The sequence below is a fragment of the Kosakonia sp. HypNH10 genome (assembly GCF_029850615.1).
Lineage (GTDB): Bacteria > Pseudomonadota > Gammaproteobacteria > Enterobacterales > Enterobacteriaceae > Kosakonia > Kosakonia cowanii.
Window position 1 is genome coordinate 1 of record NZ_JAOTIU010000011.1, and the last position, 91,317, is coordinate 91,317.

Annotated in this window: 83 protein-coding genes and 6 tRNA genes; 21 read left to right on the forward strand and 68 right to left on the reverse strand. The window is 56.4% G+C overall.

Annotated features, from left to right (window positions below):
• Positions 1-63 precede the first annotated feature (63 nt).
• From hemG to pepQ, 4 genes are read right to left on the reverse strand one after another with little or no spacing between them, the layout of a single operon-like run.
• Entirely contained in the window at positions 64-606 is a 543-nt protein-coding gene (hemG, locus tag N7V53_RS21210; RefSeq protein ID WP_279794844.1) for a menaquinone-dependent protoporphyrinogen IX dehydrogenase, read from the reverse strand.
• An 11-nt stretch (positions 607-617) separates the two neighbouring features.
• Entirely contained in the window at positions 618-2,069 is a 1,452-nt protein-coding gene (trkH, locus tag N7V53_RS21215) for a Trk system potassium transporter TrkH (protein WP_023479564.1), read from the reverse strand.
• A gap of 40 nt (positions 2,070-2,109) precedes the next feature.
• Positions 2,110-2,724: an IMPACT family protein gene (locus N7V53_RS21220; protein WP_279794845.1), complete on the reverse strand. Its 615-nt coding sequence runs from the start codon at positions 2,722-2,724 to the stop codon at positions 2,110-2,112.
• Entirely contained in the window at positions 2,724-4,055 is a 1,332-nt protein-coding gene (pepQ, locus tag N7V53_RS21225) for a Xaa-Pro dipeptidase (protein WP_023479544.1), read from the reverse strand. Before pepQ ends, N7V53_RS21220 begins: the two co-directional genes overlap by 1 nt.
• A gap of 189 nt (positions 4,056-4,244) precedes the next feature.
• Between pepQ and fadB the strand changes: the two genes are divergently transcribed.
• Together fadB and fadA are read left to right on the forward strand one after the other, a co-directional pair.
• Positions 4,245-6,434: a fatty acid oxidation complex subunit alpha FadB gene (gene fadB / locus N7V53_RS21230; RefSeq protein ID WP_279794846.1), complete on the forward strand. Its 2,190-nt coding sequence runs from the start codon at positions 4,245-4,247 to the stop codon at positions 6,432-6,434.
• A 9-nt stretch (positions 6,435-6,443) separates the two neighbouring features.
• Positions 6,444-7,607, forward strand: a complete 1,164-nt coding sequence (fadA, locus tag N7V53_RS21235; protein ID WP_279794848.1) for an acetyl-CoA C-acyltransferase FadA — start codon at positions 6,444-6,446, stop codon at positions 7,605-7,607.
• Between the two features lie 588 nt (positions 7,608-8,195).
• Here fadA and fre read toward each other — a convergent pair.
• On the reverse strand, positions 8,196-8,897 hold the full coding sequence (gene fre / locus N7V53_RS21240) for an NAD(P)H-flavin reductase (RefSeq protein WP_023479600.1): 702 nt from the start codon (positions 8,895-8,897) through the stop codon (positions 8,196-8,198).
• 18 nt (positions 8,898-8,915) lie between these two features.
• Positions 8,916-10,394 carry a 4-hydroxy-3-polyprenylbenzoate decarboxylase gene (gene ubiD, locus N7V53_RS21245; RefSeq protein ID WP_023479541.1) on the reverse strand — a complete coding sequence of 493 codons (1,479 nt, stop codon included), beginning with the start codon at positions 10,392-10,394 and terminating at the stop codon, positions 8,916-8,918.
• 178 nt (positions 10,395-10,572) lie between these two features.
• Here ubiD and rfaH point away from each other — a divergent pair, with 178 nt between their 5' ends.
• Positions 10,573-11,061, forward strand: coding sequence for a transcription/translation regulatory transformer protein RfaH (gene rfaH, locus N7V53_RS21250; RefSeq protein WP_023479606.1), 489 nt, complete (start codon positions 10,573-10,575; stop codon positions 11,059-11,061).
• A gap of 4 nt (positions 11,062-11,065) precedes the next feature.
• On the opposite strand, the gene tatD is transcribed toward rfaH, so the two are convergent.
• From tatD to udp, 9 genes are all read right to left on the reverse strand, one after another.
• Positions 11,066-11,860: a 3'-5' ssDNA/RNA exonuclease TatD gene (gene tatD / locus N7V53_RS21255; RefSeq protein ID WP_279794849.1), complete on the reverse strand. Its 795-nt coding sequence runs from the start codon at positions 11,858-11,860 to the stop codon at positions 11,066-11,068.
• A 30-nt stretch (positions 11,861-11,890) separates the two neighbouring features.
• Entirely contained in the window at positions 11,891-12,655 is a 765-nt protein-coding gene (gene tatC / locus N7V53_RS21260) for a Sec-independent protein translocase subunit TatC (protein WP_094419083.1), read from the reverse strand.
• Between the two features lie 2 nt (positions 12,656-12,657).
• Positions 12,658-13,182 (reverse strand): Sec-independent protein translocase protein TatB, encoded by a 525-nt coding sequence (tatB, locus tag N7V53_RS21265; RefSeq protein ID WP_042716357.1) that lies wholly within the window; start codon positions 13,180-13,182, stop codon positions 12,658-12,660.
• A 3-nt stretch (positions 13,183-13,185) separates the two neighbouring features.
• Positions 13,186-13,449 (reverse strand): Sec-independent protein translocase subunit TatA, encoded by a 264-nt coding sequence (gene tatA / locus N7V53_RS21270; RefSeq protein WP_042716354.1) that lies wholly within the window; start codon positions 13,447-13,449, stop codon positions 13,186-13,188.
• 101 nt (positions 13,450-13,550) lie between these two features.
• Positions 13,551-15,191 (reverse strand): ubiquinone biosynthesis regulatory protein kinase UbiB, encoded by a 1,641-nt coding sequence (ubiB, locus tag N7V53_RS21275; protein ID WP_023479548.1) that lies wholly within the window; start codon positions 15,189-15,191, stop codon positions 13,551-13,553.
• Positions 15,188-15,793, reverse strand: coding sequence for an SCP2 domain-containing protein (locus tag N7V53_RS21280; protein ID WP_023479619.1), 606 nt, complete (start codon positions 15,791-15,793; stop codon positions 15,188-15,190). The genes ubiB and N7V53_RS21280 overlap by 4 nt, the downstream gene beginning before the upstream one ends.
• Positions 15,794-15,804: 11 nt before the next feature.
• The gene (ubiE, locus tag N7V53_RS21285) at positions 15,805-16,560 is read right to left on the reverse strand and encodes a bifunctional demethylmenaquinone methyltransferase/2-methoxy-6-polyprenyl-1,4-benzoquinol methylase UbiE (protein WP_023479593.1); all 756 of its coding nucleotides are present in this window, start codon (positions 16,558-16,560) and stop codon (positions 15,805-15,807) included.
• 66 nt (positions 16,561-16,626) lie between these two features.
• Positions 16,627-18,084 carry a DNA recombination protein RmuC gene (rmuC, locus tag N7V53_RS21290; RefSeq protein ID WP_279794852.1) on the reverse strand — a complete coding sequence of 486 codons (1,458 nt, stop codon included), beginning with the start codon at positions 18,082-18,084 and terminating at the stop codon, positions 16,627-16,629.
• A gap of 132 nt (positions 18,085-18,216) precedes the next feature.
• Positions 18,217-18,978, reverse strand: a complete 762-nt coding sequence (gene udp, locus N7V53_RS21295) for a uridine phosphorylase (protein WP_023479598.1) — start codon at positions 18,976-18,978, stop codon at positions 18,217-18,219.
• Positions 18,979-19,236: 258 nt separating this feature from the next.
• On the opposite strand from udp, the gene N7V53_RS21300 reads away from it, so the two are divergent.
• Positions 19,237-20,043 carry a dienelactone hydrolase family protein gene (locus N7V53_RS21300; RefSeq protein ID WP_023479553.1) on the forward strand — a complete coding sequence of 269 codons (807 nt, stop codon included), beginning with the start codon at positions 19,237-19,239 and terminating at the stop codon, positions 20,041-20,043.
• 23 nt (positions 20,044-20,066) lie between these two features.
• Here N7V53_RS21300 and N7V53_RS21305 read toward each other — a convergent pair whose 3' ends face one another.
• The 4 genes from N7V53_RS21305 to metE form a co-directional block, all read right to left on the reverse strand.
• The gene (locus tag N7V53_RS21305; RefSeq protein ID WP_279794853.1) at positions 20,067-21,095 is read right to left on the reverse strand and encodes an ABC transporter ATP-binding protein; all 1,029 of its coding nucleotides are present in this window, start codon (positions 21,093-21,095) and stop codon (positions 20,067-20,069) included.
• On the reverse strand, positions 21,083-22,792 hold the full coding sequence (locus N7V53_RS21310) for an iron ABC transporter permease (protein ID WP_279794854.1): 1,710 nt from the start codon (positions 22,790-22,792) through the stop codon (positions 21,083-21,085). Before N7V53_RS21310 ends, N7V53_RS21305 begins: the two co-directional genes overlap by 13 nt.
• 3 nt (positions 22,793-22,795) lie before the next feature.
• Complete coding sequence (locus tag N7V53_RS21315) at positions 22,796-23,773, reverse strand: ABC transporter substrate-binding protein (RefSeq protein WP_023479575.1); 978 nt, start codon at positions 23,771-23,773, stop codon at positions 22,796-22,798.
• A 129-nt stretch (positions 23,774-23,902) separates the two neighbouring features.
• Positions 23,903-26,164 (reverse strand): 5-methyltetrahydropteroyltriglutamate--homocysteine S-methyltransferase, encoded by a 2,262-nt coding sequence (metE, locus tag N7V53_RS21320; protein WP_279794856.1) that lies wholly within the window; start codon positions 26,162-26,164, stop codon positions 23,903-23,905.
• A 248-nt stretch (positions 26,165-26,412) separates the two neighbouring features.
• Between metE and metR the strand changes: the two genes are divergently transcribed.
• A complete protein-coding gene (metR, locus tag N7V53_RS21325; RefSeq protein WP_279794857.1) occupies positions 26,413-27,366 on the forward strand; it encodes an HTH-type transcriptional regulator MetR in 954 nt (317 codons plus the stop codon).
• On the opposite strand, the gene N7V53_RS21330 is transcribed toward metR, so the two are convergent.
• The 3 genes from N7V53_RS21330 to pldB form a co-directional block, all read right to left on the reverse strand.
• A complete protein-coding gene (locus tag N7V53_RS21330) occupies positions 27,254-28,153 on the reverse strand; it encodes a carboxylate/amino acid/amine transporter (RefSeq protein ID WP_279794858.1) in 900 nt (299 codons plus the stop codon). The two genes, metR and N7V53_RS21330, sit on opposite strands and share 113 nt — an antisense overlap.
• A 98-nt stretch (positions 28,154-28,251) precedes the next feature.
• On the reverse strand, positions 28,252-29,058 hold the full coding sequence (gene yigL / locus N7V53_RS21335) for a sugar/pyridoxal phosphate phosphatase YigL (protein WP_023479545.1): 807 nt from the start codon (positions 29,056-29,058) through the stop codon (positions 28,252-28,254).
• 25 nt (positions 29,059-29,083) lie between these two features.
• Positions 29,084-30,076, reverse strand: a complete 993-nt coding sequence (gene pldB / locus N7V53_RS21340; RefSeq protein WP_023479539.1) for a lysophospholipase L2 — start codon at positions 30,074-30,076, stop codon at positions 29,084-29,086.
• A 109-nt stretch (positions 30,077-30,185) separates the two neighbouring features.
• Between pldB and rhtB the strand changes: the two genes are divergently transcribed.
• Positions 30,186-30,806, forward strand: coding sequence for a homoserine/homoserine lactone efflux protein (gene rhtB, locus N7V53_RS21345; RefSeq protein WP_042714313.1), 621 nt, complete (start codon positions 30,186-30,188; stop codon positions 30,804-30,806).
• Between the two features lie 106 nt (positions 30,807-30,912).
• On the opposite strand, the gene rhtC is transcribed toward rhtB, so the two are convergent.
• From rhtC to pldA, 3 genes are all read right to left on the reverse strand, one after another.
• Positions 30,913-31,533 carry a threonine export protein RhtC gene (rhtC, locus tag N7V53_RS21350; protein ID WP_279794860.1) on the reverse strand — a complete coding sequence of 207 codons (621 nt, stop codon included), beginning with the start codon at positions 31,531-31,533 and terminating at the stop codon, positions 30,913-30,915.
• Between the two features lie 60 nt (positions 31,534-31,593).
• A complete protein-coding gene (recQ, locus tag N7V53_RS21355; protein ID WP_124970831.1) occupies positions 31,594-33,420 on the reverse strand; it encodes an ATP-dependent DNA helicase RecQ in 1,827 nt (608 codons plus the stop codon).
• A gap of 68 nt (positions 33,421-33,488) precedes the next feature.
• On the reverse strand, positions 33,489-34,358 hold the full coding sequence (gene pldA, locus N7V53_RS21360) for a phospholipase A (RefSeq protein WP_023479589.1): 870 nt from the start codon (positions 34,356-34,358) through the stop codon (positions 33,489-33,491).
• 159 nt (positions 34,359-34,517) lie between these two features.
• Here pldA and yigI point away from each other — a divergent pair, with 159 nt between their 5' ends.
• The 4 genes from yigI to N7V53_RS21380 all read left to right on the forward strand — a co-directional run bounded on the left by yigI (position 34,518) and on the right by N7V53_RS21380 (position 36,890).
• Complete coding sequence (yigI, locus tag N7V53_RS21365) at positions 34,518-34,985, forward strand: acyl-CoA thioesterase YigI (protein WP_279794862.1); 468 nt, start codon at positions 34,518-34,520, stop codon at positions 34,983-34,985.
• 55 nt (positions 34,986-35,040) lie between these two features.
• A complete protein-coding gene (gene rarD, locus N7V53_RS21370; protein WP_023479586.1) occupies positions 35,041-35,937 on the forward strand; it encodes an EamA family transporter RarD in 897 nt (298 codons plus the stop codon).
• Positions 35,938-36,083: 146 nt separating this feature from the next.
• Positions 36,084-36,461, forward strand: coding sequence for a hypothetical protein (locus N7V53_RS21375; RefSeq protein WP_279794864.1), 378 nt, complete (start codon positions 36,084-36,086; stop codon positions 36,459-36,461).
• A 36-nt stretch (positions 36,462-36,497) separates the two neighbouring features.
• Positions 36,498-36,890, forward strand: coding sequence for a DUF2628 domain-containing protein (locus N7V53_RS21380; RefSeq protein ID WP_023479592.1), 393 nt, complete (start codon positions 36,498-36,500; stop codon positions 36,888-36,890).
• 40 nt (positions 36,891-36,930) lie between these two features.
• Here the strand turns inward: N7V53_RS21380 and corA are convergent, their stop codons facing one another.
• The 7 genes from corA to N7V53_RS21415 form a co-directional block, all read right to left on the reverse strand.
• Positions 36,931-37,881 carry a magnesium/cobalt transporter CorA gene (gene corA, locus N7V53_RS21385; RefSeq protein ID WP_023479615.1) on the reverse strand — a complete coding sequence of 317 codons (951 nt, stop codon included), beginning with the start codon at positions 37,879-37,881 and terminating at the stop codon, positions 36,931-36,933.
• 358 nt (positions 37,882-38,239) lie between these two features.
• Complete coding sequence (gene uvrD / locus N7V53_RS21390) at positions 38,240-40,402, reverse strand: DNA helicase II (protein WP_023479611.1); 2,163 nt, start codon at positions 40,400-40,402, stop codon at positions 38,240-38,242.
• Positions 40,403-40,537: 135 nt separating this feature from the next.
• Positions 40,538-41,254, reverse strand: coding sequence for a 5-amino-6-(5-phospho-D-ribitylamino)uracil phosphatase YigB (gene yigB, locus N7V53_RS21395; protein ID WP_279794865.1), 717 nt, complete (start codon positions 41,252-41,254; stop codon positions 40,538-40,540).
• Positions 41,254-42,156: a tyrosine recombinase XerC gene (gene xerC, locus N7V53_RS21400; RefSeq protein WP_279794866.1), complete on the reverse strand. Its 903-nt coding sequence runs from the start codon at positions 42,154-42,156 to the stop codon at positions 41,254-41,256. The genes yigB and xerC overlap by 1 nt, the downstream gene beginning before the upstream one ends.
• Positions 42,153-42,860: a DUF484 domain-containing protein gene (locus N7V53_RS21405; RefSeq protein WP_187800550.1), complete on the reverse strand. Its 708-nt coding sequence runs from the start codon at positions 42,858-42,860 to the stop codon at positions 42,153-42,155. Before N7V53_RS21405 ends, xerC begins: the two co-directional genes overlap by 4 nt.
• A complete protein-coding gene (dapF, locus tag N7V53_RS21410; protein WP_023479551.1) occupies positions 42,857-43,681 on the reverse strand; it encodes a diaminopimelate epimerase in 825 nt (274 codons plus the stop codon). Before dapF ends, N7V53_RS21405 begins: the two co-directional genes overlap by 4 nt.
• 36 nt (positions 43,682-43,717) lie before the next feature.
• Positions 43,718-43,921, reverse strand: a complete 204-nt coding sequence (locus N7V53_RS21415) for a lipoprotein (RefSeq protein ID WP_023479542.1) — start codon at positions 43,919-43,921, stop codon at positions 43,718-43,720.
• A gap of 136 nt (positions 43,922-44,057) precedes the next feature.
• On the opposite strand from N7V53_RS21415, the gene cyaY reads away from it, so the two are divergent.
• Entirely contained in the window at positions 44,058-44,378 is a 321-nt protein-coding gene (gene cyaY, locus N7V53_RS21420; protein WP_023479612.1) for an iron donor protein CyaY, read from the forward strand.
• Between the two features lie 31 nt (positions 44,379-44,409).
• Here cyaY and cyaA read toward each other — a convergent pair whose 3' ends face one another.
• On the reverse strand, positions 44,410-46,953 hold the full coding sequence (cyaA, locus tag N7V53_RS21425) for a class I adenylate cyclase (RefSeq protein ID WP_023479540.1): 2,544 nt from the start codon (positions 46,951-46,953) through the stop codon (positions 44,410-44,412).
• Between the two features lie 357 nt (positions 46,954-47,310).
• Between cyaA and hemC the strand changes: the two genes are divergently transcribed.
• The 4 genes from hemC to hemY are packed head-to-tail and all read left to right on the forward strand — an operon-like array spanning position 47,311 to position 51,373.
• Entirely contained in the window at positions 47,311-48,252 is a 942-nt protein-coding gene (gene hemC, locus N7V53_RS21430) for a hydroxymethylbilane synthase (protein WP_034812856.1), read from the forward strand.
• A complete protein-coding gene (gene hemD, locus N7V53_RS21435) occupies positions 48,249-48,989 on the forward strand; it encodes a uroporphyrinogen-III synthase (RefSeq protein WP_279794868.1) in 741 nt (246 codons plus the stop codon). Before hemC ends, hemD begins: the two co-directional genes overlap by 4 nt.
• A 21-nt stretch (positions 48,990-49,010) precedes the next feature.
• Positions 49,011-50,174 (forward strand): uroporphyrinogen-III C-methyltransferase, encoded by a 1,164-nt coding sequence (gene hemX / locus N7V53_RS21440; protein ID WP_279794869.1) that lies wholly within the window; start codon positions 49,011-49,013, stop codon positions 50,172-50,174.
• 2 nt (positions 50,175-50,176) lie between these two features.
• Positions 50,177-51,373, forward strand: a complete 1,197-nt coding sequence (gene hemY, locus N7V53_RS21445) for a protoheme IX biogenesis protein HemY (RefSeq protein WP_023479581.1) — start codon at positions 50,177-50,179, stop codon at positions 51,371-51,373.
• 576 nt (positions 51,374-51,949) lie between these two features.
• On the opposite strand, the gene N7V53_RS21450 is transcribed toward hemY, so the two are convergent.
• From N7V53_RS21450 to trxA, 18 genes are all read right to left on the reverse strand, one after another.
• Positions 51,950-52,026: transfer RNA gene (locus tag N7V53_RS21450), tRNA-Pro, on the reverse strand.
• A gap of 39 nt (positions 52,027-52,065) precedes the next feature.
• Positions 52,066-52,152 (reverse strand) — tRNA-Leu (locus N7V53_RS21455).
• Between the two features lie 30 nt (positions 52,153-52,182).
• Positions 52,183-52,258, reverse strand: a tRNA-His gene (locus tag N7V53_RS21460).
• 69 nt (positions 52,259-52,327) lie between these two features.
• Positions 52,328-52,404: transfer RNA gene (locus N7V53_RS21465), tRNA-Arg, on the reverse strand.
• Positions 52,405-52,507: 103 nt separating this feature from the next.
• Positions 52,508-53,893 (reverse strand): amino acid permease, encoded by a 1,386-nt coding sequence (locus N7V53_RS21470; RefSeq protein WP_023479594.1) that lies wholly within the window; start codon positions 53,891-53,893, stop codon positions 52,508-52,510.
• 256 nt (positions 53,894-54,149) lie between these two features.
• Positions 54,150-54,890 carry a lipopolysaccharide N-acetylmannosaminouronosyltransferase gene (wecG, locus tag N7V53_RS21475; protein WP_023479560.1) on the reverse strand — a complete coding sequence of 247 codons (741 nt, stop codon included), beginning with the start codon at positions 54,888-54,890 and terminating at the stop codon, positions 54,150-54,152.
• A 12-nt stretch (positions 54,891-54,902) separates the two neighbouring features.
• On the reverse strand, positions 54,903-56,255 hold the full coding sequence (gene wzyE, locus N7V53_RS21480; RefSeq protein ID WP_124970857.1) for an ECA oligosaccharide polymerase: 1,353 nt from the start codon (positions 56,253-56,255) through the stop codon (positions 54,903-54,905).
• Positions 56,252-57,331: a TDP-N-acetylfucosamine:lipid II N-acetylfucosaminyltransferase gene (locus tag N7V53_RS21485; protein WP_279794873.1), complete on the reverse strand. Its 1,080-nt coding sequence runs from the start codon at positions 57,329-57,331 to the stop codon at positions 56,252-56,254. The genes wzyE and N7V53_RS21485 overlap by 4 nt, the downstream gene beginning before the upstream one ends.
• Positions 57,328-58,578 carry a lipid III flippase WzxE gene (gene wzxE, locus N7V53_RS21490; RefSeq protein WP_124970863.1) on the reverse strand — a complete coding sequence of 417 codons (1,251 nt, stop codon included), beginning with the start codon at positions 58,576-58,578 and terminating at the stop codon, positions 57,328-57,330. Before wzxE ends, N7V53_RS21485 begins: the two co-directional genes overlap by 4 nt.
• A 1-nt stretch (position 58,579) precedes the next feature.
• Complete coding sequence (gene rffA / locus N7V53_RS21495; RefSeq protein WP_279794875.1) at positions 58,580-59,710, reverse strand: dTDP-4-amino-4,6-dideoxygalactose transaminase; 1,131 nt, start codon at positions 59,708-59,710, stop codon at positions 58,580-58,582.
• Between the two features lie 4 nt (positions 59,711-59,714).
• Positions 59,715-60,392 carry a dTDP-4-amino-4,6-dideoxy-D-galactose acyltransferase gene (rffC, locus tag N7V53_RS21500; protein ID WP_279794877.1) on the reverse strand — a complete coding sequence of 226 codons (678 nt, stop codon included), beginning with the start codon at positions 60,390-60,392 and terminating at the stop codon, positions 59,715-59,717.
• Between the two features lie 9 nt (positions 60,393-60,401).
• A complete protein-coding gene (gene wecC / locus N7V53_RS21505) occupies positions 60,402-61,664 on the reverse strand; it encodes a UDP-N-acetyl-D-mannosamine dehydrogenase (protein WP_279794878.1) in 1,263 nt (420 codons plus the stop codon).
• Positions 61,661-62,791: a UDP-N-acetylglucosamine 2-epimerase (non-hydrolyzing) gene (wecB, locus tag N7V53_RS21510; protein ID WP_023479595.1), complete on the reverse strand. Its 1,131-nt coding sequence runs from the start codon at positions 62,789-62,791 to the stop codon at positions 61,661-61,663. The genes wecC and wecB overlap by 4 nt, the downstream gene beginning before the upstream one ends.
• A gap of 55 nt (positions 62,792-62,846) precedes the next feature.
• Positions 62,847-63,893, reverse strand: coding sequence for an ECA polysaccharide chain length modulation protein (gene wzzE / locus N7V53_RS21515; protein ID WP_023479608.1), 1,047 nt, complete (start codon positions 63,891-63,893; stop codon positions 62,847-62,849).
• A 13-nt stretch (positions 63,894-63,906) separates the two neighbouring features.
• Positions 63,907-65,010, reverse strand: coding sequence for a UDP-N-acetylglucosamine--undecaprenyl-phosphate N-acetylglucosaminephosphotransferase (gene wecA / locus N7V53_RS21520; RefSeq protein ID WP_279794880.1), 1,104 nt, complete (start codon positions 65,008-65,010; stop codon positions 63,907-63,909).
• 241 nt (positions 65,011-65,251) lie between these two features.
• Positions 65,252-66,511, reverse strand: coding sequence for a transcription termination factor Rho (gene rho / locus N7V53_RS21525; protein ID WP_023479599.1), 1,260 nt, complete (start codon positions 66,509-66,511; stop codon positions 65,252-65,254).
• Between the two features lie 87 nt (positions 66,512-66,598).
• Positions 66,599-66,697: a rho operon leader peptide gene (locus tag N7V53_RS21530; RefSeq protein ID WP_124971653.1), complete on the reverse strand. Its 99-nt coding sequence runs from the start codon at positions 66,695-66,697 to the stop codon at positions 66,599-66,601.
• Positions 66,698-66,858: 161 nt separating this feature from the next.
• Positions 66,859-67,188, reverse strand: a complete 330-nt coding sequence (gene trxA / locus N7V53_RS21535; protein ID WP_023479590.1) for a thioredoxin TrxA — start codon at positions 67,186-67,188, stop codon at positions 66,859-66,861.
• Between the two features lie 144 nt (positions 67,189-67,332).
• On the opposite strand from trxA, the gene rhlB reads away from it, so the two are divergent.
• Both rhlB and ppx read left to right on the forward strand, forming a co-directional pair.
• On the forward strand, positions 67,333-68,604 hold the full coding sequence (gene rhlB / locus N7V53_RS21540; protein ID WP_023479570.1) for an ATP-dependent RNA helicase RhlB: 1,272 nt from the start codon (positions 67,333-67,335) through the stop codon (positions 68,602-68,604).
• Between the two features lie 5 nt (positions 68,605-68,609).
• Positions 68,610-70,094 (forward strand): exopolyphosphatase, encoded by a 1,485-nt coding sequence (gene ppx / locus N7V53_RS21545; protein ID WP_023479571.1) that lies wholly within the window; start codon positions 68,610-68,612, stop codon positions 70,092-70,094.
• Between the two features lie 51 nt (positions 70,095-70,145).
• On the opposite strand, the gene N7V53_RS21550 is transcribed toward ppx, so the two are convergent.
• The 7 genes from N7V53_RS21550 to rep all read right to left on the reverse strand — a co-directional run bounded on the left by N7V53_RS21550 (position 70,146) and on the right by rep (position 78,167).
• Positions 70,146-71,774, reverse strand: coding sequence for a class I SAM-dependent methyltransferase family protein (locus N7V53_RS21550; protein WP_279794883.1), 1,629 nt, complete (start codon positions 71,772-71,774; stop codon positions 70,146-70,148).
• 61 nt (positions 71,775-71,835) lie between these two features.
• Positions 71,836-72,786, reverse strand: a complete 951-nt coding sequence (locus N7V53_RS21555; RefSeq protein WP_279794884.1) for a hypothetical protein — start codon at positions 72,784-72,786, stop codon at positions 71,836-71,838.
• A 30-nt stretch (positions 72,787-72,816) separates the two neighbouring features.
• Positions 72,817-73,557, reverse strand: a complete 741-nt coding sequence (fabG, locus tag N7V53_RS21560) for a 3-oxoacyl-ACP reductase FabG (protein ID WP_279794885.1) — start codon at positions 73,555-73,557, stop codon at positions 72,817-72,819.
• A gap of 12 nt (positions 73,558-73,569) precedes the next feature.
• Positions 73,570-74,343, reverse strand: a complete 774-nt coding sequence (locus tag N7V53_RS21565) for a MaoC/PaaZ C-terminal domain-containing protein (RefSeq protein WP_279794887.1) — start codon at positions 74,341-74,343, stop codon at positions 73,570-73,572.
• Positions 74,340-75,614, reverse strand: coding sequence for a beta-ketoacyl-[acyl-carrier-protein] synthase family protein (locus N7V53_RS21570; RefSeq protein ID WP_279794889.1), 1,275 nt, complete (start codon positions 75,612-75,614; stop codon positions 74,340-74,342). Before N7V53_RS21570 ends, N7V53_RS21565 begins: the two co-directional genes overlap by 4 nt.
• A gap of 1 nt (position 75,615) precedes the next feature.
• Complete coding sequence (locus N7V53_RS21575) at positions 75,616-75,867, reverse strand: acyl carrier protein (RefSeq protein WP_279794891.1); 252 nt, start codon at positions 75,865-75,867, stop codon at positions 75,616-75,618.
• A 278-nt stretch (positions 75,868-76,145) separates the two neighbouring features.
• Complete coding sequence (gene rep / locus N7V53_RS21580; RefSeq protein WP_023479546.1) at positions 76,146-78,167, reverse strand: DNA helicase Rep; 2,022 nt, start codon at positions 78,165-78,167, stop codon at positions 76,146-76,148.
• Positions 78,168-78,312: 145 nt separating this feature from the next.
• On the opposite strand from rep, the gene ppiC reads away from it, so the two are divergent.
• Positions 78,313-78,594, forward strand: coding sequence for a peptidylprolyl isomerase PpiC (gene ppiC, locus N7V53_RS21585; RefSeq protein ID WP_001140255.1), 282 nt, complete (start codon positions 78,313-78,315; stop codon positions 78,592-78,594).
• Positions 78,595-78,643: 49 nt separating this feature from the next.
• Here ppiC and ilvC read toward each other — a convergent pair whose 3' ends face one another.
• Positions 78,644-80,119, reverse strand: a complete 1,476-nt coding sequence (gene ilvC, locus N7V53_RS21590; RefSeq protein WP_023479616.1) for a ketol-acid reductoisomerase — start codon at positions 80,117-80,119, stop codon at positions 78,644-78,646.
• A 153-nt stretch (positions 80,120-80,272) separates the two neighbouring features.
• Here ilvC and ilvY point away from each other — a divergent pair, with 153 nt between their 5' ends.
• On the forward strand, positions 80,273-81,163 hold the full coding sequence (ilvY, locus tag N7V53_RS21595; protein WP_124970897.1) for an HTH-type transcriptional activator IlvY: 891 nt from the start codon (positions 80,273-80,275) through the stop codon (positions 81,161-81,163).
• Here ilvY and ilvA read toward each other — a convergent pair.
• The 6 genes from ilvA to ilvL all read right to left on the reverse strand — a co-directional run bounded on the left by ilvA (position 81,160) and on the right by ilvL (position 87,840).
• Positions 81,160-82,704, reverse strand: a complete 1,545-nt coding sequence (gene ilvA / locus N7V53_RS21600; protein ID WP_279794897.1) for a threonine ammonia-lyase, biosynthetic — start codon at positions 82,702-82,704, stop codon at positions 81,160-81,162. The genes ilvY and ilvA overlap by 4 nt on opposite strands.
• A gap of 2 nt (positions 82,705-82,706) precedes the next feature.
• Complete coding sequence (gene ilvD, locus N7V53_RS21605; RefSeq protein WP_023479566.1) at positions 82,707-84,557, reverse strand: dihydroxy-acid dehydratase; 1,851 nt, start codon at positions 84,555-84,557, stop codon at positions 82,707-82,709.
• Between the two features lie 186 nt (positions 84,558-84,743).
• Positions 84,744-85,673 (reverse strand): branched-chain amino acid transaminase, encoded by a 930-nt coding sequence (locus N7V53_RS21610; RefSeq protein WP_076770438.1) that lies wholly within the window; start codon positions 85,671-85,673, stop codon positions 84,744-84,746.
• A 17-nt stretch (positions 85,674-85,690) separates the two neighbouring features.
• Positions 85,691-85,960 carry an acetolactate synthase 2 small subunit gene (ilvM, locus tag N7V53_RS21615; RefSeq protein ID WP_023479554.1) on the reverse strand — a complete coding sequence of 90 codons (270 nt, stop codon included), beginning with the start codon at positions 85,958-85,960 and terminating at the stop codon, positions 85,691-85,693.
• Positions 85,957-87,603 carry an acetolactate synthase 2 catalytic subunit gene (ilvG, locus tag N7V53_RS21620; RefSeq protein ID WP_279794895.1) on the reverse strand — a complete coding sequence of 549 codons (1,647 nt, stop codon included), beginning with the start codon at positions 87,601-87,603 and terminating at the stop codon, positions 85,957-85,959. Before ilvG ends, ilvM begins: the two co-directional genes overlap by 4 nt.
• 138 nt (positions 87,604-87,741) lie before the next feature.
• Positions 87,742-87,840, reverse strand: coding sequence for an ilv operon leader peptide (gene ilvL / locus N7V53_RS21625; RefSeq protein ID WP_032229281.1), 99 nt, complete (start codon positions 87,838-87,840; stop codon positions 87,742-87,744).
• A 319-nt stretch (positions 87,841-88,159) separates the two neighbouring features.
• On the opposite strand from ilvL, the gene N7V53_RS21630 reads away from it, so the two are divergent.
• Positions 88,160-89,680: a YifB family Mg chelatase-like AAA ATPase gene (locus tag N7V53_RS21630; RefSeq protein ID WP_279794896.1), complete on the forward strand. Its 1,521-nt coding sequence runs from the start codon at positions 88,160-88,162 to the stop codon at positions 89,678-89,680.
• Between the two features lie 26 nt (positions 89,681-89,706).
• Here N7V53_RS21630 and N7V53_RS21635 read toward each other — a convergent pair whose 3' ends face one another.
• On the reverse strand, positions 89,707-90,045 hold the full coding sequence (locus N7V53_RS21635) for a DUF413 domain-containing protein (protein WP_023479578.1): 339 nt from the start codon (positions 90,043-90,045) through the stop codon (positions 89,707-89,709).
• A gap of 118 nt (positions 90,046-90,163) precedes the next feature.
• Between N7V53_RS21635 and hdfR the strand changes: the two genes are divergently transcribed.
• Positions 90,164-90,985 carry an HTH-type transcriptional regulator HdfR gene (gene hdfR / locus N7V53_RS21640; RefSeq protein ID WP_034812870.1) on the forward strand — a complete coding sequence of 274 codons (822 nt, stop codon included), beginning with the start codon at positions 90,164-90,166 and terminating at the stop codon, positions 90,983-90,985.
• 123 nt (positions 90,986-91,108) lie between these two features.
• Here the strand turns inward: hdfR and N7V53_RS21645 are convergent.
• Together N7V53_RS21645 and N7V53_RS21650 are read right to left on the reverse strand one after the other, a co-directional pair.
• Positions 91,109-91,184, reverse strand: a tRNA-Trp gene (locus N7V53_RS21645).
• Between the two features lie 8 nt (positions 91,185-91,192).
• Positions 91,193-91,269, reverse strand: a tRNA-Asp gene (locus N7V53_RS21650).
• Between the last annotated feature and the right edge of the window lie 48 nt (positions 91,270-91,317).

Genomic DNA, 91,317 nt, shown 5'->3' on the forward strand with positions numbered 1-91,317 from the left:
CCTGCTGACAACCCCTAATTTCAAAAAAGTTTTCGTTCGCTTATTTTTCGGTCGCAATGCCCATTAAACGGGCGTTTTGCTTTTTAACTGAGCGATTTCACGAGCGAAATGCGCCACTTGCTGCCAGTCGGTATAGACCACTTCCTGACTGGTGTTCGTTTCGCCCCCCGTCATCTTCATGATCAACCGAATCATAAAGCGGTCATACCAGCGATAACGCGGATAACGGAGCGCACCGGCAAACACGGCGCAGTGATCTGGCTTCCAGGGAGACGAGAGAAGGAACTTGCGCGTATAGCTATTCGTCTGCGGCGAACTCTTCTCTGGTTTACGCGCGACCAGGTTAACGGAATAGAACGCGCTCGGTAGAGTATTCAGCGTTTGCAGGTGCTTTTTCACAAAGCTCTCCAGCGCCGGGTGGAAATGACCGTAGCGAATGGACGCCCCAATCACCACACGGTCATACTTCGCCCACTCAACCTCCGGCGTGCGGTTCAGGTTCACCACATCGGCGTAAACGCCCAGCTCTTTCAGTTCAGAGGCGAGGTAAGAGGCAATCTCCCGCGTTTGCCCATCCCGGGTAGAGAAAAGAATCAATGTTTTCACGTAACGCTCCCTTATTCGCGCCAGAAAGTGGGGGTAAACAGCACCAGCAGGGTGAAGACCTCCAGACGACCAAACAGCATGTTGGCGATAAGCACCCATTTTGCCACCGGGTTCATACTGGCGAAGTTGTCTGCCACTACGCCCAGCCCCGGCCCCAGGTTATTGAGCGTAGCCACAACTGAAGCGAAGGCGGAGAAATCATCCACGCCGGTGGCGATAATCGCCAGCATGCTGACAATAAAGACCAGCGCATAAGCGGAGAAGAATCCCCATACCGCTTCAAGAATACGTTCCGGCAGCGCGCGCTGGCCGAGTTTAATACTGTAAACCGCATTCGGGTGCACCAGACGCTTCAGCTCGCGGTTCCCCTGCTTGAAGAGCAGCAAGATGCGGATCACTTTCAGGCCACCGCCCGTTGAACCGGCACAACCGCCGATAAACGCCGAGCATAACAACAGCACCGGCAGGAACAGCGGCCAGCGGGCAATACTGTCGGTGGTAAAGCCAGCCGTGGTCGCCATGGAGACCACCTGGAAGAAAGCCTGGTTCACCGTGGTCAGCGCCGAGGTGTAGACATCATGGAACCAGAGCACCACGGTACAGATGACCACCAGCGTCAGCTGCACACCGATAAACATGCGAAACTCCGGATCGCGCCAGTAGACTTTCAGGCTGCGCCCGCTCAATAGCGAGAAGTGCAAACCATAGTTACAACCGGAGATCAGTAAGAAGATAGCAATAATGGTGTTAATCGTCGGGCTATCGAAATAGCCAATACTGGCATCGTGCGTTGAGAAGCCGCCGATAGCGATAGTGGCGAAGCTGTGCCCGATAGCGTCAAACGCCGGCATACCGGCAAACCACAGCGCCAGCGCGCAGGCCACCGTCAGAAGCACATAGATGAGCCACAACGTCTTTGCCGTTTCCGCAATACGCGGGCGCATCTTATTGTCTTTCAGCGGCCCCGGCATCTCGGCGCGATAGAGCTGCATACCGCCGACGCCAAGAATAGGCAGAATGGCGACGGCCAGCACAATGATCCCCATCCCGCCGAACCATTGCAGCATCTGGCGATAAAAGAGGATCGCGTGCGGCAGCGAATCAAGGCCCACCAGCGTGGTGGCCCCCGTGGTCGTCAAACCAGAGAAGGATTCAAAAAAGGCGTCAGTTACCGTCAGGTTCGGGCTTTCCGAGAAGATAAAGGGCAGCGCACCGACGCTGCCCAGCACGGTCCAGAAGAGCACCACGATCAGAAACCCTTCGCGGGATTTCAGCTCCCCTTTCTCACGGCGGTTCGGCCACCACAAGATGGAGCCAATCACCAGCGCGGCGAGAAAGGTCTGGGTGAACGCGCGCCCCGCGCCGTCGCGGTAAATAAGGGCTACCAGTCCAGGTAAGATCATCGTTCCGGAAAAGAGGATGACCAGCAGTCCAACGATTCGGGTTATGGCGCGAAAATGCATCTCTGCCGCTTCCTATGGTGTTCAGAAAATCAGGTGGCGATTATTCTTCAGTTTTTAACAATTGCAATGCGCCACGGCTAAAATCAGCCAGCTTTGCCGAAAAGGCGTCCAGATGACTCTGCGGAAGCGCGACACGTAGCTGCACCGCCGCCTGATAGTCGCTGGAGACAATTTTCCCGTCGAACTGCCCAAGCAGCCCTTCGACTCCCGCAAGCTGTGCATAATCGCAACACAAAGTATATTCGGTTAACGGCATTTTGCGGGTGGTGGTGAGCTGCGTGAGCGCCTGCTGCACGCCGCCGCCATACGCCTTCACCAGCCCGCCAGTGCCCAACAACACGCCGCCATAGTAACGCACCACTACCGCGGTAATTTCCCCGACACCGCTGCCCATCAGTTGCGCGAGGATCGGCTTGCCCGCCGTCCCTGCCGGCTCGCCATCGTCAGAAAAGCCTAACTGTTGTGAATCATCCGGCGCACCAGCAACCCACGCCACGCAGTGGTGGCGGGCAGTCGGGTGTTCAGCGCGCACGGACTCGACAAACGCCTTTGCCGCCTCGACGCCATCCGTGTGCGCCAGCAGGGTAATAAAGCGGCTCTTTTTGATCTCCTCGCTAAAGGTGACCGGCGCCGCCGGAATAGGCCAGCTCTCCATTACGCCAGCTTCAGATCCCGCGTCATGTTCTCGGTACCATTTTCATGGATGACGACGTTATCTTCGATACGGATGCCACCAAACGGCTTCAGCGCCTCAATTTTCTGCCAGTTGAAGTGCTTGCCGAGCGGGCCATCGCGCCACGGCGCCAGCAGCGACTCAATAAAGTAGATCCCCGGCTCAATGGTGACGACCATACGTGGCTGCATCACACGGGTGCAGCGCAGGTAAGGATATTTCGACGGCGCGGCCAGATGGGTACCGGTGTCATCCTGCATAAAGCCACCGACATCATGCACCTGCAAACCGAGCGGGTGACCGAGGCCATGCGGCATAAACGGCCCGGTGATGTTCTGCTCAACCATCGCCTCTTCGCTGATATCGGTGACAATCTGGTGGCGACGCAGCAGTTTCGCGATGCGCTGGTGGAACTGAACATGGTAGTCAACGTAGTTAACGCCCGCTTTCAGTGTGGCGATCAGCGCGAGCTGCTCTTCATTCACATCTTTTATAAGCTGCGCAAAGTCGGTGTCGCTGTTCGCCGCCCAGGTCCGCGTTAAATCGGCGGCATAACCGTTATATTCCGCACCAGCATCAAGCAGGAAACTGCGCATCTCGGCGGGCGCACGGTGATCGAGTTTGGTGTAGTGCAGCACTGCGGCATGTTCATTAAGCGCCACGATATTGCCGTACGGCACATCGGTATCGCGATGCCCGGTGGCGGTCAGGTAGGCCAGGTTGATGTCGAACTCACTCATCCCGGACTGGAACGCTTCATGCGCCGCACGATGACCGATCACCGCGGTCTTCTGCGCTTCGCGCATACAGGCCAGCTCGTAATCCGTTTTATAGGCGCGATAGTAGTGCAGGTAATCAATCACCGCTTTCGGGTTGATATTGCTGGCGGCGATGTCGAGCTTCAGCGCGCGCTCAGGCACCGGGCCAATATAGGCGATATTGCCGCGCGCGGCAGGCAGCTGGCCGCCGATATCATCGGCTTTCGGCAGGGCAATCACCTCAATCTCTTCGGTCCAGAATGAGGTCGGCAGCGGCTCAACGTTATGCCAGTAATCGACCGGCAGATAGAACCACAGCTTCGGCTTGTTCACGCCATCCACCAGCAGCCAGCAGTTCGGCACCTGCGTAACCGGCACCCAGGCTTTGAATTGCGGGTTCACTTTAAAGGGATAAGGGTGGTCATCAAGAAAGACGTTAAACAGCTCACCAGAGTGAATCAGTAACGCGTCAAGATTACTGCGTGCCAGCACGTCACGCGCGCGTTCTTGTAGGGTAACAATATGATTTTTATACAGCGCTGCCAGCGAATCCATCGTCTTTCCTTCTGTTTATCAAGACCACAAGTTGTCGCATCTTAGCACACCTCCTTTTATGTGAGTGATTTCCGCCGAGCGTGATCGACGCTGCATTTTTTTAATGACTCATTTGCAATTTATTAACATAAAAACCACACTCCGCTTCATCTGGTACGACCAGATCACTGCTGAATTCTGGAGACTGACATGCTCTACAAAGGCAATAACCTGTACCTCAACTGGCTGGAAGATGGCATTGCCGAACTGGTGTTCGATGCGCCCGGCTCAGTGAATAAGCTTGATACCGCCACCGTCGCCAGCCTCGGCGAAGCGCTGGACGTGCTGGAGAAGCAAACAGATTTAAAAGGGCTGCTGCTGCGCTCTGAGAAAGCGGCCTTTATCGTCGGTGCCGACATTACCGAATTCCTCTCCCTCTTCCAGGTTCCTCAGGAGCAACTGAGCCAGTGGCTGCATTTCGCCAACACCGTCTTTAACCGCCTGGAAGATCTGCCGGTGCCGACCCTCTCTGCGGTCAACGGTTACGCCCTCGGCGGCGGCTGCGAGTGTGTGCTGGCAACCGACTACCGCCTGGCGACGCCGGATCTGCGCATTGGCCTGCCGGAAACCAAACTCGGTATTATGCCGGGCTTTGGCGGCTCGGTGCGTCTGCCGCGCCTGCTGGGTGCCGATAGCGCGCTGGAAATTATCGCCGCCGGGAAAGATGTCGATGCCGAACAGGCGCTGAAAATTGGCCTTGTCGATGGCATCGTCAAACCTGAGAAGATCCGTGAAGGCGCTGTCGCTATTCTGCGCCAGGCGATTAATGGCGATCTTGACTGGAAAGCGAAGCGTCAGCCGAAGCTTGAACCGTTAAAGCTCAGCAAAATCGAAGCGTCGATGAGTTTCACCATCGCCAAAGGCATGGTGATGCAGACCGCCGGTAAACACTACCCTGCGCCGATCACCGCGGTGAAAACCATTGAAGCGGCGGCGAAGCTGGGGCGTGACGAGGCGTTAAAGCTGGAAAACCAGAGTTTTGTCCCGCTGGCGCACAGTAAAGAAGCGCGCGCGCTGGTTGGCATCTTCCTTAACGATCAATACGTCAAAGGCAAAGCGAAGAAGCTTACCGCCGATGTCGAGACGCCGAAACAGGCGGCCGTGCTGGGCGCGGGCATTATGGGCGGCGGCATCGCCTACCAGTCAGCCTGGAAAGGCGTGCCGGTATTAATGAAGGATATTAATGAGAAGTCGCTCAGCCTCGGCATTAATGAAGCGGGCAAGCTGCTGAATAAACAGCTTGAGCGCGGCAAAATCGACGGACTCAAGCTGGCGAAGGTGATCGCCACCATCCAGCCGACGCTGGAGTACGCCGGGTTCGAACGCGTGGATGTGGTTGTCGAAGCGGTGGTGGAAAACCCGAAGGTGAAAAAAGCGGTGCTGGCGGAAACAGAAGAGAAAGTTCGCCCGGATACTGTGCTGGCTTCAAACACCTCCACCATTCCTATTAGCGAGCTGGCAAGCGTGCTGAAACGCCCGGAGAACTTCTGCGGCATGCACTTCTTTAACCCGGTGCACCGCATGCCGCTGGTTGAAGTGATCCGCGGCGAGAAAACTTCCGATCAGACCATCGCCAAAGTGGTGGCCTGGGCGAGCAAGATGGGCAAAACGCCGATTGTGGTCAACGACTGCCCCGGCTTCTTCGTCAACCGCGTGCTGTTCCCCTACTTTGCTGGTTTCAGCCAGTTACTGCGCGATGGCGCGGACTTCCGCAAAATCGACAAAGTAATGGAGAAACAGTTCGGCTGGCCGATGGGCCCGGCATACCTGCTCGACGTTGTCGGTATTGATACCGCGCATCATGCGCAGGCGGTGATGGCAGCCGGTTTCCCGCAGCGTATGCAGAAGGATTATCGCGACGCCATCGACGCGCTGTTTGAGGCGAACCGCTTTGGGCAGAAGAATGGCCTCGGTTTCTGGCGCTATAAAGAGGACAGCAAAGGCAAGCCGAAGAAAGAGGAAGATAGCGCCGTTGAAAGCCTGCTGAGCGATGTGCGCCAGGGCAGCCATGAGTTCACCGATCAGGAGATCATCGCCCGCATGATGATCCCGATGGTCAATGAAGTGGTGCGTTGTCTTGAGGAAGGCATTATCGCAAGCCCGGCAGAAGCGGATATGGCGCTGGTCTATGGCCTCGGTTTCCCTCCGTTCCACGGCGGCGCTTTCCGCTGGCTCGATACGCTTGGCAGCGCGAAATACCTCGATATGGCACAAGCGTATCAGCACCTTGGGCCGCTGTATGACGTCCCGGCCGGGTTACGTGAAAAGGCACTCCACAACGAGCCTTACTATCCCGCGGTTGAACCTGCGCGCCCGGTTGGCGCTTTGAAAACGGCTTAAGGAGTCACAATGGAACAGGTTGTCATTGTCGATGCAGTACGTACCCCGATGGGCCGTTCAAAAGGCGGCGCCTTTCGCCACGTCCGCGCGGAAGATCTCTCTGCGCACCTGATGCGTAGCCTGCTGGCGCGCAACCCAGGGCTTGAGGCGAGTGCGATTGACGATATTTATTGGGGCTGTGTCCAGCAGACCCTCGAGCAGGGCTTCAACATTGCCCGTAACGCCGCGCTGCTGGCGGAGATCCCCCACTCAGTTCCGGCGGTGACGGTTAACCGCCTGTGCGGGTCGTCGATGCAAGCACTGCATGATGCCGCGCGCATGATCATGACCGGCGATGCGCAGGTCTGCCTGGTGGGCGGCGTGGAACATATGGGCCACGTGCCGATGAACCACGGCGTCGATTTCCACCCGGGTATGAGCCGTAACGTTGCCAAAGCGGCGGGAATGATGGGGCTGACCGCGGAAATGCTGTCGCGCATGCACGGTATCAGTCGTGAAATGCAGGATGCTTTCGCTGCCCGCTCTCATGCGCGTGCCTGGGCCGCTACGCAATCCGGCGCGTTCAAAAACGAGATCATTCCCACCGGCGGGCATGACGCTGACGGGGTGCTCAAGCAGTTCAACTACGATGAAGTGATCCGCCCGGAAACCACCGTTGAGGCGCTCTCTACCCTGCGCCCGGCGTTTGACCCGGTCAGCGGCACCGTTACCGCCGGGACATCATCGGCGCTGTCCGATGGCGCATCGGCGATGCTGGTGATGAGCGAAAGCCGCGCCCGCGAGCTTGGCTTAACGCCGCGCGCGCTGATCCGCTCGATGGCCGTGGTCGGCTGCGATCCATCAATCATGGGTTACGGCCCGGTTCCGGCGTCGCAGCTGGCGCTGAAAAAAGCCGGGCTGACCGCCAGCGATATCGATCTGTTTGAGATGAACGAAGCGTTTGCCGCGCAGATCCTGCCGTGCATTAAGGATCTGGGGCTGATGGAGCAGATCGACGAGAAGATCAACCTCAACGGCGGCGCGATCGCCCTCGGTCATCCGTTGGGCTGCTCTGGTACCCGCATCAGCACCACGCTGCTCAACCTGATGGAGCGCAAAGATGCCCAGCTGGGTCTGGCAACGATGTGTATCGGTTTGGGTCAGGGGATTGCCACGGTGTTTGAGCGCGTATAACGCATCACCTATGCCGGGGGCGCTTCGCTTGCCCGGCCTACAAGCACACTCCCGTAGGCCGGATAAGGCGCTTGCGCCGCCATCCGGCACGGAACGCCGGGGGCGCTGCGCTTGCCCGGCCTACAAACACACTCCCGTAGGCCGGATAAGGCGCTTGCGCCGCCATCCGGCATGGATCGCCGGGGGCGCTTCGCTTGCCCGGCCTACAAAGCACACTCCGTAGGTCGGATAAGGCGCTTGTGCCGCCATCCGGCACGGAACGCCGGGGGCGCTTCGTTTGCCCGGCCTACAAGTACACTCCCGTAGGCCGGATAAGGCGCTTGCGCCGCCATCCGGCACGGAACGCCGGGGACGCTGCGCTTGCCCGGCCTACAAAGCACACTCCCGTAGGCCGGATAAGGCGCTTGCGCCGTCATCCGGCATATACGCTGAAAGAGAGAAAATTTAGTTGCCGTTTTTACCGCCTGTCAGGGGCGGTTTTTTTATGGCGTACGGCAACTGAGAGAGTCCCCGGGAGCATAGATAACTATGTGACCGGGGTGAACGAAGGCAGCCAACGCCGCTATGGCGGCAAGGGTGAAGATAAAATCAGATGAACGCGAACGCGTCGCCAAACAACCGATCCTCACGCGCGCCGCGCTCGTTACAGAAGAGATCGCGGGCGATTTTTGCCATCTCGAAGCGGCCGGCAATGTAGATATCGTGCCCGGAGAGGGAGCCGAAATCCTGCAACACGGCGGCAAGTACGGTGCCTGAACGGCCGCGCCACTCTTCATCCGGCTGCTCGACTACTGGCACTACATTCAGATTTGGGTGTGTAACCGACAGCGCTTCCAGTTCGGAGAGATCGTAGAGATGCTTCGCTTCACGCCCGCCCCAGTAAATGGTGATATCGCGGTCCGGCGTTTTTGCCAGTGAGGTGAGCAGAATCGAGCGCACATAGGAGAAACCTGTCCCGCCAGCAATCAGCACCATCGGGCGCTCTTCATCGTCGCGCAGCCAGGCATCGCCGTGGGGAATGTCGATAACGATTTCGCGCTCTTTCAGAATGCGATCCATCACCGCCATTGCGTAAAGGTTCAACTCGGAAGCACCGATATGCAGTTCGATATAGTCGTGCTGATCGGGGGTCGACGCCATGGAGAAGGGGCGCTTGTCGCGCTCATCCATCACCACCATCAAGTACTGGCCTGCACGAAATGAAAATGCCGCTTCCGGCACTAAACGGACGCGATACACGGTATCAGTGATGGCATCTACCGAGGTCACTTTACAGCTTAAGGTTGTCATGCGCTCTCTCTGTCGGGTCTATTTTTCGGCGTTCATTATGGCCAGTTCATCCCAGATGGCGTCGATTCGCGCCGTCACCTCAGGATCTTTCTTAATCGGGCGACCCCACTCACGGTCGGTTTCGCCGGGCCATTTATTGGTGGCATCCAGTCCCATTTTTGAACCAAGCCCGGAAACCGGCGAGGCAAAATCCAGATAATCGATCGGCGTATTTTCCACCAGCACCGTATCCCGCGCAGGGTCCATGCGGGTGGTGATCGCCCAGATCACATCGTTCCAGTCGCGGGCGTTAACATCGTCATCGCACACGATCACAAATTTGGTGTACATAAACTGGCGCAGGAAAGACCAGACACCCATCATCACGCGCTTGGCGTGCCCGGCATACTGCTTCTTGATGGTCACTACCGCCAGACGATAGGAACATCCTTCCGGCGGCAGATAGAAATCAACGATTTCCGGGAACTGCTTTTGCAGGATCGGCACAAACACTTCATTTAGCGCCACGCCCAGCACCGCTGGCTCATCTGGCGGCCGTCCGGTATAGGTGGAGTGGTAGATGGCATCTTCACGCTGCGTGATATGCGTAACTGTAAACACCGGGAAATTATCAATTTCATTATAGTAGCCGGTGTGATCGCCATATGGCCCTTCCGGCGCCATCTCACCCGCTTCAATATAGCCTTCCAGCACGATCTCGGCGCTGGCCGGCACTTCCAGATCGTTTGATATGCACTTAACGACTTCGGTTTTATTGCCGCGCAGCAGCCCGGCAAAGGCATATTCAGAGAGGGTATCCGGCACCGGCGTCACTGCGCCAAGAATGGTGGCCGGATCGGCACCCAGCGCCACGGCGACCGGGAAACGCTCGCCCGGACGGGCATTTTGCCACTCCTGAAAATCGAGCGCACCGCCGCGGTGAGAGAGCCAGCGCATAATCAGCTTATTTTTGCCGATCAGCTGCTGGCGGTAGATCCCCAGGTTCTGGCGCTCTTTGTGCGGCCCGCGAGTCACGGTCAAACCCCAGGTGATCAGCGGTGCGGCATCTTCCGGCCAGCACTGCATAATCGGGATGGTGTGCAGATCGACCGCATCGCCCTGCACCACCTTTTGCTGACACGGCGCACCGCGCAGACGTTTGGTCGGCATGTTCAGCACTTGCTTGAACTGCGGCAGCTTATCGAAAAGATCGCGGAACCCTTTTGGCGGCTCCGGCTCTTTCAGAAAGGCCAGCAGTTTGCCGACATCACGCAGCGCGCTGACATCATCCTGCCCCATGCCCAGTGCGACACGACGCGGCGTGCCGAAGAGGTTGCACAACACCGGCATCGCGTAACCTTTCGGATTTTCAAACAACAACGCCGGACCGCCCGCACGCAGCGTGCGATCGGCTATTTCCGTCATTTCCAGATAGGGATCAACCGGAAGCGCGATGCGTTTCAGCTCGCCCTGTTGCTCAAGTAGTGTCAGAAAGTCGCGAAGATCGGTGTATTTCATGGGGTTATGATTGCCTCCAGATAAGCGCTTTATTATACGGTGTTCGTCCTAAGGTTGCTGTATTTTTGTTAAATAGGCGTGAAATACAACGGCATTGCTCAGTCAGCGTTATAATCACCTTAGCCATCATGCGGTGGTTTTGATATTCTTGCGGCCGAACTTACGGAAAAGAGTCATTATGCAATCCTGGTATCTACTCTACTGCAAACGAGGCCAACTTCAGCGCGCCCAGGAACACCTGGAACGCCAGTCAGTCTCCTGTCTGACGCCGATGATTGCGCTGGAAAAGATTGTCCGTGGCAAGCGGACAACGGTGAAAGAGCCTCTCTTTCCAAACTACCTGTTTGTGGAATTCGATCCAGAGGTCATACACACCACGACCATCAACGCGACGCGCGGCGTCAGCCACTTTGTGCGTTTTGGCATGCATCCGGCAAGCGTTCCGCAGGCGGTGATCCAGCAGCTTGAAGCGTATCAGCCGGAAGGGATCACCGACCCGGAAACCCCCTACCCTGGCGACAGCGTTGTGATTACGGAAGGCGCGCTCGAAGGGTTGCAGGCGATCTTCAAAGAGCCGGATGGCGAAGCACGCTCCATGCTGCTGCTGCACCTTCTCAATAAGCAAGTTTTGCAGAGTGTCAAAAACACCGATTTCCGCAAAGCCTGACCGCTTAAAACGCAATACCGAATAGCCGCTTCACATTCTCATCCGTCGCAGTACTCAGCGCCTGCGGCGCTTCACCACGCAGTTCGGCAACCGTCGTCAGAATATGCCCAAGCAGAGCGGGTTCGTTACGGCGGGAAGCGGGCTTCGGTTTAAGATCGCGCGGCAGCAGCCAGGGCGCATCGGTCTCAATCATCAGCCGATCGGCAGGAATCATTGGCACCACTTCGCGCAACTCCAGCCCGCGCCGCTCATCGCACACCCAACCGGTAATCCCGAGACAGAGACCCCGCGCAATGCACTCCTGCGCCTCTTGAGCCGAACCGGTAAAACAGTGCAGTACCGCACCGGAGAGCTTATCAAGCCAGGGATCCAGCAGGGTGAGAAAACGCTGATGGGCATCGCGACAGTGCAGAAACACCGGCAGATTAAGTTCGGCGGCCAATGCCAGCTGGGCGCTGAATGCCCGCTCCTGCTCCAGCGGCGTTGAGAAGTTACGGTTGAAATCGAGCCCGCACTCGCCGATCGCCACCACCCCCGGCATCGCCGCCAGAGCACGAATCGCCCGCGCGGTCTCATCCGTCCAGCTGCTGCTGTCATGTGGATGCACGCCGGCGGTCGACCAGCAACGCGTATAGCGCTGCGTAAGCTGCTGCGCCTGCTGGCTCTCATGCAGGTTCGTGCCGGTAATTAACATCCCGGTCACGCCCGCCGCCTGCGCACGGGAGACAATATCGTCCCGGTCACGGTCAAACTGCGAGCTGGTTAAATTTACGCCAATATCAAACATTTTCTTTCCCATACAACAACCGCCCTGGCGGGCGGCTGATTATTACTCTTCGGTGGTTTCCGTTTCGCTCTCATCGTCCGGCACGCGACGCTTACCGACGTAGAAGCGGGCGAAAAAGACGCCGACTTCAAACAGGCAGTACATCGGGATCGCCAGCAGCGTTTGCGAAAAGACATCCGGCGGCGTCAGCAGCATGCCGACAACAAACGCGCCAACCAACACATAGGGGCGCTTCTGCCGCAGATCGTCCGGCGTGGTGACGCCCATCCAGCAGAGCAGGACGATGGCGACCGGCACTTCAAACGAGACGCCAAAGGCCATAAACAACGCCATCACAAAGCTGAGATAGCTGGCGATATCGGTCGAGACCTGCACCCCTTCCGGCGCGGTGTGGGTCAAAAAGCCAAACGCCAGCGGGAAGACCACGAAGTAGGCGAATGCCATACCGATATAGAACAGCAGCGAGCTGGAGACCAGCAGCGGCACCACCAGGCGGCGCTCATGCTTGTAGAGTGCGGGTGCAACAAAGGCCCACACCTGGTAGAGCACAACCGGTGCAGAGAGGATCAGTGACACCATAAAGGTGAGTTTGATCGGCGTGAAGAAGGGCGAGGCGACATCGGTAGCGATCATCGTCGCGCCCAGCGGCATCTGTTTGATCAGCGGCGCGGAGACCAGCTGGTAGATATCATTCGCGAAGTAGACCAGCGCGAGGAAAATCACCATCACCGCGATGATGCAGTTCAACAGACGTTTACGCAGCTCAATCAGGTGCGCGATCAGCGGTTGGGTATCGTCTACGGCCATGTTCAGGACTTATCACTTGCAGAGGGGGTGGAGTCGGAAACCGGCGCAGCGGTTTTCGCCAGAGAGATTTTTGCCGGGGCATTTTCTTCCGGCACTTCCTGGGGAGCCTGTTGCGGCGCGCTCACCTGATGTTCAGCAACGCCAGGCGTAACGCCTTCATGCTGCGCTTCGTAATCTTTCACCACCGGGTTATGGATTGTATGCGCTTCGTCACTCGCTTTTTCCGCGTCGTTGGCGCTGTAGGTGCGCTTCATCGATTCCGCCGCCTGACGCAGCTCGTCCATCGACTCTTTCAACTCCGGCGTCAGGTTGTCCAGGCTCGCTTTCTCCACCTTCTTCAGGCTGTCCTGAAACTCCTGCAGCTTAAGCTCCTGCGTCAGTTCGTTCTGTACGGTGGTCGCCAGCGAGCGCAGAGCGCGGATCCAGCCAACCACAGTGCGCACTGCAACGGGCAAACGCTTCGGCCCCAGCACCACCAGACCAATGATAAAAACGAGTAACAATTCGCCAAAACCTATATCGAACACGACTTACACCTGCTCTTTATCGTGACGTTTTTCGTCGCTCTTCACGACGTCGGGGTTACGGGTATCAGAGAGATTCTTCGCGGTAAAATCTGCATCCTGAGCCGATTTTGCCTCACTCTCTTTTTTATCATCGTCGCTCATCGCTTTTTTGAAGCCCTTGATCGACGCGCCAAGATCGGAGCCAATCGAGCCGAGCTTTTTGGTGCCAAACAGCAGCACAACGATGACCGCAATAACCACCAACTGCCAAATGCCGATACTACCCATACTCACTTCCCCTCTAAGAGACGATGTTAGAAAGAGGCCACAGTATACACGTTATGCCCCGGGCTGCATGTCCCTGACCGGCATGGCCAGGGCGAATCAGGTCAGCGCGTCTTACGCCAGCCCAGCAGCCAGACAAGCAGCCCGCCGCCCATTAACCACAACGGATTATTCGCCAGCTCAGGGCGGGTTATCAGCAATAACGTGCCGCTTAACAGCAGCGTCGCACCGATACCAAACAGATAGCGGGACTGCCCCTGCCGGACGCGGTTAACCTCTAACTCACGGGCAATTTTATCAACGCTTTGTTGCAAATGTTTTCCATGCTGCAATCCGTTGAAGATCAGTTCAGGAACTTCCGGCATTCTTTCGATCCAGAAGGGGCCCTTCTCCTTAATTGCCCGCACCAGCGCCGGGAAGCCAACCTGGTCTTTGATCCACGTTTCAAGGAAAGGCTTCGCCGTTTTCCACAAATCGAGCTGCGGATAGAGCTGACGCCCTACCCCTTCGATGTAGAGCAGGGTTTTTTGCAGTAATACCAGCTGCGGTTGCACTTCCATATTGAAGCGGCGCGCGGTATTGAAGAGGTTCAGCAGCACGTGACCAAAGGAGATCTCCGCCAGCGGCTTCTCAAATATCGGCTCGCAGACGGTACGGATGGCAAACTCAAACTCTTCAACGTTGGTATCTGCCGGTACCCACCCTGAATCAACGTGCAGCTCCGCTACTTTGCGGTAGTCACGGTTGAAGAAGGCGATAAAGTTTTCCGCCAGATAGCGCTTATCTTCTTTGTTCAGCGAGCCAACGATACCGCAGTCAATGCCAATGTATTGCGGATCTTCCGGGTGATCGTAGCTAACGAAGATGTTGCCAGGGTGCATATCGGCATGGAAGAAGCTGTCCCGAAACACCTGGGTGAAGAAGACCTGAACGCCGCGTTCAGCCAGCAGCTTCATGTTGGTACCGTTCTTCTCCAGCGCCGCGACATCGGAAACCGGAATGCCGTAGATGCGCTCCATCACCATCATGTTCTGGCTGCAGTAGTCGGAATAGACTTCCGGCACATAGAGCATCGGGCTGTTTTCAAAGTTGCGGCGCAGCTGAATGGCATTCGCCGATTCGCGCAGCAGATCGAGTTCGTCGATCAGCGTCTTCTCATATTCGTGCACCACTTCCTGCGGGCGCAGACGGCGGCCATCCGGCAGCAGGCGCGGAACCCAGCCCGCCAGGCGGTAGATCAGGCGCAGGTCCGCTTTGATGATCGGCAGAATGTCCGGGCGGATCACTTTGATCACCACCTCTTTGCCATTCTCTTTCAGCCGCGCGGTATGCACCTGCGCGATGGAGGCGGATGCCAGCGGTTCAATATTGAAATCATCAAACCACTCTTCGACCGGGCGATCGCCCATCGCTTTTTCAATCTGCTTTTTTGCAAGCCTTCCGTCGAAGGGCGCAACGCGATCCTGCAACATCGCCAGCTGATCGGCGATCATCGGCGGGAAGAGATCGCGGCGGGTGGAGAGCATCTGCCCGAATTTAATCCATACCGGCCCAAGCTCTTGCAGGGCGAGGCGAAGACGTACACCCAACTCCTTCTCTTTATGCCGGTTGGGCATCCAGAAGAGGGTTCTGCGCCACAGACGCAGCGGCAGGGTAAGACGCATGTTGGGGATGAGCTCATCAAGCCCGTAACTCAAAAAAGTCTGGATGATGAAATAGAGTCGCCGTAATTCTCCGGGCGTCATTTGCCCTCCAGTTTATCCAGTCGTTTGGCTAAGGCGTCCGCGGCACGTTCAGCGGCCGCTGTCTCTTCGGCAAACCAGGCGATTTCCAGCGCGCCCGGTGCCACGCGCCACTCTTCCGTTAAGGCTTCAGAGAGATAGCGCTGCTGGCGCGTAAAGCCGTGGCGAAAAAGGCGCGCGCCGCCGCGTAGAAATTTGCTGATACCCTCAGCGGCGATGTCGCCAGTCCACGGCGCAAGCACTTCCGCCGGGTCAAACTCGGCCTGATCCATCAGTGAAGAGAGGTTTTGTACGACCTGAATATCGCCCTGCACTTCCAGTTCACCGCTGCGGATAAGCGCAGTGAGCTGCTGACGGTCGCGCAGCTTCGGCAGCACGTTGAGGCGGGTAATGACCGAACAGTCGGCTTCCCCTTCCCACTCGCTCAGCACGTCAACCTGGCGCTCGCTGAAGACCAGCACAATCGGCGCGGAAAACTCCTGCACCACCACGCGCAGCACTTTGCCGTAGAGACGCTGGCGCGCCGCTTTCAGCGCGCTGTCGCGGTAAAAAAAGGTATTCAGCACGCGTTCAATTCCCGCGGCCACCATCGGCTTAAAGGGCATACGCACTCCTGTCAGAATTTGTAGCCACGGTGCAAGGCAACAATACCGGCGGTCAGGTTGTAGTAATCGACGTTTTCAAAACCAGCATCCTGCATCATCGCTTTCAGGGTGTCCTGATCGGGATGCATACGGATGGATTCAGCCAGGTAACGGTAGCTCTCCGCGTCGTTTGCCACCATCTGACCAATGCGCGGCAGAACGTGGAAGGAGTAAGCATCGTAAGCTTTGCTCAGCGGCTCAATAACCGGTTTGGAGAACTCCAGCACCAGCAGACGGCCGCCCGGCTTCAGCACGCGAAACATGGAGCGCAGCGCTTTCTCTTTGTCGGTAACGTTACGCAAACCGAAGGAGATGGTGATGCAGTCGAAGGTGTTGTCCGGGAACGGCAGCGCTTCGGCGTTCGCCTGCACATATTCAACGTTGCCGATAACACCAAGATTGCGCAGCTTTTCGCGGCCCATCTTCAGCATCGACTCGTTGATATCCGCCAGCACAACCTGGCCGGTTTCGCCAACCAGACGAGAAAATTTTGCGGTGAGATCGCCGGTGCCACCCGCCAGATCGAGGACTTTCTGCCCACGGCGCACGCCGCTGCAATCGATGGTAAATCGCTTCCACAAGCGGTGGATACCCATCGACATTAAGTCGTTCATCACATCGTATTTTGACGCAACCGAGTGGAAAACATGCGCCACCATATCGGCTTTATTTTCCTTGGCGACGGTCTGAAAACCAAAGTGTGTTGTCTCTTTTGAATCTTCCGCCATCTTAGTGCCTGCTATTTAAGGATTTGTTGATGAAGTGTATCAGATTGGACGCGATTGCCCTACGTTTCAACCGCCCGAAGAGGCCTTCACCGCAGCCTCTTCGCCCGGCGTCGCCATATCTAATCCATTGTCTTGATTATGATCGTTAAACGCGTCTTGTCCTGCCCGCAGACGAAATTCTTCGTCCTGATCTTGCGCCTGCGCGGCCAGTTCCGGATTAATCTCGCGCTTGATCTCGACGCCAAGCCCACGAAATGCCTCAGTTTGTGCCAGCAGGTTGCCGCGCCCTGAGCTGAGTTTTTTCATCGCCTGGCGGTAGTTATCCTGCGCCTTCTCCAGGCTCTGGCCAATCGCGGTCATATCGTCGACGAAGAGGCGCATTTTGTCATACAGGCGGCTCGCCCGCTCCGCGATCTGCTGCGCATTGCGGCTCTGGTGCTCGTAACGCCACAGGTTGGCGATGGTACGCAGGGCGACCAGTAGCGTGGTCGGGCTGACCAGCATAATGTTGTTTTTCAGCGCCTCGGTAATCAGCTCCGGCTGTCTGTCGAGGGCGATTAAAAAGGCGGGTTCCACCGGGATAAACATCAGGACGTAATCCAGGCTGCGCAGGCCGGAGAGCTGCTGATAATCTTTCCTTCCCAGCAGGCGAATGTGACCACGCACGGAGGTGATGTGCTCCTGTAGCGCCGCTTCGCGGGAAAACTCATCCTCGGCGTTGAAGTAGCGCTCGTAGGCCACCAGCGTCATTTTGGCGTCGATCACCACGTCCTTGCCCTGCGGCAGGCGCACAATGACGTCCGGCTGCATGCGCGCGCGGCTCTCGTTCTCCATGCTGACCTGGGTTTCATACTCATGCCCTTCGCGCAGGCCGGAGGCTTCAAGCACGCGGGTCAGCACCACTTCGCCCCAATTACCCTGGGTTTTGTTATCGCCTTTCAGCGCGCGGGTGAGGTTGATGGCTTCTTGCGCCATCTGGGCATTCAGCTGCTGGAGGTTACGGATTTCGTGGGCCAGGGTGTGCCGTTCGCGCGCCTCCTGACCGAAGCTCTCCTGCACCTGGCGGCGAAAGCCGTCGAGCTGCTCGCGCAGCGGGGTGAGTAAGCCATTGAGGCTCTGGCGGTTCTGTTCGTCAACGCGACGGTTGCTCTGTTCGAAAATACGGTTGGCGAGGTTTTCAAACTGCTCGCTCAGACGCTGCTCGCTACTGTGCATCTGGCGCAGTTTCTCTTCCGCATGCAGCTGGGTGGATTCAAGCCGGGTGGTGACTTCACGCAGATCCGCTTCCAGCGAGCTATTGATATGTTGCAGGCTGCGCAGTTCGTTATTCAGCAACTCGCACTCTTCGCGCCAGTGGCTATTCTGGGCGATCTGCTGGCGGGCGGCGCTCAGTTCACTGAAGACATCGCGCTGCTCGGCGAGCAACTCCGCCTGCTGCTGCGCACCGCGCCAGCTTGCGGCCAGCCAGCCGACCAGTAATCCTGCCAGCGCCACGGCTGCCAGTACGATGATTGAACTCTCCATTCCGCTCCCTCTTCATCACCCATTCCGTCGGGATTGTGCTGTATAAACGTCCAGTTTGGAAGGGCTTTTCTGCGAGGCGTTACGCAAATAAAAAAGGCCGAACGCGTCGGCCTTGTAAATCTGGAAGCGGGATTACAGAAGTCGACGCGCGGCATCGACCACAATTTTCACCGCGTGGCTTTCGGTCTGCTTCATGGTTTCCGCGTTCGGGATCTCCTGCTGGGTGCGGTTAACGATCACACCGGCAACCATCCCGGCGCGTAGCCCCTGGCTTGCACACATGGTAAGCAGCGTAGCGGACTCCATTTCATAGTTCATCACGCCCATTGACTGCCACTCTTCCATCGAGCCTTTAAAGCGGTTTACCACGCGGCCGGAGAAGGTGTCATAACGCTCCTGGCCCGGGTAGAAGGTGTCAGACGAGGCGGTCACGCCGATATGTTTAGTCGCGCCAATCGCATCGGCCGCGGCCACCAGCGCCGTGGTGCACTCAAAATCCGCCACCGCCGGGAACTCCATCGGTGCAAAGTGCAGGCTGGCGCCGTCAAGGCGCACGGAGGCGGTAGTGATCAGTACATCGCCGACGTTGATATGCGGCTGGATCGCGCCGGTGGTGCCGACACGCAGGAAGGTGCGGATGCCCAGCTGCGCCAGCTCTTCAACGGCGATGGAAGTAGAAGGACCGCCGATACCGGTAGAACAGATGATCACTGCTTTGCCATCCAGCTCGGCGCGCCAGCTGGTGAATTCGCGGTGAGAGGCCAGCTTGACCGGCTTATCCATCAGCGCGGCGATCTTTTCCACTCGCTCCGGATCGCCAGGGACGATGGCCAGGGTAGCCCCTTGTAAATCGTTTTTAGTGAGGCCGAGGTGAAAAACATCAGACTTGGACATAACAGACTCCTCTGTGGTCGGTATTATCGGGGGGAGGTAAAACGGTACTTTACAGAAGCCACGCGCTTGTTTTCGTGACTGCTGTCACCATGAATGAAATTGATTGCAATCAATTTCCATAAAATAGTGACGCGCGTCACACTAACACGTTATTCCCGCTAACTCAGCAGCAAAGATTGCCTGCGCACGGCGATTGCGCATGCCCTGGGCTTCATGACTATAGTTAGGGGAGCGCTAATAAAGGGTAGGGAGAATGTCATGACCACCACCAAACAGCCGGGCTTTGCGCCTGCGGCTTCACCGCTTGCGTCAACCACGGTTCATACGCCGGAAGAGAGGCTGATCGCAGGCGAAACTTCCATTCCAACGCAGGGCGATACCATGCCCGCGTATCACGCCCGACCAAAAGATGCCGAAGGCCCGCTGCCGATTGTTATCGTCGTGCAGGAGATTTTTGGCGTCCATGAACATATTCGCGATCTCTGCCGCCGGCTGGCGCTGGAGGGCTATCTTGCCGTCGCGCCGGAGCTCTATTTCCGCCAGGGCGATCCGAATGATTTTGCCGACGTTCCCACGCTCTTAAGCGGGCTGGTCAGTAAAGTACCGGATGCGCAGGTGCTGGCCGATCTCGACCACGTCGCCAACTGGGCGGCGCGCAACGGCGGTGACGCCCATCAACTACTGGTGACCGGCTTCTGCTGGGGCGGCCGCATTGCGTGGCTTTACGCGGCGCACAACCCGCAACTGAAAGCAGCGGTCGCCTGGTACGGCAAGCTGACGGGTGAAAAGACCTTAAACTCACCGAAACACCCGGTCGATATCGCCACCGATCTGACCGCGCCGGTGCTCGGCCTTTATGGCGCGCAGGATACCGGGATTTCGCAGGAGAGCGTGGAGACGATGCGCCAGGCGCTGCGCGCGGCAAATGCCAACGCGGAGATCATCGTCTACCCGGAAGCGGGTCACGCGTTCAATGCCGATTATCGCCCGAGCTACCATGCGGAATCTGCCGCCGACGGCTGGCAGCGCATGCTGGCGTGGTTTGCGCAGTACGCGAAAAAGTAGAGTTCCCACATGGAGGCGGCGTCCTATGCCGCCTCCAGCTTCCAGCCCTGTAGTAAACGCACGCAGACCGACTGCTGCGGTTGCAGCGCGGCGTGATGAAACGCTGTAAGCCCCTGCCCATCCGCTAAACGTAGCGCCAGCAAATAGCGCTCGCCCTGATAGATGCAGCTCTCCACCTGCGCGCTTAATCCTTCCCCGGCAATCTGCACATGCTCCGGGCGCACCAGCACCGGCTGTTGCGCGCCGTACCCGCTCTGCGACAAGCCGTGATGCAGCGAGGCGCTGTCCAGCTGTTGATCTCCGGCGGGCGTCGCCAGCGTCAGCACGCTGCCCTTACCAATAAAGCGCGCGACCCAGCCACTTTTCGGCTGCTGGTAGAGATCCTGCGGCGCGCCCCACTGCATCAGTTCGCCCTGATGGAGCACCGCAATATGGCTCGCCAGCGCCATCGCTTCCGCCTGATCGTGGGTGACATAGACAAAGGTGGCACCGGTGCGGCGATGAAACTCCCGAAACGTCTGCTCCATGGTGGCACGCAGGTGCCTGTCGAGATTGGCTAATGGCTCATCCAGCAGCACCACTTGCGGCTCGGAGACCAGGCAGCGCGCCAGCGCAACACGCTGACGCTGCCCGCCGCTAAGTTCGTGCGGCGCACGTGTGGCATACGCTCCAAGTTCAACCACCTCCAGCGCCGCCATCACCTGTTTTTGCCGCGCGGCACCGTTCACTTTACGCAGCTTCAGCGGATAACCGACATTTTCGGCAACCGTCATATGCGGCCACAGGGCATAGGACTGGAACACCATTCCCATATCGCGCTGCTCCGGCGGCGTATGGTGGCTTTTATCCGCCAGCAGGCGCTCACCCTGCAGCAAACGCCCGTCGCTTAATGTCTCCAGCCCGGCAAGAATGCGCAGCGTGGTGGTTTTGCCGCAGCCGCTTGGCCCTAACAACGCGGTAAAGGCACCCTGCGGCAGCGTTAAGGTCAGATCCCGCACCACCGCCTGCTCGCCAAACACTTTGCTGAGCCGTTCGAGCTTCAGTTCTGCCATGGGATCACTCCTTTCGGTAAATAGCGCCCGAGCGCGCCGAGCAGTAGCATCACCAGCGCGACCAGCGCCACCACCAGCACGGAGAGCGCCGAGGCCAGCACCTTATCGCCGCTCTCATCAAGGTTGAAAATCACCACGCCGATGGTCTCCTTTCCCGCGCTCCATAACAGCGCCGAAACGGTTAACTCATTAACCGCCGTAAGAAATACCAACAGCGCACCGGCAAATGCTGCCGGGGCCAGCAGTGGTAAGACGATATGGCGCAGACGCTGGCCGAAAGCCGCGCCCGCCAGGCTTGCCGCCTCCTCCATCGCCGGGTCAAGTTGCAGCATGCTGCTGTGCACCGGCTTCAGGCAGACCGTCAAAAAGCGCGCCAGATAGGCCAAAAAGATAATCGTCAGCGTGCCGCCGAGCGCGATATCAAGCAGCGGCAGCGGGCGGGCGAAGAGCAGAATGCAGGCGATCGCCAGCACCACGCCCGGCAGCGTGTAGGGAATATCAATTATGCTGTGCAAGCCGCGCAGCAGGCGGTTCGGGTAGCGCACCAGCAGCCACGCCAGCGGCAGGCTAACCAGCATCAGCACCAGCGCGGCTGCGATCGATAGCAGAAAACTGTTGCCGAGGGCGCGCGCCGTGGCGCTCTGCTCGGTGAAGAGGTTGTACCAGGCGGTGAGGGTAAAGGTCTCGCTGTTCAGCGGCACGCCGAGCGTCGGCACCAGCGATGTGGCGATCAGTGCCAGCAGGGGCGCGAGCAGGATCGCGCACAGCACTGCGCCGAGCAGCACTTCGACGGCCAGCCGCCCGCTTCCCAGCCTGAACGCAATCGCGCGCCCGGTTGTGCCAATCAGCGGTAAGGCATAGCGCCGCTGCATCCGGCTCTGGAGCATGACAATGCCAATTGCCAGTACGCCCATCAGCAGCGAGAGCGCCGCCACGTCGTTGAGCATTGAGGGGCCAAAGCTTGCCAGCGTCTGATAGATATGGATTGGCAACACGAAATAGGAGATGGGAATGCCGAGCATCGCCGGAATACCGAAGTTGCCCAGCGCCGAGACAAAGGCGATGGCGGCTCCCGCCCACAGCGCGGTGCGGCACAGCGGCAGCACAATATCGATAAATACACGCCATAGCGATGCGCCATTAAGCCTCGCCGCTTCAATATGCTCCTGCGGTAATGCGCGCAGTTGCGTACGTAGCGCGAGAAACACCAGCGGCGCATGCTGAATACCGAGCAGCAGCGCAATCCCTTCCGGCGAGTAGAGCGGGTTGCTGCTGCCAAACCCTGGCGCGATACCGAGGCTGTTAAGCAAAATGCTGCCGGGGCCGAAGAGTTGCAGCCAGCTCAGGGCGGTGACCTGCGGCGGGATCATCATCGGCAACATAAACAGAAACACCCACATCTGTTTGAGGCGGATGTTGGTCAGCGCCAGGCAGAAGGCAAACAGGCTGCCGAGCAGCAGTGACAGCAGTGTGCCAAGCCCGCTGGTGTAAAGGCTGTGCCAGAGCGCCAGCCAGGTCGCCGGGTTGCTGAGCACGCGCCACAGGCTGCTGTCACTCCCCTGCCGCCAGTCCACCAGCGCGGAGAGCAGCAGCCGCAGGCTGGGCAACAGGCTCAGCAGCGCCACCAGGCACAGCAACAGCCAGAGCAGCCCTTTGGTTGCGCCGCCGCCGCTGTTCGGCACGATTGCGCTACTCATCGTTTAACGGTTACCGAAGAGATCGGCGAAGCGTTTTTTGTTCGCCTCGGTCTCGGCCAGCGCTTTCGCCGCATCAAACGGCATCAGTTTGATGCTGTCACGCGGCGGGAAGCCTTTTGGCACCGGCAGCTTCGCATCCGCAGGCAGATAGCCCTGTTGCAGCACCAGTTTTTGCCCGGCGTCAGAGAGGACAAAATCGATAAACTCTTTCGCCCCTTGCGGGTTCTTGGTTCCCTTCATCATCGCTACCGGTTCGGTAACGACGCTGACGCCCTCTTTCGGGAAGAGAAACTCAACCGGCGCACCTTTGGCTTTTTCGCGGATCGCCAGGTAATCCACCAGCACGCCATAGGCTTTGCTGCCGGAGGCGATGGCGCTCATCACCGCACCGTTGCCGCTTTGCGGCATCGCACCGTTCTGTTTCAGTTTTTCGTAGTATTGCCAGCCGAGCGCCGGGTCGTTCATCAGCGTCGCCTGGTGGATCTGCGCTGCGCCGGAGTAGAGCGGGCTTGGCAGCGTGGTCATGTTTTTCACTTCAGGTTTGAGCAGATCCAGCCAGGAGGTCGGTTTGAGCGGTGCTTTGGTGTGGTAGGCAATGCCGGTAGTGATCACTTTGGTGCCGTAGTAATAGCCCTCTTTATCAAACAACTGTGGGTCGAAGCGCGCCGCTTCGGGCGATTTATAAGCTGCCAGCAGGTTCTGTTTTTTGAGGGATTCCATGGTCACGCTGTCGGCAATCAGCAGCACATCCGGCGCGGCGCTTCCGGCGGCTAACTCTGCCTGCAAGCGGGCGATCAGCTTGCTGGTGCCGTCGCGGATCCACTTCACTTCAATATCCGGGTGCGCTTTTTCGAAGGCGCTGACGGTCATCTGCGCATCGTCATTCGGCTGGCTGGTATAGAGCGTTAAGGTTGATTTTGCCCATGACGAGGCACTGATAAGAGCCAGCACAACTGCGGCCAGCACACGTTTGTTATTCATGGATCTCTCCCGCTGTTTTCGTTGCGACGATTAAAACAAGGGAGTTTGACAATCATGTTACGAAGGCGGGATGAGATGCGCTAAGGCAAGGACGCGCCGCCGTTTTTAACAGCGGCGCGGTAAGGCTGATTACTGCTGACGCAGGTTCTGCGCGGCTTTTACCATGTTTGCCAGCGCGCTGCGCGTTTCCGGCCAGCCGCGGGTTTTCAGGCCGCAGTCCGGGTTGACCCACAGACGCTCTGCCGGGATACGCTGCGCCGCTTTCTGCAACAGCTCCTCGATCCACTCAACGCTCGGGACGTTTGGCGAGTGAATGTCATACACGCCCGGCCCGATTTCGTTCGGGTATTCGAACTCTTCGAAGGACTCCAGCAGTTCCATGTCGGAACGGGAGGTTTCGATGGTGATAACGTCGGCATCCAGCGCGGCGATAGAGTCCATGATGTCGTTGAACTCGCAGTAACACATGTGGGTGTGGATCTGCGTCTCATCTTTCGCCACTGCGGCGTTAAGGCGGAAGGCTTCAACACCCCATTGCAGATAGGCATCCCAGTCGCTGCGACGCAGCGGTAACCCTTCGCGCAGGGCAGGTTCATCAATCTGAATGACGCCGATACCGGCTGCTTCCAGATCCGCTACTTCATCACGCAGCGCCAGCGCAATCTGTTTAGCGATGGTTTCGCGGCTGACATCTTCACGCGGGAAGGACCAGCAGAGAATGGTCACCGGGCCGGTAAGCATCCCTTTGACCGGTTTATCGGTCAGCGACTGGGCATACTTCGCCCACTCAACGGTGATCGGCTGCGGGCGGCTGACATCACCGATGACCACCGGCGGTTTCACGCAGCGGGAGCCGTAGCTCTGCACCCAGCCATTTTGCGTAAAGACGAAACCGTCGAGGTTTTCACCGAAGTACTCGACCATGTCGTTACGCTCGGCTTCACCATGCACCAGCACGTCCAGCCCCAGGCGCTCCTGCTCGGCAATCGCTTGTTTGATATGTTCCGCGATACCGGTGCGGTAGTTGCTAGCATCGAGGTTGCCCTTTTTAAAGTCCAGACGCAGGCCACGAATTTCAGTGGTTTGCGGGAAGGAGCCGATAGTGGTGGTCGGCCAGGCCGGCAGATTAAAGCGGGCGCGCTGCGCCTGAGCGCGTTCGGCGTAGGGGCTTTGACGCTGGCTGTCCTGCGCGGTGATCGCCGCCAGGCGTTTCGCAACGGCGGTGTTGTGCACGCGGGTTGAGTGGCGACGCGCCTGGATCGGGGCGCTCCACTCCGCCAGTTTGTCGGTATTGCCGCTGTTGAGCGCATCGCGCAGCAGCGCCAGCTCCTGGCATTTTTGCAGGGCGAAGGCGAACCAGCTTTTCACCTCTTTATCGAGGCGGGTTTCTACGCTCAGATCGATCGGGCTGTGCAGCAGCGAGCAGGAGGAGGCAACCCACAGCGGACGTTTACCCACCAGCTCTTTGATCTGCGCGTACTTCTCAGTGAGATCGGCGCGCCAGACGTTACGGCCATTAATCAGCCCGGCGGAGAGCAGCCAGTCGGCCGGCAGGCGCTGATGCAGTTCGGCGACGTTATCTTTGCCATGCACCAGATCAACATGCAGGCCCTGCACCGGCAGCGCGGTAATGGTATCGAGGTTCGGCGTGACGCCTTCAAAATAGGTGGTCAGCAGCAGTTTGACCTGGCCGTTCAGCGCGTCGTAAGCCGGTTTAAAGGCATCAAGCCAGGCTTGCGGCAGCTCCAGCACCAGCGCAGGTTCGTCAATCTGCACCCACTCGACGCCGCGTTTCGCCAGCTCCGCCAGCACCTGCTGGTAGACCGGCAGAATATCGTTCAGCAGGCTCAGGCGGTCGAACTGCTCGCCTTTGACTTTGCCCAGCCACAGGTAGGTAACCGGGCCAAGCAGCACTGGCTTGACGTTGTGGCCGAGCGCCAGCGCTTCATCCACTTCATCCAGCAGTTGGGTCCAGGTGAGTTTGAACTGCTGGCCCTGGGTGAATTCCGGCACCATGTAGTGATAGTTGGTGTTAAACCATTTGGTCATTTCCGCCGCCGCCGCCGGTTCGCCGGTCGGTGCACGACCACGACCGATGCGGAACAGGGTATCGATATCGACAGAGCCGTCTTTGTTCTGATGACGAGCCGGCACGTTGCCAAGCAGCAGGCTGGTGGTCAGAACATGGTCGTACCAGGCGAAGTCGCCGACCGGCAGCAGATCGACACCCGCTTCTTTCTGCTGATCCCAGTGACGTGCGCGCAGCTCGCGGCCCACCGCCAGTAACTCTTCACGGCTGGCGTTGCCGGCCCAGTAGCTCTCTTGCGCTTTCTTCAGCTCACGACGCAGACCAACACGAGGGAAACCGAGGGTGTGGTTAATAATTGTCATGTTCCTTCCTCTTTTATTTAGCTGATTCTGAAGGCAAAACTCTAAGTAGTTCGACTGGCAGGAAGGCGGCAACGTAGCGCATCCCCGGGAGCTTACTGAAGTAAGTGACCGGGGTAAGCGAGGCAGCCAACGCACCTGCAAGTTGAAATACGACGAGTTTTGGACGTCCAGATGTTTACACATCCATAATGTGAATGTACTGTGTATTCCTCAAGCGCAAAATATTCATGCCGGAGTGAAAGAGTTTCATGATCGAGATTAAGCACCTGAAAACGCTGCAAGCGTTACGAAATAGCGGATCGCTGGCTGCCGCTGCGGCAACGCTGCACCAGACGCAATCCGCCCTTTCCCATCAGTTCAGCGATCTGGAACAGCGCCTCGGTTTTCGTCTGTTTGTGCGTAAAAGCCAGCCGCTGCGTTTTACGCCGCAGGGGGAAATTTTGCTGCAATTGGCCAATCAGGTGCTGCCGCAGATTAGCCGCGCGCTGCAAGCCTGCAATGAGCCGCAGCAAACCACCTTACGCATCGCCATTGAGTGCCATAGCTGTATTCAGTGGTTGACCCCCGCGCTTGAGAATTTCCGCCAGAGCTGGCCGCAGGTGGAGATGGATTTCAAATCCGGCGTTACCTTCGATCCGCAGCCCGCTTTGCAACAGGGCGAGCTGGATCTGGTGCTCACCTCCGACATTCTGCCGCGCAGCGGCCTGCACTATTCACCGATGTTTGATTTTGAAGTACGCCTGGTGCTGGCGCCGGATCATCCGCTGGCAGCGGTGGCGCATATCACGCCGGAAGATATCGCCAGCGAAACGCTGCTCATCTATCCGGTGCAGCGCAGCCGGCTCGATATCTGGCGGCACTTTCTGCAACCGGCAGGCGTCAGCCCGTCACTGAAAAGCGTCGATAACACGCTGCTGCTGATTCAGATGGTCTCCGCACGCATGGGGATTGCGGCGCTGCCGCACTGGGTGGTGGAGAGTTTTGAGCGCCAGGGTCTGATTGTGACCAAAACCCTCGGCGAGGGATTGTGGAGCCGGCTGTACGCCGCGGTGCGCGACGGCGAGCAGCGTCAGCCGGTAACGGAAGCGTTTATTCGCTCAGCGCGGAACCACGCCTGCGATCATCTGCCGTTTGTGCGGAGCGCGGAGCGACCCAACGGCGATGTACCCATAGCGAAGCCATTATCACCGCACCACCAATAATAAAGCTGGGCCAGTGCGGCTGCTGCTGCCAGATGGCAAGATTGACCAGCAGCCCCGCAGGAACATGCACATTGTTCATGATGCCGAGCGTGCCCGCGTCCACCTGCGTCGCGCCGTAGTTCCACATAAAGTAACCCAGCCCGGACGCCACGACGCCCAGCCACACCAGCACGCTCCACTGCAACGTGGTGGTCGGTAATTTCTGCGGATTGCCCATTATCAGCCACGCTACTGCTGCCACCACAAACGCGCCAAGATAGAACCAGGCAAAGGCGTTGTGCTGCGGCATCGGGCGCGTCTCCATCAGGCGCTTATACCCCACCATGCCAATCGCAAAGCTGATATTCGCCAGTTGCACGAGGATCAGCCCCGTCCAGAAGTGATCGCTCACTTTGTCGTAGCGAATGATCACCGCGCCAATCACCGCCAGCCCGGCGCTCAGCAGGTAGCTCCAGCGCAGCCTGCGTTTGCTCAGCAGGTCGTAAATCAGCGTGATATAGAGCGGAGTGAAGACGGTGAAGAGCAGGAACTCGGAGACCGTTAAGTAGAGATAGGCCTGGAAGCCGAACAGATACATGATACCCAGTTGCAGCGCGCCCACCAGCATATACAAGCCGATGGTTTGCAGATTATGGCCGCGTGTGCGCAGGAAGGGTAAAAAGACCAGCGCCGCCAGCCCGACGCGCATCAGCACCGAAAAGTAGCTGTCGACATGCCCGGCAAGGTATTCGCCAATCAGGCTAAACGAGAAGGCCCACAGAATGGTGGTGATGATCAGTAACGCCACAATGAATGTCTCTCAAGTGAAAGGACACGCATTGTAGCGAACTCAGGTGTACAAAGTTTGACTATTTAGTTGACGTCTGTTTGTTTTGCGAACAGTTGTCAATCTTCGCCAAGATAGAGCTTACGCAGGTATTTCGGCACGGCGTTGTCGGCGTTGGTACCAATTACTTCCAGTTCCGGATGGAGCTGTTTCAGGCGCTGGTGGGCGTTAGCCATAATGCAGCCTTTACCCGCCATCGACAGCATTTCAGCATCGTTCATGCCGTCGCCGAAGGCGATGCAATTTTTCAGGCTGTAACCCAGCGCGTGCGAGACCGCTTCCAGCGCATGGCCTTTCGATACGCCGCCCGCCATCACTTCCAGGCAGGTCAAGGTGGAGAAGCTGACGTTGACGCGATCGCCCCAGCGGGCGTTGATCGCCTGCTCCAGCGGCAGCAGTTTTTCGTGGTTGTCGCAGGAGAAGAAGACTTTGCTGACGCCCTCCGGCTCCAGTAAACCCGGCTCGTAAATCGCGTATTTGAACACCGCCTCTTTGAAGAAGCGCATCTCATCCGGGCGGTGGCGGTTCATAAACCACTCATCGTCGCGGTAGACGTTGGTGATGATCTCCGGCTCGTTATGCATCATGCCGAAGAGATCGGCGGCGATATCGCGATCGAGGTTATGGGTGAAGACCAGGTTTCCGTCGGTATCGTGCACGCGCGCGCCGTTGGAGGTGATCATGTAGGCTTTGATATCTAAATTATCGCGGATCTGCCCGACATCAACGTGGTGGCGGCCGGTGGCGAAGACAAAGTTCACACCGCGCGCGGTCAGCAGTTTTAAGGTTTCTTTGGCGAAAGGCGACAGTGTGTGGTCGGGAGAGAGCAGCGTACCGTCTAAATCAGAGGCAACAACCTGGTACATAAGAAAATTTAACCTCAATAAATCATCAGTTATGTCGATCGAAAAAATCGACGATGGCGTTGAGCGCGACTGAGCGCATGGCGTCCTTTTCAAAAAGGATCTCATGGTACGCGCCTTCGATGACCAGCGGTTTCCCCCCTTCGCAGGGGTGACCGGCGGCGGCGCGGCGTTCGCAGAAGCGCTGATGCATGCGGTTATCCACCACATGCTCCTCTTCTGCCTGAATCAGTAATGTCGGCGTGGCATCTTTTTCCACTCCTGCCAGCGCCTGTTCGCCAGCGAGAATGCCTTCGCGCACCCAGTGCCAGGTTGGGCCGCCGACGCGCAGGGTCGGTTCATCGGCGTAGAAACGCACGTTACGGCGGTAGCGCTCGCGGCTGTGGGTCAACACGTTGATGGCGAAGGGCAGCGGACGCCAACTGCCGGTACCGATGGCGTAACCGTCGCGGATGCTTGGGTAGCTCTCAGCCCACTCCAGCAGCGGGCGCACCACCCAATCCGGCAGGTGAATAACAATGCCGAACATCGGCGCGCAGAGCGCGATGGCGTCACAGGCGTGCGGATAGCGCTGTAAAAAGAGCGTTGAGATCGCGCCGCCCATCGAGTGCGCCAGAATATAGCGTTTGCGCCACGGGCCGCTGGCAACTTCCTGCTCCCAGAAGGCGGCCAAATCTTCGACATAGTCGCTAAATTTCACCACATGGCCGCGATGCGCGTCGGGCAGCATGCGCCCGGAGCGACCCTGGCCGCGGTGATCGATAATCAGCACGTCGTAACCGAGGTGGAACAGGTCATAGGCCAGTTCGGCATACTTTACGTAGCTTTCGATACGGCCGGGGCAGATCACGATCACCCGATCGTTACTCTGCGCGCGAAAACGCACAAAACTGACCGGCACGTCGTCCACGCCGGTAAACACGTCCTCTTCACGCGATCGCCAGAAATCCATTAACGGACCCATGGTGAATGCGGCGAACGCTTTTTCTCTGCTTTCCCACGCCTTTTTTTGCCGAAACATCGGGATTTTGCCCCTTTTAGCCATGTAAAATCGTTTTTTTGTGACCAATAGCAAATTCCACAGACAATGGCGTATTGTGGCATAAAAACCGACAACCAGGGAATTTCTCATGACCTTCGAGTGGTGGTTCGCCTACCTGCTGACATCGTTGATTTTAAGCCTCTCGCCCGGATCCGGGGCGATCAATACCATGACCACCTCCATTAGCCACGGCTATCGCGGCGCGGCGGCTTCGATTGCCGGTTTGCAGACCGGGCTGGGGATCCATATCGTGTTGGTTGGGATCGGGCTGGGCACGCTCTTTTCCCGCTCGGTGCTGGCGTTTGAGGTGCTGAAGTGGGCGGGCGCGGCCTACCTGGTGTGGCTCGGTATTCAGCAGTGGCGCGCCGCAGGCGCGCTCGATCTCCATACCCTGGCGCAGACGCAATCACGCGGGCGGCTGTTTAAACGCGCGGTGTTTGTGAACCTCACCAACCCGAAGAGCATTGTGTTTCTCGCCGCCCTCTTCCCGCAGTTTATCGCCCCCAATCAGCCGCAGGTGATGCAGTATGTTGTGCTTGGGGCGACGACCATTGTGGTCGATATCATTGTGATGATTGGTTATGCCACGCTGGCGCGGCGCATTGCGGGATGGATCAAAGGCCCGCATCAGATGAAGGCATTGAATAAAGTGTTCGGATCGCTGTTTGTGCTGGTGGGGGCGTTGTTGGCGTCGGCAAGACACGCGTGAGTGCGGTCTGTTTGCCGGATGGCGGCTGCGCCTTATCCGGCCTACAAGATTTGCCGCCTGGTTTTCGTAGGCCGGATAAGCGCAAGCGCCATCCGGCAATACGGCATCAGCGGGAGATAATCAAATGGATACCAAACCCGGCGAAGAGCGCACCGGCGACGCCATCGATCCACTTCGCCATTCGCTGATAGCCGCGACGAACGCGCGGTAACGCAAAGACACTGGCGACCAGCGTAAACCAGGCGAAGGTCTCTACCACAATCAGCACAAAGATGCCCCAGCGCGCGTGAGCGCCGACGCTGTCGCCAACAAACAACGAGAAGACCGATCCGAAGTAGATAATCGCTTTCGGGTTTGCGAGGTTGGTCAGCAAGCCTTTCACAAAGCTGCGGCCGCCCGCCGCCAGCTCAACCTGCGGCGCATCGCTGTTCGCCGTCTCTTTCTTCAGCGCGCCGCGCAGCATCTGAAAGCCCATCCAGCAGAGATAGAGCCCGCCGCCGACCATAATAATGCTATGCAGCCAGGCCATTTTCGCGAGGATCAGGTTGAGGCCAAGCAGCGCGACCGCTGCCCACACCATCACCCCAGCGGTGATGCCGAGCACGCCCAGCATCGCTTCTTTGCGCGAGCGGCTGACGGCAGTTTGAGAAACAAAGAAAAAATCGGGACCGGGGCTCATCAGCGCAATGAAGTGCACTGTCATGACGGAGAGAAAGAGCGTTAACATAGCGAACTCGCGAGAAAGGATTCTGTGAAGGGATATCCTGACACTTTTCCCGCAGGCTGACTACTCTTCATCGCCGTCGACATGGGCGCGGATCAGCGCCATAAACTCCTGGCCGAAACGCTCAAGTTTGCGCGTACCGACGCCATTGACGCTCAGCATGTCGCCCGGCGAAAGCGGCATCTGCTCCGCCATCTCAATCAGCGTGGCATCGTTAAACACCACATACGGAGGGATGTTCTCTTCGTCGGCAATCGCTTTACGCAGCTTACGCAGTTTGGCGAACAGCTTGCGATCGTAATTGCCGACCGCCGCCTTCTGCATCACCTTCGGCTTCAGCGTCACCATGCGCGGCACCGCCAGCATCAGCGGCACCTCACCGCGCAGCACCGGACGCGCCGCTTCCGTGAGTTGCAGCGCCGAGTGCTGGGCGATATTTTGCATGGCGAAGCCCAGGTGGATCAGTTGGCGAATTACGCTTACCCAGTGTTCGTGGCTCTGCTCGCGCCCGATGCCGTAGACCGGCAGCTTGTCATGGCCCATCTCGCGGATACGCTGGTTATTCGCACCGCGCAGCACCTCAACCACATAACCCATGCCGAAGCGCTGGTTCACGCGATAGATGGCGGAGAGCGCTTTCTGCGCATCCTGCAAACCATCGTACTGACGCGGCGGATCGAGGCAGATATCGCAGTTGCCGCACGGCGCGTGACGCCCTTCGCCAAAGTAGTTGAGCAGCACCAGCCGACGGCAGGTTTGCGCTTCGGCAAAGGCGCCCATCGCGTTGAGCTTGTGGCGCTCGATATCCTGCAACGGCCCGGCGGGCTTCTCCTCCAGGCAGCGGCGCAGCCAGGCCATATCTGCCGGATCGTAAAACAGCATCGCTTCTGCGGGCAGGCCATCGCGCCCGGCGCGACCGGTCTCCTGGTAGTAGGATTCGATATTGCGCGGAATGTCGAAGTGCACCACAAAGCGGACGTTGGGTTTGTTGATGCCCATACCGAAGGCGACGGTAGCGACCACGATTTGCAGGTCATCGCGCTGGAACTGCTCCTGCACCCGCGCACGAACCTCGTTCTCCAGCCCGGCGTGATAAGGCGCAGCGCTGAACCCCCGCGCCTGCAAGCGCGCGGCGGTATCTTCCACTTTCGCCCGGCTGTTGCAGTAAATGATGCCGCATTTACCCCGCTGCTCCTGCACATAGCGCAGCAGCTGGTCGAGAGGCTTAAACTTCTCCATCAGCATGTAGCGGATGTTTGGGCGGTCGAAACTGCTGACCTGAATCAGCGGATCGTTAAGGCTGAGCAGACGCTCAATATCGCGCCGCGTGGTGTCATCGGCGGTCGCGGTAAGCGCCATAAAGGGCACGTTGGGAAGCATATGGCGCAGCTGGCCGAGCGCAGCGTATTCCGGGCGGAAATCGTGTCCCCACTGGGAGATACAGTGCGCTTCGTCGACGGCAATAAGCACCGTGTTCCACTGGCGCAACTGGTCAAGGAAGTTGTCGAGCATCAGGCGCTCAGGCGCGATATAGAGCAGACGGATCTGCCCGTTGCGACAGCCGTTTACCACCTCGAGCTGCTGCTCGCGGTTCTGGGTCGAGTTGAGACAGGCCGCCGCTACACCGTTGGCGAGCAGCTGGTCGACCTGATCTTTCATCAGCGAGATAAGCGGCGAGACCACCACCGTCAGCCCTTCCAGCACCAGCGCCGGAATTTGGTAACAGAGCGATTTGCCGCCGCCGGTCGGCATCACCACCAGGCAGTCGCGACCGCCAAGCACGGTGTCGATAATATCCTGCTGGCCAGGGCGGAACTGCTGGTAGCCAAAGGTCTCTTGTAAAACCTGTTTAGCCAGCGATTCCTGATTCAATACTTCCGCCTGCGCCACATTGACCCCATTTGCCTGAAATAAAAACAGGCGCTATTTTCAGCGCCTGTGACTGAAACTGCAATGCCTTAAAACAGATCGTTGAGCATCACGCCCACGCCGAAGCGGGTCTGATTGAAATTATAATCAATCAGCGATTCGCCGTAGCCGCTGTAAACCTGAGTATAGAGGCGAACGTGTTTGGTTACCGGGTAGCTGAGGCCGATCTCTGCGCCGCCGTAGCCGGTATTCCAGTTGTACTGCCCTTTCGCGCTGAGGATCGCATCACCAATTTCGTAACCGATTTTCAGCTGGTAGTAACCCATATATTTGGTGATATCCGGGTTGTCGTCCGTGGAGCCTACGACATACCAGGGCTTCACTTCCACCAGCCAGTTACCGTTTTGCGCCATCAGGCGGGTATAAGCGCGGTTCCAGCTGCGCGAGGTAGGATCGGAGCGGCCATTGGAGTCATGGTTAAAACCAACTTCCACGTCACGCAGCGTCCAGCCGGCAAATTTGTAATCTGTGGCGAAACCGAGGAACAGCTGCGGTTCGTAGTTGGTTTCGCGGAAGGGAGAAGACTCGCCGCTGTTGGAGAGCTGCCACCAGGATTTTTGCGTATAGGAGCCGCCCAATACCGAGTTTGGCCCGAGAATGCCGCGCCAGAAGGGGAAAGCGAGGCTTATCTGGAACTTCACTTCATCTTTACGCGCGTTGTCAGCCCAGTTGTAGGAGCGGATCGCTTCCTTATTCAGATCGCTGGTATCGGTATAGATCACATAGTTGGATTCATACGGATAGAGCGTGAAGGGATTATCATGCTCCTGCAACATATTCGCGATGATGCTACCGCGTACGGCGGGCGCATCATGGACTTCTTTGATGGTTGCTTCTTGTGCGAGTGCCATAAACGGCAGTGCCAGCACTGCGAAAATATACCCCGGCCAGGTGCGCATCGGTTTAAGCTCCGAATTCTAGTTGAGTTAATTAATAGTCTTATCCGCACGTATTCTACATATTTCTTGCGTCACTGCTCGTCTATCGCTCTTAAAGTAGCAATCAACAAACATTGAGCATAAAATTAACACTACATTAACTCATCGGATCAGATTGATATGTCAGCCGTTCTTACCGCCGATCAAGCCCTGCAAATGGTGGGCGAAATTTTTGTCTATCACATGCCCTACAACCGTGCGTTAGGCCTTGAGCTAGGGCGCTATGAAAAAGCGTTCGCAGAACTGCATTTCAATAACCAGCCGATGATGGTCGGTAACTGGGCTCAGAGCATTCTGCACGGCGGAGTGATTGCCTCCGTGCTGGATGTCGCCGCCGGGCTGGTGTGCGTCGGCAGCACCCTCACCCGCCATGAAACCATCAGCGAAGAGGAGCTTCGCCAGCGTCTGGCGCGGATGGGAACGATTGATTTACGTGTTGATTATCTGCGTCCTGGCCGCGGTACGCGCTTTACCGCCAGCAGTAGTTTGCTGCGCGCCGGCAATAAGGTCGCGGTTGCACGCGTGGAGCTGCATAACGAGGAGCAGGTGCATATCGCCAGCGCAACCGCTACCTATATGGTGGGGTGAGCAGGCCTGCGAAATCGGGTACCATGCGGTTACATTTTCGCAACGAGTCTTTCTGATGGATGCAAAGCAGACGCGGCTTGGCGTATTACTTGCGCTCGCCGCTTATTTTATCTGGGGCATCGCGCCCGCCTATTTCAAAGTGATTTGGTATGTTCCCGCCGATGAGATCCTGACTCACCGCGTTATTTGGTCCTTCTTTTTTATGCTGGCGCTGATAAGCGTAAGCCGCCAGTGGAAGAGTGTGAAAGCGCTGCTGCAAACGCCGAAAAAGATTTTGCTGCTGGCGGTTTCGGCGGTGCTGGTGGGCGGCAACTGGCTGCTGTTTATCTGGGCGGTTAACCATAACCATATGCTGGAAGCGAGCCTCGGCTACTTTATTAACCCGCTGGTGAATATTCTGCTGGGGATGCTTTTCTTGGGCGAGCGCTTCCGTCGCATGCAGTGGCTGGCGGTGATCCTCGCCGCGCTGGGCGTGCTGGTGCAGCTCTGGACCTTTGGCTCGCTGCCGGTGATCGCCCTCGGCCTGGCCTTTAGCTTCGCCTTTTACGGTCTGCTGCGAAAGAAAATCGCCGTCGAGGCGCAAACCGGCATGCTGATAGAGACCCTGTGGCTGCTGCCGGTGGCCGCCATCTGGCTGTTTGGCATTACCGATAGCCCGACAAGCCATATGTCGCAGAACAGCCTGTCACTCAATCTGCTACTGATCGCGGCGGGCGTGGTGACCACCGTGCCGCTGCTCTGCTTTACCGGAGCGGCAACGCGTCTGCGCCTCTCAACCCTCGGTTTCTTTCAGTACATCGGCCCGACGCTGATGTTCCTGCTGGCGGTGACCTTTTACGGTGAGCATCCCGGCGCGGATAAGATGGTGACCTTTGGCTTTATCTGGGTGGCACTGGCGATCTTCGTAATGGATGCCCTTTATACCCAGCGCGCGTTGCGTAAAACACGCTAATTCCATTTAGGGAACGGATTAAACGGGCGGTATTGCCGCCCGCTACCTACAAATATTCGTGGGTTATTCGATCGTCGCGTCGCATATTAATCTACTGAATGGTATGTTCGCCGCTTCGTTATTTGCGCTACTCAGGATAAGAGATAATGACTGGCAGGATTTTTTTGCCTTCCGCCGAAGCGCGCCTCACGCGCGGCCCGTACATCCTTGCGTATGTACTGTTGCATCTTATCTATTTTGTTATCGCATTTAATCTGGATGAGTTTCCCATACTGCTTCTGCTGTGCATGCTGGTTTACACCTATCTGAAGGTGAATATCAACGCGCAGCGCGGCAGAGATAGCGGGTTAAAGGGCCGCTATGTGGTCCTGCCATCGGTATTGATCTATCTGGGTTGCGGTGTACTTGGCTTTTTCTTCGGGGCGGACTGCGCCAGCATAGGTGTTCGCATTAACATCAGCTTCGATATGCTGGTGTTTTTCGTGTTTCTTCTCGCACCCACTCAGTTAAAAACAACAAATTAATTCGCCTGCCAGGATGAGCATTTTAGGAGAGGAAAGATGAGTATTAACAACGAATACGACTACCAGAACGACGCTTCACTGAACGACAAATGGAAATTCCGTTTTGCTTTCTTTGAAAAACACGGCATGCCTAATTTCTGGGGCCCGACTCCGGCCTGGAAAGAGGCCTTTAAGACCATGACATTTGGTCAGAAGGTGAAAATCTCTTTCAACTTCTTCGCCTATTTCTTCTCCGCGATCTATCTGCTGATCCTCGGTATGTGGAAAAAAGCCCTGCTGGTGCTGCTGCTCAACGTAGTTGTCGTCCTCATTATGGTGATTTCCGATCTGAACTTCCTTGGCTATGTGGTGAACCTGTTTACCGCGATGCGGGCAAACATCTGGTACTACCAATATAAAGTGAAGGGCGTCCACGACTGGAGCCTGTAAAGAAAAAAGGTTCAGCGCAGGCTGAACCTTTTTTTTGGCTTCAAAGCCAGTTGCGGCGTTTGAAGTAGAGGTAGGGGGCAAGGCCGGCGAGGATCATAAAGATAATCGCGCCGGGGTAGCCGAAGCTCCAGTGCAGCTCGGGCATAAACTCGAAGTTCATCCCATAGCTTGATGCCACCAGCGTTGGCGGCAAAAACACTACCGAAACGACCGAGAAGATCTTGATGATTCGGTTCTGCTCGATATTGATAAAACCCATCGCCGCCTGCATCAGGAAGTTTACCTTCTGGAACAGGGATTCGTTATGCGGCAGCAGCGACTCGATATCGCGCAGGATCTCGCGCGCCTGCTCAAGCTGACCCGCTGGTAAACGCGCTTTGCGCACCAGGAAGTTCAGCGCACGCTGGGTATCCATCAGACACAACCGCACTTTCCAGCCGATATCTTCCTGCTCAGCAAGCGTCGAGAGCGCTTCGTCATACTCATCGCCCTGCTGCCCTTCCATAATGACGCGGCTGAGCTTTTCCAGATCGCTGTAGATGTTTTCAATCTCATCCGCCAGCTGTTCGATTTTGGTTTCGAAGAGATCGAGCAGCAACTCATAGGCGTTGCCGTCAACCATCTCCTGGCTGCGGGCGCGCATACGATAAAGACGAAACGCGGGCAGTTCGCGCTCGCGCAGGGTAAAGAGACGCCCTTCGCGAATGGTGAATGCTACCGTTGAGTTGCCTGCGTGATCCTCCGCATCTTCATAAAAGAAGAAGGAGTGGATGTGCAGACCGTCTTCGTCTTCGAAAAAACGCGCCGAGGCTTCGATGTCTTCCAGTTCAGGTCGCGTAGCCAGATTCTGGCCCAATTCCGTTTGCACGCGGGTACGTTCATCATCGTCCGGCTCGACCAAATCAACCCAAACCGAGCTGGCGAGGTGTTTGATTTCGTCAGCCTCAAGACGGCTTAAACGATTGTTTTCCAGTTGAAATGCGCTCAGCATGGCCGGGACTCCCAATGCAAAAAATATCGGACAGTTCGCAGGGCACACAAGAAACAATTGGGGTTTCAGACCATTAAACAGTCTGACTCAGCGCGACGGGGGATAAAGCGGGTCGCCGACAACCACTAAGGCCATCAGCGTGAGGAGAAAGCCTTAGGAGTTGTTCCTGAAATCCAGGAAATTGAGCCAGCATCTACTGGGTGTGTCCAAGGCGAATGTCCTCTTAGCGTGATCGTGCGCGCATGTTACGCCAGCACTCAGAAGGCGTCAACACGCAACGAAACGCTAAAGAGCAATATTTGCCCTTTAGCGTATAAGGCTAGCAGAATATTACAAAATGATGATATTTTTCTGAAGGTTACACGGTTTCAAGCTTCGCATAGGCGGCGACTAACCACTTAATGCCCTGCCCCTGGAACGCCACCTGCAAGCGGCTGTGCTCGCCGCTGCCTTCCATATTCACCACCGTGCCTTCGCCAAATTTGGCGTGGCGCACGCGCTGACCAAGCTTATAGCCCGTATCGCTCTGTGCTACCGGCGTGCCCATCCGCTGATGGCTGACAGGGCGGCTGATGCTGGCGCGCAAGCGCACCTCTTCAACGCACTCTTCCGGCAGCTCGCCGATAAAGCGCGAAGGGCGGTGATAAACCTCTTTACCATACAGCCGACGCGTTTCCGCATAGGTTAAGGTCAGCTTTTTCATCGCGCGCGTGACGCCAACATAGGCCAGACGGCGCTCCTCTTCCAGACGGCCGCCCTCATCAAGGGACATCTGGCTCGGGAACATCCCCTCTTCCATGCCGACAATGAACACCTGCGGGAACTCAAGCCCCTTCGCCGAGTGCATGGTCATTAACTGCACCGCGTCCTGCCAGGTATCCGCCTGTCCTTCGCCCGCTTCCAGCGCCGCGTGGGAGAGGAACGCCTGCAGCGGCATTAAATCTTCATCTTCTTCGTTGTAGCTGAACTGCCGCGTTGCGGTGACCAGCTCCTCTAAGTTCTCGATACGCGTCTGGCCTTTCTCGCCCTTCTCCTGCTCATACATCGCGCGCAGGCCGGAATCGCTGATCACCCGGTCGGTTTGCACATGCAGCGGCATATCTGCCGTCTCTTGTGCCAGTGCGTCGATTAGCTCAAGAAAACGCTGCAACGCACCCGCCGCGCGTCCTGCCAGCGCTTTCTCTTGCAGCAGTTCGCGGGTTGCTTGCCACAGCGTCAGCTGGCGCTCGCGGGAGGTCTGACGAACAACATCAAGGGTGCGATCGCCGATGCCGCGCGTCGGCGTATTGACCACGCGCTCGTACGCGGCATCATCGTTACGGTTGGCTATCAGGCGCAGATAGGCAAGCGCATCTTTGATCTCCTGGCGCTCGAAGAAGCGCATGCCGCCATAGATGCGGTAGGGCATGCTTGCCTGCAGTAACGCCTCTTCCAGCACGCGCGACTGGGCGTTGCTGCGATAGAGAATGGCGCACTGCGTCAGCTGGCCGCCGTTGTCCTGCCAGGCTTTGATACGATTGACGACAAAACGCGCCTCATCCAGTTCGTTAAACGCGCAGTAAAGGGAGATCGGCTCGCCGTCGCTCCCTTCCGTCCACAGCTTTTTCCCCAGACGCCCGTTGTTGTTCTCAATCAGGGCGTTAGCGGCGCTCAGAATATTGCTGGTGGAGCGGTAGTTCTGCTCAAGGCGAATGGTTTGCGCACCGGGAAAATCGGTGAGGAAGCGCTGGATGTTCTCCACCTGCGCGCCGCGCCAGCCGTAGATCGACTGGTCATCATCGCCGACGATCATCACCTTGCCGGTATCGCCCGCTAGCAAGCGGATCCACGCATACTGAATGTTGTTGGTATCCTGGAACTCATCGACCAGGATATTGGTAAAGCGTTCGCGATAGTGCTGCAGAATATGCGGTTTGTTCAGCCACAGCTCGTGGGCGCGCAGCAGCAGTTCAGCAAAATCGACCAGCCCGGCGCGATCGCACGCCTCCTGATAGGCCTGGTAAACCTTCTGCCAGGTCTGCTCCACCGGATTGCCGAAGCTTTGAATATGGTGCGGGCGGATACCCTCATCTTTCTGACCGTTGATGTAGTACATCGCCTGGCGCGCCGGCCACTGCTTCTCATCAAGGTTCATCGCTTTGATCAGGCGTTTGAGCAGGCGCAGCTGATCTTCGCTATCGAGGATCTGGAAATCCTGCGGCAGCTTCGCGTCCATATGGTGCGCGCGCAGCAGGCGGTGCGCCAGCCCGTGGAAGGTGCCGACCCACATGCCGCCCTGAGTGGTGCCCATCAATTGGCCGATACGGTGGCGCATCTCCGCCGCCGCTTTGTTGGTAAAGGTGACCGCCATAATCGAGAAGGGTGAGCAGTTCTCCACGGTCATCAGCCATGCGATACGGTGCACCAGCACGCGCGTCTTGCCGCTTCCCGCTCCCGCCAGCACCAGCATATTGCTGCGTGTCGCCGCTACGGCGTCGCGCTGTTTGTCATTGAGGCTGTCGAGCAGATAAGAAACGTCCATAGGTACCGTCGCGTAGTCATCAGGAATTGAACAAAACGCCGGTGGCGCTTCGCGTACCAGGGCCTGGTTTGCGTGGACGCCTTCGCGCCGCGCCCGCCACCAAAACCCTGGTATTTTATACAGAACAATGGGTGATTATATCAGCGTAGTGAGGGATGCCAACCGCGAAATTTCCATATGCGGCAACAGGCGGCTGTCGCTGGCTTGCAGCAGATCTGCGCCCTCGGGTTTGATCCAGCAGGCCTGCATGCCGCAGCGGATCGCGCCCGCAACGTCGGTGGTGAGATCGTCGCCAACGTGCAAAATGTTGCCAATGGGCACGCCAAGACGCTCAGCGGCGCGATGATACATATCGCTGAAGGGTTTGGATCGCCCGTCCGGCCCGGCGCGCAGAACAAATTTGAAATAGTCGCCGAGCCCGAACAGCTCCGGCTGTGCATTGCCATTGGTGATCGCCACCAGCGGCCACTTTTTTGCCAGCTTTGCCAGCGTGTCGTGGGTCTCGTCCGGGACATCAATGCGGCTGCGCCACTGCGCAAAGTTGGCCATGGCGGCTTCGGCACCGGCCGCGGCCTCTTCTGCCGTCAGCCCGGCTTCAAGCATGGCGCGCTCAACGGCGCGTCGCCGCCACTCGGTGACATCGTGGTAGATATCCGGTTCGGTTTCGCGCAGTGCCTGGCGCAGGTGCTTAAATTCGCTATTCTCCAGCGTGCTGAGCGCCGGGTGGTAGCCCTGCAAAAAGGCCAGCGACTCCTGCTCTGTACGCTGGATCACCAGCCGGTTGTCATAAAGGGTGTCGTCCAGGTCGAAAGTGATCGCCGAGATCTCGCCTGGTGGGCGGTAAAAACGCATTATTTCCCCCGTTTTGCGCGCGGATGCGCCGCATCGTAGACCGAAGCAAGGTGTTGAAAATCAAGATGGGTATAGATCTGGGTGGTGGACAAATTGGCGTGGCCGAGCAGCTCCTGCACGCCGCGCAGATCGCCGCTCGACTCCAGCATATGAGTGGCAAAAGAGTGGCGCAGTTTATGCGGATGCACATGGCTGTTCAGCCCCTGCTTAATGCCCCATTCAGCAAACCGTTTCTGCACATTGCGCGCCGAGATGCGCTTGCCGAGCTTTGAGAGGAACAGCGCATCGTCCTGCGCGCCAAACAGCTCGCGCAGATCGAGCCAGTGCTCAACCCAGCTCACCGCATTGCGGCCTATCGGCACGCGGCGCTCTTTGCTGCCTTTGCCGAGAACCCACACTTCGCCGCTCTCCAGATCGAGATGTTTGATATCGAGATTGACCAGTTCCGACAGACGCAGGCCCGCACCGTACATCACTTCCAGCATCGCGCGGTCGCGCACCGCCAGCGGATCGTTAATGTCGATCTCCAGCAGGCGGTTTACATCATCGACATCGATATTTTTCGGCAGATGGCGCGCGGCTTTCGGCGCGGAGATCCCTTTCGCCGGGTTAGCGGGCAGCTCGCCCTGGCTCACCAGCCAGTCAAAGAAACTGCGCAGGGCGGAGAGCCGTAGCGCGAGACTCGCCGCGCCCAGCCCTTTGCGGCGGCTACGGGTGGCAATCGAGCGCACCGTGGCAGCATCGCACTGTTGCCAGCTTTTGAGGCGAAGATCGTCTGCCATCGCCATAATGGCGTCCAGCTGGCGCTGGTAGTTGCGCAGGGTGATCGGGCTGAGCTGGCGCTCAACGCCGAGGTAACGCAAAAAGCGGGTAACGAGCGGGGAGAGCGGCGAAGCGGTCATGCGCGTGCGATCCAGCGCTCAAGCAGATCCGGCAGCATCTGCGCGATCTCCTCCAGCAGCTGAGTGCCCTGGCCATGTTGATAATGGTGCGGATCGCGGCTGCTGAACAGCACCACGCCGAGCGAGCCATCTTGCCCCATCAGCGACATCGCCACTGAACCGATGGCTTTCGCTTCCGGCAACAGCAGCAACAGCTCCGGCCCGTTGAGCGATCCCAGATAGTGATGCTGGTGACCAAGGCGCTGGATGCGCAGCGGCTCAAACGCCTGGCGAGAGAGGGAGAGATGGGTGTAGCGCGACGGCGCGCCGAGACGCCAGCGATCCGGAAAGAGGCGCACCGTCGCGCCCGCCAGCCCTAAATCGCGCGCCCAGCGATGCAGACGGTTCAGCATCTCATCAAGGCTTGGCGCGGAAGCCAGCCGACTTTGCAGGCGCAACAGGCGGTAAAAGAGCCCTTCATTGGCGCTAGCCTGCTCCATCAGCAGCGTCATGTTCTCTTCCAGCACGTTGATGTGGTTGCGCGAGCGCGCCATATGCCACTCCACCAGAGAAACCGTGTCGCGCACCGCATGCGGCACGCGCATCTGTTCCACCAGCCGCGCGTTACGGATAAAGAAGTCAGGATGGCGCACCAAATAGTCGGCAACGGTCTGATCTTCCAGCTCCGTCAGCGTCTCCTGCAATTCTTCCCCTGGTTGCTTCATAGATGAATAAACCCGTCATAGACATGTGCCGCCGGGCCAGTCATGTACAGCGGTTGGCCCGGGCCTTTCCAGGCGATATCAAGTCGACCGCCTGGTAACTCCACACGAACGCTTTCCGCCAGCAAGCCTTGCTGAATGCCGACGGCAACGGCTGCGCAGGCACCGCTTCCGCACGCCTGCGTTTCACCTGCGCCGCGCTCGAAAACGCGCAGGCGGATATGATCGGTTTTGACGACCTGCATAAAGCCGATATTGGCGCGTTCAGGAAAGCGCTCATGGCTCTCCAGCACCGGTCCCAGCGTCTCTACCGGCGCGTTTTCCACGCTATCGACCTGGATAACACAGTGCGGGTTGCCCATCGATACGACGCCGCAGAGCACGGTTTGTTCCGCCGCGCGCATAATATAGGTCTTCTCAGCTTTGTTCGCGCGAAACGGCACCTGCGACGGTTCGAAGTTCGGTTCGCCCATATTGACGCGCACCAGCTCATCTTCCGTTACGCTCAATACCATACGCCCGTTCGCTGTACTGACGCGAATGTCACGTTTATTGGTCAAACCTTTCAGACGCACAAAACGGGCGAAACAGCGCGCGCCGTTGCCGCACTGCGACACTTCGCTGCCGTCAGCGTTAAAAATACGGTAGTGAAAATCGAGCTCAGGATCGTAAGGAGGCTCAACCACCAGCAGCTGATCGAAGCCTACGCCAAGATGGCGATCCGCCAGACGACGGATCAACTCCGGGGAGAAAAAGAGGTTCTGCGTCACCGCGTCGACGACCATAAAATCGTTGCCAAGGCCATGCATCTTTGAGAACTGCATTATCTACTCCATTTACGCGGGTACAGAGCGGTAACGTCAATAATTCACCTGGGTCGGCGAGCCGGTATCACCCCGATCGTTACTATTCGGGATAGTAGGCTGGATCGTGCTCTCTTGCTTTTTGGTTGGCGGCGGCGCGGTTTTATCGGCCGGAGGGAAGTAGAGCGGCCCTTTCAGACCACAGCCCGTCAGGCTGAACAGAGTCAGCACTACGGCCAGCGTGCGAAACAGATCTTTCATTATCGTTGCCTGTGAGTTGATTCTTACTGCGCTCTATCATCGCAGGAGAAGACACAAAAGCAAGAGTTTGCACGTTTAGGGCAACGGGAAATGTTTCGCGTTATACTGCGGCCATCATAAAAAACAGGAAAGCAGAATGAACGATTCAGAATTTCATCGCCTCGCCGACGGCCTGTGGCTTACCATCGAAGAACGCCTGGATGAGTGGGACGGTGATAGCGATATCGACTGTGAAATCAACGGCGGCGTATTAACCCTCAGCTTTGAAAACGGCAGTAAGATCATCATCAACCGCCAGGAGCCGCTGCACCAGGTGTGGCTGGCGACAAAACAGGGCGGTTACCATTTCAATCTCAAAGGGGATGAGTGGGTCTGCGATCGCAGCGGCGAAACCTTCTGGGATCTGCTGGAACAGGCGGCAAGCCAGCAAGCGGGCGAAAGCGTTACTTTCCGCTAAGACGCACTGCCCGGGAGACCGGGCAGCAATATCAGGAGAAGTACTGCTGCAACAGCGGTGCGGCGTTATCCTGATTGGCTGGCGATGCGGTGCTGATCGCCTGGTTGCGGAACGGGATCACCTGCGCGCGCCCTTCAACATTCACAATCTGGTAGAACTGCGGCAGGTTAAAGTTGATAAAGCTTGAGCCGTAGGTAAAACGATCATGGGATGAGGAGAAGAAGCGGCTTACGTCGCGCACCAGCTCCTCTTTGCTGCCTTCACAGTGGTGATACACTTCGGCGCGGTTGCTCTCATCCAGAATATAGATGTTAAAGCCCTCTTCCCCGGCCTCTTCAAAGAAGAACTGAATAATCCCTTCGCTGGCAAAGCCATCCACCACCGCCGGTAATTCGACGTGGTTGGTCTCCACCTGCACCGACAAACCATGCAGCTTGTTATGAGAGATAGCGCCGTAAAACTCAATGGCGTTTTCCAGCTTCTGCACCGAAACGTTCACGCGTTCAAAGAACAGGCCCCAGGTTTGCCCCGCCACGCGCAGCGCTTTAAAGCGACCGGTTTCGTGACGTGTCGTCGAAAGGCGCAGTTCGATACATTCAGAGACCAGCTGCTGCACGCGGGTGCGGATCAGGCCGCGCAGATGCTGGCTGTAACAGAAGACTTCGACGCTGTCCGGCGGCGCGGCATCCTGGTGCATTTTGCCGAGGATGGTTTTCAGCGCTTCAATCATCGCCTGCTCGCCGTTGAAGTGCAGCGTACGCACTTCGTTCCACGAGTTGCGATAGAGCAGATCGACGCTGCCCACCAGGCAGTTTTGCTGCTCGCCAAAGCTGAAAACATCAAGCTTGCGGAAATCAAAGTGCACCACCTGGTTACGGAACGCCGCTGTCGGGTCGTACTCCAGGTTGACGATAATCGCCAGATGACGGATTTCGCACGGGCTGTAGAGCGCTTTCGGCGTCGGCGCAGGCAGGCGCAGCGGGAAGTGGTGCGAGACATCGGCAACCATCTCCTGCAGCTTCGGCAGATCGACAATGCCGTTGCCCTTAATAAACAGGCGCGTACGCGACGTCAGCAGGCCGTTAAACCATGCCCAGGCGACCAGCTTATTCAGGTAACGGTTATACTCCAGCGGCTGATGGCTGACGATGGAGTCCATATTCGGCGCACGGTTGTAGAGATACCAACCGGTACGGTTGGCGCGGCCCGGCGGCACATGAATAAAGGTTAAGTTCGGTTCGGAGAGATCCGGTGAAATCTGCGGGTTCACCAGCGTCACTTTGCCCGGCAGCGCTTCAAACGCCGCGTAGAGTTTACGGGTTAAAACACCGATATCCTGCGGGCTGGCGGAGACGCTCAGGTTATTACGGCGGGCAAAGCGGATCAGGTTGCGGTAGCTCTGCATCATCGCATCAAGCAGCTCATTATGCGCTTCGCGCACCTGATCGATTTTCCAGTTGGCGCGGTTATCGAGCATTGCGAGGCGCGCTTCGTCCCATCCCCACTCTTTTACTAACTGCGTGATCACTTCGCGACGCCAGCCGACGCAGGCGCGTTCGCGGCTCAGCTTTTCACACACTTTTAAGTAGAAACATCGACGCACCAGGTCAAGACGCGTCGGATCCTCAATCGCTTCCAGATAATGCGTGACGCGCTCAAGCATCATGCAGTAGTGATCGAGACCAAATGAGACGATCTCGCCGTCGTGCAGGCGCTGTTTGATATCTTTCGCCAGCAGGCGGGTATTCGGATATTCCCAGGAGTAGGCTTCGAGCAGCAGGGTTTTCAGCACCGCTTTATAGGGCGAGTCGATACTCTTATAGAGCTGCCACAGGCTGGCACCGAAATACTCTTCCGCTGAGAGCGAGCTTAAGCCGCCCAGATCGAGCCACTCGTTCGGGGTCAGAACGCCCTGCGCGTAGAGCGTCATGACGTAATCGTCGTAATTTTCCTCTTCGTCGCCCGGCACCATATTCCACAGAATACGTTTACCTGCCAGGCGCACGGCGGTGCGGTAGAACTCATCGAGCAGTAAAATGTGCTGCGTGGAGCCGCAATCTTCGCCGCCGAGGCTGCCGCTTTCATTATGGCGGAAGCGGTTCTCATCAATCAGGAAGAAGCTCACTTCCACGCCAAGGGAGGCCGCCCAGCTCTCCAGCAGGCTGCATTTACGCTGTAACAGCTGGCGCTCGTCGTTATCGAGCCAGGATTGGTGGCAGACCCAGATATCAAGATCGGAAGAGCAGCTTTGCCCAACCGAAGAGGTGCTGCCCATGGAGTAGACGCCGGTGATCGGCAGTTCGCCGGTCGGCGCATCCTGCGCAGGCAGGCCACGGTTCAGTTCAAGTTCGTTCAGGTAGTGGAGTTGGTTTTCATCAGGCGTGTAGAGGCAAATGCCATTGGGAACGTTACCGTCAAGGTAGCCAGGCATCAGCGGATGGTGATAGTGCAGTAATGTCGGCAGCAGACTGTAAACCTGCTGAAAAGCAGGGCCCATGGCAGCAAGCGCGCGATCCACACGCAGTTGATTAATGGCATCCAGTCGCTGTTTCAGCGTCTCAATATAGAGGTACAAGACATATCGCCTGATGTTTTATACACACCTTCATGCTGATGTTTTGTAGGCCGCAGCTTGAAAAGGGGTGCGTAGACAGAAAATCCAAAAGTAGCCGTTGCCCTTTTTTCGCCGTTATCGTTATGGGAGGACAGACGAAAAAATGGTCTAAAACGTGATCAATCTAACACCTTGCTCATTGACCGTAAAGAAAGATGCGCTACAAACCAGTTTAGCATTAAACGCACTCTGTAAATTCCGAATTACATCCCCCGCTGCGCCTGTTGCGCGGCGTGAGACCCGCAATCGACCGTGAACACTGACACCCTAATGCAACAGTGTTAGGATGGTCAACGGACGAAATTGACGGTATCAAGCATGGTAGACAATGTTTTAAGAATTGCCACACGGCAAAGCCCGCTTGCTCTCTGGCAGGCACATTATGTAAAAGCGCGCCTTGAAGCGAGCCACCCGGGGTTAGCCGTTGAGCTGGTGCCGATGGTCACACGCGGCGATGTGATCCTCGATACGCCGCTGGCGAAAGTGGGCGGCAAAGGTCTGTTCGTCAAAGAGCTTGAACGGGCACTGCTCGACAACCACGCCGACATCGCCGTGCACTCAATGAAAGATGTCCCGGTCGATTTTCCCGATGGACTGGGTCTGGTGACGATTTGCGAACGCGACGATCCGCGCGACGCCTTTGTCTCTAACCGCTATAAAGCGCTGGATGAACTGCCCGCAGGCAGTATTGTCGGCACCTCCAGTTTACGTCGCCAGTGTCAGCTGGCTGCGCTGCGCCCCGATCTGGTGATCCGCTCGCTGCGCGGCAACGTTGGCACCCGCCTGAGCAAGCTCGATAACGGCGAATACGATGCGATTATCCTCGCCGTCGCCGGTCTTAACCGCCTGGGTCTTAGCGATCGCGTACGCTGGGCGCTGCCGCCGGAAATCTCACTCCCGGCCGTAGGCCAGGGCGCGGTAGGCGTTGAGTGCCGGCTTGACGATGCGCGTACCCGCGCGTTGCTGCAACCGCTGAATCATGATGAGACCGCGATCCGCGTTAAAGCCGAGCGGGCGATGAACACCCGTCTTGAAGGCGGCTGCCAGGTACCAATCGGCAGCTATGCTGAACTGATTAACGGCGAGCTCTGGTTACGCGGGCTGGTTGGCGCGCCGGATGGTTCGACGATGATACGCGGCGAGCGCCGCGGCCAACCGGAAGATGCAGTAAAGATGGGCATCTCGCTGGCCGAAGAGCTGCTGGATAACGGCGCGCGCGCCATTCTTGCTGATATTTACAACGGAGAAGCCCCCGCATGAGTATCCTGGTCACCCGTCCCTCTCCCTCCGGGGAAGAGTTAGTGAGCCGACTGCGCACACTGGGTTTGGTGGCCTGGAGTTTTCCGTTGATTGAATTCACGCCGGGTCGTGAGCTGCCTTTATTACCTGATCGGCTCGCAAGGCTCGGCGCGAATGACCTCGCGTTTGTCCTGTCACAGCACGCTGTCTCCTTCGCGCATGCCCATTTGCAGCAGGCTGGTCTCACTTTTCCAACGGAACCGGCCTGGTTTGCCATCGGACGCACCACCGCGCTCGCGCTGCATACGGTAAGCGGCATCGATGTGCGCTACCCTCATGACCGGGAAATCAGCGAAGTGTTGCTACAATTACCTGAATTGCAAGATGTTCAGGGCAAGCATGCGCTAATCTTACGGGGCAACGGCGGACGCGAGCTGTTGGCGGAAACGTTGACTGAGCGCGGCGCATATGTTGAATTTTGCGAGTGTTATCAACGCAGTGCAAAATTTTATGACGGTGCAGAAGAAGCGATGCGCTGGCATACGCGGGGTGTCTCAACGCTGGTGGTCACCAGCGGCGAAATGCTGCAGCAACTTTTTTCACTTATTCCTCCCTGGTATCGGGAGAACTGGTTACTTCGCTGCCGCCTGGTGGTGGTAAGCGAACGTCTGGCGAACCTTGCCCGGGAACTGGGCTGGCAAGAGATTCAGGTCGCTGACAATGCCGACAACGATGCGCTGCTTCGCGCATTACAATAACTCTCATAATGGGAAGCCATAATGACGGAACACGAAAACTCCTCCGCCGTGGTTGAAGAGACCAAAGCGGCTGACGGCGTAACGCCGCCGCCGGAGAAAGCAGAGAAGAAGAGACGCGCTAACAGGACCAGCCTCGCGCTAAGCGCGATCGCCATCGCTATTGCGCTGGCATCGGGCGCCGGGCTTTATGGCTGGGTGAAGCATCAAAATAAAACCCTGCAAACCAGCAATGGCGAAATCGCCGACCAGCTGATCGCGCTGCAACAGACGCAGGATAAGCAGCGTAGCGAGCTGGAAGGGGTAATCAAGCAGCAGGCTGATGCGCTGGCGGCAGAAAAACGCCAGAGCGAAGCGCTGGCGAAGCAGCTTGATGAGGTTCAGCAAAAAGTCGCGACCATTTCCGGCTCCGATGCCAAAACCTGGCAGCTGGCGCAGGCCGATTTTCTCGTCAAACTGGCGGGCCGTAAGCTGTGGAGCGATCAGGATGTCACCACCGCGGCCGCGCTGCTGAAAAGCGCTGACGCAAGCCTTGCGGATATGAACGATCCGAGCCTGATTACTGCGCGCCGCGCCATCACCGACGATATCGCAAGCCTCTCCTCCGTGACGCAGGTCGATTATGACGGGGCCATTCTTAAGCTGAACCAGCTATCCAACCAGATCGACAATCTGCGACTCGCCGACAATAACGACGATGATTCGCCTATGGATTCTGACAGCGGCGAGCTCTCAAGCTCCATCAGCGAGTGGCGCGTTAACCTGCAAAAAAGCTGGCGCAACTTTATGGACAGCTTTATTACCATTCGCCGCCGCGATGAGACCGCCGTGCCGCTGTTAGCGCCGAATCAGGATGTCTATCTGCGCGAGAACATCCGCTCGCGCCTGCTGGTTGCGGCGCAGGCCGTTCCGCGTCATCAGGAAGAGACCTATAAACAGGCGCTGGATAATGTGTCGACGTGGGTTCGCGCCTACTACGATACGGACGATGCGGCCACCAAAGCGTTCCTCGAAGAGGTGGATAAGCTCGGCCAGCAATCTATCGCCATGGAGCTGCCTGAATCGCTCCAGAGCCAGCCTATTCTGGAAAAATTGATGCAGACCCGCGTGCGTAATCTGCTCGCGCAGCCCGCTGTGCCGTCTGAACAGGCACCATCCGCGCCCGCCGATGCAGCGCAGGGAGAATAATCATGCTGAAAGTATTATTGCTCTTTGCACTGCTTCTCGCCGGGATCGTGCTTGGCCCGATGCTCGCCGGGCATCAGGGTTATGTGCTGATCCAGACCGATAACTACAACATTGAAACCAGCGTCACGGGGCTGGCGATCATGCTGGTGCTGACGCTGGTGGTCTTCTTTGCGCTGGAGTGGCTGCTGCGTCGGATCTTCCGTACCGGTGCGCATACTCGCGGCTGGTTTATGGGCCGTAAGCGCCGTCGCGCACGCAAACAGACAGAACAGGCGTTGCTGAAGCTGGCGGAAGGCGATTATCAGCAGGTTGAGAAGCTGATGTCGAAAAATGCCGATCACGCGGAACAACCGCTGGTTAACTATCTGCTGGCAGCGGAAGCCGCCCAGCAACGCGGCGATGAAATGCGCGCTAATCAGCATCTTCAGCGTGCCGCCGAGCTGGCAGAGAATGACCCGATTCCGGTAGAGATCACCCGCGTTCGTCTGCAACTGGCGCGCAATGAGAACCATGCTGCGCGTCACGGCGTCGATAAACTGCTGGAGATTGCGCCGCGCCATCCGGAAGTGCTGCGTCTGGCGGAACAGGCCTATATTCGCACCGGTGCCTGGACGTCACTGATCGACATCATCCCTTCAATGGCAAAAGCCAACGTTGGCGATGAAGAGCACCGTGACATGCTGCAACAGCAGGCGTGGATCGGCATTATGGATCAGGCTCGCGCCGATCAGGGCAGCGATGGCCTGAAGGGCTGGTGGAAGAATCAGAGCCGCAAAACGCGTCACCAGGTGGCGCTGCAGGTGGCGATGGCGGAGCACTTAATTGAGTGTGACGATCACGACACCGCGCAGGAGATCATCCTCGACGGCCTGAAGCGGCAGTATGACGATCGTCTGGTGCTGGTGATCCCGCGCCTGAAGACCAATAACCCGGAACAGGTTGAAAAAGTGCTGCGCCAGCAGATCAAAACGCAGGGCGATCGCCCGCTGTTGTGGAGCACGCTCGGTCAGTCGCTGATGAAACATGGTGAGTGGCAAGAAGCGACGATTGCATTCCGCGCTGCGCTGAAACAGCGCCCGGATGCGTTTGACTACGCCTGGCTCGCAGACTGTCTCGACCGCCTGCGTCAGCCTGAAGAGGCCGCAACAATGCGTCGCGATGGCCTGCTGTTAACGCTGCAAAACAACCCACCTGCTTAGCCCTTCTCTTCGCGTTACAGAGCTGCTCTGTCGCGCGAAGCTTCATTTGTCCCGCCATAAAAAAACGCCTGTCAGCATACACTGACAGGCGTTAAAACAGGTCTTTGACAACTAATGGGTGCTTCACTCAACGTTATGCCCATGGTGTTTGATGAGGCCGAAGCGACATCTCTCGGTGGACGATAAGCACCATAAAACGGCTCTGCGTCATTCCTGAGTTTATGAGGCCAGAAGGCGAACATAAGAGATGGAATGAGCATCTACCCCTGTATTATTGCACATAGCGTGCCAACCCTGCATTAATAAACGTTATATCGCGCAACCTTTTAAGAAACCTCTATATTCAGGCTGCTGGTGGGCAGAGAGCGCTCTTCCTGTGCATCTCTATAGAGACAATGTGTCGCTGTGGGACGACATTTCTACGCGCTTTTAGGTAAAGCTATTCCAGACAACAGTTTACGTGTAGCTGATAGGCGACAGCGCCTGATAAGAATGTCGCTGAAGAGCAACAGGGAGAAAATGAGGAAAACCTGAACCGCAGAAAACAAAAAACCCCGCTTACGCGGGGTTCAAAATTGGTCGGCGAGAGAGGATTCGAACCTCCGACCCACTGGTCCCAAACCAGTTGCGCTACCAAGCTGCGCTACTCGCCGTTTTTACTGCTTTTTGACTTTTTTGTTCAATCAAAGTTGTGGTGCGAGGGGGGGGACTTGAACCCCCACGTCCGTAAGGACACTAACACCTGAAGCTAGCGCGTCTACCAATTCCGCCACCTTCGCATCGCCACGAAACTTTTTACTGCTAAATAATGGGGTGGCTAATGGGACTCGAACCCACGACAACTGGAATCACAATCCAGGGCTCTACCAACTGAGCTATAGCCACCACTGTAAATCTGTTCACGCGGTATCGTGATAATTCACGAACCACCGCAGCTCAAGCGCCGGGTTAAAATGGCGCGCCCGACAGGATTCGAACCTGAGACCTCTGCCTCCGGAGGGCAGCGCTCTATCCAGCTGAGCTACGGGCGCGTAGCGCCGTTGCGGGGGTGGATAGTACGGACTTCAGGGGCAGCTGTCTAGTGCTTTTTTGAAGAAAAATGCGCGTTTGGTTATGCTTTGCGCACTTTGTCTCTTATTCACCCACCCGAGGCGTTGCCGCACGGCGATCGAAGCCAAATAGCTTATATACCAGCGTTACGGCAGCCAGGAAGATCACGCCGACAAACAGCGACATACGGGTATCTTCATTGAATCCCATGCCAATAAGCACGCATACCAGGAAGGCCATAGTGAGCCAGTTCGCCCACGGGAACAGCATCGAGCGGAACGGGTGGCTGGCAATCGCCTCTTTGTGAACCTTACGAAAACGCAGCTGGCTAATCAGGATCACGAACCACGGCACCATGCCCGGCAGCACGCTGGCGCTATAGACATAGACAAACACGCGCTGCGGGTTAGGAATGATGTAGTTCAGGCACGAACCGATCAGCAGGATGATAATCGAGATAGTCACGCCTACCGCCGGCACGCCGTTTTTAGAAACTTTGGCAACCGCTGCCGGTAACTGGCGGTTCTTCGCCAGCGCATAGAGCATGCGGCCACAGCTGTACATCCCGCTGTTACAACCGGAGAGCGCCGCCGTCAGCACAACAAAGTTAATGATGCCTGCCGCTGCGGTAATACCGATTTTCGCGAAGGTCAGTACGAACGGGCTACCGTTGGTACCAATTTCATTCCACGGGAAGATGGTGACGATAACGAAGATTGCGCCGACATAGAAAATCAGGATGCGCCACAGCACCTTGCTTACGGCACTGCGCAGCGTCACCTGCGGGTTTTTCGCTTCACCCGCGGTAATACCGATCAGCTCAACGCCCTGATACGAGGCGACAACAATACAGAGCGCGGTGAGGAACCCTTTCCAGCCGCCAGCGAAGAAGCCGCCGTGCTCGGTGAGATTGCTAAAGCCGATGGAGTGACCGCCATTGCCAAAGCCGAAGAAAATCACACCCAGCCCCACGATGATCATCACAATGATGGTGGTGACTTTGATCATCGCAAACCAGAACTCAATCTCGCCATACAGGCGCACCGCCGCGAGGTTCGCCAGCGCCACCAGCCCAACGGCAATCAGTGCCGGTATCCACTGGGCGAGATCCGGGAACCAAAACTGGACATAGACGCCAATGGCGGTGATTTCCGAAATCCCCACCGCCATCCACATAAACCAGTAGGACCAGGCGGTGAGATAACCAAAGAAGGGGCTCATGTAACGATGAGCGTAGACCGCGAACGATCCGGCGACCGGCTCGAGGAAGAGCATTTCGCCCATCGAACGCATAATAAAGAAGACGAAAAGTCCGGCAATAATATAGGCCAGCAGAACTGACGGGCCAGCCCACTTCAGGGTGCTGGCAGCGCCCATAAACAGGCCAACGCCGATGGTGCCGCCAAGGGCAATTAATTCAATGTGACGAGACTCCAGCCCACGCTGAAGTTCGGGTTGTTTTTCGGCCATAAATCCTCTGTTGTATTTGCTTCATGCTTCGCCCGCGTCGCGGGTTATTGTTATGAGTTTCCCTCATCCCCTAACAGGCCATGCTGCTCCGCCCCGCGAGAGGGAGGACGCAAAATGAGCGCGGCGCTGCAGTGAGAGAGCGAATGGTTTCTTAAATCGACGGAAATGGCAAACGATGTGTATAAAAAATCCTGGTGGCGCACAATAAAAGAGCAGCCAGAGGAGAAAAGGCAGCGCATTGCGCCGCCGGAGGGGTTCAGAGTTTTCCGCTGTAGTGCCAGCGTAAATAGCGCAGCAGACGGAGCTGGCGCTTCAGCCGTGAAGGCTGCGATAACAGGCGGTATAGCCACTCAAGGCCGAGGTTCTGCCAGAATTTAGGCGCACGCTTAACATGTCCGGTAAAGACATCGTAGGTTCCGCCAACGCCCATATAGAGCGCATCCGGGTAAACGAGGCGGCAGTCACGCATAAAAATCTCCTGCCGCGGCGAGCCCATCGCCACGGTGACGATCTTCGCCCCGCTGTCGCGGATAGCCGCAAACAGCGCCTCGCGCTGCTCGGGTTTGAAGTAGCCATCCTGGCAACCGACAACATTCACCTGCCACTGGTCACGCAGTTTCTGCACGGTTTGCGCCAGCACGTCCGGCTTACCGCCCACGAGGAACACCGGCGTACCCGTCTCCCCTGCCCTTGCCATTAACGCTTCCCACAAATCGGCACCCGCCACGCGGGAGACCTGCGCCTGCGGAAACTTTTTGCGTATCGAGCGCACGACGCTGATGCCATCAGCATATTTAAACTCCGCCGCCTCAATCAGGGCGCGAACCTCGGCATCATCTTCCAGCGTCAGCATCTTTTCGGCATTAATCGCTACCAGCGTACCCTGCTTCACGCGCCCGTCAGCGAAGAGATGATCCAGCGCGTGGGGCATATCGCGCCAGCCAATCAACTTCAGGCCGCGCAGGTCATACAGCGGTGCCGCCGTCTTGTCCGTCATGTTTGATCCTTTTTACAACTGGGAGAGCGGTTTGACCGCGCGCGTACCGCGACGCTGTATCAACCCGGCGCTATCGAATAGCCAGTACAACAGTTTCGCCGCCAGCAGGCAGAAAGCGAACACGGCGAGGAAAAAGACCACACGAGAGGCGAATGCATCCAGCCCTTCACGCGCCAGCACAATCATGTTGAAGATCGCCCCAAAGCAGAAGCTGTGCAGGATCGCCGCCTTGTAGCGGTTTGTTTCCCGGTTGCCCAGGTTATACACCCAGTCGAACCATTTGATGATCAGCCCCACCGCTGCCGCACCCAGCGGAATAAACCACGCACCGCCCATCACCACTAATGAGCCAATCAGCGTCGGTGAAATCGCCAGCCCTGAGTGGTTATTCAGCACTTCCCAGGTAAAGTAGTTCGCGGTGTTAAGCACAATACCCGGGCGCGATGGCCACAGCCAGGTAGGGATAAAGACGTAGAAGTCGCGCACAATCGGGGCCAGCCCCTGGAACTCAATCTTGTCGTAGTTTTGCAGCAGCAGAGCGAGGTTTTCCCACGGCGAGAAGGTATCGCGCGTCAGGTAGAGGAAGGTGTAAAACGCTTCATCGCCGCGCACATCCAGCCCGTAGCGTTTTAGCGCCAGCCAGAACATGCCAACAATGCCGAGCACACCCGCCGCCGCCAGCATCCACAACGAGATCCAGCCGCGAATAATGCCGATAAACAGGAAGATGGCGAAGGCAATGATGATATTGGCGCGCGTACCGCCAACAATCATGTAGGTCAGCAGGCCAAACGCCACGGTGCTGACCAAAAAGAAGAGCCAGGTCTGGGCATTCTGCCGCAGGAAGTAGACCACCAGCATCGCCGGAATAAAGAAATAGAAGAAGCGCTTCAGCGCTACGCCGGAGACTTCGCTGGAGAAAATCTGGCTATAGGAGTGCAGACGGAAGAGTAGAAACCCGTTGTGCATAAAGAAGATACCGACGCTCACCAGCGCGATGGCCATCAGGATCACCCACGTCAGATGCGCCTCTACCCGGTTAATGGTAAAGAGCGGACGCCGCGGCGTCAGCGACGACGAGGTGCGCAGCCGCGTTTTATAGGTCACATAGTAGATGCCATAGAAGCAGGTCGCCGCCAGCAGCGTCTGCATCAGGATATCGGGTGGTGCAACGCCAACGTTGAAGCGGAACACCAGCACGCTGGTCAGCGGAAAACCAAAGAAGAAGGTCAGCAAAAAGAGCAGCGAGAAGAAGACGTTAAAGTTAAAACGTACGCGGCGAAATTCGAACCAGGTGAGCGTGCCAATAAACAGCGTCGCCAACAGCCAGATAACAAACAGTCCGCAAAATTCGAGTGGGCTCATCCGTTGATCCCCGCAGCGTTAAGGAGCGCTTTGTGCCACAGCGTTTCGTAATTCGGGCTGAAAAAGGCGATGGCGTTTTTATCCACCGCTAATAGCTGGCGGCGGGCCTCATGAATCACCGCCTCATCCAGCGCATCGCCGGTAAAGAGGACGGGAATGCCTTCCGCCACCATATCGCGCCAGAAGGGGTTTTCACGGTTCAGCACACAAGGTACACCCGCCTGGATCAGCAGACACATCGTGCCAATCCCCTGCTGGCGGGCAAAAATGAAATAGCCCAGATCGCACTGTGCGAGCAGCCCGAGATAGGCATCAAAATCCATTTTCTCATCGAGGATGCGCAGGTTGTCAGCGCTAAAAAGCGCCAGCCCGGCGTGGCGCACCGACGCGATATAAGCGTCGTTATTCGCCGGGTAGCCCATCGGCACAATGATATTGACCGTATCGCCAAACTGACGGTGGATCGCCTGCAGGGCGGCAATATGCTCATTGCTGGCATCGCCGGAGTTGCCGACCAGAATCGTCAGCTTGCCCGTCTGCGGGCGCTCATCCGCCATATTGTTCAGCGCCGGATCCATACGCGTTGGGAAGTAGAGCAATTCACCGGGCACTTTAGGGTTACGTTCGGCAAACCACGCCAGATCGCCGCGGGTCGCGAAGATACGGCCTACGCGACGCTGCGCTAAACGGCGCAGCGGATAGAAGAGCCGGAATTTCAGGCTGCGGGAGACCTCATACAGATCGGCGCCCCAGGCGTGCCAGTAAAATTGCTCGCGCTTGATAGCCCCTTGCAACAACGCCAGCCAGAGATCGAAATTAAACTGACCGTGGAAGAAGAAGCGCTGCTGACGTTGCGCTTTCGCCTGGGCAATTACCGCCTTTGCCAGCGTCTTTTTGTCGGGATAAAAATGCAGCGTCAGCGCAGGATAGAGCGCCCGCTGCGACTCATCGCGCCCGACAACCATAAACTCGCGGGCATACTCTCCCGATGCCGCGAGATGGTCATTAAAGAAGCGCAGCACAGTTTGGTTATGGTGAGGGATATCCGATCCCAGTATGTGAATCAGTGCAGTCATGCCTTTTTACGCCAAATCAAAAAAACGCCGCAACAAACAGCGAAATAGATAATGTAGGTAGCCATGTAGGCCTGCGCCGCGCCCGCAGCGCCGTGCGCCGGGATAAGCCAGCGCGCGAAGAGCGTCAGCAGCGCAAACTGGCTTATCTCAGCCAGTATATAGAATCGCAGCGAAGCCTTCGCGATGACTAAATAGCCAAAGACGTAAGCCCCCACTTTCAATACATCCCCGACCAGCTGCCAGGCGAAGAGATCGCGCATGGCGATAAACTTCTCGGAAAAGAGCAGCCAAATTGCCACATCGCGCAGCAGCCAGACGCCGAGGCTTACCGCCGCAACGGCAGGCAGAACGAAGCGCAATGACCTGCCGATTTCACGCGAGATCTCCTGCTTCGTCACCAGCCGCGACAATGTCGGTAACAGATAGACGCTAAACGAGGCGGTAATAAACTGCAGGTAAGCATCCGAGATGGTGCTTACACCCTGCCAGATCCCCACGTCATCCCAGCTGTAATGAGCAGCAAGCTGGTTTCGCATCATCACGTAAGCCAGCGGCATCGTAAACGAGGTGATGAGTGCCATCAGGGTAAATTTACCCAGTTGGCCGGCCAAAACACGATCCCACTGCGGCGTAAAGAAACGCAACGGTATCGCTTTACGTCTCAGCAACATCGCCATCGCCGGGATCACCACCAGCGCGGGCACCAGCGCTAGCCCCAACAGCGCACCCTGATAGCCGCCGATGCGATAACAGAGATACCAGGCCAGCACGCCAATGAGGCTACCGATAATCAGCGACAGCGCATTTCCTGCCGCATCGCGGAACCCCCTCAGCACTGCAAGTAGCAGGTTGGCCCAGGCGATGCCCATCTGCACCAGCGCGACTAAACGCACAAGTCCCTGATAGTGGGTATGACCAAACAGCCCCTGGCTGATGGGCGCAGCGGCGAGCAGGAACAGCAGCGCCAGCAGGGTTGAGAAACCGAGCACCATCGCCGATGAGGTGCCAACAACCACGCGCAGACGCGCGGGATCGTCATGAGACTGCGCCACAAACTTAGTGACGCCATTAAAAATCCCCGCGCCAGCCAGCACGCCAAGCACGGTAATCAGCTGGCGAAAGTTACCCGCCTGTCCGACGCCGGATGGCCCAAACGCCATCGCCAGCAGTTTGACCACCAGCAGGCCTGCGCCGATTTTGACCAGCGTGCTTGCGGCAGTCCAGAGCGATGCTTTTGCCAGCGACATATCAGCTGAAGTAGCTCAGAAGCGTGCTGATCACCGTCCGCTGATTGACCGACGCCAGGTTGTAGAAGAGCGGCAGGCGAAGCAACCGCTCACTCTCTTGCGTGGTATAGCGGTCTTCGCCGTGAAACGTGCCGAACTTCTCACCGGCCGGCGAGGCATGCAGCGGAATATAGTGGAACACCGCCATAATCTCTGCTTCCTTCAGAAAGGCGATCAGTTTGCTGCGATCCGTTTCATCGCGCAGCTTAATGTAAAACATGTGCGCGTTGTGGCTGCACTCTGCCGGAACCGAGGGCAGCTCAATGCGCCCGGTTTTTGCCAGCGGGGAGAGCGCATCATAGTAGGTTTGCCACAAGGCCAGCCGCTGCTGGTTAATACGCTCGGCTGACTCCAGCTGCGCCCACAGGTAGGCGGCCTGCAAATCGGCCATCAAATAGCTGGAGCCGATATCGCGCCAGGTGTACTTGTCGACCTGCCCGCGGAAAAACTGGCTGCGGTTGGTACCCTTTTCACGAATCACTTCGGCGCGTTCAACCAGCGCGCGATCGTTAATCAGCGTCGCGCCGCCTTCACCGCCCGCAGTGTAGTTTTTGGTTTCGTGGAAACTAAAGCAGCCAATATGGCCGATGGTGCCTAATGCCCGCCCTTTGTAGGTCGACATTACGCCCTGAGCGGCATCTTCCACCACGAACAGCTTATGTTTTTGCGCGATCGCCATGATGGTATCCATTTCGCAGGCGACGCCCGCGTAATGCACCGGCACAATCACACGCGTTTTATCGGTGATCGCCGCTTCAATCCGCGTTTCATCGATGTTCATCGTATCCGGGCGGATATCAACGAAGACAATCTTCGCCCCGCGCAGCACAAAGGCGTTGGCGGTGGAGACGAAGGTGTAGCTCGGCATGATCACTTCATCGCCGGGCTGGATATCCAGCAGCAGCGCGGCCATCTCCAGCGATGCGGTGCATGAAGGCGTCAGCAGGACTTTGGCGCTGTGAAAACGCTGCTCCATCCACTGCTGGCAGCGGCGGGTAAAACCGCCGTCGCCGCATAATTTCCCGCTGCCCATTGCCGACTGCATGTAGTCAATTTCCGTTCCTACTACCGGTGGTGCATTGAAAGGGATCATAGCGTTACCTGTATAGCCATAAGGCGGTGCTTTCTACATTCGCGCCGCTCTGAATATATCGTTTAAGCGCGGCAGTATTCCCGAGCTGGGTCGCCACACGCACGTGCGCTAACTGCCGCGCTCGCGCCCACTGGCACGCCGCCTGCATCAGTTTCTCGCCCATACCGCGTCCGCCGAGCAGGCCAATACGCGCCTCGTGCTCATTAAGCTGGCGAAGGGAGACAAAACCGCTAATTGCATCGTCCTGCGCGCGGAAGATCAGACACTGGTGGTCGAAAAGACCCTTTACCGCATTTTCAATCCACTGCGCATAGAAACGACCGCTCGCATCAGGCGCATACCAGGGCGCGCGAAAGCGGCTCTGGACAAACATCTCAGCCGCCATCTGGCGCAGCGCGGGAATATCGCTTTCATCTGCCACAGTGGCGACGGGATCGATACCCTGTGCAGCAACCGGCAGCAGTAAATCGATCTCACCTTCGACCAGTTGGAAACCCTGCTGTTGCAGGGCATCAAGCTGATGGGTTTGCGCGGCGGGCAATTTCACCTGCAGGCGTTCCCACTGTGCAAAATCTGCGCCGGTGAGCGCGGGCGCGGAAGAATTCAGACGAATAATCCCACTGCGCACGCCAAAAAAGGCGCTTTCCCATGCCAGCTCATCTATCGTGCCATGTACAGACATACTATGTCCTCAGCGCCAGACGCCTTTGGTATCAACGACCCACGGCTGCGAAATGGTGGCGGCATCGACTGCTTTAAACTGCTTATGGTCGACCAGCATCACCAGCACATCGGCCTGCGCCAGCGCATCCTGGGTATTAACCAGCGTGCTGTGCCCGGCCATTTTCTCCGGCAGCGTGTCGATATTTGGTTCGACGACCAGCGTTTGGCCGCTGTGCCACTGGGCGATGTCGTGCGCGATCTCCATCGCCGGGCTTTCACGCAGATCGTCAATGTTTGGTTTAAACGCCAGCCCGAAGCAGGCAATTTTAACCTCGCTGGCGCGCTTGCCAGTGGCGGTCAGGCAATCGGCGACCGTGGCTTTCACCTGGTTCAGCACCCAGTGCGGTTTGTGATCGTTCACTTCACGCGCAGTACGGATAAGCCTTGCCTGATCGGGGTTCTGCGCCACGATAAACCACGGATCGACCGCGATACAGTGACCGCCAACGCCCGGGCCGGGCTGCAGGATATTGACGCGCGGATGGCGGTTCGCCAGGCGGATCAGCTCCCAGACGTTGATCCCCTGATCGGCGCAAATCAGCGACAGTTCATTGGCAAAAGCGATGTTAACGTCGCGGAAGCTGTTTTCCGTCAGCTTGCACATCTCAGCGGTGCGGGCGTTAGTGACCACACACTCGCCTTCAAGGAAGATTTTATAAAGCTCGCTGGCGCGGGCAGAACACTTGGGTGTCATGCCGCCAATCACGCGGTCATTTTTAATCAGTTCGACCATCACCTGCCCCGGCAGCACGCGCTCCGGGCAGTAGGCGATATTGACGTCCGCCTGCTCGCCAGCCTGCTGAGGGAAGGTGAGATCCGGGCGCGCCTCGGCGAGCCACTGTGCCATCTGCTCCGTCGCGCCAACCGGCGAGGTCGATTCGAGGATCACCAGCGCGCCTTTATGCAGCACGGGCGCAATGGATTTAGCTGCCGCTTCAACGTAGGCCATATCCGGCTCGTGATCGCCTTTAAACGGTGTCGGCACCGCAATCAGGTAGGCGTCTGCCGCAACAGGCGTGGTGCTGGCGCGCAGGTAACCGCCCTCCACCGCCGCTTTTACTACGCTATCCAGTTCCGGCTCAACGATGTGGATCTCACCACGATTAATGGTCTCCACGGCGCGCGCGTTGATATCCACCCCCACGACCTGCTTCTGCCGGGAAGCAAAAGCCGCTGCGGTAGGCAGGCCAATGTAGCCGAGGCCAATCACGGAAATGGTTGTAAAGCTCATAGTGTTACCTGATTGTGTTTAAGTGCGTGCAAAATTCGGCCACAAGCCTGCCCATCCCCGTAAGGGTTGTGCGCGCGGCTCATGGTCTGCCATGCTTCATTGTCATTAAGCAGGAGCGTGACCTCATCCACGATGCGCTGGCGATCGGTACCCACCAGTTTTACGGTCCCGGCATCTACGGCCTCTGGCCGCTCGGTCGTATCACGCATCACCAGCACCGGTTTACCCAGTGAAGGCGCCTCCTCCTGAATACCGCCGGAGTCCGTCAGGATCAGCCAGGCATGGTTCATCAACCACATGAAGGGTAAATAGTCCTGCGGCTCAATCAAAAAGACATTTTCAACCGGCCCGAGAATGCGGTTTACCGGCTCGCTGACGTTAGGATTGAGGTGCACGGGATAAACAATCTGGACATCGTCATGCCGGGCAGCGATATCTGCCAGCGCGTGACAAATCTGCTCGAAGCCCTGGCCGAAGCTCTCCCGGCGATGGCCGGTAACCAGCACCAGCTTTTTCTTTGCATCAAGGAACGGGTAACGGGCTGCCAGCGCCTCATATTGCGCGGGGTTGTTCATCACGCTATCGCGTACCCAGAAGAGCGCATCAATCACCGTATTGCCGGTAACAAAAATGCGCTCATCGGCGACATTTTCCCGGCGTAGATTTTGCCGGGAGTTCTCCGTCGGCGCGAAGTGGTACATCGCCAGATGACCCGTCAGCGTGCGGTTAGCCTCTTCCGGCCAGGGTGAGGAGAGATCGCCGGTGCGCAGACCCGCCTCCACATGCCCCACGGGTATGCGTTGATAAAACGCGGCGAGGCTTGCAGCAATAGTGGTAGTGGTATCGCCGTGAACCAGCACGACATCCGGACGAAATGCTTCAAGAATGGGTTTTAATCCCTGCAAGATGCCGCAGGTAATTTCGGTCAGCCCCTGCCCGGGACGCATAATATTTAGATCGTAATCCGGGACGATAGAAAAGAGGTTCAGCACCTGATCGAGCATCTCCCGATGCTGTGCAGTGACGCAAACTCTTGCCTCAAAGTCAGGATCCTTTGCCAGCGCATGAACCAGCGGTGCCATTTTGATGGCTTCTGGTCGCGTGCCGAATACGGTCAGTACTTTCACAACGATTCTCTTTAATTAGAGGATGGAGGCATAGCGCCCCCATCTCAGACGGCGTTTAGTTCGAACGGCGACGTGCTAACGCCACCCCAGCTCCGGTTAACGCACCGACAATTCCCCACATAATCATCAGGAAAGCACGACGCGGGCTGTCGCGTTTCACCGGCTCTTCCGGTGTACGCAGATATCGATAGGTCTGAAAACGCGGATCCAGCGTCGGGCCGACGTTGAGAGTATTCAGCATCGCCCGATTTTGATCATAGTCCAGATCGTATTGCGGCCCCACCGCCTGCAGGTTTTCCAGACGTGCCTGCAGCATCGGGCGACCAAGCATAAAGAGTTCAGAATCCGGCAGTTCATCTGTCGGAATATCGGTCACATTGCGCGAGATATTGTTTTGCTCAGCGATTTTCAGCGCCTGCTCAACATTGTGGACGCGCCGTTTGTAGATAGCTTTCGCCACCTCTTCCTGACGTTTCACCTGCGCTTTCATCTGAATAGTACGCGCAGCCCATGCACCTTTCAGTTCATCATTCAGATGGCTGGCGGCGCGCTGGCTGGCGAAAGCAATGTATTGACGCAGCAGATTGTTCGCGTCCGGCGCGGTTTCGGCGATCAGCTTGACGTTGTCATTCTGGTTGCGCACGGCATCACCTGGCGTGTACTGAATATTGTTGATGAGGTCGTCAAGCATCGCGGCATCCGCTTTGCTGTTGCCGACACGGCGCTGCTTGTAATAGTCGGTTTGCGACCAGAAATCACGACGCGTGTCCCAGGCAGCAAGCTGCATGATGAACTCTTTATACGCCTCATCCATGACAGAAACTTGCTCTGCTGGCGCAAGGTTCGCTTTAACATCCAGGTTGCGCAGAAATTGCTGCTGAGAGTAGTAACCGCCAAGCATGTTGACGGTTGGGCGGTCGGTAACAGCGGTGGCTCCCCACTCCTGGGGAGCAAAAAAGGTCCAGACCAGCGCCAGCAAAGAGAAGAGCAGCGCTACGCCAGCAATCCAAAATTTTCCTGCCCACAAAGTACGAAACAAACCCCGAATATCCAGTTCATTTTCCGTAACAGCTGAAGGTGTTTCCGACGCTTGTTGAATCATCGCTTTCCCGATTTTACTTGGTTAGTGTTGATTTTTGACCTCTGCTACGGCGCATTCTGCGTTTGATCCGTTTGATAAAACGCGCCACTTTCCATGCGCGCTTAATACAGTAGCCATACAGAAAGAATGCTAGCAAGAATAATGCCAACATCACCCATTCAGGGACCAAATGAAGATATTCCGCAGTCACGCCAATCGTTGCCAGCAGCGCAGCGGCAAGCGTAATGAGAACGAATGCCTGACGAGAGGTAAAGCCAGCGCGCATGATCAGATGGTGAATATGTTGGCGATCGGGAGAGAAAGGACTCATGCCTTTGCGCAGGCGACGGTACATAATCGCCACCATATCCATCAGCGGAATGGCGATTATCCACAGCGCCGTCACCGGGCTAATAGGGTGAGTTTTGCCCTGCGTAGTTTCCAGTAAAATCCAAATCACGGTAAAGCCGATGAGCGTACTCCCGGCATCACCCATAAAGACTTTATAGCGACGCCCAAGCGCGCCCAGGTTAAGCAGAATGTAGGGCAAGATGGCGGCAATCATGGCGAAACACCACAGCGCGAGGCTTGATTGACCATCGAACCACAGAATGAAGCCAATCGCGGCAAACGACACGCAGGAGAGTCCGCCAAGCAAGCCGTCGATACCGTCGACCATATTAAAGGCGTTGATCGCGGCCCACACGGCAAAGAGCGTAAGCAGGTAACCGAACGGGCCGAGCACCATCTCCCATGAGCCGAAGATGTAGCCAAGGCTGCTGAGATAGAGCTTACCGACCACCATCATCACGACGGCGACCAGGGCCTGAACAGAAGCACGGAATTTAACGCTGATATCGAAGCGATCGTCCAGCGCACCAATTAAAACCAGCACGCCGGCGCAAAGAAGATAGAGAGCGGCGTGAGGAATATAATAATTTGTGATCCCAAAGGTAAAGCAGATGCCCGCATAGACCGAGATGCCACCAACCAGTGGTATCAATCCCTGGTGACGCTTACGGAAGTTGGGCTTGTCAACCAGACCGATCCGTTTTGCTACTTTGCGCGCAACAAATAAGAAAAGCATAGTAAACAAAAAAATACTGAATAATTCAGTAAAAGCAGTGAGTAGATTCACAATGCATGCTCTCAGCTAATGTTTATCCTAACAGTATAACGACAGAGCTATGGCCCATAAAAGGAGAAAGCGAGCCTTACGCTGATATTATTTTTTTCTTTTAAACCAGCAGATATTTTGAAGATCAATAACCTATCCGGTCCCGCCAGCCCTGGATAAAGCCTGTTCCAGTGCATATAGCGTATAGCCCACCAATGAAAAACGCCACGTAAAAACGTGGCGCTTCGGGGGTTTATTTAAATTAAGAGCGCTTCATCATGTCGAAGAACTCATCATTGGTCTTCGTCATGGCCAGCTTGTTGATGAGGAACTCCATCGCGTCAATCTCACCCATCGGGTGAATGATTTTGCGCAGGATCCACATTTTCTGCAGCTCTTCCTGCGTGGTGAGCAGCTCTTCTTTACGGGTACCGGAGCGGTTGTAATCAATCGCCGGGAATACGCGTTTTTCCGCGATTTTACGTGAGAGGTGCAGCTCCATGTTACCGGTGCCTTTAAACTCTTCGTAAATCACTTCATCCATCTTCGAACCGGTATCGATAAGCGCAGTGGCGATGATGGTCAGGCTACCGCCCTCTTCCACGTTACGCGCAGCACCGAAGAAACGCTTCGGACGGTGCAGGGCGTTCGCATCCACACCACCGGTCAACACTTTACCGGAAGCCGGAACAACGGTGTTGTACGCACGCGCCAGACGGGTGATGGAGTCGAGAAGGATAATGACATCTTTCTTATGCTCAACCAGGCGTTTCGCTTTTTCGATAACCATTTCAGCAACCTGCACATGGCGGGAAGCCGGTTCGTCGAAGGTTGACGCAACCACTTCGCCTTTCACCAGGCGCTGCATTTCCGTCACTTCTTCCGGACGTTCATCAATCAGCAGCACCATCAGCACGCAGTCAGGATGGTTGTAAGCGATGCTCTGCGCGATGTTCTGCAGCAGCATGGTTTTACCGGCTTTCGGCGGTGCCACAATCAGACCACGCTGACCACGACCGATCGGCGAGGCCAGATCAAGAACGCGTGCAGTTAAATCTTCAGTAGAGCCGTTACCGCGTTCCATACGCAGACGAGAGTTCGCATGCAGCGGCGTTAAGTTCTCAAACAGAATCTTATTGCGCGCATTTTCCGGTTTATCGTAGTTCACCTCGTTAACTTTCAGCAGTGCAAAGTAACGTTCACCTTCTTTAGGTGGGCGAATCTTACCTGAAATGGTGTCACCGGTGCGGAGGTTGAAACGGCGGATTTGGCTGGGGGATACGTAGATGTCGTCGGGACCGGCAAGGTAGGAGCTGTCTGCGGAGCGGAGGAAACCAAATCCATCCTGCAGAATCTCCAGCACACCGTCGCCGAAGATATCTTCGCCACTCTTTGCGTGCTGCTTCAGGATGGCGAAAATGATGTCCTGTTTGCGCATACGGGCCAGGTTTTCCAGCCCCATATTTTCGCCGAGAGTGATAAGCTCAGAAACCGGCGTATTCTTTAATTCGGTAAGATTCATAATGGTGTGGGTTCTTAAACTCGGGGTGATACTCGAACTTAATGTTGTGAATGGTATGGCAGGGTCATCCATGCCTGTTAGCGGCCATCAACTCATGTCTAATCGGTGCCTGGTCACAGGAGAGTACGCAGAACTGAAACGATAAGACGGAATGAGCGACAAGCCCGGAATCTGTCTACTTCTCAACGCGGCTGAGATGCTCAGCGGGAAGTATTGGGGTAATGCAAGGTTCAAACAACTATAGATATGTTTAGAACGAAGTCAAAACTAAATTAGCACGGCTGGGGTCGGGCGTCCAGCAATCCTGGCAATTTAGGAGAGCTGGCCGCACCGATGCGAGTCTGGAATTACGCCAGGTTAGCGTCCAGGAACTCTTTCAACTGACCTTTGGACAGTGCGCCCACTTTGGTCGCCGCCACTTCGCCGTTTTTGAACAGCAGCAGGGTCGGGATGCCACGGATACCATACTTCGGCGCGGTGCCTGGGTTCTGGTCGATGTTCAGTTTCGCAATGGTCAACTTGCCTTCGTACTCATTAGCGATCTCATCCAGAATCGGGGCGATCATTTTGCACGGTCCACACCACTCTGCCCAGAAATCAACGAGCACAAGCCCGTCCGCTTTGAGTACATCCGTGTCAAAACTATCGTCAGTCAGGTGAATAATTTTATCGCTCATATATAACTCCACAGGAATAAGCCTGGCATGTTGGTGTAGCATAAAACAGCAACGTGTTGATGCCACAATAGCCAACTAAAGGTTGACTTTATTTCACCGGATACGCTTTCGTAAAGCAATAGTAAGCTGATATTCTACCACACTATGAGCAAAACACATTTAACAGAACAGAAGTTTTCCGACTTCGCCCTGCACCCAAAAGTGATAGAAGCCCTTGAAACTAAAGGCTTTCATAATTGCACGCCTATTCAGGCTCTCGCCCTTCCGCTGACGCTGGCGGGTCGTGATGTTGCAGGTCAGGCGCAAACCGGTACCGGTAAAACGATGGCGTTTTTAACGTCAACGTTTCATTATCTCCTCTCTCACCCTGCAATCGAAGACCGTAAAGTTAACCAGCCGCGCGCGATTATCATGGCGCCGACACGTGAACTTGCGGTGCAAATTCACGCCGATGCAGAGCCGCTGGCACAGTCGACAGGGCTGAAGCTGGGTCTGGCTTACGGCGGTGATGGCTACGACAAACAGCTGAAAGTGCTGGAAAGCGGCGTCGATATTCTTATCGGCACCACGGGTCGTATGATCGATTACACCAAACAGAACCATATTAACCTGGGCGCGATTCAGGTCGTGGTGCTGGACGAAGCCGATCGCATGTACGATCTGGGCTTTATTAAAGATATCCGCTGGCTGTTCCGCCGTATGCCGGCAACCGATCAGCGCCTCAATATGCTCTTCTCCGCTACGCTCTCTTACCGCGTGCGTGAACTGGCATTCGAGCAGATGAACAACGCAGAATATGTTGAAGTGGAACCGGAACAGAAAACCGGCCACCGCATTAAAGAAGAGCTTTTCTACCCGTCTAACGACGAGAAAATGCGTCTGCTGCAGACCCTGATTGAAGAAGAGTGGCCGGATCGCGCCATTGTTTTCGCCAATACCAAACACCGCTGTGAGCAGATCTGGGGCAGCCTGGCCGCCGATGGTCATCGCGTTGGCCTGCTGACGGGCGACGTGGCGCAGAAGAAACGCCTGCGTATCCTGGATGAGTTCACCCGTGGCGATCTTGATATCCTGGTTGCGACAGACGTCGCGGCGCGTGGCCTGCATATTCCGGCTGTAACGCACGTCTTTAACTACGATCTGCCGGATGACTGCGAAGATTACGTTCACCGTATCGGCCGTACCGGTCGCGCGGGTGCCAGCGGCAACTCGATCAGCCTCGCGTGTGAAGAGTACGCGCTGAACCTGCCGGCGATTGAGACCTATATTGGTCACTCTATTCCGGTCAGCAAATACAACCCGGATGCGCTGCTCAGCGAACTGCCGCCGCCGAAACGCCTGACGCGTTCTCGCCCGGCTAATGGTCCGCGCCGTAGTGGTGGTGGCGCGCCGCGTAATCGTCGTCGTTCAGGTTAATTACTATGCTCGGTTCCGCCTCGCTCTACGCAGCTATTGATCTCGGTTCCAACAGTTTTCATATGCTGGTTGTGCGCGAGGTGGCTGGCAGTATCCAGACTCTGTCGCGTATTAAACGCAAAGTCCGCCTCGCGGCGGGCCTGAGCCAGGACAATCGCCTCTCTCAGGAGGCGATGGAACGCGGCTGGCAGTGTCTGCGCCTCTTTTCCGAACGTCTGCAAGATATCCCGCAACAGCAGATCCGCGTGGTGGCGACCGCCACGCTGCGTCTGGCCGTCAATGCGCATGAGTTTCTCGACAAAGCGCAGGAGATCCTCGGCTGTCCGGTACAGGTGATCAGCGGCGAAGAAGAAGCGCGTCTGATTTACCAGGGCGTTGCCCACACCACCGGCGGCGCGGATCAGCGCCTGGTAGTCGATATTGGTGGCGCAAGCACGGAACTTGTGACCGGCACCGGGGCGCAAACGACCTCGCTGTTTAGCCTGTCGATGGGCTGCGTCACCTGGCTGGAGCGCTATTTCACCGATCGTCATCTGGCGCAGGAGAATTTCGACACCGCAGAGCAGGCGGCGCGCGAAGTGCTGCGTCCGGTCGCGGATGAGCTTCGTCGCCACGGCTGGAAAGTGTGTGTCGGCGCGTCCGGCACCGTGCAGGCGCTGCAAGAGATTATGATGGCGCAGGGCATGGATGAGCGCATCACCCTTGCCAAACTCCAGCAGCTTAAGCAGCGCGCGATCCAGTGCGGGCGGCTTGAAGAGCTGGAGATTGAAGGGCTGACGCTTGAGCGCGCACTGGTCTTTCCCAGCGGCCTCGCCATTCTGATCGCCATTTTCACCGAAATGAACATTGAGAGCATGACTCTCGCCGGCGGTGCGCTGCGCGAAGGACTGGTTTACGGCATGCTTCATCTGGCGGTTGATCAGGATATTCGCAGCCGTACCCTGCGCAACATCCAGCGCCGGTTTATGGTGGATATCGATCAGTCGAGACGCGTCTCGATGCTGGCAGAGCGATTTGCCCAAAGCGTTTCGACAAGCTGGGATTTAGACGCCTACAGCACTGAAATCCTGCATGTCGCCTGCGAACTGCATGAAATCGGCTTAAGCATTGAATTTAAGCAGGCACCGCTTCATGCCGCCTGGCTGGTGCGTAACCTTGATTTGCCGGGCTTTACCCCCGCGCAGAAAAAGCTGCTCGCTACGCTGCTGCTTAACCAGACTAATGCGGTCGATCTCTCCTCTCTGCATCAGCAAAACGCCGTCCCACCACGCGTGGCGGAGCATCTCTGCCGCTTGCTGCGCCTGGCGATTATTTTCGCCAGCCGTCGTCGTGATGATTTGCTGCCGGAAATCTCCGTCACCGCGCAGGGTGAACAGCTCACGCTGGCGCTGCCGCAGGGCTGGCTGGCGAACCATCCGCTGGGCGCAGAACTGATCGATCAGGAGAGCCAGTGGCAAAGCTACGTTCACTGGGCGCTGATTATTCGCTAACAGCCTGAATCTATTGCCGCGAAGTCCTTTCGCGGCGATAAATCGATTACCCTACCTCACCTTTTTTGCCAGCGTAACGCTGAACAATCCCCAGCCATCTACCCGCTGAGTCACTTTGGCAAAACCGGCACGCTTCACCATCTGATCGATCTCGCGCTGGGAGCGCCGACGCAGTAACCAGAACGCCCCTTTTTGGTGGCTGGGCAATACGCGCGCCATCAGCGCCAGTTTTGGGTTCCACAACTTGGTCGTATAAACCAGATATCCCCCTTTCTTCACCGCGTTAGCGAGGCCATTGAGCGATGCCAGCACCAGGTTGTTGTCGCTGAAGAGTTCATAGAGCCCTGACACCACCGCCAAAGTACGATCGGCAGGCAATGTCGCGAGATCGGCAGGCGAAAAAGCGTCGCCCTGCTCGAAGCGCGCGCGCTCATTTAACTCTCGCTGTAGCAGGAGACGGTTCCCCTCCTCCACGTTGGCAGCATCAAAATCGCGCAGCAGAAGATGTTCTACCGGAGGCTCAATGTTTTCGATAGCGTCGAGAATATAGCGTCCCTGACCGGCGGCGATATCCAACAGGCGCACCGTCTGACCCTGCTGCGCAAGCAGCGATGCCGCCATCACGATCAGCGCTTCAACATGTTGTTTGCGTTGTCGCGTACAGCGCCAGCCAAGCGTATTGAGATAGTAGCGGTCAACTGCTCTGCCCACAGCGCCTTTACCCGTCGGTTGATTTTGGTAGACATACTCCAGCGAAGCGCCGGAGTCGAAGCCGGTTTCCAGCCCTAGCCGAATCCCTGATGAGAAGTGCCCCATGGCGCGCAGCGCAAGATTCGCCAGCCTCCAGTAGCCGCGCCGTAACAGACCTTTTTCCGGCATACGTAACCTCTCATACTCCTCCCATGTTGCGCCCTGCTGCCAGGAATCAAATAGCGAAGGCACCGGATGATGTTGAGAGAAGTGCAGCCGCAAAAAGGTGCGTGTCTGGGCCAGCACGCTCTTATCCCATAGCTGTCCTGGGCAGCCGAAGCCGCTATCCGGCATCATTAACACCGTTTTTGTGCTGCTACCGAGATTAGCGTAAAAGGTCATCAGCGTACCCGCAGCGGCTCTGCGATCGCTTTGCGTGAGCACAAGCTGCGTCGGCGTCGGCCAGGCAAACAGGCTGCGAAAAATACGTTGGCTGGTATAGCGCAGATCGCGCAGCGTGTTCCATGCCTTTGGCTTTGTAAGCAGTTCGAATAAGAGATCGCGTTTTCGCAGTAAAAAGCGTGGTGAGAAGAGCGTAACGGAGCGGATGTCCGGGGCATAATCGACCATCCAGGCGGCAATAATCACGGCGCACTCCCGGTGCGCAACCAGAGCAACATCCTGCGTTCGTAGCCCGTGCTGCGCGGTGATATGCTCAATAAACTGCTGAAAATAATAACTTTGTAGCGAGAGCGCCGATGAGCCATCGGTCGTCTCTGCGTCGAGCTTGCCGGGTGCAAAATCGACAGCGAAAAAGGTACACTCCGGCAACCCGAGCGCGGCTATTTTCTCTTTGAGATCCACGTTGTGATACAACAGCACGATGGCCGCCGCAGGTCCATTTTGCGAGCGCGCCGGAAAGAGCTGGTAAGGTATTTGCTGATTGTCATGGCTGACAAAGTGCTGCATCTGGCTGGTCTGCGTCATCATCACTCTTCCGCATGTTATCGCTGATGCCCAACGCGCGTCAGGCATCAGCGAGAGTAGAACGTTATCCTCGGGCACCTGCGCGAATACGCTGCCCGATCTTCTCTAACAAACGCGGTTCCCACTCGTTGTCCCAGCGTTCGACCAGTGATTTACGGCGAGCCAGGATCTCCGGCTCTCTGGCATTGAATCCTTCAACAATGTATTTCTTCGCCATCTGCTCACGATACTGGTAGGCCACGCTGTTAGTGATCTGCTCAACGGTGAGTTGCTGGTTAAGCATTCTGGCGACATGCAGGGTCGAAAGCAGAACCTGGCTGGCAAGCAGGTTGCGGCTGTGGATATGTTGATCGACTAAGGCGTGGGTCCAGACTTTCTCCTGATAAATGGTTTCGAACGCTTCGATCGAAACGCAGCAGTGCTCCATCTCTTCGGTGTAGTGATAGCCCAGTAAATAGAGCACGCCGAGGTTGCCAGAGAGATTACTCACCAGTTCAAAGCGGCCGTTTTCAAACAGGTTTTCAAAGAAAGAGAGCCCGGTCATGCACACCTGGCTTTCAAATATCGCGATGCTGCGTACCGCCTCTTTAAAAAATGCACCATCGGCTTTTTTGCCGTTGGCCTTATCACGCTCGATGCCGCCGATAATCGGCTCGGCCATCTCTTTATAAGCACCGTACAGAAAATCATAAACGCGGGGATGGAACTTCTCCCGGACCGGCGGAGCGATGCTCTTGGTAATAAAGTTATTGAGTTTCCGGTGTGCCGCCGCATGCCTTTTTTCCTGCGTCACAAACAGGGCGAAGCGCTCATCCTTTTGCGGCGACTCCGGAATAAACTCATCGTAGTAATCACCAATGCGCTCCCCGTAGAATTCGAAAAACTCCAGCACATAGGATGTGCCAAGACCAATAAGCGAAGAGACGGGGTCGGGGTTCCACAGATAATTAAAATTCTCGTTCAACTCCATCACGCCATACACTTCTTGCGGTACCGCTCTTAATTTAAGATCCATACTCTTTTCCTCTTCATTTGAACGTCCTGATCAAATGGACAAGCCGCCGTCGATAACAAAGGTCTGTCCGGTAATATGTTTCCCGCCTCTACCGAGCAGAAAAGCAACCATGAGCGCCACATCTTCGGGCTGACCCAGCTTTCTGAGCGGGGTCATTTTGACTAGCTGCGAAACGGCTTTTTCCGGGAGCGCCGAAAGCATGTCGGTTTTCACCGGACCCGGCGCGATACAGTTCACGCGAATATTAAAATTTCCCACTTCCCGGGCCAGCGTTTTGGTAAAGCCATACTGCGCGGATTTTGATGCTGAATAGTTCGCCTGGCCAATATTGCCGCGTAAGCCAGCAACCGAATTAATATTGATAATGCAGCCATCTCTCTGCATTAACATCTCATTAAGCAAACAGTGATTGAGATAAAAGAGCGAGTTGAGGTTGGTATTAATTACATCCAGCCAGTCATCGAGGCTCATGGTAAAACTGAGCGCATCTTTGGTAATCCCGGCATTATTAATAATGGCGTAGGGGGTACCATGATTTTTACGTAATATTTCACTGAGCGCTTTCACCGAGTCAACGCTCGAGACATCACAGGGGTAGCACCAGCAAACCTCGTGATCAACGTTGAGTGAATGCATCAGCACGGCCGCAAGCGCGCTATTATTTTTATAGGTGAAAACAACGTGATAATCTTGCCGCACCAGCTCTTTGACAATAGCAGCCCCGATGCCACGGCTGCCTGCCGTGACTAAAACCCATTTCTTATTACCCATTTTGTTAATCCTTTAACTTTCCTGCGTGCGATCGTAGACCCTGGTTAAACAATCGATAGAGGACTGGAAAATAATCTCATCATTCTCCAGTACATGAATAGTAAAGGTGTTGTAAGCAGAGTCCTGATCGATATAGATATCTTTATCTTCGATCAGATACCTGAGATCGGAATAACTTAATTCGCCTCCGGTAATTAACCGCTGGTGGATAAATATCTTATTCGCTACATGGTATGTCGTAATATTCTCTAGAGAATGAAATTTAGCTATTTTCTCAGCCTGCTTTTTAAAATAGTCATCTTTCCGTTGATTAAAAGAAATTGAAAACAGCAGGGTATCAAACATGACCCATTGATGGGTGATATGTGGATAACAGAGTCGCAATTGTTCAAGATGCGTCTGGATAGTTTGCTCGCTCACTGCCGCAGGATAGGCGCATACGGGGCGATCCGGCGGCTTTTGCAGCAAAACCGCCGCCGTAATAGAGCTATTCGGATCATCACTCACTTTAACCGCAACACTTCTCTTCCCGCTCTCACACTTTATGCTCATCTGAACATCGGTATCGATTGGCACCGGCTTTTTAATATAGAAGTTGAGCACAGAGGTTTGGTCGAGGCTATCCGCCAGCAGTAACTTTGCATCAAGCAAAGGGAGCATGCCCTGCACGATAATATCTTTCAGGCCATTTTTTATCGCAAAGTCTTTATCAAAGTGAACACGATTGCGATCGCCGGAAAATTGCGCCCACCGCTCGATATCCTGCGCGCCATAGCGTCTTATCATGCGGAGAACCTCTTCAGTACCAGACAGCTGTTTGCCCCACCAAAGCCGTAATTCACGTTGATGACATGATCTAGTTTTTGACCGAAAAGATGATTATTAGGGACGTAGTTGAGATCGCACTGCGGGTCCGGGCGCTGAAGATTTATCGTTGCCGGGATCATCCGATCGGCCATACTTTTCAGGCAGAAGATCGTTTCCGCCCCGCCAGCCGCGGCAATAAGATGCCCCGTATAGGATTTGGTGCTGGAAACCGGAATAGCATGCGCGCGCTCGCCAAATACCTCTTTTAGCACCAGCGTTTCGTTGTAATCATTCATCGGCGTCGAAGTACCGTGAGCATTGATATAGTCAATGTCCTCAACCCCAAGCCCGGCATACGCCATCGCCCGCTGGATGGTGGTTACTCTGCCAATAAGATCCGGCGCAGGCGCCGTGAGATTGACGTAAGCATCGCTGTGATTCGCATAGCCCACCACTTCACCATAAATAGTCGCATTACGCGCCAGCGCATCTTCCAGCCGCTCAAGACAGACGGTCGCGGCACCCTCGGAGAGGATGAACCCGCTTCTGTCGAGACTGAAAGGACAGCAGGCCTTAACAACATCTTGCTGCTCTTTCGACAAGGCACCAAGAATGTCGACAGACCAGACGGTAAAAGGCTGCATCAGGCTCTCGCCGCCGCCGGCAATCATCATCCGTGCTTTTCCACTTTTAATAATTTCATAGGCATCGCCGATGGCGATATTGCCCGTGGCACAGGCGGCAACCGGGCTATTTTGATAGCCCCTGAGCTTCCAGTTGACGGTGATAAGTGAGGTGCCAATGCTCGGCATCGAGTGAAAACAGCTATGCGCCGATGCGGCCAGCGAGTGGGGATCGGAATAGGCATAATAGTTGATGGTTGAGCAATCAAACCCCGCCCAGCCGGTACCAAAGATGACGCCGCAGTCGCACGGATCGTAGTGGGAAAAGATATCCTGCTCGTTACCAAAGGCCATGGTGATGGCTTCATCCGCGGCAATCAGGCCGAGCTCGGCAAAACGCGGGGCGTTTTTAAGGACTTTTCTCGAGAAGCGAGAGAGATTTAGGGGAGAATTAACCCGACCGAAGAATTTAGCGCCGACGCCTTTTCCCGGATCGTCCCATATTTCATAGCCTGTTTTTTTATCGCGTATCGCTTGCCATATTTGCTCGCTATTCTCGCCTAATGAGCAAATGGCACCATAGCCTGTAATAACAACGCGTTGTCCCTGATATGCACCTGCGTCCATTTTATTCCCCCCGAAGAGCGTTTTTTTGCAAATAGCCGATTAAATCGCCGTATGTTTCGGGCTGCGACTGCGCTAATGCATTCAAATCGATATCAATGCCAAACACCTTTTTCGCTTCGACTTTGATAGTCACAAAGTCAAGGCTAACCAGCTCCAGCGCTTCGATGGGGGTATCGTGATTAAGCTCTGCGGTATCATAATCCGTTAGCTTATCAATTAATGACCGAAGAAAGTGATCGAGGCTTTCGTTCATATTTATATCCTTATAAACATGTTTAGACAGAAAATATAAATAACTGATATACAGCAGAGATGTGACATAAATTAAACTACAAGCGCCATTTGATAATGTCAAAGATTATACGGAATATATCCCTACATTTAATAAGAGTGCGAAGAGGGTCACGATTAATATCGAAGAGAATTAGACATGCAATAAATATGCTTTAATAGAAAACAAAATTCTGAATAATATTTAAGGAAATAAAAACAGAAGCTTCCCGATAATTACTCTGGAAGCTTCCGCTTATTTTATTGGCCCTTCGCTTTTGCCAGCATGGCGCGAATATTGGCAACGTTGGCCTGGCCTTTATGCATCCGCTCTTCAGCGCTGATAACTTTACGCTCCTGCTCCCAGATGAGATCGTCCTGCGGCAGTTCCAGTAAGAAGCGGCTCGGCTCCGGGCGCACCAGCTCGCCATACTGGCGACGCTCTTTGCACAGGGTAAAGATCAGCTCTTTTTGCGCGCGGGTAATGCCCACATAAGCCAGACGACGCTCTTCATCGACGTTGTCCTCATCAATACTGCTCTGGTGCGGCAGCAGCCCCTCCTCCATGCCGACTAAAAAGACATAGGGGAACTCGAGGCCTTTTGAGGCGTGAAGGGTCATTAACTGCACCTGATCCGATTCATCATCGCTTTCGCCGCGCTCCATCATATCGCGCAGGGTAAAGCGCGTGACCACTTCGGCCAGCGTCATCGCTTCATCCAGCTCGTTACCTTCGAGCATTTCGGTCATCCAGCCAAACAGCGTATTGACGTTTTTCATCCGCATTTCAGCGGCTTTCGGGCTGGGCGAGGTTTCAAATAGCCAGGATTCGTAATCAATGCCGTGAATCAAATCTCGCACCGCCGCGATCGGCTCACGCTCTGCCAGGCGCTGGATCTCGCCGAGCCATTGGGTGAAGCGCGTTAACGCTTCATAACCGCGCCCGGTCAGCGTCTGGTTAAGGCCGACATCAAAGCTGGCGGCAAACAGGCTCTTATTGCGCACCATCGCCCACTCGCCCAGCTTTTGCAGCGTGGCGGAACCAATCTCGCGCTTCGGCGTATTAACGATGCGCAGAAAAGCGCTGTCATCATCGCTATTGGTAAGTACGCGCAGGTAAGCGAGCAGATCCTTAATTTCCGGGCGTGAGAAGAACGACGTGCCGCCGGAAATTTTGTAAGGAATACGGTTCTGCATCAGGAATTTTTCAAACACGCGCGACTGGTGGTTGCCGCGATAAAGGATCGCATAATCCTTATATTGCGTTTTATTGATGAAGTGATGGGCGATCAGCTCGCCGGTAACGCGCTCCGCCTCATGCTCTTCATGGTTGGCGCTGAGGACTTTTAACTCGGTGCCGTAGCCCAGTTCCGAAAAGAGCCGCTTTTCAAAAACGTGCGGATTATTGGCAATAAGAATGTTGGCCGCTTTCAGAATGCGCCCGGAAGAGCGGTAGTTCTGCTCCAGCTTCACCACCTGTAACGCAGGGAAATCCTGGCTTAGCAGAACGAGGTTTTGCGGACGCGCGCCACGCCAGGAGTAGATCGACTGATCGTCATCCCCCACCACCGTAAAGCGAGCGCGCTGGCCCACCAGCAGTTTTACCAGCTCATACTGGCTGGTGTTGGTGTCCTGATACTCATCCACCAGCAGATAGCGGATTTTGTTCTGCCAGCGCTCGCGCACCTCTTCATTGCGCTGTAACAGCAGCGTCGGGAGCAAAATCAGATCGTCAAAGTCGAGAACGTTACACGCCTTCATATGCGCGTCGTACAGACCATAGCAGTGCGCGAAAATGCGATCCCGCTCGCCCGCTGCCTGCGCGGCAGCCTGCTGTGGCGTCAGAAGATCGTTTTTCCAGTTGGAGATCGTCGAGATCAGCTGTTGCAGCACAACCTTATCGTCATCGATCACCCCTTCGGTAAGATCTTTGAGCAGCGCCACCTGATCGGTATCGTCAAACAGCGAGAAGTTGGCTTTCATGCCAAGCGCAGCATATTCGCGCTTGATGATGGTCAGGCCCAGCGTATGGAAGGTGGAGATCATCAAGCCGCGCGCCTCTTTGCGACCCAATGTCTGCGCCACGCGCTCTTTCATTTCGCGCGCCGCTTTATTGGTAAAGGTGACGGCGGCAATATGCTTCGCCTGATAGCCGCAGCCGCGGATCAGGTGGGCGATCTTATTGGTGATCACGCGTGTTTTACCGGATCCCGCGCCTGCAAGCACCAGGCAAGGTCCGGTGACAAATTCGACGGCTTGTTGTTGTCCGGGGTTTAAACGCATAAAGAAACATCACTCAATGAAAGTCAGGGAAAATATACCGATTCGGCAAGGCGACGACGGGCCAACAAAGAAGCAGGCTGAAGGCCGAAGTGTATAAAGGCGTGGTAGTATAGCCAGCCTCAATAACCTCACTCAAGGCACGATCATGGCAAAAACTGCAGCAGCACTGCATATCCTTGTTAAAGAAGAGAAACTGGCGCTGGACCTGCTGGAGCAGATCAAAAACGGCGGCGATTTCGAGAAGCTGGCGAAAAAGCACTCTATCTGCCCGTCAGGCAAAAAGGGCGGTCACTTAGGTGAATTCCGCCAGGGCCAGATGGTTCCGGCGTTCGATAAAGTGGTCTTCTCATGCCCGGTGCTGGAGCCAACCGGCCCGCTGCACACCCAGTTCGGTTACCACATCATCAAAGTGCTGTACCGCAACTAATAAAAAAGCCCGGTAGCATTTACCGGGCTTCTGTTCCTGTTCTGCGAAATCAACCTGCGACGGCGATACGCTTCATATCTTTCATATATCCACGCAGTTTGTGACCCACTTTCTCAATCTCATGGCTGCGAATCGCTTCGTTCACATCGCGCAGCTGCGCGTTATCAACCGCACCTTCAGCAATCGCTTTGCCCAGGTCGCCGGTCTGCAGCGTCGTCATAAACTCTTTCAGCAGCGGCACACAGGCATATGAGAAGAGGTAGTTACCGTACTCAGCGGTATCGGAGATCACCACGTTCATTTCGTACAGACGCTTACGCGCGATGGTGTTGGCGATCAGCGGCAGCTCGTGCAGAGACTCGTAGTACGCCGACTCTTCGATGATGCCGGAAGCGACCATGGTTTCGAATGCCAGCTCAACGCCCGCTTTCACCATCGCGATCATCAGTACGCCTTTGTCGAAGTACTCCTGCTCGCTGATTTTGCCTTCATACTGCGGCGCGGTTTCAAAGGCGGTTTTACCGGTCTCTTCGCGCCAGGTCAGCAGTTTCTTATCGTCATTCGCCCAGTCAGCCATCATGCCGGAGGAGAATTCGCCGGAGATGATGTCATCCATATGCTTCTGGAACAGCGGTGCCATAATGCCTTTCAGCTGCTCGGAGAGCGCGTAAGCACGCAGTTTCGCCGGATTGGAGAGGCGATCCATCATCAGCGTGATACCGCCCTGCTTCAGCGCTTCGGTAATGGTCTCCCAGCCGAACTGGATCAGTTTTTCCGCATAGGCCGGATCGGTACCTTCCGCCACCAGCTTGTCAAAGCAGAGCAGCGAACCCGCCTGCAGCATGCCGCAGAGGATGGTTTGCTCGCCCATCAGGTCAGATTTCACTTCGGCAACAAAGGAGGATTCCAGCACGCCAGCGCGATGACCGCCGGTCGCTGCGGCCCAGGCTTTGGCAATTGCCATGCCTTCGCCTTTCGGATCGTTTTCCGGGTGAACCGCAATCAGCGTCGGCACGCCGAAACCACGCTTATACTCTTCGCGCACTTCGGTACCCGGGCACTTCGGCGCCACCATCACCACGGTGATATCTTTACGGATCTGCTCGCCCACTTCGACGATGTTGAAACCATGGGAGTAACCGAGCGCCGCGCCATCTTTCATCAGCGGCTGAACCGTACGCACAACGTCAGAGTGCTGTTTGTCCGGCGTCAGGTTTACCACCAGATCCGCCTGCGGGATCAGCTCTTCGTAAGTGCCGACTTTAAAACCGTTTTCAGTCGCTTTACGCCAGGAGGCGCGCTTCTCGGCGATCGCTTCCGCACGCAGGGCGTAAGCGATATCCAGGCCGGAGTCACGCATATTCAGCCCCTGGTTGAGACCCTGTGCGCCACAGCCGACGATGACCACTTTTTTACCCTGAAGGTAGCTTGCGCCATCAGCAAATTCTTCACGCGTCATAAAGCGACATTTGCCCAGCTGCGCCAGCTGCTGGCGCAGGTTCAGTGTATTAAAGTAGTTAGCCATGGTGTACTCCGTAGATGTTGTGTCGTGCTTATTGTTCGATTCGCTGTTGCGCGAGGTTGAACCCACTATATGTCAGGAAATGCGTTGCTTAAATTGATATATTAACAATGTGACATTGCAATTTTTGCAATGTAATTTTGTGGAGCGGGTCTCATGGATTTACGCGATCTGAAAATGTTTCTGCACCTGGCCGAGAGCCGCCATTTTGGCCGCAGCGCGCGCGCCATGCACGTCAGCCCCTCGACACTTTCGCGCCAGATCCAGCGGCTGGAAGAGGATCTCGGCCAACCGCTCTTTGTGCGTGATAACCGCACCGTCACGCTGACCGAAGCGGGCGAAGAGCTGCGGGTTTTCGCCCAGCAGACGTTATTGCAGTATCAGCAGCTGCGACACACGCTCGATCAGCAAGGCCCTTCGCTCTCCGGCGAACTGCATCTCTTCTGTTCTGTGACCGCGGCGTATAGCCATTTACCGCCGATACTCGATCGCTTTCGCGCGGAACACCCGTCGGTAGAAATTAAGCTCTCTACCGGCGATGCCGCCGATGCGATGGAAAAAGTGGTGACCGGCGAAGCGGATCTGGCGATTGCCGGCAAACCGGAGACGCTGCCTGGTGCCGTGGCCTTTTCGATGCTGGAGAATCTCACGGTCGTGCTGATTGCCCCGGCGCTGCCCTGCCCGGTACGCAACCAGGTCTCGCAGCCCGATCCGGACTGGTCGACGGTGCCGTTTATTCTGCCGGATCAGGGGCCGGTGCGCCGCCGTATTGAGCTCTGGTTCCGCCGCCATAAAATCAGCAATCCGTCGATTTATGCCACCGTCGGCGGTCATGAAGCGATGGTCTCCATGGTCGCCCTCGGCTGTGGCGTGGCGTTAATCCCGGAAGTAGTGCTGGAGAATAGCCCTGAACCGGTGCGCAATCGCGTGATGATCCTTGAGCGTAGCGATGAAAAAACGCCTTTCGAGCTTGGCGTCTGCGCACAAAAAAAGCGGCTGCATGAGCCGCTTATTAACGCGTTCTGGCAGATCCTGCCGGGCCATTAACCGGCCAGGAAGAAGCGAAATGCCGGGTTATGGGTCTCATCATGACACTCATAGCCCAGCTCATTAAGCCGGGTTTCGAAATCCGGCTCATGCTCGCCCAGCTCAAACGCCGCCAGCACGCGCCCATAATCGGTGCCGTGGCTGCGGTAGTGGAATAGCGAGATATTCCAGTGCGTGCCCAGCGTATGCAGGAATTTCAGCAGCGCGCCTGGCGACTCCGGGAACTCGAAGCTGTAAAGGCGCTCCTGCAACGGCTTGGACGGGCGACCGCCCACCATATAGCGCACGTGCAGCTTCGCCATCTCATCATCGGAGAGATCCACTACGCTGTAGCCGCCTTCATGCAGCAGAGCGAGGATCTCTTTGCGCTCTTCCAGCCCGCGGCTCAGCCGCACGCCGACAAAAATGCAGGCATCTTTCGCATCCGCGAAGCGGTAGTTAAATTCCGTCACTGAGCGTCCGCCCAGCAGCTGGCAGAATTTGAGGAAGCTGCCCTTCTCCTCCGGAATGGTGACCGCCAGCAATGCTTCGCGCTGTTCGCCCAGCTCGCAGCGCTCGGAGACATAGCGCAGGCCGTGGAAGTTGACGTTCGCGCCAGAGAGCACATGCGCCAGCCGCTCGCCGCGAATGTTATGTTTGGCGATATACTTTTTCATCCCCGCCAGCGCCAGCGCGCCTGACGGCTCCGCCACCGCGCGGACATCTTCAAACAGATCTTTCATTGCCGCGCAGATGGCATCGCTATCGACGGTGATGATGTCATCAAGATAGGACTGGCAGAGCCGGAAGGTCTCATCACCAATGCGTTTTACCGCCACGCCTTCGGCAAACAGACCCACGCGCGGCAGGTCGACCGGATAACCGGCGTCCAGTGCCGCTTTCAGGCAGGCGGAATCTTCCGCTTCTACAGCAATCACTTTGATTTGCGGCATCAGCTGTTTAATCAACACCGCGACGCCCGCCGCCAGCCCGCCGCCGCCCACCGGCACAAAGATGCGATCGATATGCGCATCCTGCTGCAACAGCTCCAGCGCCAGCGTACCCTGCCCGGCAATCACCATTGGGTGATCGAACGGCGGCACAAAGGTGTAACCTTGCTGCTGAGAGAGGGCAATCGCTTTGGCCTTCGCTTCGTCAAAGTTTGCGCCGTGAAGCAGCACTTCGCCGCCAAACGCGCGCACTGCGTCAACTTTGATATCCGCCGTCGCAACCGGCATAACGATCAGCGATTTGATGCCGAGCCGCGTGGATGACAGCGCCACGCCCTGGGCGTGGTTGCCCGCCGAAGCGGTGATCACGCCATGGGCTTTCTGCTCCGCGCTCAGGCCGGCGATCATCGCGTAAGCTCCGCGCAGCTTAAAGCTGTGTACCGGCTGGCGGTCTTCCCGCTTCACCAGCACAACGTTATCCAGCCGGGCAGAGATCTTCTCCATCTTCTGCAGCGGCGTTACTTGAGCCACTTCATAGACCGGCGCGCGCAGCACGGCGCGCAGATACTCCGCCCCTTCGGGGGCGGCAGAGAGGGGTTGGGCGTCGGCCATCATTAACCTCCCAGTTTGGATTTGTCGCGTACTGCGCCTTTATCCGCACTGGTAGCGAGAGTCGCGTAAGCGCGCAGCGCAAAGGAGACCTGACGCTCACGGTTAACCGGGGTCCAGGCTTTATCGCCACGGGCTTCCTGCGCTTCGCGGCGGGCCGCCAGATCGCGGTCGCTCAGTTGCAGCTGGATCCCACGGTTCGGGATATCAATTGCGATGATGTCGCCATCTTCAATCAGACCGATATTGCCGCCGCTGGCAGCTTCCGGTGAAACGTGGCCAATAGAGAGGCCAGAGGTGCCGCCAGAGAAACGACCGTCGGTGATCAGCGCGCACGCTTTGCCGAGGCCCATTGATTTCAGGAAGCTGGTCGGATAGAGCATCTCTTGCATGCCCGGCCCGCCTTTCGGCCCTTCATAACGAATAACCACCACATCGCCCGCGACCACTTTCCCGCCGAGGATCGCTTCAACCGCCGCATCCTGGCTTTCATACACTTTTGCCGGGCCGGTAAAGGTCAGGTTGCTGTCATCAACGCCCGCGGTCTTAACGATACAGCCGTTCTCTGCGAAGTTGCCGTACAGCACCGCCAGACCGCCCTCCTGGCTGTAAGCGTGCTCAAGGGAGCGGATACACCCTTCGGCGCGATCGTCATCCAGCGTATCCCAGCGGCAATTCTGTGAGAACGCCTGGGTGGTGCGAATGCCCGCCGGACCCGCGCGGAACATGGTTTTCACCGCCTCGTCCTCGGTCAGCATCACATCATATTTTTCCAGCGTCTGCGGCAGCGTCAGGCCAAGCACGTTTTTCACCTCGCGATTGAGCAGCCCGGCGCGATCCAGCTCGCCCAGAATGCCCAGCACCCCGCCCGCGCGGTGAACATCTTCCATGTGGTATTTCTGCGTGCTCGGTGCCACTTTGCACAGCTGCGGCACATGGCGGGAGAGACGGTCGATATCACTCATGGTGAAATCAATTTCTGCTTCCTGCGCCGCTGCCAGCAGGTGCAGCACGGTATTGGTGGAGCCGCCCATGGCGATATCCAGCGTCATGGCGTTTTCAAACGCTGCTTTGCTGGCGATCGCGCGCGGCAGCGCGGTTTCATCGTCCTGCTCGTAGTAACGTTTGGTCAGCTCAACAATGCGTTTGCCAGCGTTGATAAAGAGCTCTTTGCGGTCGGCGTGGGTGGCCAGCAGCGAGCCGTTACCCGGCTGTGACAGACCGAGCGCTTCGGTCAGGCAGTTCATCGAGTTGGCGGTAAACATGCCAGAGCAGGAGCCGCAGGTCGGGCAGGCGGAGCGCTCAACCTGCTCGCTCTGATCGTCGGAGACTTTCGGGTCAGCACCCTGAATCATTGCATCTACCAGATCGAGTTTGATGATCTGGTCGGAGAGTTTGGTTTTCCCGGCTTCCATCGGGCCGCCGGAGACAAAAATGACCGGAACGTTGAGGCGCAGAGAGGCCATCAACATCCCCGGCGTGATTTTGTCGCAGTTGGAGATGCACACCATCGCGTCGGCGCAGTGGGCATTCACCATATATTCAACGGAGTCGGCGATCAGTTCGCGCGAAGGCAGAGAGTAAAGCATGCCGCCGTGACCCATGGCGATGCCGTCATCCACGGCGATGGTATTAAACTCTTTCGCCACGCCGCCTGCGGCTTCGATCTGCTCCGCAACCAGCTTACCGAGATCGCGCAGATGCACGTGGCCTGGCACGAACTGGGTAAACGAGTTGACGACGGCAATGATCGGCTTACCGAAATCGTCATCGGTCATTCCGGTAGCGCGCCACAGCGCGCGGGCACCCGCCATATTGCGCCCATGTGTGGTGGTGGCGGAACGGTACTTAGGCATGCTCTTTACTCCCGTCTGTCTTGTCGATGGGATGGTGCGTGCCATCCCATATTTATTTGCTCTACCCCAAACCATTCTGGTTGCAGGAAGGCGGCAAGCGAGCGAATTCCCAGGAGCTTACATAAGTAAGTAACTGGGCTGAACGCATGCAGCCAACACACCGACAACCTGAAGTATGACGGGTATTTATGGATTAACTTGATCCAACCAGCCCCACTTATCTTCCGTTTCACCGGTGAAGAGGCCAAAGAATGCTTGCTGAATACGTTTGGTGACCGGGCCGCAGCGACCTTCGCCAACCTGAATACCATCGACGCTACGCACCGGCGTGATTTCAGCCGCAGTACCGGACATAAAGACTTCGTCCGCCAGATAGAGGGATTCACGAGACAGCACCTGCTCGCGCACTTCGATACCGAGATCTTTTGCCAGCTTGATGATAGCGTCGCGAGTAATGCCCGGCAGCGCGGAGGAGGTAAACGGCGGCGTAAACAGGATGCCATCTTTCACTTCGAAGAGGTTTTCGCCTGCGCCTTCAGAGATATAACCGTGAACGTCCAGCGCGATCCCCTCCTGATAACCGTGGCGGCGCGCTTCGCTACCGACCAGCAGGGAAGAAAGATAGTTACCGCCCGCTTTCGCAGCCGTTGGAATGGTGTTCGGCGCGACGCGGTTCCAGGAGGAGACCATCGCGTCGATGCCCTGATCCAGCGCTTCTGCGCCCAGATAGGCGCCCCACGGGAAGGCGGCGATGATGACATCGGTGGTGTAATCTGCCGGTGGGTTAACGCCCATGCCAACATCACCGACAAACACCAGCGGACGGATATAGGCGCTGGTCAGGTTGTTTTTACGGATCACCGCGCGACAGGCTTCCATCAGCTCGTCGACGCTCTGGGAGACCGGGAAGCGGTAGATTTTGGCGGAGTCGCGCAGACGTTGCATATGCTCACGATGGCGGAAAACAACTGGCCCTTTGTGCGAGTCGTAGCAGCGGATACCTTCAAATACAGACGTACCGTAGTGCAATGCGTGAGACATTACGTGAACTTTCGCGTCTTCCCAACGTACCATCTCGCCATTGGACCAAATGTAGTCTGCTTTTTTCGTCGTCATTATTCTTCCTTTTGCGCTTACGCGCGGATCTGTTGTGATGATGATGATGTAGCGCGCTGCCGGATATCGACCCTGGCAACGTCGACAAGTTTGCTCAACTGGCTAAACAGTAATTCGACAGGCCGCGGGCTGGCAACGGTCAATTCAATATTTATGTTGCGCGCATCGCAGGCCGTTTCCATGTTCATTGCACATACCTGAAAGCCACGATGGCGCACTACGCGCAGCACGCGTTCTAATGTTTCCGGATTAAAGCGGGCTTCAACAGCGACGTCATGGTGCATCATGATAATTTCTCCAGCATTTGTGAGTTACTGGCACCGGGCGGCACCAGCGGCCAGACATTCTCGAGTTCGTCGATCGAGACATGAAGCAGATAGGGCCCATCGCTTGCGAGCATTGCGTCGAGTGCCGCTTCAACCTGGTCTTTACGGGTAATGTGTTGGCCTGGGATGCCGAAGGCGTTGGCCAGCATGAGAAAATCGGGGTTATCGGTCAGGGTGGTTTCACTATAACGTTCATTGAAGAACAGCTGCTGCCATTGGCGAACCATCCCTAATCGCTGGTTATCGAGTAAAACGATCTTCAGCGGTAACTGCTTGCGTTTTACGGTGCCCAGCTCCTGCACATTCATCATGAAGGAGCCGTCACCGGAGATACAGATTACCGTATCGTCTGGACGCGCAACCTGCGCGCCAACAGCGGCGGGCAGGCCAAAGCCCATGGTGCCTAATCCGCTCGAGGTGATGAAGTTTTCCGGGCGGGTAAAGCTCAGATGCTGGGCAGCCCACATCTGATGCTGGCCAACATCCGTCGTCACGACGCTGTTTTCCGGTTTGCGATCGGAGAGCTGCTTTAACAGCAGCGGAGCATAGATCGCCTCGCCGGGGTGATCGTAGCGCCAGGCATGTTCGTGGCGCAGGTCGGCACAGTGCTGACGCCACTCATCGATAGCAAGCTGCTGTTGCAGCGCAGGCAGCAGCGCATTTAAATCGCCCTGTAATGCAACGTGCGCCTGGCGCAGTTTGCTCATCTCTGCCGGGTCGATATCCATATGGATAACGCGAGCATGAGGCGCGAAAGTGTTCAGTTTGCCGGTTACGCGATCATCAAAACGTGCGCCAACGGCAATCAGCAAATCGCACTCCTGTACGGCAAAGTTAGCCGCTTTCGTGCCGTGCATGCCCAGCATACCGAGGTAATAGGGGTAGTCAGATACTACCGCACCTAAGCCTTTCAACGTGCAGGCAATCGGCATTTGCGTCTCTGTCAGGAATTCACGCAGGGCAGGAACCGCTTGCGCCATCCCCACTCCGCCGCCAACGTAGAGCATCGGTTTTTTCGCCTGGGCGAGCATCGCTGCGGCCTGAGAAGCCCCTGCCTGAGGAAATGCGACCTCCTCCTGCTCAGTAACGAAGTCCGGCTCCCAGTTACCAACGGCCAACTGAATATCTTTCGGGATATCAACTAACACCGGGCCGGGACGACCAGAATTGGCGATATGAAACGCTTCCGCCATCACGCGCGGCAGAGAATCAAGAGAGTCAACCAGGAAGCTGTGTTTGGTACAGGAGAGAGACATGCCCAGCACATCCACTTCCTGAAAAGCGTCGGTGCCAATCAGCGGAGCAGCAACCTGCCCGGTGATCGCCACCACCGGAACGGAATCAAGCAGCGCATCCGCAAGACCGGTGATTAAGTTCGTCGCACCCGGGCCGGAAGTGGCAATGCAGACGCCGGTTTTACCCGTTGCGCGAGCATACCCAATAGCCGCCATCGCCGCGCCCTGCTCATGCCGACACAATAGGTGTTCCACGCCGCCGTCATATAGCGCATCGTAAACCGGCATGATTGCACCGCCAGGATAGCCGAAAACCGTATCGACCTGCTGCGCTCGCAACGCATGTACCACCCATTGTGCTCCATTCATAGCTACATCCCCGTCGAATATCGTGAGAAACAGAATTTTATGCTGATATTCATTTCTGTTCCTGATTTGCGTTTTTTGGTGATAAAAAAACCCCCGGACCTTTCGGTGCGGGGGTCTTAGTTCGTTAAGGCTTGATTTCTAAGCCTTTCCTCGTCCAAGTGCAGCCCCGCACGGTGGGATAATAATCACCACCACGCTAATCACGATAAGGCTAATCACTCGTAGAAGGGCTGTCATAGTTGTTCGTTCTTGCTTCATGTTCGAAGGAATGCCTAAAGAGGTAACACAGATTTGCGATGTGGCACAAGAAAAAATTATGACGCCTCAATTGAAAGGTAAGAGGATTAACTAAAAAGCGTTTGTTTTATATAGAAAAAATATGAGGTGAAAATATTTCACGCTTTATCGGCTGGCTGGCAAGTTGTGAACTCCCTTCCAGCGTGGCGAAACATATATGAAATTGCAGCGATATGTTGGAAACAAACGCGTAATAACGATATCTGTTCGATGAAAAAAGCTGGAGGGAGCGAGATAATGCTATCGACAAGGAGGGTCTATGGCGTTGTCAGTAATCTATACAAGAGCGGTGTTAGGCGTCGCCGCGCCGCTTGTCACCGTCGAAGTTCATATCAGCAACGGGCTGCCAGGATTAACCATTGTTGGGTTGCCCGAAACGACGGTTAAGGAGGCCCGCGATCGCGTACGCAGTGCCGTCATCAATAGTGGTTATGATTTCCCCGCAAAGCGGATCACCATTAACCTAGCGCCCGCAGATCTGCCTAAAGAGGGTGGGCGATATGACTTACCTATCGCTATCGCGCTCCTGGCGGCCTCTGAGCAGGTGAACGCGGCGTCACTCGACCATTACGAATTCGTCGGTGAGTTAGCGCTTACGGGCGCGTTACGCGGCGTTCCCGGCGCTATCTCGTGCGTTATGGAAGCCGTGAAGGCTAACAGGCGAATTGTCATTGCGAAAGAGAACGAAGCGGAAGCGAGCCTGGCTGAGACGCAGGCGTGTCTGGTGGCGAATCATCTTCTGGAGGTGTGTGCGTTTCTGGAAGGTAAACAGACGTTGTTGAACCCTACCCCCCTGGCTGCGCTGGAAGATGAGCACAGAGAGGATCTGCGGGACATTATTGGTCAGGAACAAGGGAAGCGTGCGCTGGAAATTACAGCGGCCGGAGGGCATAACTTGCTTTTGATTGGCCCGCCGGGGACGGGAAAAACGATGCTGGCCAGCAGAATGAGCGGCTTACTTCCTCCGCTCTCTAATACCGAAGCATTAGAGAGCGCGGCGGTGATGAGTTTAATCAATAGCGCAAGCTTGACCCGCCACTGGAAGCGCAGGCCGTTTCGATCGCCGCATCACAGCGCCTCATTAACTGCCATGGTTGGAGGAGGATCCATACCAGCACCTGGCGAGATCTCTCTGGCGCATAACGGCGTGCTTTTTCTTGATGAGCTCCCCGAATTTGAACGCCGTGTTCTCGATGCATTGCGCGAACCGATTGAATCCGGGCAGATCCATATTTCGCGTACGCGGGCAAAAGTCACTTTCCCCGCCCGCTTTCAATTGATCGCAGCTATGAATCCAAGTCCGACCGGTCATTATCAGGGAAAACATAATCGCTGTTCGCCCGAGCAAACGTTACGTTATCTGGGAAAGTTATCCGGCCCTTTTCTCGACCGCTTCGATCTCTCGCTGGAGATACCGTTGCCCACACGCGGTTTAATGAGTGAACCACAACAAGGGGGTGAAGGCAGCGACGCTGTGCGTGCGCGAGTGGTTGAAGCGCAGGCGCAACAGCATCAGCGCCAGCAAAAGCTCAACGCGCAACTGGAGAGCAGCGAAACCAGGCGCTTCTGTGCGCTGACGAAAGAAGATGGGAAATGGCTGGAAGAGACGCTGACGCGGCTGGGTTTATCCGTACGCGCCTGGCAGCGGTTGCTTAAGGTAGCCAGAACCATCGCGGATCTTGAACAACAGGAAACCATTCGTCGGGAACATTTGCAGGAAGCGTTAAGTTACCGGGCAATCGACAGGCTACTCATTCATCTACAAAATATGTTGGCATAAAAAAAGGGGCCGGAGCCCCTTTCTTCTTAATCCTCGGATTCAGTGTAATCTTCCGCGCCTTCCATCTGCGGTTTTCCACCTGAGAGAGTATGGAAACGCTTCGGACGTTTGATGCGTGCCATATACTTGATCCATACACGTTCAGCTTCCGTGTTGGGTTCACGCTCACCACGGCAAACGGCAACAAACTGGTTCTCTTCTTCAGTCACCGGTTCACGCTTGCCGAGTTCCAGCTCGTTAAAAGCATAACCATGACGTTCAAGCAGTTGCGCCTCTTTGATGGTGAAATCACCGTGACGGGAGAACCCGCGAGGATAATTTTTATTGTCGAAAAAACGATTAGTCGTCGTAAAGCTTTCCGCCATCCTGCACGCTCCTAATTCTTTGGCCGAGCTATTTATGGCGCGGAGTATTAGTTACGCTTGACAGAGTGTAAAACAAAACATTTAAATCATTACGACAAAAAATTTTGCGGAGAAAACAGTGGATACGGAATTGTTAAAAACTTTCCTCGAAGTGAGCAGGACTCGTCACTTCGGGCGCGCAGCGGAAGCACTTTATCTCACGCAGTCCGCGGTGAGCTTTCGTATCCGCCAGCTGGAGAACCAGTTGGGGGTTAATCTCTTCACCCGCCATCGTAATAATATCCGCCTGACCGCGGCCGGCGAGAAGCTGCTGCCCTATGCAGAAACGCTTATGAGTACCTGGCAAGCCGCCCGCAAAGAGGTAGCACATACGTCACGGCATCATCAGTTTTCAATTGGTGCCAGCGCATCGCTTTGGGAATGTATGCTGAGTGACTGGCTCTCCCGGCTTTACCATTTGCAAGATAACCTTCAGTTTGAAGCACGCATTGCGCAACGACAATCTCTGGTAAAACAGTTACATGAGAGACAACTCGATCTACTGATAACGACCGAGACGCCAAAGATGGATGAGTTCAGCAGCCAGTTATTAGGCCATTTCACACTTGCTCTTTATAGCGCCGAACCAGAAAAGAAAAAAAGCGATCTCAACTACTTACGCCTGGAGTGGGGGCCGGACTTTCAGCAACATGAGTCGGGATTGATCGCCAGTGATGACGTGCCGACGCTAACGACCAGTTCAGCAGAAGTGGCGCATCAACAATTACCAAAACTAAATGGTTGTACCTGGTTGCCCGTTTCCTGGGCTGAGCCGAAAGAGAGCTTATATCGTGTTGTCGATACAGAGACACTCTCGCGTCCGTTATATGCGATCTGGCTGCAAAACAGTGATAAACAGAGTCAGATAAAGGATCTTTTGAAGGTTAACGTTATCGAATAGGGCGTTCTGAAGGGCAAGGATGCTCTTCAGATCTTTTGAAATGTAGCCAAGGTACAAATTCAGGAAGGAAATTGCCTGAAAAAAGGCAAAAAAAAATCCTTAGCAGATGCTAAGGATTATTTCTGGCAGGGGCGGAGGGACTCGAACCCCCAACACCCGGTTTTGGAGACCGGTGCTCTACCAATTGAACTACGCCCCTAATTAGGGTGGCGGAACGGACGGGACTCGAACCCGCGACCCCCTGCGTGACAGGCAGGTATTCTAACCGACTGAACTACCGCTCCACCGAATTTTTCTACAACCACCGGTTTGTTGCCCCGGTTTACTGCTTA

Bases quoted from the DNA above. Each gene is read 5' to 3' on its own strand.
- trkH (WP_023479564.1), bottom strand. From the start codon at position 2,069: ATGCATTTTCGCGCCATAACCCGAATCGTTGGACTGCTGGTCATCCTC.
- N7V53_RS21220 (WP_279794845.1), bottom strand. From the start codon at position 2,724: ATGGAGAGCTGGCCTATTCCGGCGGCGCCGGTCACCTTTAGCGAGGAG.
- pepQ (WP_023479544.1), bottom strand. From the start codon at position 4,055: ATGGATTCGCTGGCAGCGCTGTATAAAAATCATATTGTTACCCTACAA.
- fadB (WP_279794846.1), top strand. From the start codon at position 4,245: ATGCTCTACAAAGGCAATAACCTGTACCTCAACTGGCTGGAAGATGGC.
- fadA (WP_279794848.1), top strand. From the start codon at position 6,444: ATGGAACAGGTTGTCATTGTCGATGCAGTACGTACCCCGATGGGCCGT.
- fre (WP_023479600.1), bottom strand. From the start codon at position 8,897: ATGACAACCTTAAGCTGTAAAGTGACCTCGGTAGATGCCATCACTGAT.
- ubiD (WP_023479541.1), bottom strand. From the start codon at position 10,394: ATGAAATACACCGATCTTCGCGACTTTCTGACACTACTTGAGCAACAG.
- rfaH (WP_023479606.1), top strand. From the start codon at position 10,573: ATGCAATCCTGGTATCTACTCTACTGCAAACGAGGCCAACTTCAGCGC.
- tatD (WP_279794849.1), bottom strand. From the start codon at position 11,860: ATGGGAAAGAAAATGTTTGATATTGGCGTAAATTTAACCAGCTCGCAG.
- tatC (WP_094419083.1), bottom strand. From the start codon at position 12,655: ATGGCCGTAGACGATACCCAACCGCTGATCGCGCACCTGATTGAGCTG.
- tatA (WP_042716354.1), bottom strand. From the start codon at position 13,449: ATGGGTAGTATCGGCATTTGGCAGTTGGTGGTTATTGCGGTCATCGTT.
- ubiB (WP_023479548.1), bottom strand. From the start codon at position 15,191: ATGACGCCCGGAGAATTACGGCGACTCTATTTCATCATCCAGACTTTT.
- N7V53_RS21280 (WP_023479619.1), bottom strand. From the start codon at position 15,793: ATGCCCTTTAAGCCGATGGTGGCCGCGGGAATTGAACGCGTGCTGAAT.
- ubiE (WP_023479593.1), bottom strand. From the start codon at position 16,560: ATGGCGGAAGATTCAAAAGAGACAACACACTTTGGTTTTCAGACCGTC.
- rmuC (WP_279794852.1), bottom strand. From the start codon at position 18,084: ATGGAGAGTTCAATCATCGTACTGGCAGCCGTGGCGCTGGCAGGATTA.
- udp (WP_023479598.1), bottom strand. From the start codon at position 18,978: ATGTCCAAGTCTGATGTTTTTCACCTCGGCCTCACTAAAAACGATTTA.
- N7V53_RS21300 (WP_023479553.1), top strand. From the start codon at position 19,237: ATGACCACCACCAAACAGCCGGGCTTTGCGCCTGCGGCTTCACCGCTT.
- N7V53_RS21305 (WP_279794853.1), bottom strand. From the start codon at position 21,095: ATGGCAGAACTGAAGCTCGAACGGCTCAGCAAAGTGTTTGGCGAGCAG.
- N7V53_RS21310 (WP_279794854.1), bottom strand. From the start codon at position 22,792: ATGAGTAGCGCAATCGTGCCGAACAGCGGCGGCGGCGCAACCAAAGGG.
- N7V53_RS21315 (WP_023479575.1), bottom strand. From the start codon at position 23,773: ATGAATAACAAACGTGTGCTGGCCGCAGTTGTGCTGGCTCTTATCAGT.
- metE (WP_279794856.1), bottom strand. From the start codon at position 26,164: ATGACAATTATTAACCACACCCTCGGTTTCCCTCGTGTTGGTCTGCGT.
- metR (WP_279794857.1), top strand. From the start codon at position 26,413: ATGATCGAGATTAAGCACCTGAAAACGCTGCAAGCGTTACGAAATAGC.
- yigL (WP_023479545.1), bottom strand. From the start codon at position 29,058: ATGTACCAGGTTGTTGCCTCTGATTTAGACGGTACGCTGCTCTCTCCC.
- pldB (WP_023479539.1), bottom strand. From the start codon at position 30,076: ATGTTTCGGCAAAAAAAGGCGTGGGAAAGCAGAGAAAAAGCGTTCGCC.
- rhtB (WP_042714313.1), top strand. From the start codon at position 30,186: ATGACCTTCGAGTGGTGGTTCGCCTACCTGCTGACATCGTTGATTTTA.
- rhtC (WP_279794860.1), bottom strand. From the start codon at position 31,533: ATGTTAACGCTCTTTCTCTCCGTCATGACAGTGCACTTCATTGCGCTG.
- pldA (WP_023479589.1), bottom strand. From the start codon at position 34,358: ATGCGCACCTGGCCGGGGTATATTTTCGCAGTGCTGGCACTGCCGTTT.
- yigI (WP_279794862.1), top strand. From the start codon at position 34,518: ATGTCAGCCGTTCTTACCGCCGATCAAGCCCTGCAAATGGTGGGCGAA.
- rarD (WP_023479586.1), top strand. From the start codon at position 35,041: ATGGATGCAAAGCAGACGCGGCTTGGCGTATTACTTGCGCTCGCCGCT.
- N7V53_RS21375 (WP_279794864.1), top strand. From the start codon at position 36,084: ATGACTGGCAGGATTTTTTTGCCTTCCGCCGAAGCGCGCCTCACGCGC.
- N7V53_RS21380 (WP_023479592.1), top strand. From the start codon at position 36,498: ATGAGTATTAACAACGAATACGACTACCAGAACGACGCTTCACTGAAC.
- corA (WP_023479615.1), bottom strand. From the start codon at position 37,881: ATGCTGAGCGCATTTCAACTGGAAAACAATCGTTTAAGCCGTCTTGAG.
- uvrD (WP_023479611.1), bottom strand. From the start codon at position 40,402: ATGGACGTTTCTTATCTGCTCGACAGCCTCAATGACAAACAGCGCGAC.
- yigB (WP_279794865.1), bottom strand. From the start codon at position 41,254: ATGCGTTTTTACCGCCCACCAGGCGAGATCTCGGCGATCACTTTCGAC.
- xerC (WP_279794866.1), bottom strand. From the start codon at position 42,156: ATGACCGCTTCGCCGCTCTCCCCGCTCGTTACCCGCTTTTTGCGTTAC.
- N7V53_RS21405 (WP_187800550.1), bottom strand. From the start codon at position 42,860: ATGAAGCAACCAGGGGAAGAATTGCAGGAGACGCTGACGGAGCTGGAA.
- dapF (WP_023479551.1), bottom strand. From the start codon at position 43,681: ATGCAGTTCTCAAAGATGCATGGCCTTGGCAACGATTTTATGGTCGTC.
- N7V53_RS21415 (WP_023479542.1), bottom strand. From the start codon at position 43,921: ATGAAAGATCTGTTTCGCACGCTGGCCGTAGTGCTGACTCTGTTCAGC.
- cyaY (WP_023479612.1), top strand. From the start codon at position 44,058: ATGAACGATTCAGAATTTCATCGCCTCGCCGACGGCCTGTGGCTTACC.
- hemC (WP_034812856.1), top strand. From the start codon at position 47,311: ATGGTAGACAATGTTTTAAGAATTGCCACACGGCAAAGCCCGCTTGCT.
- hemD (WP_279794868.1), top strand. From the start codon at position 48,249: ATGAGTATCCTGGTCACCCGTCCCTCTCCCTCCGGGGAAGAGTTAGTG.
- hemX (WP_279794869.1), top strand. From the start codon at position 49,011: ATGACGGAACACGAAAACTCCTCCGCCGTGGTTGAAGAGACCAAAGCG.
- hemY (WP_023479581.1), top strand. From the start codon at position 50,177: ATGCTGAAAGTATTATTGCTCTTTGCACTGCTTCTCGCCGGGATCGTG.
- N7V53_RS21470 (WP_023479594.1), bottom strand. From the start codon at position 53,893: ATGGCCGAAAAACAACCCGAACTTCAGCGTGGGCTGGAGTCTCGTCAC.
- wecG (WP_023479560.1), bottom strand. From the start codon at position 54,890: ATGACGGACAAGACGGCGGCACCGCTGTATGACCTGCGCGGCCTGAAG.
- wzyE (WP_124970857.1), bottom strand. From the start codon at position 56,255: ATGAGCCCACTCGAATTTTGCGGACTGTTTGTTATCTGGCTGTTGGCG.
- N7V53_RS21485 (WP_279794873.1), bottom strand. From the start codon at position 57,331: ATGACTGCACTGATTCACATACTGGGATCGGATATCCCTCACCATAAC.
- wzxE (WP_124970863.1), bottom strand. From the start codon at position 58,578: ATGTCGCTGGCAAAAGCATCGCTCTGGACTGCCGCAAGCACGCTGGTC.
- rffA (WP_279794875.1), bottom strand. From the start codon at position 59,710: ATGATCCCTTTCAATGCACCACCGGTAGTAGGAACGGAAATTGACTAC.
- rffC (WP_279794877.1), bottom strand. From the start codon at position 60,392: ATGTCTGTACATGGCACGATAGATGAGCTGGCATGGGAAAGCGCCTTT.
- wecC (WP_279794878.1), bottom strand. From the start codon at position 61,664: ATGAGCTTTACAACCATTTCCGTGATTGGCCTCGGCTACATTGGCCTG.
- wzzE (WP_023479608.1), bottom strand. From the start codon at position 63,893: ATGATTCAACAAGCGTCGGAAACACCTTCAGCTGTTACGGAAAATGAA.
- rho (WP_023479599.1), bottom strand. From the start codon at position 66,511: ATGAATCTTACCGAATTAAAGAATACGCCGGTTTCTGAGCTTATCACT.
- trxA (WP_023479590.1), bottom strand. From the start codon at position 67,188: ATGAGCGATAAAATTATTCACCTGACTGACGATAGTTTTGACACGGAT.
- rhlB (WP_023479570.1), top strand. From the start codon at position 67,333: ATGAGCAAAACACATTTAACAGAACAGAAGTTTTCCGACTTCGCCCTG.
- ppx (WP_023479571.1), top strand. From the start codon at position 68,610: ATGCTCGGTTCCGCCTCGCTCTACGCAGCTATTGATCTCGGTTCCAAC.
- N7V53_RS21550 (WP_279794883.1), bottom strand. From the start codon at position 71,774: ATGATGACGCAGACCAGCCAGATGCAGCACTTTGTCAGCCATGACAAT.
- N7V53_RS21555 (WP_279794884.1), bottom strand. From the start codon at position 72,786: ATGGATCTTAAATTAAGAGCGGTACCGCAAGAAGTGTATGGCGTGATG.
- fabG (WP_279794885.1), bottom strand. From the start codon at position 73,557: ATGGGTAATAAGAAATGGGTTTTAGTCACGGCAGGCAGCCGTGGCATC.
- N7V53_RS21565 (WP_279794887.1), bottom strand. From the start codon at position 74,343: ATGATAAGACGCTATGGCGCGCAGGATATCGAGCGGTGGGCGCAATTT.
- N7V53_RS21570 (WP_279794889.1), bottom strand. From the start codon at position 75,614: ATGGACGCAGGTGCATATCAGGGACAACGCGTTGTTATTACAGGCTAT.
- N7V53_RS21575 (WP_279794891.1), bottom strand. From the start codon at position 75,867: ATGAACGAAAGCCTCGATCACTTTCTTCGGTCATTAATTGATAAGCTA.
- rep (WP_023479546.1), bottom strand. From the start codon at position 78,167: ATGCGTTTAAACCCCGGACAACAACAAGCCGTCGAATTTGTCACCGGA.
- ppiC (WP_001140255.1), top strand. From the start codon at position 78,313: ATGGCAAAAACTGCAGCAGCACTGCATATCCTTGTTAAAGAAGAGAAA.
- ilvC (WP_023479616.1), bottom strand. From the start codon at position 80,119: ATGGCTAACTACTTTAATACACTGAACCTGCGCCAGCAGCTGGCGCAG.
- ilvY (WP_124970897.1), top strand. From the start codon at position 80,273: ATGGATTTACGCGATCTGAAAATGTTTCTGCACCTGGCCGAGAGCCGC.
- ilvA (WP_279794897.1), bottom strand. From the start codon at position 82,704: ATGGCCGACGCCCAACCCCTCTCTGCCGCCCCCGAAGGGGCGGAGTAT.
- ilvD (WP_023479566.1), bottom strand. From the start codon at position 84,557: ATGCCTAAGTACCGTTCCGCCACCACCACACATGGGCGCAATATGGCG.
- N7V53_RS21610 (WP_076770438.1), bottom strand. From the start codon at position 85,673: ATGACGACGAAAAAAGCAGACTACATTTGGTCCAATGGCGAGATGGTA.
- ilvM (WP_023479554.1), bottom strand. From the start codon at position 85,960: ATGATGCACCATGACGTCGCTGTTGAAGCCCGCTTTAATCCGGAAACA.
- ilvG (WP_279794895.1), bottom strand. From the start codon at position 87,603: ATGAATGGAGCACAATGGGTGGTACATGCGTTGCGAGCGCAGCAGGTC.
- ilvL (WP_032229281.1), bottom strand. From the start codon at position 87,840: ATGACAGCCCTTCTACGAGTGATTAGCCTTATCGTGATTAGCGTGGTG.
- N7V53_RS21630 (WP_279794896.1), top strand. From the start codon at position 88,160: ATGGCGTTGTCAGTAATCTATACAAGAGCGGTGTTAGGCGTCGCCGCG.
- N7V53_RS21635 (WP_023479578.1), bottom strand. From the start codon at position 90,045: ATGGCGGAAAGCTTTACGACGACTAATCGTTTTTTCGACAATAAAAAT.